The 115,343-nt window shown below is 35.3% G+C and carries 110 protein-coding genes, 3 pseudogenes, 4 riboswitches and 1 other annotated feature (2 of these 118 cut by a window edge); of the genes and pseudogenes, 34 read left to right on the top strand and 79 right to left on the bottom strand.

Annotated features, from left to right (window positions below):
• Window positions 1-45, top strand: partial view of a DUF3969 family protein gene (locus tag RTP99_RS18865; protein WP_000766605.1) — the 3' portion only. Its footprint begins 297 nt before the window's first position; only the last 45 of its 342 coding nucleotides appear in the window; its start codon lies off the left edge, out of view; its stop codon occupies window positions 43-45.
• A 22-nt stretch (window positions 46-67) separates the two neighbouring features.
• Here the strand turns inward: RTP99_RS18865 and RTP99_RS18860 are convergent, their stop codons facing one another.
• Window positions 68-226 carry a hypothetical protein gene (locus tag RTP99_RS18860; RefSeq protein ID WP_000532411.1) on the bottom strand — a complete coding sequence of 53 codons (159 nt, stop codon included), beginning with the start codon at window positions 224-226 and terminating at the stop codon, window positions 68-70.
• A gap of 115 nt (window positions 227-341) precedes the next feature.
• Window positions 342-953, bottom strand: a complete 612-nt coding sequence (ytaF, locus tag RTP99_RS18855) for a sporulation membrane protein YtaF (RefSeq protein ID WP_000100734.1) — start codon at window positions 951-953, stop codon at window positions 342-344.
• A gap of 130 nt (window positions 954-1,083) precedes the next feature.
• Between ytaF and RTP99_RS18850 the strand changes: the two genes are divergently transcribed.
• Complete coding sequence (locus RTP99_RS18850; protein WP_001123724.1) at window positions 1,084-1,737, top strand: helix-turn-helix domain-containing protein; 654 nt, start codon at window positions 1,084-1,086, stop codon at window positions 1,735-1,737.
• A 98-nt stretch (window positions 1,738-1,835) separates the two neighbouring features.
• Here the strand turns inward: RTP99_RS18850 and RTP99_RS18845 are convergent, their stop codons facing one another.
• The 3 genes from RTP99_RS18845 to RTP99_RS18835 form a co-directional block, all read right to left on the bottom strand.
• The gene (locus tag RTP99_RS18845; protein ID WP_001001562.1) at window positions 1,836-3,110 is read right to left on the bottom strand and encodes an acetylornithine deacetylase; all 1,275 of its coding nucleotides are present in this window, start codon (window positions 3,108-3,110) and stop codon (window positions 1,836-1,838) included.
• 96 nt (window positions 3,111-3,206) lie between these two features.
• Entirely contained in the window at window positions 3,207-4,628 is a 1,422-nt protein-coding gene (locus tag RTP99_RS18840) for an amino acid permease (protein WP_000969258.1), read from the bottom strand.
• A 100-nt stretch (window positions 4,629-4,728) separates the two neighbouring features.
• Window positions 4,729-4,983 (bottom strand): biotin/lipoyl attachment domain-containing protein, encoded by a 255-nt coding sequence (locus RTP99_RS18835; protein ID WP_000859488.1) that lies wholly within the window; start codon window positions 4,981-4,983, stop codon window positions 4,729-4,731.
• A 274-nt stretch (window positions 4,984-5,257) separates the two neighbouring features.
• On the opposite strand from RTP99_RS18835, the gene RTP99_RS18830 reads away from it, so the two are divergent.
• Entirely contained in the window at window positions 5,258-6,661 is a 1,404-nt protein-coding gene (locus tag RTP99_RS18830; RefSeq protein WP_001258436.1) for a sigma-54 interaction domain-containing protein, read from the top strand.
• Between the two features lie 161 nt (window positions 6,662-6,822).
• Entirely contained in the window at window positions 6,823-7,020 is a 198-nt protein-coding gene (locus RTP99_RS18825) for a hypothetical protein (RefSeq protein ID WP_000063916.1), read from the top strand.
• Window positions 7,021-7,070: 50 nt separating this feature from the next.
• Here RTP99_RS18825 and truA read toward each other — a convergent pair whose 3' ends face one another.
• The 6 genes from truA to RTP99_RS18795 all read right to left on the bottom strand — a co-directional run bounded on the left by truA (window position 7,071) and on the right by RTP99_RS18795 (window position 12,996).
• Window positions 7,071-7,808, bottom strand: coding sequence for a tRNA pseudouridine(38-40) synthase TruA (gene truA / locus RTP99_RS18820; protein WP_000553123.1), 738 nt, complete (start codon window positions 7,806-7,808; stop codon window positions 7,071-7,073).
• 56 nt (window positions 7,809-7,864) lie between these two features.
• Complete coding sequence (rlmD, locus tag RTP99_RS18815) at window positions 7,865-9,244, bottom strand: 23S rRNA (uracil(1939)-C(5))-methyltransferase RlmD (RefSeq protein ID WP_000615223.1); 1,380 nt, start codon at window positions 9,242-9,244, stop codon at window positions 7,865-7,867.
• 10 nt (window positions 9,245-9,254) lie between these two features.
• The gene (locus RTP99_RS18810) at window positions 9,255-10,118 is read right to left on the bottom strand and encodes a DNA-3-methyladenine glycosylase family protein (protein WP_000269445.1); all 864 of its coding nucleotides are present in this window, start codon (window positions 10,116-10,118) and stop codon (window positions 9,255-9,257) included.
• A 59-nt stretch (window positions 10,119-10,177) separates the two neighbouring features.
• Complete coding sequence (gene pdaA, locus RTP99_RS18805) at window positions 10,178-10,960, bottom strand: delta-lactam-biosynthetic de-N-acetylase (RefSeq protein ID WP_000681212.1); 783 nt, start codon at window positions 10,958-10,960, stop codon at window positions 10,178-10,180.
• Between the two features lie 126 nt (window positions 10,961-11,086).
• Complete coding sequence (gene fumA, locus RTP99_RS18800; protein ID WP_000413517.1) at window positions 11,087-12,607, bottom strand: class I fumarate hydratase; 1,521 nt, start codon at window positions 12,605-12,607, stop codon at window positions 11,087-11,089.
• Between the two features lie 206 nt (window positions 12,608-12,813).
• Window positions 12,814-12,996: an SE1561 family protein gene (locus RTP99_RS18795; RefSeq protein ID WP_000513558.1), complete on the bottom strand. Its 183-nt coding sequence runs from the start codon at window positions 12,994-12,996 to the stop codon at window positions 12,814-12,816.
• Window positions 12,997-13,209: 213 nt separating this feature from the next.
• Between RTP99_RS18795 and yfkAB the strand changes: the two genes are divergently transcribed.
• Entirely contained in the window at window positions 13,210-14,337 is a 1,128-nt protein-coding gene (gene yfkAB / locus RTP99_RS18790) for a radical SAM/CxCxxxxC motif protein YfkAB (RefSeq protein WP_000156010.1), read from the top strand.
• Window positions 14,338-14,372: 35 nt separating this feature from the next.
• Here yfkAB and RTP99_RS18785 read toward each other — a convergent pair whose 3' ends face one another.
• Window positions 14,373-15,170: a YfkD famly protein gene (locus tag RTP99_RS18785; RefSeq protein ID WP_014893338.1), complete on the bottom strand. Its 798-nt coding sequence runs from the start codon at window positions 15,168-15,170 to the stop codon at window positions 14,373-14,375.
• A gap of 81 nt (window positions 15,171-15,251) precedes the next feature.
• Window positions 15,252-16,307 carry a calcium/proton exchanger gene (cax, locus tag RTP99_RS18780; RefSeq protein ID WP_000482144.1) on the bottom strand — a complete coding sequence of 352 codons (1,056 nt, stop codon included), beginning with the start codon at window positions 16,305-16,307 and terminating at the stop codon, window positions 15,252-15,254.
• Between the two features lie 179 nt (window positions 16,308-16,486).
• On the opposite strand from cax, the gene RTP99_RS18775 reads away from it, so the two are divergent.
• The 3 genes from RTP99_RS18775 to RTP99_RS18765 all read left to right on the top strand — a co-directional run bounded on the left by RTP99_RS18775 (window position 16,487) and on the right by RTP99_RS18765 (window position 17,779).
• On the top strand, window positions 16,487-16,903 hold the full coding sequence (locus RTP99_RS18775) for a pyridoxamine 5'-phosphate oxidase family protein (protein WP_000550218.1): 417 nt from the start codon (window positions 16,487-16,489) through the stop codon (window positions 16,901-16,903).
• A 155-nt stretch (window positions 16,904-17,058) separates the two neighbouring features.
• Entirely contained in the window at window positions 17,059-17,205 is a 147-nt protein-coding gene (locus tag RTP99_RS18770; RefSeq protein WP_000817786.1) for a BH0509 family protein, read from the top strand.
• Between the two features lie 145 nt (window positions 17,206-17,350).
• Complete coding sequence (locus RTP99_RS18765; RefSeq protein ID WP_000100306.1) at window positions 17,351-17,779, top strand: EamA family transporter; 429 nt, start codon at window positions 17,351-17,353, stop codon at window positions 17,777-17,779.
• Between the two features lie 8 nt (window positions 17,780-17,787).
• Here RTP99_RS18765 and RTP99_RS18760 read toward each other — a convergent pair whose 3' ends face one another.
• Window positions 17,788-18,384 carry a DedA family protein gene (locus RTP99_RS18760; protein ID WP_000434852.1) on the bottom strand — a complete coding sequence of 199 codons (597 nt, stop codon included), beginning with the start codon at window positions 18,382-18,384 and terminating at the stop codon, window positions 17,788-17,790.
• Between the two features lie 462 nt (window positions 18,385-18,846).
• Between RTP99_RS18760 and RTP99_RS18755 the strand changes: the two genes are divergently transcribed.
• A complete protein-coding gene (locus tag RTP99_RS18755; RefSeq protein WP_000151448.1) occupies window positions 18,847-21,609 on the top strand; it encodes a tetratricopeptide repeat protein in 2,763 nt (920 codons plus the stop codon).
• A gap of 189 nt (window positions 21,610-21,798) precedes the next feature.
• On the opposite strand, the gene lepB is transcribed toward RTP99_RS18755, so the two are convergent.
• Window positions 21,799-22,335 carry a signal peptidase I gene (gene lepB, locus RTP99_RS18750; protein ID WP_011039965.1) on the bottom strand — a complete coding sequence of 179 codons (537 nt, stop codon included), beginning with the start codon at window positions 22,333-22,335 and terminating at the stop codon, window positions 21,799-21,801.
• Window positions 22,336-22,521: 186 nt separating this feature from the next.
• Here lepB and RTP99_RS18745 point away from each other — a divergent pair, with 186 nt between their 5' ends.
• Window positions 22,522-22,806, top strand: a complete 285-nt coding sequence (locus RTP99_RS18745; protein ID WP_000867043.1) for a hypothetical protein — start codon at window positions 22,522-22,524, stop codon at window positions 22,804-22,806.
• Between the two features lie 53 nt (window positions 22,807-22,859).
• Here RTP99_RS18745 and RTP99_RS18740 read toward each other — a convergent pair whose 3' ends face one another.
• Both RTP99_RS18740 and RTP99_RS18735 read right to left on the bottom strand, forming a co-directional pair.
• Window positions 22,860-23,540 carry a lysoplasmalogenase gene (locus RTP99_RS18740; RefSeq protein WP_001051060.1) on the bottom strand — a complete coding sequence of 227 codons (681 nt, stop codon included), beginning with the start codon at window positions 23,538-23,540 and terminating at the stop codon, window positions 22,860-22,862.
• 120 nt (window positions 23,541-23,660) lie between these two features.
• Window positions 23,661-24,611, bottom strand: a complete 951-nt coding sequence (locus RTP99_RS18735) for a DMT family transporter (protein WP_000845690.1) — start codon at window positions 24,609-24,611, stop codon at window positions 23,661-23,663.
• 270 nt (window positions 24,612-24,881) lie between these two features.
• Here RTP99_RS18735 and RTP99_RS18730 point away from each other — a divergent pair, with 270 nt between their 5' ends.
• Entirely contained in the window at window positions 24,882-26,807 is a 1,926-nt protein-coding gene (locus RTP99_RS18730) for a heavy metal translocating P-type ATPase (protein ID WP_001083785.1), read from the top strand.
• 184 nt (window positions 26,808-26,991) lie between these two features.
• Here the strand turns inward: RTP99_RS18730 and RTP99_RS18725 are convergent, their stop codons facing one another.
• From RTP99_RS18725 to RTP99_RS18715, 3 genes are read right to left on the bottom strand one after another with little or no spacing between them, the layout of a single operon-like run.
• Window positions 26,992-27,861: a YihY/virulence factor BrkB family protein gene (locus RTP99_RS18725; protein ID WP_001226530.1), complete on the bottom strand. Its 870-nt coding sequence runs from the start codon at window positions 27,859-27,861 to the stop codon at window positions 26,992-26,994.
• A 6-nt stretch (window positions 27,862-27,867) separates the two neighbouring features.
• The gene (locus RTP99_RS18720) at window positions 27,868-28,383 is read right to left on the bottom strand and encodes a DUF4075 domain-containing protein (protein WP_001085393.1); all 516 of its coding nucleotides are present in this window, start codon (window positions 28,381-28,383) and stop codon (window positions 27,868-27,870) included.
• A 53-nt stretch (window positions 28,384-28,436) separates the two neighbouring features.
• On the bottom strand, window positions 28,437-28,901 hold the full coding sequence (locus tag RTP99_RS18715; RefSeq protein ID WP_000250914.1) for a low molecular weight protein-tyrosine-phosphatase: 465 nt from the start codon (window positions 28,899-28,901) through the stop codon (window positions 28,437-28,439).
• Between the two features lie 174 nt (window positions 28,902-29,075).
• On the opposite strand from RTP99_RS18715, the gene RTP99_RS18710 reads away from it, so the two are divergent.
• A complete protein-coding gene (locus tag RTP99_RS18710) occupies window positions 29,076-29,300 on the top strand; it encodes a DUF1128 domain-containing protein (RefSeq protein WP_000366197.1) in 225 nt (74 codons plus the stop codon).
• Between the two features lie 189 nt (window positions 29,301-29,489).
• On the top strand, window positions 29,490-32,156 hold the full coding sequence (locus RTP99_RS18705) for a cation-translocating P-type ATPase (RefSeq protein WP_000073702.1): 2,667 nt from the start codon (window positions 29,490-29,492) through the stop codon (window positions 32,154-32,156).
• 35 nt (window positions 32,157-32,191) lie between these two features.
• On the opposite strand, the gene RTP99_RS18700 is transcribed toward RTP99_RS18705, so the two are convergent.
• From RTP99_RS18700 to RTP99_RS18670, 7 genes are all read right to left on the bottom strand, one after another.
• The gene (locus tag RTP99_RS18700; protein WP_001064413.1) at window positions 32,192-33,274 is read right to left on the bottom strand and encodes a toxic anion resistance protein; all 1,083 of its coding nucleotides are present in this window, start codon (window positions 33,272-33,274) and stop codon (window positions 32,192-32,194) included.
• 18 nt (window positions 33,275-33,292) lie between these two features.
• Window positions 33,293-34,924, bottom strand: a complete 1,632-nt coding sequence (locus tag RTP99_RS18695) for a YceG family protein (RefSeq protein ID WP_000492880.1) — start codon at window positions 34,922-34,924, stop codon at window positions 33,293-33,295.
• A gap of 107 nt (window positions 34,925-35,031) precedes the next feature.
• A complete protein-coding gene (locus RTP99_RS18690) occupies window positions 35,032-35,823 on the bottom strand; it encodes a TerC family protein (protein WP_000025691.1) in 792 nt (263 codons plus the stop codon).
• Between the two features lie 72 nt (window positions 35,824-35,895).
• Entirely contained in the window at window positions 35,896-36,474 is a 579-nt protein-coding gene (locus RTP99_RS18685) for a TerD family protein (protein WP_001007530.1), read from the bottom strand.
• Window positions 36,475-36,553: 79 nt separating this feature from the next.
• Complete coding sequence (locus tag RTP99_RS18680; protein ID WP_000146721.1) at window positions 36,554-37,138, bottom strand: TerD family protein; 585 nt, start codon at window positions 37,136-37,138, stop codon at window positions 36,554-36,556.
• A 23-nt stretch (window positions 37,139-37,161) separates the two neighbouring features.
• Window positions 37,162-37,758, bottom strand: coding sequence for a TerD family protein (locus RTP99_RS18675; RefSeq protein ID WP_001121593.1), 597 nt, complete (start codon window positions 37,756-37,758; stop codon window positions 37,162-37,164).
• A 128-nt stretch (window positions 37,759-37,886) separates the two neighbouring features.
• On the bottom strand, window positions 37,887-38,765 hold the full coding sequence (locus RTP99_RS18670; protein WP_000666136.1) for an ROK family protein: 879 nt from the start codon (window positions 38,763-38,765) through the stop codon (window positions 37,887-37,889).
• 202 nt (window positions 38,766-38,967) lie between these two features.
• Between RTP99_RS18670 and RTP99_RS18665 the strand changes: the two genes are divergently transcribed.
• Window positions 38,968-39,852, top strand: a complete 885-nt coding sequence (locus RTP99_RS18665) for an LPXTG cell wall anchor domain-containing protein (protein WP_061529201.1) — start codon at window positions 38,968-38,970, stop codon at window positions 39,850-39,852.
• Between the two features lie 117 nt (window positions 39,853-39,969).
• Here RTP99_RS18665 and proS read toward each other — a convergent pair whose 3' ends face one another.
• Both proS and RTP99_RS18655 read right to left on the bottom strand, forming a co-directional pair.
• A complete protein-coding gene (proS, locus tag RTP99_RS18660) occupies window positions 39,970-41,400 on the bottom strand; it encodes a proline--tRNA ligase (protein WP_001040948.1) in 1,431 nt (476 codons plus the stop codon).
• Window positions 41,401-41,447: 47 nt separating this feature from the next.
• Window positions 41,448-41,654, bottom strand: a binding site (T-box leader).
• A gap of 94 nt (window positions 41,655-41,748) precedes the next feature.
• A complete protein-coding gene (locus RTP99_RS18655) occupies window positions 41,749-42,042 on the bottom strand; it encodes a YesK-like family protein (protein WP_000364817.1) in 294 nt (97 codons plus the stop codon).
• A gap of 154 nt (window positions 42,043-42,196) precedes the next feature.
• Between RTP99_RS18655 and RTP99_RS18650 the strand changes: the two genes are divergently transcribed.
• Both RTP99_RS18650 and RTP99_RS18645 read left to right on the top strand, forming a co-directional pair.
• Entirely contained in the window at window positions 42,197-43,510 is a 1,314-nt protein-coding gene (locus RTP99_RS18650) for an alkaline phosphatase family protein (protein ID WP_000356447.1), read from the top strand.
• A gap of 108 nt (window positions 43,511-43,618) precedes the next feature.
• Window positions 43,619-44,902 carry an MFS transporter gene (locus RTP99_RS18645; RefSeq protein ID WP_000738829.1) on the top strand — a complete coding sequence of 428 codons (1,284 nt, stop codon included), beginning with the start codon at window positions 43,619-43,621 and terminating at the stop codon, window positions 44,900-44,902.
• 36 nt (window positions 44,903-44,938) lie between these two features.
• Here the strand turns inward: RTP99_RS18645 and RTP99_RS18640 are convergent, their stop codons facing one another.
• The 8 genes from RTP99_RS18640 to RTP99_RS18605 form a co-directional block, all read right to left on the bottom strand.
• The gene (locus tag RTP99_RS18640; RefSeq protein ID WP_000514013.1) at window positions 44,939-45,331 is read right to left on the bottom strand and encodes a hypothetical protein; all 393 of its coding nucleotides are present in this window, start codon (window positions 45,329-45,331) and stop codon (window positions 44,939-44,941) included.
• A gap of 12 nt (window positions 45,332-45,343) precedes the next feature.
• Window positions 45,344-45,595, bottom strand: a complete 252-nt coding sequence (locus RTP99_RS18635; protein WP_001974760.1) for a helix-turn-helix transcriptional regulator — start codon at window positions 45,593-45,595, stop codon at window positions 45,344-45,346.
• 56 nt (window positions 45,596-45,651) lie between these two features.
• A complete protein-coding gene (locus RTP99_RS18630; protein WP_000992575.1) occupies window positions 45,652-46,884 on the bottom strand; it encodes an MFS transporter in 1,233 nt (410 codons plus the stop codon).
• 65 nt (window positions 46,885-46,949) lie between these two features.
• Window positions 46,950-47,531, bottom strand: coding sequence for a TetR/AcrR family transcriptional regulator (locus tag RTP99_RS18625; RefSeq protein ID WP_001254445.1), 582 nt, complete (start codon window positions 47,529-47,531; stop codon window positions 46,950-46,952).
• Between the two features lie 81 nt (window positions 47,532-47,612).
• Window positions 47,613-47,756 (bottom strand): hypothetical protein, encoded by a 144-nt coding sequence (locus tag RTP99_RS18620; protein WP_000439128.1) that lies wholly within the window; start codon window positions 47,754-47,756, stop codon window positions 47,613-47,615.
• A gap of 127 nt (window positions 47,757-47,883) precedes the next feature.
• Window positions 47,884-48,135 (bottom strand): hypothetical protein, encoded by a 252-nt coding sequence (locus RTP99_RS18615; RefSeq protein WP_000394354.1) that lies wholly within the window; start codon window positions 48,133-48,135, stop codon window positions 47,884-47,886.
• A 13-nt stretch (window positions 48,136-48,148) separates the two neighbouring features.
• On the bottom strand, window positions 48,149-48,463 hold the full coding sequence (locus tag RTP99_RS18610; protein ID WP_001091337.1) for a thioredoxin family protein: 315 nt from the start codon (window positions 48,461-48,463) through the stop codon (window positions 48,149-48,151).
• A 10-nt stretch (window positions 48,464-48,473) separates the two neighbouring features.
• On the bottom strand, window positions 48,474-48,845 hold the full coding sequence (locus RTP99_RS18605) for a DnaJ family domain-containing protein (protein WP_000382358.1): 372 nt from the start codon (window positions 48,843-48,845) through the stop codon (window positions 48,474-48,476).
• 354 nt (window positions 48,846-49,199) lie between these two features.
• On the opposite strand from RTP99_RS18605, the gene RTP99_RS18600 reads away from it, so the two are divergent.
• On the top strand, window positions 49,200-51,224 hold the full coding sequence (locus tag RTP99_RS18600; protein WP_000837163.1) for a glycosyl hydrolase family 18 protein: 2,025 nt from the start codon (window positions 49,200-49,202) through the stop codon (window positions 51,222-51,224).
• Between the two features lie 459 nt (window positions 51,225-51,683).
• On the opposite strand, the gene RTP99_RS18595 is transcribed toward RTP99_RS18600, so the two are convergent.
• The 7 genes from RTP99_RS18595 to RTP99_RS18565 all read right to left on the bottom strand — a co-directional run bounded on the left by RTP99_RS18595 (window position 51,684) and on the right by RTP99_RS18565 (window position 59,183).
• Window positions 51,684-53,228: an ABC-F family ATP-binding cassette domain-containing protein gene (locus tag RTP99_RS18595; RefSeq protein WP_000025964.1), complete on the bottom strand. Its 1,545-nt coding sequence runs from the start codon at window positions 53,226-53,228 to the stop codon at window positions 51,684-51,686.
• 326 nt (window positions 53,229-53,554) lie between these two features.
• On the bottom strand, window positions 53,555-54,307 hold the full coding sequence (locus RTP99_RS18590) for a hypothetical protein (RefSeq protein WP_000835394.1): 753 nt from the start codon (window positions 54,305-54,307) through the stop codon (window positions 53,555-53,557).
• A gap of 66 nt (window positions 54,308-54,373) precedes the next feature.
• Window positions 54,374-55,123: an ABC transporter ATP-binding protein gene (locus RTP99_RS18585; protein ID WP_000016060.1), complete on the bottom strand. Its 750-nt coding sequence runs from the start codon at window positions 55,121-55,123 to the stop codon at window positions 54,374-54,376.
• Window positions 55,120-56,118: an ABC transporter substrate-binding protein gene (locus RTP99_RS18580; RefSeq protein ID WP_000715579.1), complete on the bottom strand. Its 999-nt coding sequence runs from the start codon at window positions 56,116-56,118 to the stop codon at window positions 55,120-55,122. The genes RTP99_RS18585 and RTP99_RS18580 overlap by 4 nt, the downstream gene beginning before the upstream one ends.
• Window positions 56,115-56,888, bottom strand: a complete 774-nt coding sequence (locus RTP99_RS18575; RefSeq protein ID WP_001057149.1) for an ABC transporter permease — start codon at window positions 56,886-56,888, stop codon at window positions 56,115-56,117. Before RTP99_RS18575 ends, RTP99_RS18580 begins: the two co-directional genes overlap by 4 nt.
• Window positions 56,860-57,180 carry an MTH1187 family thiamine-binding protein gene (locus RTP99_RS18570; RefSeq protein WP_000082897.1) on the bottom strand — a complete coding sequence of 107 codons (321 nt, stop codon included), beginning with the start codon at window positions 57,178-57,180 and terminating at the stop codon, window positions 56,860-56,862. The genes RTP99_RS18575 and RTP99_RS18570 overlap by 29 nt, the downstream gene beginning before the upstream one ends.
• Before the next feature lie 100 nt (window positions 57,181-57,280).
• Window positions 57,281-57,382, bottom strand: a riboswitch (TPP riboswitch).
• Between the two features lie 61 nt (window positions 57,383-57,443).
• Window positions 57,444-59,183 (bottom strand): methyl-accepting chemotaxis protein, encoded by a 1,740-nt coding sequence (locus RTP99_RS18565; protein WP_000761109.1) that lies wholly within the window; start codon window positions 59,181-59,183, stop codon window positions 57,444-57,446.
• A gap of 142 nt (window positions 59,184-59,325) precedes the next feature.
• Window positions 59,326-59,410: riboswitch (cyclic di-GMP riboswitch) on the bottom strand.
• A gap of 283 nt (window positions 59,411-59,693) precedes the next feature.
• Between RTP99_RS18565 and RTP99_RS18560 the strand changes: the two genes are divergently transcribed.
• Entirely contained in the window at window positions 59,694-61,007 is a 1,314-nt protein-coding gene (locus RTP99_RS18560; protein WP_000498715.1) for an anaerobic C4-dicarboxylate transporter family protein, read from the top strand.
• A 96-nt stretch (window positions 61,008-61,103) separates the two neighbouring features.
• On the opposite strand, the gene thiE is transcribed toward RTP99_RS18560, so the two are convergent.
• Both thiE and thiM read right to left on the bottom strand, forming a co-directional pair.
• On the bottom strand, window positions 61,104-61,778 hold the full coding sequence (gene thiE / locus RTP99_RS18555) for a thiamine phosphate synthase (protein ID WP_000086986.1): 675 nt from the start codon (window positions 61,776-61,778) through the stop codon (window positions 61,104-61,106).
• A 16-nt stretch (window positions 61,779-61,794) separates the two neighbouring features.
• A complete protein-coding gene (thiM, locus tag RTP99_RS18550) occupies window positions 61,795-62,610 on the bottom strand; it encodes a hydroxyethylthiazole kinase (RefSeq protein WP_338083326.1) in 816 nt (271 codons plus the stop codon).
• 63 nt (window positions 62,611-62,673) lie between these two features.
• A riboswitch (TPP riboswitch) is annotated at window positions 62,674-62,783 on the bottom strand.
• A gap of 221 nt (window positions 62,784-63,004) precedes the next feature.
• Between thiM and topB the strand changes: the two genes are divergently transcribed.
• Window positions 63,005-65,194: a DNA topoisomerase III gene (gene topB, locus RTP99_RS18545; RefSeq protein WP_000047314.1), complete on the top strand. Its 2,190-nt coding sequence runs from the start codon at window positions 63,005-63,007 to the stop codon at window positions 65,192-65,194.
• A 40-nt stretch (window positions 65,195-65,234) separates the two neighbouring features.
• On the opposite strand, the gene RTP99_RS18540 is transcribed toward topB, so the two are convergent.
• The 4 genes from RTP99_RS18540 to RTP99_RS18525 all read right to left on the bottom strand — a co-directional run bounded on the left by RTP99_RS18540 (window position 65,235) and on the right by RTP99_RS18525 (window position 72,707).
• The gene (locus RTP99_RS18540; RefSeq protein WP_000810133.1) at window positions 65,235-68,096 is read right to left on the bottom strand and encodes a YhgE/Pip domain-containing protein; all 2,862 of its coding nucleotides are present in this window, start codon (window positions 68,094-68,096) and stop codon (window positions 65,235-65,237) included.
• Between the two features lie 305 nt (window positions 68,097-68,401).
• Window positions 68,402-69,193: an endonuclease/exonuclease/phosphatase family protein gene (locus RTP99_RS18535; protein WP_000771972.1), complete on the bottom strand. Its 792-nt coding sequence runs from the start codon at window positions 69,191-69,193 to the stop codon at window positions 68,402-68,404.
• Window positions 69,194-69,197: 4 nt separating this feature from the next.
• Window positions 69,198-70,835: a PTS transporter subunit IIBC gene (locus tag RTP99_RS18530; RefSeq protein ID WP_000705538.1), complete on the bottom strand. Its 1,638-nt coding sequence runs from the start codon at window positions 70,833-70,835 to the stop codon at window positions 69,198-69,200.
• A 207-nt stretch (window positions 70,836-71,042) separates the two neighbouring features.
• Window positions 71,043-72,707: a glycoside hydrolase family 13 protein gene (locus tag RTP99_RS18525; protein WP_001044726.1), complete on the bottom strand. Its 1,665-nt coding sequence runs from the start codon at window positions 72,705-72,707 to the stop codon at window positions 71,043-71,045.
• Between the two features lie 244 nt (window positions 72,708-72,951).
• On the opposite strand from RTP99_RS18525, the pseudogene RTP99_RS18520 reads away from it, so the two are divergent.
• Window positions 72,952-74,286, top strand: a pseudogene (locus RTP99_RS18520) (FAD-binding oxidoreductase).
• A 128-nt stretch (window positions 74,287-74,414) separates the two neighbouring features.
• Here RTP99_RS18520 and RTP99_RS18515 read toward each other — a convergent pair.
• From RTP99_RS18515 to RTP99_RS18480, 8 genes are all read right to left on the bottom strand, one after another.
• Window positions 74,415-75,080 (bottom strand): hypothetical protein, encoded by a 666-nt coding sequence (locus RTP99_RS18515; RefSeq protein ID WP_000619201.1) that lies wholly within the window; start codon window positions 75,078-75,080, stop codon window positions 74,415-74,417.
• A gap of 156 nt (window positions 75,081-75,236) precedes the next feature.
• Entirely contained in the window at window positions 75,237-75,926 is a 690-nt protein-coding gene (locus RTP99_RS18510; protein ID WP_001081912.1) for a Crp/Fnr family transcriptional regulator, read from the bottom strand.
• A gap of 201 nt (window positions 75,927-76,127) precedes the next feature.
• Entirely contained in the window at window positions 76,128-77,090 is a 963-nt protein-coding gene (gene arcC / locus RTP99_RS18505; protein WP_000113960.1) for a carbamate kinase, read from the bottom strand.
• 37 nt (window positions 77,091-77,127) lie between these two features.
• The gene (gene arcD / locus RTP99_RS18500; protein WP_000503408.1) at window positions 77,128-78,543 is read right to left on the bottom strand and encodes an arginine-ornithine antiporter; all 1,416 of its coding nucleotides are present in this window, start codon (window positions 78,541-78,543) and stop codon (window positions 77,128-77,130) included.
• Window positions 78,544-78,642: 99 nt separating this feature from the next.
• Window positions 78,643-79,641: an ornithine carbamoyltransferase gene (gene argF, locus RTP99_RS18495; protein WP_000930303.1), complete on the bottom strand. Its 999-nt coding sequence runs from the start codon at window positions 79,639-79,641 to the stop codon at window positions 78,643-78,645.
• A gap of 30 nt (window positions 79,642-79,671) precedes the next feature.
• Complete coding sequence (arcA, locus tag RTP99_RS18490) at window positions 79,672-80,904, bottom strand: arginine deiminase (protein ID WP_000682337.1); 1,233 nt, start codon at window positions 80,902-80,904, stop codon at window positions 79,672-79,674.
• Between the two features lie 268 nt (window positions 80,905-81,172).
• A complete protein-coding gene (gene argR, locus RTP99_RS18485) occupies window positions 81,173-81,622 on the bottom strand; it encodes an arginine repressor (protein WP_000711844.1) in 450 nt (149 codons plus the stop codon).
• Window positions 81,623-81,775: 153 nt separating this feature from the next.
• Entirely contained in the window at window positions 81,776-83,068 is a 1,293-nt protein-coding gene (locus tag RTP99_RS18480; RefSeq protein ID WP_000410241.1) for a methyl-accepting chemotaxis protein, read from the bottom strand.
• Window positions 83,069-83,278: 210 nt separating this feature from the next.
• Here RTP99_RS18480 and RTP99_RS18475 point away from each other — a divergent pair, with 210 nt between their 5' ends.
• The 3 genes from RTP99_RS18475 to RTP99_RS18465 all read left to right on the top strand — a co-directional run bounded on the left by RTP99_RS18475 (window position 83,279) and on the right by RTP99_RS18465 (window position 85,701).
• Window positions 83,279-84,001 (top strand): amino acid ABC transporter ATP-binding protein, encoded by a 723-nt coding sequence (locus RTP99_RS18475; protein WP_000616944.1) that lies wholly within the window; start codon window positions 83,279-83,281, stop codon window positions 83,999-84,001.
• Between the two features lie 121 nt (window positions 84,002-84,122).
• Entirely contained in the window at window positions 84,123-84,917 is a 795-nt protein-coding gene (locus RTP99_RS18470) for an ABC transporter substrate-binding protein (protein WP_000823739.1), read from the top strand.
• 91 nt (window positions 84,918-85,008) lie between these two features.
• Window positions 85,009-85,701: an amino acid ABC transporter permease gene (locus tag RTP99_RS18465; protein ID WP_000461541.1), complete on the top strand. Its 693-nt coding sequence runs from the start codon at window positions 85,009-85,011 to the stop codon at window positions 85,699-85,701.
• A gap of 52 nt (window positions 85,702-85,753) precedes the next feature.
• Here the strand turns inward: RTP99_RS18465 and desB are convergent, their stop codons facing one another.
• Window positions 85,754-86,839, bottom strand: coding sequence for a Delta(10) desaturase DesB (gene desB, locus RTP99_RS18460; RefSeq protein ID WP_000661214.1), 1,086 nt, complete (start codon window positions 86,837-86,839; stop codon window positions 85,754-85,756).
• A gap of 581 nt (window positions 86,840-87,420) precedes the next feature.
• Here desB and RTP99_RS18455 point away from each other — a divergent pair.
• The gene (locus RTP99_RS18455) at window positions 87,421-88,947 is read left to right on the top strand and encodes an FAD-dependent oxidoreductase (protein WP_000199952.1); all 1,527 of its coding nucleotides are present in this window, start codon (window positions 87,421-87,423) and stop codon (window positions 88,945-88,947) included.
• A gap of 143 nt (window positions 88,948-89,090) precedes the next feature.
• Window positions 89,091-90,392, top strand: coding sequence for an MFS transporter (locus RTP99_RS18450; RefSeq protein WP_001183094.1), 1,302 nt, complete (start codon window positions 89,091-89,093; stop codon window positions 90,390-90,392).
• Window positions 90,393-90,405: 13 nt separating this feature from the next.
• On the opposite strand, the gene RTP99_RS18445 is transcribed toward RTP99_RS18450, so the two are convergent.
• Both RTP99_RS18445 and RTP99_RS18440 read right to left on the bottom strand, forming a co-directional pair.
• Complete coding sequence (locus RTP99_RS18445) at window positions 90,406-91,188, bottom strand: nucleotidyltransferase domain-containing protein (protein ID WP_001208296.1); 783 nt, start codon at window positions 91,186-91,188, stop codon at window positions 90,406-90,408.
• A gap of 121 nt (window positions 91,189-91,309) precedes the next feature.
• Window positions 91,310-92,419 (bottom strand): PRK06851 family protein, encoded by a 1,110-nt coding sequence (locus RTP99_RS18440; RefSeq protein WP_000147493.1) that lies wholly within the window; start codon window positions 92,417-92,419, stop codon window positions 91,310-91,312.
• A gap of 149 nt (window positions 92,420-92,568) precedes the next feature.
• A riboswitch (SAM riboswitch) is annotated at window positions 92,569-92,681 on the top strand.
• An 86-nt stretch (window positions 92,682-92,767) separates the two neighbouring features.
• Here RTP99_RS18440 and RTP99_RS18435 point away from each other — a divergent pair.
• A complete protein-coding gene (locus RTP99_RS18435; protein WP_000862967.1) occupies window positions 92,768-93,400 on the top strand; it encodes a cyclase family protein in 633 nt (210 codons plus the stop codon).
• Window positions 93,401-93,427: 27 nt separating this feature from the next.
• Here the strand turns inward: RTP99_RS18435 and RTP99_RS18430 are convergent, their stop codons facing one another.
• The 6 genes from RTP99_RS18430 to RTP99_RS18405 all read right to left on the bottom strand — a co-directional run bounded on the left by RTP99_RS18430 (window position 93,428) and on the right by RTP99_RS18405 (window position 98,008).
• Entirely contained in the window at window positions 93,428-93,808 is a 381-nt protein-coding gene (locus RTP99_RS18430; protein ID WP_000424113.1) for a hypothetical protein, read from the bottom strand.
• A 427-nt stretch (window positions 93,809-94,235) separates the two neighbouring features.
• Window positions 94,236-95,501, bottom strand: a complete 1,266-nt coding sequence (locus tag RTP99_RS18425) for a hypothetical protein (RefSeq protein ID WP_000434743.1) — start codon at window positions 95,499-95,501, stop codon at window positions 94,236-94,238.
• Between the two features lie 237 nt (window positions 95,502-95,738).
• Window positions 95,739-96,407 (bottom strand): LSm family protein, encoded by a 669-nt coding sequence (locus tag RTP99_RS18420; protein WP_001004262.1) that lies wholly within the window; start codon window positions 96,405-96,407, stop codon window positions 95,739-95,741.
• Between the two features lie 159 nt (window positions 96,408-96,566).
• A complete protein-coding gene (locus tag RTP99_RS18415; protein ID WP_000446703.1) occupies window positions 96,567-97,016 on the bottom strand; it encodes a hypothetical protein in 450 nt (149 codons plus the stop codon).
• Between the two features lie 20 nt (window positions 97,017-97,036).
• Complete coding sequence (locus RTP99_RS18410; protein WP_000051517.1) at window positions 97,037-97,534, bottom strand: hypothetical protein; 498 nt, start codon at window positions 97,532-97,534, stop codon at window positions 97,037-97,039.
• Between the two features lie 234 nt (window positions 97,535-97,768).
• Complete coding sequence (locus tag RTP99_RS18405; protein ID WP_001004507.1) at window positions 97,769-98,008, bottom strand: helix-turn-helix domain-containing protein; 240 nt, start codon at window positions 98,006-98,008, stop codon at window positions 97,769-97,771.
• Window positions 98,009-98,189: 181 nt separating this feature from the next.
• Between RTP99_RS18405 and RTP99_RS18400 the strand changes: the two genes are divergently transcribed.
• The gene (locus RTP99_RS18400) at window positions 98,190-98,558 is read left to right on the top strand and encodes a hypothetical protein (protein WP_000235471.1); all 369 of its coding nucleotides are present in this window, start codon (window positions 98,190-98,192) and stop codon (window positions 98,556-98,558) included.
• Window positions 98,559-98,753: 195 nt separating this feature from the next.
• Here RTP99_RS18400 and RTP99_RS18395 read toward each other — a convergent pair whose 3' ends face one another.
• A complete protein-coding gene (locus tag RTP99_RS18395) occupies window positions 98,754-99,803 on the bottom strand; it encodes an NAD(P)/FAD-dependent oxidoreductase (protein ID WP_001078292.1) in 1,050 nt (349 codons plus the stop codon).
• 331 nt (window positions 99,804-100,134) lie between these two features.
• Between RTP99_RS18395 and RTP99_RS18390 the strand changes: the two genes are divergently transcribed.
• Genes RTP99_RS18390 through RTP99_RS18380 form a run of 3 tightly spaced genes read left to right on the top strand, consistent with a single transcriptional unit; the run spans window position 100,135 to window position 103,145 of the window.
• Window positions 100,135-101,052 carry an iron-hydroxamate ABC transporter substrate-binding protein gene (locus RTP99_RS18390; protein WP_000732573.1) on the top strand — a complete coding sequence of 306 codons (918 nt, stop codon included), beginning with the start codon at window positions 100,135-100,137 and terminating at the stop codon, window positions 101,050-101,052.
• A 48-nt stretch (window positions 101,053-101,100) separates the two neighbouring features.
• A complete protein-coding gene (locus tag RTP99_RS18385) occupies window positions 101,101-102,141 on the top strand; it encodes a FecCD family ABC transporter permease (RefSeq protein WP_011039957.1) in 1,041 nt (346 codons plus the stop codon).
• Window positions 102,138-103,145 carry a FecCD family ABC transporter permease gene (locus tag RTP99_RS18380; RefSeq protein WP_000613092.1) on the top strand — a complete coding sequence of 336 codons (1,008 nt, stop codon included), beginning with the start codon at window positions 102,138-102,140 and terminating at the stop codon, window positions 103,143-103,145. The genes RTP99_RS18385 and RTP99_RS18380 overlap by 4 nt, the downstream gene beginning before the upstream one ends.
• A 50-nt stretch (window positions 103,146-103,195) precedes the next feature.
• Here RTP99_RS18380 and RTP99_RS18375 read toward each other — a convergent pair whose 3' ends face one another.
• The 3 genes from RTP99_RS18375 to RTP99_RS18365 form a co-directional block, all read right to left on the bottom strand.
• Window positions 103,196-103,768 carry a hypothetical protein gene (locus RTP99_RS18375; RefSeq protein WP_225991062.1) on the bottom strand — a complete coding sequence of 191 codons (573 nt, stop codon included), beginning with the start codon at window positions 103,766-103,768 and terminating at the stop codon, window positions 103,196-103,198.
• 71 nt (window positions 103,769-103,839) lie between these two features.
• Complete coding sequence (locus tag RTP99_RS18370) at window positions 103,840-105,420, bottom strand: hypothetical protein (RefSeq protein WP_000120381.1); 1,581 nt, start codon at window positions 105,418-105,420, stop codon at window positions 103,840-103,842.
• A complete protein-coding gene (locus RTP99_RS18365; RefSeq protein ID WP_000528395.1) occupies window positions 105,417-106,019 on the bottom strand; it encodes a hypothetical protein in 603 nt (200 codons plus the stop codon). The genes RTP99_RS18370 and RTP99_RS18365 overlap by 4 nt, the downstream gene beginning before the upstream one ends.
• A 274-nt stretch (window positions 106,020-106,293) precedes the next feature.
• Here RTP99_RS18365 and RTP99_RS18360 point away from each other — a divergent pair, with 274 nt between their 5' ends.
• Entirely contained in the window at window positions 106,294-106,464 is a 171-nt protein-coding gene (locus tag RTP99_RS18360) for a hypothetical protein (protein WP_000643652.1), read from the top strand.
• Window positions 106,465-106,527: 63 nt separating this feature from the next.
• On the opposite strand, the gene RTP99_RS18355 is transcribed toward RTP99_RS18360, so the two are convergent.
• The 4 genes and pseudogenes from RTP99_RS18355 to RTP99_RS18340 form a co-directional block, all read right to left on the bottom strand.
• A complete protein-coding gene (locus RTP99_RS18355; protein WP_000926569.1) occupies window positions 106,528-107,169 on the bottom strand; it encodes an L-fuculose-phosphate aldolase in 642 nt (213 codons plus the stop codon).
• A 54-nt stretch (window positions 107,170-107,223) separates the two neighbouring features.
• A pseudogene (locus RTP99_RS18350) lies at window positions 107,224-107,400 on the bottom strand (S-methyl-5-thioribose-1-phosphate isomerase); the annotation flags it as partial.
• A 41-nt stretch (window positions 107,401-107,441) separates the two neighbouring features.
• Window positions 107,442-107,801 (bottom strand): annotated as a pseudogene (locus RTP99_RS18345) (5-methylthioribose kinase); the annotation flags it as partial.
• Window positions 107,764-107,916 (bottom strand): hypothetical protein, encoded by a 153-nt coding sequence (locus tag RTP99_RS18340; RefSeq protein ID WP_000033245.1) that lies wholly within the window; start codon window positions 107,914-107,916, stop codon window positions 107,764-107,766. The pseudogene RTP99_RS18345 and the gene RTP99_RS18340, both read right to left, overlap by 38 nt.
• Window positions 107,917-108,505: 589 nt before the next feature.
• Here RTP99_RS18340 and ahpC point away from each other — a divergent pair.
• Both ahpC and ahpF read left to right on the top strand, forming a co-directional pair.
• Complete coding sequence (gene ahpC, locus RTP99_RS18335) at window positions 108,506-109,069, top strand: alkyl hydroperoxide reductase subunit C (RefSeq protein ID WP_000924422.1); 564 nt, start codon at window positions 108,506-108,508, stop codon at window positions 109,067-109,069.
• A 14-nt stretch (window positions 109,070-109,083) separates the two neighbouring features.
• Window positions 109,084-110,610, top strand: a complete 1,527-nt coding sequence (gene ahpF / locus RTP99_RS18330) for an alkyl hydroperoxide reductase subunit F (RefSeq protein ID WP_000599493.1) — start codon at window positions 109,084-109,086, stop codon at window positions 110,608-110,610.
• Window positions 110,611-110,661: 51 nt separating this feature from the next.
• Here the strand turns inward: ahpF and RTP99_RS18325 are convergent, their stop codons facing one another.
• From RTP99_RS18325 to RTP99_RS18315, 3 genes are all read right to left on the bottom strand, one after another.
• Window positions 110,662-111,408 (bottom strand): hypothetical protein, encoded by a 747-nt coding sequence (locus RTP99_RS18325; protein ID WP_000501504.1) that lies wholly within the window; start codon window positions 111,406-111,408, stop codon window positions 110,662-110,664.
• A gap of 3 nt (window positions 111,409-111,411) precedes the next feature.
• Complete coding sequence (locus tag RTP99_RS18320; RefSeq protein ID WP_001005654.1) at window positions 111,412-112,020, bottom strand: SAM-dependent methyltransferase; 609 nt, start codon at window positions 112,018-112,020, stop codon at window positions 111,412-111,414.
• A 172-nt stretch (window positions 112,021-112,192) separates the two neighbouring features.
• Entirely contained in the window at window positions 112,193-113,308 is a 1,116-nt protein-coding gene (locus tag RTP99_RS18315) for a M20 peptidase aminoacylase family protein (RefSeq protein WP_000853528.1), read from the bottom strand.
• A gap of 302 nt (window positions 113,309-113,610) precedes the next feature.
• Between RTP99_RS18315 and nhaC the strand changes: the two genes are divergently transcribed.
• A complete protein-coding gene (gene nhaC / locus RTP99_RS18310) occupies window positions 113,611-115,032 on the top strand; it encodes a Na+/H+ antiporter NhaC (protein ID WP_000711544.1) in 1,422 nt (473 codons plus the stop codon).
• Here the strand turns inward: nhaC and RTP99_RS18305 are convergent.
• Window positions 115,021-115,343, bottom strand: the end of a protein-coding gene (locus RTP99_RS18305; RefSeq protein WP_000972831.1) for a hypothetical protein. The gene runs 949 nt beyond the window's last position; the window shows 323 of its 1,272 coding nt (coding positions 950-1,272); the start codon falls outside the window, past its right edge; the stop codon is at window positions 115,021-115,023. The two genes, nhaC and RTP99_RS18305, sit on opposite strands and share 12 nt — an antisense overlap.

The raw sequence follows: 115,343 nt of genomic DNA, 5'->3' as shown, positions 1-115,343 counted from the left end.
AGTATGCATGAAGAATCGGAACAATTAATTGAAGATATACGTTAAAAAAGCACCTATGTAGGTGCTTTTAATGTTTTTTCAAACTATTTTTATACGTTTCAATATTTACTGGTAGCTCTTCCTCTTCTAAAGTATGTTCATTTACATCTTTATGAATGAATGCTCCTTTAGGTGGTTGATGGTCATGCCCTTTTTTCTTATGATCAAATGCTTTTCCGCGTCCCATACGGATCCCCCTTTCTTTAAAAGAAATCCGTATTAGTATGGAGAAAAGTACGTCGATATATGCAATCCTTTGCCATATTTCCAAGGAAATACTCGAACGTTGTTTTTTGTTCTCCTTACAACAACTGATCAATCCCAATAAGAATTAATAACACTCCCGCAATAACCGTAGCCCATTTCCCTAAGTATTCTGCTAAGTACCGTTTTCCTACATACGCAAAACCACTTATACAAATAAAACTAAACACACCAGAAATAATCGCTGTAAGCCAAAGGTTTAAATTTGTTACCCCAGCATCAAATCCACCTGCAATATTATTAATTGATAATGCAACGCCCAAAACAATTGCTTCTGAAAAACTAATTGTTTTAGAACCATCAAAATCTGCTTTTTCCGGATCACGTAAAATCCCCATAAGTACACTATCATCTTTAGAGTCTACGGTCTCTTTTTTACTCAAGAAAGGCTGACATAAAATAAACACTCCAATTATTCCTAAAACAATTGCCCCTATCAAATTTGCCGTAAACTCTGAAATAAATAATGCGATCCAACTCCCAAAAAAGCCAGCTAATAAAGTAAATAAAAACCCAAAAAATGCGATGATAAAATTGTTGAACCACGAAATTCTAATTTTACGAATGCCATATGCAATTCCAACACCTGCATTATCTAAATTAGAAGCAATCCCAATTAAAAAAATTGAAAATAGACCTGCCGTACTCATAAACAGCCACCCCTTTTTTCTCACTTTTCCATGCATCTTATGAAAATGTTGAGCAACTGTGCCTGTCTGTTTCATATACATGTAATAAATGCTCAACATTTTTTCAACAACAAAAAGGAGTGCCTTCGCTATGCCTAAAGAAAATCCAAATGAGCGGCTTAGTACATTAATAAAAAAACTTTTAAAAGAACGTGCCTTATCTATGCGCCAACTCGGAATGCTTACAAATATTGATCCCGCAACAATCTCAAGAATTATGAATGGTAAACAACCGCCAAAACAAAAACATCTACAAAAATTTGCAGAATGTTTGCAAGTTCCACCCCAATTGTTATTTGATGAAATGTATCCTGATTCTCCTCACATTAATAAAGAAAAGACGGATATGTACACATCTCTTGATACCATTCAGCAAACGCTGCAATCCTCTAACTTATTCGATTTCGACTACACAACAACCCGTGTGAAACAAGAACTTGAAAATTATGAACGATATGCTCAAACAACAGAAGGAGAAAAACGTATTCATGACAGTTTTGCAAGTAAGCTAGAACAAATTGATAGTGCTGGTCCTTTCATTGAACAATTAACGGATATGTATCAACAATTTTGCAATGAAACGATTCCAAAAGAAGAGCGTGCAGTTCTTGGAGGGGCATTACTGTATTTCATTTTATCGACAGATATTATTCCTGACTATCTCTTTCCAATTGGCTATTTAGATGATGCAATTGCTGTTGAATTAGCAAAAGAGAAATTAATCGAACTAAAACGAAAGACATAGAAAATAAAGAACTATTTCAGTTGTTTCTATTCAACTCTGAAATAGTTCACTAAAAAATCGTACAAGTATACATACCTGTACGATTTCAACATACTAATCTATTTTTTCGTATGACACCATTCATATATAAATGCTGTTATTACTTTTGTAAATTCGATTAACTGTTCCACTTCAACTTTCTCATTTATTGAATGAGCCTCTTCTAATGTACCTGGTCCGTAAATAACAGCTGGAATATGAAATTCACTAAACCAACCACCATCCGTTACCGTTGCAGACATATCTAAAATTGCATTTTTAGATAAAGTTGATTCATGTACTGAGCTAAGCGTTTTTACAGCTGCATGTTCACTATCTATTTCTAAAGAAGGGAAAATTTCACCACGATCCACAATCATTGATTCTCCGCCCCACTTAAATTGTGGTGGATTTTCACTTAACCATGGATCGGCAGCTGCTACTTTCCCAATATACTCTTCAATTTCTTTTATTATTTGTTCATGTGTTTCATTCGGATAAAAGTGTACTGTTATCCATAACCGGCACTCATCCGCAATAAACGCTGCATGTCTTCCGCCCTCAATAACAGCTGGATTAATTGTTGTTGTTCCAGATGGATAGCCTTCATATGTTTTCATGACTGCCCAATGACGCTCTAATTCTTGTAAACTTTGTACAATTTTCATCATTTTTTCAATCGCACTCGCTCCAAATAAACGTCCTCCAGCATGAATCATTTGTCTGCGTGTTGCATCATGAAACGTTTGGGGGCTTTTCACAGTAATCCATCCAGTAATTACGCCCCCCTGTCCTTGCATATGTAAATCACTCGTATCCACTACGACTGCAAAATCAGCATCATAACCCCTTTTGCAACATTGAAGCGTACCTGCCTCTCCAACTTCTTCTCCGATTACGGATTGAAAGATTAAATCTCCGGGCAATTCAATGCCTGCTTCTTGTAAAAGCTGAATAGCAAATAATGCCCCAGCTAATCCCCCTTTCATATCTGCCGCACCACGTCCAACTAACCAACCATCTCTTATAAATGGCTCAAACGGACTCGTTTCCCACGCCTCATCTGCTGATATTTCCGCTACATCCATATGCCCATTAATAATAAGACTTTTATGTGTGTCACTTTCTATCCCTTTTTTCACCCCAACAACGTTCGGGTCATTCGGATATACATCCCATTTATCAACACAAAAATTTCGTTTTCTTAGAAACTGTGCAACAAATTCTTGCGCCTCATTTGTATTTCTCGCCGGCGGTGCTGGTGTTTCAAAACGAATTAATGTTTTTGTAAGCTCTAGTAACTCATTTTTTCGTAGATCAATCTGTTCTAATAGCTGTGCAACTTCTTCATTCATCGCTAATTCCCCTTTGCATACGTAGTATGTTCCCAGCTTTATTTTCACAAAAAAAAGAGACTGTTTACAATTTTACAGTCTCCAAATTAATCACTATTATAAACTCTCTATTTCTGTTGTCTTTGTCTTTTCAATATGCTCTAAGTTACTCCCCTTATTTCTTGTCGCACGGTAAAACAGTAAACAAACAATCATAAAGGGAATACCACAATACAATGCCATTCTTTGTTCTGGAATAAAGGCCATAGCAACAATTACTGTTACATTTAATACTAATGCAAGAAGTGGTACGAATGGATATAGCGGTGTTTTAAATTTCAAGTCTTTCACATCCCCGCCCTGCTTTATATACGCCCTTCTAGCTAATAAGTTAGATAGAGCAATAGATGCCCAAACTAGTATTGCTCCAAATCCAGCAATAGAAAGCAACCATAAATAAACTGTATCTTCCGCATAAATACCTGATAGTAATGAGAGACAACCTACAATTGTACTTACAATCAATGCATAAATTGGAACGCCGCTTTTAGATAACTTACTAAAAATCGGACTAATCATTCCTTGATTAGACATAGACCATAGCATACGAGAAGTTGCATATAGCCCTGAATTCGCAACGGATAATACTGCTGTAATGATAACGAAATTGATAATATCAGCTGCATAAGGAATACCAATTTTATCAAATACAACTACGAATGGACTTTCTATCACTCCTGCTTGTTGCCATGGGAATAATCCTGCAAGAATGAAAATAGATAATACAAAGAACACAAGTATACGCCAAACTGTATTATTAATTGCCTTCGGGATTGTCTTTTCTGGATTTTCACTCTCTCCAGCTGCAATACCAACTAGCTCTGTTCCTTGGAAGGAAAAATTAACAGCAATCATCGTAATTAAAATAGCGGATAATCCATTTGGAAATAACCCACCATAATCAGTAAAGCTAGAAAACATTGGTGCTGGTTCATTTCCTTTCATATCTAGAAAACCAAACATTGCTGCCCCGCCCAAAATAATAAATGCAATGATTGTAATGACTTTAATACTTGCAAACCAAAATTCAACTTCTGCAAAACTTCTTGAAGATAACGCGTTAATAGCAAAAAGTAGTACCGCAAACACTACGCACCAAATCCAAGACGGTACATCAGGAAACCATCGTTTCATTAAAATACTAACTGCAATGAGTTCAATACCTATTGTAGCCGACCAGTTTAGCCACGACATCCATCCGACTACATAACCCGCTGCAGGGGAAATATGCTTCGTAGCATACGTTTGATAAGATCCTGCGTCAGGCATCGCAACAGCTAATTCTCCGAGACAGAGCATCGTTAAATACATAACAAATCCTCCAACAAGATAAGCTACAATCGCTCCTCCAGGCCCAGCTTCATGAATTGTATACCCCGATCCTAAAAAAAGTCCGGTACCAATAACTCCTCCAAGTGCAATCATAAATATGTGTCTGCTTTTCAATTCCCTTTTTAATCCTTGGTTTTGATCCATCATACAAATCCCCCCCTTTTCCCTTTGGAAACCCATTTCATGTAAGCGTTTTTAAAATTGTTTATACGAAAAATAATTATTGAAAAGAGCAAAATACATAGTATTAATCACTACCTGTTATTAAAAGATCATCCCTCACTGTTATTAATAACTTTTTATTAGCGATAGCTTGTCCTTCTACTACTTCTAATGACTCGATATACCCACTGATTCCTACCTTAATTTCTACTTTCTGTTTATCTATTGTTTCAATTAACGCTAATTTCTCCCATTCGTATACGTAAGAATTTTCCGTAACAAATAACTTCTCAACTTTCCCGTAACAAGGACTATACACGCCTTCTATAACCGTCTTCACTTTATACACTCCTCCTTCTTATTAATTGGTACTGAAACGTTGCATATCCCTCCTTTAGAGATTTCAACTATTCTTTATGCAAAATGCGTACCAATCTTAAATTCCTATTTAAAATGGGGGTTCCTCACAAAAAAATCTTCATAACCGCAAATTTTTTCTACCGTGTAAGAAGTTTTAAAAGGAAAATCGCAAAAAAATTTTGCGATTTTATAAGAATTTTAATAAAATTATAAAAAGTCAGTCTTCATAGGGTGAAATGAGGAGAAGATAATCTATGCGTACAGAAGAAATTAATTTGAAACAGATCATTGAAATGAATATGCTATATGAAACTTTGCTCAATGAACTCGATATCGGGATTCATATTATTAATGAGGAAGGTAAAACGATTATCTATAACCGTAAAATGATGGAAATTGAATCAATGGAGCGCTCAGATGTGCTATATAAAAGTCCTTTAGAAGTATTCGCATTTGAAGAAAATAAAAATAGTACTCTTATAGAAGCATTAAAATTAGGAAAAACAAACAAAAATATAAAACAAACTTATTTTAACAATAAAGGGCAAGAAATTACGACGATTAACGATACTTTCCCAATAATAGAAAACGGGAAAATTAAAGGCGCTATTGAAATTTCAAAAGAGATGAATCACTTAAAGCAAACAATAAAAATGGACTCTTCCCGAAAACAAAACACTAAATTTACCTTTGATCACATAATTGGTGATTCTGAAGCCATTCAATCCACCATTGCGGAAGGAAAAAGGGTAATTCGCACATCATCCTCCATACTTCTCGTAGGAGAAACAGGAACTGGAAAAGAACTATTTGCACAAAGTATCCATAATGAAAGTCAACGTTCGGGCAAACCATTTATTTCGCAAAACTGTGCCGCTATACCTGATACACTCATGGAAAGCTTATTATTTGGTACGAACCGCGGTGCATTTACAGGAGCTATCGATAAAGCCGGTTTATTTGAAGAAGCAAACGGAGGAACTTTGTTATTAGATGAGATCAATTCGTTAAGTCCAGCACTTCAAGCGAAGTTACTGCGAGCTATACAAGAAAAAACAATACGAAGAATCGGAGGCACACAAGAAAAAGAAATTGATGTTCGTATTATAGCAACTATTAATGAAGACCCTCTTGAAGCTATGAAACACAATCGATTGCGGGAAGACTTATATTACAGATTAAGCGTCGTTACTTTATGTCTCCCGCCTTTACGTGAACGAAAAGAAGATATTCCAGCTCTTGTTCAGCACTTTATCGAAAAGTACAACATTCAATTTGGACTCGGCGTAACAGATGTAGATATACATGTAAGAGAATTCTTATATGCATATGATTGGCCTGGAAACGTACGAGAATTGGAACATGTCATTGAAGGTTCAATGAATTTAGTTGAAGATGAAAATATCATTACAGCGTTTCACCTTCCCACTCGCTTTCGCGAACGAATAAAAAAAGAATTCAATATGCAACCTCTCCTAACTAATAACGATACTGATGCGCCAAAAACGTTAAAGCACACAATAGAAGCAATGGAAAAGAACTACATCACTCAAATTTTGAAAGAGTATCACGGTAATATTTCACAAGCTGCAAAGTTTTTAGGATTAAGTAGGCAAAACTTACAATATCGAATTAAAAAATTGCATTTACACATATAAAATAAGACGTTAATCAGTGGAGATTTTGTCCATCTTCCACTGATTACTAGCCTAACTTTTATTTCCTACTAAAACCGCATTAAATTTTTTCCAAGTACAAATAAACATTTGGTAAAATATGCTACAATAAACATATAACATACTAGAAAGGAACGATATATATGAGTAATGATAACAAATTAAAGTTATTACAATACTTAGCCTTCTTCCCTACCATTGTATGTATGATGTTACTAGTTGATATAAACGCCTATCCTTATGCAAAACTATTAGCAACAATTAGCGGCTCTTTTGCAGCTATTATGCTTGCTGCTTTTTGGAATTTGAAGATACGTATGAAGAAAGAAAAATCTTCTTAACGCCAAAACATAAAAAATCGAGCCTACACAGCTCGATTTTTTTATTACTATTAAAACTCAACATTCTCCAAATACAAACCACTCGCCTCAGCAAGGCAATTAATCTGATTACGTTGTTTCGCCTCTAAAATCTGTGGAATCGCCTCTGCATCTAATTGTCCTAACCCAACTTCAATTAATGCTCCAACAATTTTTCGGACCATGTTATGAAGGAATCCGTTACCACTTACTCTAATTTGTACAAATCCTGCTTCTTCCATCACTTCAAGTGTATATACTTCTCGCACCATAGACTTTTTCTTTGATTTTGCATTTGAAAAAGCAGTAAAGTCATGTGAACCAACTAAATGTTTCGCGGCTTCTTTCATGCTTTTCACATTTAATTTTTTATTCACATGCATGCTGTATTTACGCATAAATGGGTTCGTGTGCTCTTCATTCCAAATTTTATAAAGGTATGTTTTTGCTTTAGAATTGTAACGGGCATGGAATCGATCATGTACTTCTTCTACATTCGTAATACTAATATCATTAGGTAAATATTGATTTAAATATTTTTTTACTTTATGTTCCACTAACTTCTCATCACTTTGAAAGTTAGCAACTTGATTCAAAGCATGCACACCAGCGTCTGTTCTACTACAACCGATAATTTCAGTTTCTTTTCCGACCATTTCAGAAATGACACTTTCGATTTTTCCTTGAATCGTATTATCGTTATTACCGAGACGCTGCCATCCTTTAAAACGTGCACCGTCGTACTGAATCGTTAATTTATAATTGTGCATAATATTCTCCTTCATAGAAAATATTCCCTCATACCATGAGGGAATATTAATAAACTTTACTTTCTAACAAGCTTCACTACATTTTCTACATGAGCTGTATGCGGGAACATATCAACTGGTTGTACATATTCCACTTCATAGCTCTTCATTAACGCTTGTACATCACGTGCTAATGAAGAAGGGTTACAAGATACGTAAACAACTTGTTTCGGCTTCACTTTTAAAATTGTTTCCAGTAATTTATCATCGCAACCTGTACGAGGTGGATCGACAACAATTACATCTGGACGCCATCCTTCTTTTACCCATTTCGGTAACCATTGTTCAGCTTTACCTGCTTCATATTTCGTATTTGTAAATCCGTGACGCTTCGCATTTTTTCTTGCATCTGCAATTGCTTCTGGAATTACATCCATACCACGTACTTCCGCCGCATCATTTGCAAGCCAAAGTCCAATTGTACCAACGCCACAATACGCATCTACAATTTTCTCATTTCCAGTTAAGGCAGCGGCTTTTTTCGCTTCATTATATAAAACAACCGTTTGTTCTGGATTCAACTGGAAGAATGCACGTGCTGATAATTCAAATGATAAATCACCAAGTGTTTCTTGAATTACTTCTTTTCCAGCTAATTTAAATGTTTTATCACCAAAAATAACAGATGTTTTACGCCAGTTTACATTTTGCATAATTGATTTAACAGCTGGCATCTGTTTTTGTACTTCTGCAATAAATTGTTCTTTATTTGGCAACTCTTCTTTTGTTGTAATAAGTGTAACTTGTACTTCCCCTGTTTGAACTGCAGTACGTGTCACAATTGTACGTACTAAACCTTTTTGTTTTTTCTCATTGTAAATAGAAACATTTAATTTTTCTAAAATACGTCTTACAACTTTTGTCGCTTCATTCGTTGCTTTATGTTGAATCATACAATGAGCAATATCAATTAACTGATGTGAATTTTGTTTATACAGTCCTGTAATAACCTTTTCGTCTTTACGCCCCACTTGTAGTTGACTCTTATTACGATAATGCCATGGATTTTCCATGCCTAGCGTCGGACGAATTTTCTCTTCCAAACCGTTGTTCATATACTTCTGGAATGCTTGTACAACGATATCACGCTTTTGATTTAATTGTTCTTTATAGTCTAAATGTTGCAATTGGCAACCGCCGCACTCTTCATATACCGGACATGGCGCTTTCACGCGATGTGGTGAAGCTTTACGAACCTTTTTCACTTTCGCTTCAGCGAAGCCACGCTGAATTTTCGTCGTTTCAGCAACAACTTCTTCTCCTGGTAATGCCCCTGGAATGAAGACAACTTGTCTCTTAAAATAACCAACGCCTTCTCCGTTAATCCCAAGACGTTTAATTGTCACAGGAAACGTTTGACCAACTTCCAACTTACTCTCATGTTGCTTTTGTATCATTATTACACCTCTACTCTATACTTTTCCATAAATATAACGCTGCATAACTGCAGTATGGTTCACACTCTTGTTTCACGTTTTCTAAAAATGCATCATCAGGTTTATCATCTAATTGAAATACACCTTGTACTGCACGCTGAATCCCAATGTCTGCTTTCGGAAACATATTTTTCCGTCCAAGCCCAAACATTAAAAAGTTTTGCACTGTCCATGCACCAATCCCCCTAATTGGTAACAATTGTGCTGCAACTCCTTCTTCTGTTTCGTTTTCTATTCTAGTTAAATCTAACTTACCACCTATAATACACTTTGCTAATCCTACCATATATTCAGCTTTTCGCTGACTAAACTTCTGCTCTCTCAATTCCTCTATTGAAATATTTGCTACTATTTCTGGAGTGGGGAAAAAGAATACACCGTTCTTCTCTGTTCCATATCGTTTCACAAACTGTTCTGTTAACACAGTAGCAAATTTCAAATTTATTTGTTGATGAATGATACAGCGAAGAAGACAAGCAAAATAATCAAATTCTAAAATAATTGGAGTATAAGCATATGTTTCAAATAGTGGACGTAATGATGTGTTTAAAAAATGATTTTGTATATCTTGAAACGGTTCATTCCAATGAAAAATGGCCCTCATTCGTTTCATGACTTTCTCTGAATCTCCTGTCTGACTAGAAATCCAAAACTGTGGATTTTGAACAGTACCAATCCCTTGCAGACGAACAACAATCTGTTCCTCGTCTATACAAAGCGGGACATAAATAACTTTCTCATCTAATTGAATGACGTTAAGAGGATCAAAAGATAAACGTTTTAATACTTCTTCAAAATGATACGGATACTCTAACGTAACATGTTCGCTCCACATACGTTTCCCCATCCTTTTTACACATCATTATAGCATGAGAAAACCGCAAGCATACATGCTTACGGTTGATTGCTTTTTACTAAGTCATCTAGACTTTTAAAATGATACCCTTTCTCGCGCAAATCATCAATGATTTTTGCAAGTGCTTCTGCATTATCTTTTGATATGGCATGAAGTAATAAAATAGATCCTGGATGAATCATCGTCATAACATTATTATGCGCATATTGCCATCCTCTTTGCTGATCTACTTTCCAATCCAAAAATGCAAGTGACCAAAATACATTATAGTAGCCCATTTCTTTCGTAAGGGCTAACGTTCTTTCACTAAATACGCCGCGCGGGGGACGTACATATTTCACTTCTTTTTGCCCAGTTACTTTTTTAATTTCTTCCGTTACACTCGTTAATTCTTCACGAAGTTTCTCATCGTTTACCGCTGTGAAATCAGGATGGCTCCAAGAATGGTTTCCAATAATGTGTCCTTCATTCTTCATTCTTAACAATAAATCTTTTTGTGTTTTAATGTAATGCCCCGTTACAAAGAAAGTTGCTGGTACTTTTTTCTCTTTTAATACGTCTAAGATTTTCCCTGTGTATCCATTCTCATAACCATTATCAAATGTTAAATAAATATCTTTTTTCTTCGTATCCCCTAAATAAAAACCGCCATTTTTTTGTAGTAAATCTGTATATAACTTTCCTGCATCTGGTACTGTTTCATTTTTAGGGCGCGGGATTCCCCAGTTATGTGGAGTATTTGTATAAGCTAATGCCGAAACTGGAACAAGTGCCATCATAATTGAAAAAATGAGACCGATATATAACCATTTATGTTTCATAAATAGTCTCCTTTCCATATATAATCGTACTTGTAGTTTCTGTTGCTACGCATTCTTTCATGCTGAACATGTTTTTCTATATATACCAAAAAAATGCATCTCGAATGATTCGAGATGCATTTTTGTTTACTTAAATACTGGCTCTTTAAAGCTAGCTAATTTTTCAAGTGATGTTTTATCAACATCTGCATGTAAGCTATTACCGTGGGAATCCATTGTTACAACTGCTTTAAATCCATCGATACGTAAATGCCACATTGCCTCTGGAATACCAAATTGTAAGAAATCAACATCTTTCACTTCTTTAATACATTCAGCATAATATTGCGCTGCACCACCAATTGCGTTTAAATATACACCGCCGTGTTCTTCTAAAGCTGCTAATGTTTTCGCACCCATACCGCCTTTTCCAATGACAGCTCTAATACCGAATTTCTTCATAATGTCACCTTGGTACGGTTCTTCACGAATACTTGTCGTTGGACCTGCCGCTTTAATTTGCCAATTGTCATTTTCATCTTTCACAACAACTGGACCACAGTGGTAAATAATTTGCCCATTTAAATCTACTGGACAATCGTTATCCATTAAATGCTTATGAATTGCGTCACGACCTGTATACATCATGCCATTAATTGTTACAACATCACCAACGCGAAGTTCACGAATTTGCTCTTCTGTAATTGGTGCTTGTAATACAATTTCACGTTGCTCTGTTTTTTCTTGTACTTCTTGCTCCAGTGTATCTTCACCTTCTTGATATAACCAATCCATAATTTCACCTGTTTCAGGATGGATTGTTACGCCAAGGCGGCGATATGCCCAGCAATTATACGCCACAGATACGTAGAAACTAGCTGGCAGACGGTTATATACGCCAATTTTACAACCAAGTAAAGTTGTTTCTCCACCAAATCCCATCGTACCAATGCCAAGCTTATTCGCATTTTCTAATACGTACTCTTCAAGTTGTTGTAATTCTGGGATTGGATTAACATCATCTAATGTACGGAATAATTGATTTTTTGCTAATTCGTAACCTGATGTGCGGTCTCCCCCGATACCAACACCAATTACACCTGCACTACATCCTTGACCTTGCGCTTGATATACTGCATGAAGAAGGCATTTACGAATCCCCTCTAAATCACGGCCAGCTCGTCCAAGTCCTTCTAGTTCGCATGGTAAGCTATACTGAATATTTTTATTCTCACAGCCACCACCCTTTAGGATTAAACGTGCATCAATATAATCTTTTTCCCATTGTTCAAACTTAATTACCGGTGTACCTGGTCCTAAATTATTTCCACTATTGTCTCCAAAAAGAGAATCAACAGAATTTGGACGAAGTTTACCATCTTTTGTCGCCCGCTCAAGCGCATTATAGATGGCTTCCTTCAACTTTAATTGGTTCACACCAACTGGTGTATAAATTTTAAACGTTGGCATCCCTGTATCTTGGCAAATTGGCGAGATGTTATCATCAGCCATTTTAATATTATTTGTAATTGTGCCAAGTGCCATCGCAGAACGAGTCCCTGCATTTTCTCGCTCTTTCGCTTGTTGAATCGCACGACGAACATCTTTCGGTAAGTTCGTTGACGTTTCAACAATTAGTTGATACATGCTTTCTTGAAGCTTTTCCATTGTTACTTCCCCCTCAATTGTGAACGCTACCAAAACGTTATGAGCTGAAAATTTCATTGTTATGCTCTTTCACTTTTTATTTGTTTCACGCTATTCAAGCATAAATGAAATTTTTCACAACTTGATTATACCTCTTTTTCTATCGTCCTTCTATTATCCACACAGAAAAAGGCTACCAAATTGGAATTGGCAGCCTTTTTAATATATTATTCGTCTTTTTTAAATTGCTCACATTTTAATTCTAATTCATCTAACATTGCAAGAAGACGATCTACATCTTCTAATTCTACTTCTTCAGGTTCAATTGTATCAATTACTTCAATGAACATATTTAAACGTTCCTTTAAATATACTAATTGTGTATCTTTATCTTGAATTGCTTTTCCCATGAAGGCACTCTCCTTTTAATTCGAGTTGCTTTTATTATACCGCAAAAATGATTACAATGGGTATGTAATTTCATCAATTTTGTCACGGTTATTCACTATAATGTAAGCCCTCTCTCTTTTTCCTCTAAAAAGTTTCACTTTATAAAAAGTACATATTCTTCTATTATAGAGAATGGACAAATTGTTATTTCAATAGTCAAAGGAGTATTTCATATGACGATATCACAAAAAATGAAGCCGATTACTCCTTCTTACGATCCATGGGAAGCGTATATGGACCTTGAAGAGTACGGCAAACTACTATTAACAAATGTTGAGTTTACAACGACGACGTTATGCAATATGCGCTGTGAGCATTGCGCTGTTGGTTACACGTTACAGCCGAAAGACCCGAATCCGCTTCCGATGGATCTTTTATTAAAACGATTAGATGAGATTCCTCATTTACGTTCTTTAAGTATTACTGGCGGAGAACCTATGCTTTCAAAAAAATCCGTCGACAACTATGTAACACCACTCTTAAAATATGCCCATGAACGAGGCGTTCGCACTCAAATCAACTCAAACTTAACTATAGATTTAGCACGTTACGAGCAAATTATTCCTTATTTAGACGTACTGCACATTTCTCATAACTGGGGAACAATTGATGATTTCGTTGAAGGTGGATTTGCAATGATGGAGCGTAAACCTACGTATGAACAACGTGCAAAGTTATTTGAACGAATGATTACAAATAGTAAAGCTCTATCAGATGCAGGTGTACTTGTATCTGCTGAAACGATGCTGAATAAACGAACTCTACCACACATTGAACATATTCATCGTCAAATCGTTGACGAAATGGGATGTAAACGTCATGAGGTTCACCCAATGTATCCAAGTGACTTTGCGAGTAATCTAGAGATTTTAACAAAAGCTGAAATTCGTGATGCAATTGAGCATTTACTAGAAATTCGCGATGAAAATGTATGGATGTTATTTGGAACTTTACCTTTCTATGCTTGTAGCGATGACGAGCGAGACATTGCCACATTTAAAAAATTACAAAAGAGCAAAAATGTCACAGTTCGTAATGATCCGGATGGCCGTTCTCGTTTAAATGTAAATATTTTCGATGGAAATATTATTGTAACGGACTTTGGTGATGTTCCACTTCTAGGAAACATACAAACAAATACGTTACAAGAAGCGTATGAAAAATGGAGCGCTTCAAAAACAGCAAAATCATTAAGCTGTCACTGTCCTGCAGTAAAGTGTCTTGGACCAAATGTTCTTGTAAAAAACAGCTACTATCCGACAGAAGATTTCTTATCAAAAACAGCAAATATTACATTATAAAAAAACGTCAGCTTATAAGCTGACGTTTTTTTATGTTATTGCGAGTGAGAAGAAGAAATGAATTTAAAATACAAATGATCATGAATTGGAATAGCCGCTCCAATTCCTTGAGAAGTAATATTTTTTACAACGAGCCTTTTTTGATTTCCCTTTAATACAAGGTATACTTCTCCAAATGTTACTTTCCCTTTTTCATTTACTGCTGGTGTATAAGCATATAAATATCCAAGTTGACTCGGACTAATGTTATACACACGTTCATGTCCTGTGCCATAACCAATAGTCGTTTTAAATGAAAGCGGCAATTGTACCTTTTCAAGTGCTTTGAGAAGCATCATTTTCTTCACATCTGCAGCATCTTTCATATCTGCTGTTAAATCGCCTTCAACCGTCTTTTGCGTTTCTTGCTTATAGCGTAGCGGATATAGGCGATCTCCTCCTCGATTATCATACACATTGCGATTTACTTGTTTATATTCCCAATTGATTGATGTATCAACCGATTCATAATGCAAAGCCCATTGACCTAAATAAATCTTCGCTCGGTACCCTACCGCAAGCGGCGCATTCGAAATTGTCGTTTCATTAAACATTCGAATTAAGTCTGGGTTTTCGATTTTAATATTCGCTGTTTTCAATAGTTCTTGAGCAAACTTACTCGGCTGCAAACGCGGTAAATCTTGCGCATCATTCGGAAACGTATTGTCTTTAGAAATATTTAAAACAGATGAAGGCATTTTTGTTTCTACCGTTGTCTTTGCAAAACTCATGTTAGGAAATAATAGAATAAACGAGACCATAGTTGAAAGACATATGCTGTATACTCGTTTCACCTGTCTGGCTCCTTCCTATGTAAAGGTATATATACTACTTTGTTTATTGTTTTCTCTGGGCACAATTGTTATGCCTATTTTTCATAATAAATAAAAACCAATTCCCATAATGACATACGCTGCTAATAAAGTCCCACCTTCAAACCAATTTGTATCTCCATCATTTGAAATCGCAATCGTTAAGAAAACAGCTGTAATCATAGAAACAAGTTCTGGTATCGTAAATACTAAAGGCATCCTTTGCGTGAAGAACATAGAAAGCAGTACTAATACAGGAGCAACAAACATGGCAATTTGTAATGTAGAACCTATTGCAATCTCAACTGCAATGTTTACTTTATTTTTATACGCCATAATAATTGCAGATGCATGTTCCGCTGCATTCCCGACAATTGCGACGATAATAACCCCTATAAATAGTTCTGACCAACCAAATGATTTTGCAACTGTCTCAAATGTATGCACGAGCGCCTCTGACACATACGCTACCGCAATTGTTGCTATCGCTAAAATGAGTAATGCTTTCCCTTTCGACCACTCTGGTTCTTCCTCATGAGCGACTTCATCACTTTTATGCTGATATACACCACGGTGCGTAACTAACTTAAATAGCAATGCAGCAAGGTACATAATAATCATAATAATCGAGACACCTATACTTAACTGATACGTCTTTCCAGCGTCCATCTTCATTGAAAAAATCTCTGGAATAACAAATGCTACTACTACAGCAAAGATTAATAAAGCCGAATTATGCCTTGCATCATACACATTAAAACTTTGTCTTTTATATTTAAGCCCTCCCACAAAGAAGGATAGCCCTCCTACTAATAATAAATTTCCAAGTACAGAACCCGTTAAAGAAGCTAACACTACCTCAATTAATCCTGCCTGAAGTGCAAAAATTGAAATGATTAGTTCAACAGCGTTACCGAAAGTAGCATTTAATAATCCACCTATTCTAGGACCAGATACAATTGCCAAACTTTCTGTCGCTCTCCCCATAAAACCCGCTAATGCGATAATCGTAATACAATACACAGCGAACATAATTGTTTGAGGCCAATGAAGTGTTTTCCCAAGTACAGACAGTGGTACACCTATAAGCGCTACTATAAGAAATATTTTATTAAACATGCTTTTCATCCTTCCATCGTATGTATTTCTCCTCGATATTATTATTATTCTTCTCCTAACTTGTCCGATTTCATCACAATTGCGTTTAAAAAATCGGATTGAAGAAAACAGTATGAAAGATATTTAAATTATCTTGTTGAAACAGACAGAATTATAAATTATGAAAAGGGGTTAAAATTATGCACTTAAAAGAAAAAATCGCAACTATTATTCAAGGTCAACGTACCGGTGTATTATCTACAGTACGAAATGAGAAACCTCATAGCGCCTTTATGATGTTTTTCCACGAAGATTTTGTACTATATGTTGCAACAGATCGACAATCAAAAAAGATAACAGATATTGAAAACAATCCAAATGTACATATACTACTTGGTCGTGAAGGAAAAAAATTAGATGAAGATTATATCGAAGTGGAAGGCTTAGCCTCCATCGAGGAAGATTCCACATTAAAAAACAAGTTTTGGAATAATAGCTTAAAGCGTTGGTTACTCGGTCCTGAAGACCCTAATTATGTACTAATTAAAATCAACCCCGATACAATTTATTACATCGATGGTGCCGGTACGACGGAGCCCCAGTTTTTACGACTATAAAGTGAAACAAGCCCCCCTTTAGGTGGGCTTGTTTTGTCGAAAAGTTCTTCTGAAAAAAACAATAAAATAGGTGGAACTTTCTAAAGATTCTGTTATATAATAGCATTAACTTAAATAAACTGTATTAAAACAGATTGAGAGGAGAAATAAAATTGATGAAAAGAGAAGAACGTAAAAACATGATTGAGTTTATCGAAAAGAAAAAAGGGATTGAGCGTGACGAATTATTGTTTATGACAGATGATGAAGTAGAACATATTTATAATGTAACGTACTTTTTATATGAAGAAATTGCAGAGTAGTATAATAATCCCCACCTTATGAAAAATATAAGGTGGGGATTATTTCGTTATCTATCCAGCTCTTTGCGAGGCGGTAAAACCCCATTCACTTTATACGTGAGAATGATTTTCATGTATAATAATGTAAGATTGGAGGAATTTTACTATGAGTTCATGGCTCTTATTCGCACTATTATCAGCAATTGCTGCTGCCCTTGTATCTATTTTCGGTAAGATTGGTTTAGATGGAATCGATGCCAATGTTGCTACGACAGTTCGTTCTATTATCATGGCATTATTTATGGTAGGCGTTATTATTATACAAGGTAAATTTCAAAATATTGGCGACGTACTTCTAAATAAAAAAGCACTGCTTTTTATCACATTAAGTGGAGTTGCAGGTGCTTCGTCATGGCTATTTTATTTTCTTGCACTTAAAACAGGAAAAGTTTCACAAGTAGCTCCTGTCGATAAATTAAGCGTCGTATTTTCTATCATTCTCGCTATGATTATACTCGGCGAAAAATTAAACTTTATGACTGGTATTGGTGTTGTCTTTATTACAGCTGGTGTACTATTTATTGCTTTCAGCTAAAAAAACCGCTACTCGCGGTTTTTCTTTTTCTTTATGTAAAACCATACGACACATGTAACAACTACTGAAATGGATAAAATCCATATTCCATAATGATGCAAACTATACTCAACAAAACGCCACTTCTCTCCTAACTTCCAGCCAAGTCCAATAAAAACACTTATCCAAATAAACGCACCACCGTAAGCGTACAAACAAAAACGCCAAAGTGTTAAATTCGACATCCCAGCAAAATACGCTGTTAAATGACGTACTCCTGGGATAAAATAACCAACTATTAAAAGAAATGGGCCATATTTTTCAAATAAAATATGTGTTTTTTCAATGTGATGTTCTTTAATTCTAATTTTCGGTCCATATTTTTTTAAAACAGGGAGTCCAAGTTTTAAACCTAATATGTAGCTTAATGTAATGCCTAACATCGCACCAGCCATCCCACTTAAAAACGCAGCAGCTCCTGACATAACGCCTTTTGAAACGTTATAACCAACGAAAGTCAATAAAAACTCGTCTGGTATCGGTAATCCAACAATCCCACCGGCCAAAGCTATAATAATTCCAAAATACCCATAATGTGCGATTAACTCGCCAATATGTTGTTCCATTCGGAAGACACATCCTATACACGATCGTTATTCCATATTGTGCCCTTTCTATCTTTCAGACAAACATGGTATACATATTCACTATACATTGTTTTTATAATGAACTCTACTTCTATCCATTCCTTTAGTAGGAAGAAATTGAACTATTAATCAGTGACCTCGCTCATTCTTAGTGCACATCAATCATGTGCTAGACTCCCGCCTTCTTCCCTTATATCTATCTCTTCTTGAAGGGCTAATCTTACTATCCACAAATACCGGGATTAAAAAATAAAAATTCATATGCTTGTTTTTTTGTTACAATAAAGGAAAGTTACTTTTCGCAACGGTTTAACTCTCAGGAAAAATGATATACCTAGCAAAAACATAGTTTGGTCGATATAATGCAACTTCTACCTATTAAAAGAACATGCACCCTTTACATACAACATCATTTTTCTAAATTATACAGGGGGAACGAACATGACCATTGAAAATCAATTTATCCAAAAGGTTTACTATAAAACATTTTTAACAGAAGAAACTTCTACTCCAGTATCAGAAGTACTCGGTGAAGCATATATAAATGAATCTACAAATGAATTCTCCAACATTTCTAATATTCGCTTTGCTCAAGGTGAATTGTATTACCAAAATAAAGACTTTGAAGCAGCGATATTTAAATGGGAGAAAGTAAATAATGAGCTTGCACTTTGGGCAACCAAAAATATTGCAGATGCTTATTTTGAACTAGGATTCTTACCAAAAGCAGAAGAAATGTATCAATCTATCCAAACGGAAGATACAACTCTTACAATGGAAGTTTCCTTACAACTTCTTTCTCTTTATATCGAACAAGATCGTTTAGGTCTAGCATTTAAGACGATTAGTGAAGCTGTTGCATTTCAACCTGACTATCCAAATATTACTTCAATTGCTCGCTCGTTCTATGAAAAACAAGAAGATTGGAATAACGCCATCGAACTTGCCGTTCAAGAAGGAATTCGAACAAAATCATTACATTGGTTCGATACTTTAATTAATTATGTGAATCAAGGATTTACGAAACAAATCAAACCAGAATATTTCTATGAATCTTTAAAAGCTTTATATGCAATTGATCAAGTCCAATTTAAGGAACTTGTTATCGCTCTTTGGAACAGCTATCAAAATGAAAAATCACATCTACCTTGGATTCAAACAATCAATCATTTATTCTTACATATTGAGACAGACAACAATGACGATTGGCATGAAATTGTTGAACGCTATCAAGATACGTACTTTGAATTAATTACTGGTGAACATTTCATGCATGAAATGCAAGGACTTGTACCTGACTTATTAACAAATTGGTTTAGTTTAACGAGAGCAAAAGACGCCCTATTCGTCTCTGCTGCAGTGTTAGCGTGGAATGAAGTTTCACCTACAACTTTAGAGTCATTACTCGTAAAAAGTGCGGGAGCCCTACTCTCTAATTCAACAGCTGAAACAAATATAAATATGGAAACTGTTTCTCATTTATTCGAAACAATTGCTGTATGGGCTGAAAAAAATGATGTAGATTTAAGTCATCAATTTACGTTACTCGTTCATGAACTATGTGATTTAAATGTTACAAAATTACTAATTGCGGGAACTAGTGACCATGATAAATTATCATTCGTCAATTCAATATTAGGAGAAAACATCTTAACTGAAACTATAACAACTCCTATTCTATTTAAAGATGATAGCCAAACTGAAATAACAGAATTCACTGCGTTAGATGTGCACAATATACCGAACTTTGATGAATTCCATCAAATAATGGCTACACCTGAACAATCAGAACTTGAGAACAAATGTATAGAAATTAAATTACCAAGTAGATTTTTGAGAAAGAATAAATTTGCATTTCTTGTTACACCATCTGTTCAAGGACAAGTGGATAAAAACAGCTCATATTTTGAATACTTACAAGCCGCAGATAGCCTTATTTACGTATTAAATTCTGCTTCATCGTTACATGGTGAAGAACTTGATATATTACTTTATTTACGTGAACAAGTACCAAACTTACAAATTCATTTCGTATTACACACAAATAGTGCGGATACGAATGAAAAACTAATGAGTAAGATGAAAGTCCATTTCCCAAATGCGCAGTTCTTCCCATACTCTCCTTCACAAGAGGGGAGCCAGCAACTTGGGGACGTGACAGAGTCTATTCTTTCTAATCTAGCAGAACGAGATATAGAACAAGAACGTATCGAAAAACTAATATGGTTTACTCAAAAGACAATCGCATACCTTGTAAATGAACGTGTGGAATTAGAAAATACATTAGTCAAATCAGTACGTTGGAATAAACATATCTCAGTAAAACTAAACGGATTTATTAACAATCTTACTGCTCTTGAAAAAGATAAAATTCGTTCTATTACAGAATCTTATCTTTTAACAAAAGAAGAAATCACACGAGATATCCATTCTCAAATTCCTGAATTATTACAGAGCTGCTCTGACCTTGTTCAAGAAGATAGTGATTTCAAATTAGTTCATGAAGAATTAAATACTGCGATGAACGAACGAATTCAAAAACATGTACAACAGGTACTTCTTCCTAAATTTACTGGGTTTATTCAAGAGTGGATTGAAACAGCACATAATGAATTTATTCAGGCTCAATCTTATTTAGATGAAATGAGTGAAACGTTTAATAAATTATATAAAGAAGAACGTATGAAACTTCCTTGCGATTTCAAATTACTAGATGATTGGCATCGAGATGTTGTACGTATGACAAATAGAATTACAGTATCGAACATCAATATTTTATTACGCTTTACACCAACACAATTTTTCTTAAAGAGTGCAGGAAAACTGTTTGGTAACATGCAAAAAAATCAATCTATGCTTGCAAACAAATATAAACAATACATTGAAACGGAAGATTATACGGAAATTGCTCAAACAATCTCAAAACAATTCTTCCTTCAATTTGAAGTATTTGAAGGCGCATTAGAACGAGATATCATGATGTTCTTTAAAGATCCACTTAGCATATTGAAACAAAATGTAGAAGCCGCTCAACTTGAAATACAGGAAGACGAGCAAACATTAGCAACGTTAAGAAGCAATCCAGAAACTTATCACGATCCGTTAGCATTCTTTAAACTGCAACTATTGCAGCACAAATTCGTTTTAAGTACGAACAAAAACAATGAAGACGTCTATGAATTTAATGAGTCTCCTACGATTTAACATAAAGTGAAACTTTAATCAGTGGGGGAGCTTCATCCCCCACTGATTATTAGTTGAACCAATCGGACTTTTATGGGCAGTTGATCCCCCACCTAACTTCCTTGCTTTCGCTGAATTTTGAGGGGGGTCTTACTGCCCATTAAAGCGGGATAAAAACCAAGCAAACTGAAATTTGCTTGGTTTTTTACTTTAATTCATTATTTTCATATGTTCGAATGGATAATAAATTGCCGCTAATTCTCCTAATACATCCGCTTTATCAATGAGTCCTAAACCATTTCTACTATCTCTGCTTATTAAGCGATTATCTCCCATAACAAAAATCTTATTTTTAGGAACTGTAATCGGTCCAAAGTCCTCCGTTAAATTCATAAGTTTTTTTTCAGCTTGTTTTTTATTACTATACAAATACGCTTCCTCTATCACTTCATGATTCACATATAATTGATCATTTCTCACCTCAATAACATCGCCAGGCAAACCAATAACCCTTTTCACATAAAAATTATCTGTCTTTACAACAATAATATCTTCTCTCCCATAACTTTCAAATTGCTTTGCCAACTTATTCACAATCACCTTATCCCCATCTTGTAACGTTGGCTTCATAGACGCCCCTTTTACAGTCGTAGGAAAAAACACGAAAATTTTCACCAAAAACACGAGCAAACAAGCAATTGCAATTGTTCCAAAGAATTCACGCAAACGTTTTTTCTTTTGCATCATTCCACCATCTCATCGTCTTTTTACTTTTATTATAAAGACTTCAACCGTCTATTTTCCACAAAATTCTGAATTATACAATTCTAATATTACAAAAATATAAATAATAATATTCAATAATGTATTATTTTGATATACTATATCTTGCATTTATCATTATATTTTTAGTTACTTAGGAGGACTTTTTCTATGAAAGTTATGCTTAAAAATGAAAATACCGGTCAAATTAAACAAGCAAAAATTGGTTTTAGTTGGACTGTATTTTTCTTTGGTTTCTTCCCTGCTATATTCCGTGGAGACTGGAAATGGTTTTTAATTATTTTAGTCGCTAGTATGTTTACATTCGGATTCTCTAACTTAGTCTTCTGCTTTATTTACAACAAGCTTTACATCAATGATTTATTATCCCAAGGTTATAAAGCAGCAGATGAATACAGCCTTTCTGCTCTACAACAAAAAAACATTGTAGCATAGTAACAAAAAAGATACTCTTCAAATAGTCTATCCACTATTCGAAGAGTATCTTTTTATATTCCCACATATACAATACACATTTGAGCCGCTACATATGTAAACCAAATCCAAAGTGGTTCATACTTTAATTTGCGTCCTCCAATATCTGTCACGCCAATAATAAAATCAGAAATGACAAATAGTAAGCCACCAAAAGCTGGTATCCACCATATTCCTGTATTCTCATAGTATAAGGCGAACGCAAAGCAAGCCATGCCTCCAACCCACAATCCGTAAATTAGCGCTCCTATCGTAAACAATTTATCCTGTTTCTCATTTCGAATAAAGAAGAACCATCCTATAATGAGAAAGAGTCCGTATACAAGTAAACCAATCCAAAAACCATTCCATGAAATGCCTGTTTGCAAAAATGCTTTTACATAAAAACAATGCGCAAGCGCGAAAGTAATCATCCCTCCAATTAGCCTGTGACCAATTGGAATTAAACCTGCCATAAATAAATCCCCTACAGTTGATAACGTCATACCTAGTGCAACCCACGTACTATAATCTACTGATGGATCTTGTAACCATATCCAAATTGCACTTGCTGTTAACGAAAAACTAAGAATAAGACGCACCGCTAAAGGTAACGGCATGTTATTTCTTGTTTTTTTCGTCTGCCCTATTGCGTACATTGCACCAATTAAAAAAAGAATGATTTGTCCAATTAATACCATATAAAGTAGATTCATAACATGTTCTCCCCAATAAATGCTTTTTGTATCTTTTTTCGTTACACCTAGTCTATTATCCTTTTTCTATTTAAAAAAAGAAGAACTGTACTGTTCTTCTTTTGTAATCGTCTTCTCTTTCTATGCTACTTGTTTTTCTTGCTCTATTTTTTGCTTAGCTGGCGTCCGATTCACGACGATAATTCCCGCGGCTACACATGCTAAACCGAATAGTACAAATGAATGAATTGCTTCTCCTAAAATCATGCTCGATAATAACACACCAAATACAGGTATAAAGAACATATACATTGATACTTTTCCAACCTTGTTGTACTTCATAATTGTATTCCAAATGCAAAATCCTGCTGCGGATAAGAAAGATAAGTAAATCAGCATAAGTATTGCATGTACACTGAATGTAAATGGCATAACTCCAACTTGCAAAGCCCCTATACATAATAGCCCGATAGAACCAAAAATCATTTGGTATGCTGTCATATAGCCAACATCTAATGTTTTACTACCTTCTTTCGCCAATATATTCCCATACGAGTACAACATTGCTGCACTCAGAAGTAATAAACTACCGATTCCGAAATGGAATGACAAACTACCATCACTCGGTACATTTACTAAAACGACACCACAAAATCCGATAGAGACTCCAATTATTTTTCTCATATTGAGCGCATCGTCTTTATATAAGAAGTGCGCGAGTAAAATTTGAAAGAATGATGATGTTCCTGAAATGATAGCTCCTTCAATACCAGAGCTATAACTCATCCCAATATAAAAACATATATATTGAAGAAATGTTTGAAATAAGCCAATTTGTACTAACTGCTTCCCCGTTCCTTTTTTGAAGCTCATATCTTTTCCTAACGCTTTAAAGAAGAATAAAAGCATAACCCCAGATAAAAAGAAACGATAGCCAGCAAATAATATTTGCTCTCCAACTTCTTGTGGCTGAATTCCAAGTTCAGCATAACTTAATTTAATAAAAGGAAATGCGCTTCCCCATAAAAAAGTTGCTACTATTGCAGCAATAAATACGCCAATCGGATGGGTAAAAAATTTCTCTGTCTTCACTTGTTGTCTTCCTTTCCGATCTTTTTATGAACAGTATTCATATATACCAAAGGAATTGAGAAAACACAAGTTTTCAGTTTCTAAACAAACAAAAATATATCATCTAACGAAAACATATGCTATACTATAGAATAATTACAACATAATAACTATTAAAATCAGTTTCAACAGAAATGCTGCTATCCATTATGGATGGCAGCTTTCGTCGTTTTATAGGGGTTTCGATTTTGATTCTTTTTCTCAATAAGAATTTGGAAGGAGCGAGTAGTAATGAACTCAGAAGTAAAAACATTACAAGTACAAAAGTCTATTTCTCATCCCTCTTTATGGGATACATTAAAGAAACATTATGAACTTATATTTGCAATCGCATCTGGTATTTTCATTTTAGCTGGTTGGTTATTCACAAAGAACGATGTAATGAATGTAGGCATTACTTGCTATATCCTTGCTTATATAGTTGGTGGATATGCAAAAGCAAAAGAAGGTATTGAAGATACAATTGAGGAGAAAGAGCTAAATGTCGAAATGCTTATGCTCTTTGCTGCTATCGGCGCTGCAATCATTGGCTACTGGGCAGAAGGCGCGATTTTAATCTTTATCTTCGCACTAAGCGGTGCGATGGAATCTTATACATTAAGTAAAAGTCAAAAAGAAATTTCAGCGCTTCTTGATCTACAACCTGAAGAAGCATTACGTATTTCAAACGGAACTGAGGAACGTGTTCCTGTTGGACGATTACAAATTAACGACATTATTCTAATTAAACCAGGTGAGCGCGTTCCTGCTGACGGTACAATTCATAGCGGTGAAACAAATATCGATGAGGCAGCGATTACTGGTGAACCCATTCCAAATGAAAAAAAATATGGTGATGAAGTATTTGCTGGTACTGTAAATTTACGCGGTGCTATCGAAGTTACAATTACGAAGCCGAGCGATCAAACATTATTCCAAAAGATTATCCGTCTCGTTCAAAGTGCACAGAGTGAAAAATCACCATCACAACTATTCATCGAAAAGTTTGAAGGAACATATGTAAAAGGTGTACTACTCGTTGTTGCGCTTATGATGTTCGTCCCTCATTTCTTGCTGGATTGGAGCTGGAATGAAACGTTTTATCGCGCTATGATTTTACTTGTAGTCGCATCTCCTTGTGCACTCGTTGCTGCCATTACACCAGCAACGTTATCTGCTATTTCTAACGGCGCAAGAAACGGAATTCTCTTTAAAGGTGGCATACATTTAGAACGTCTCGCTTCAGTAAAAGCTATTGCCTTTGATAAAACAGGAACATTAACAGAAGGAAAACCTACTGTAACAGATGTATATGTTCGAGAAAATATGACAGAAAAAGAAGTACTTTCTATTACAGCAGCAATTGAAAGTCACTCTACACATCCTTTAGCTGAATCTATTGTGAAATATGCCAAACATGCGTATGACATTACATTAAAAAAACCAGAAAACGTTGAAGATGTAACTGGTTTTGGGCTAAAAGGAATATTCGAAAACAAAGCTTATAAAATAGGTAAAGCTGATTTTATCGGTGAAGAAACAAAGACATTTCATAATGGTATTTCTGCCTCACTTGAAAAAGAAGGTAAAACTGTGGTTTATATTAGTGATGAGGATGGCATCCTTGGACTTATCGCTTTAAAAGATACTCTTCGCCAAGAGACAATAGCTGCTATTCGCGAATTACAAAGCATCGGTGTCGAGGCCATTATGATTACTGGAGATAATGAAGAAACAGCAAAAGCTATTGCCTCTGAAAGTAATATAAAGGAATATTACGCATCATGCTTACCAGAAACAAAAGTTGAAACGATTAAAAAGCTAAAAGAAAAATACGGGACAGTAGCAATGGTCGGAGATGGTATAAATGATGCCCCTGCACTCGCTACTGCTAGCATTGGTGTAGCGATGGGAGAAGGAACAGATGTAGCTTTAGAAACGGCAGACGTTGTACTTATGAAGAACGAGTTATCTCGACTTTCACAAGCAATCCGTTTATCAAAGCGAATGAACCGTATTGTAAAGCAAAACGTAATCTTTTCACTAGCTGTAATTGCAATGCTCATTTGTTCAAACTTCTTACAATTTTTAGCTCTTCCATTCGGTGTTATCGGGCATGAAGGAAGTACGATTCTTGTTATTTTGAATGGCTTACGATTATTAAAAGGAAACAAATAAAACGGGTCCCTCATAGAGGACCCGTTTTTTCTAATGGTAGCTATTATGACCGTTCGCACTACCACTCGTTTTATGCTTTGGATGCGAACTGCTCTTTTGCTTATTGTTATTTTTATTGTTGTGATTCTTTTTATTATTACTCATGAAATATCCCCCCTGTTCCTTTTTATTATGGAACAAGAGCTCACTTTTCATTACGGGAATTATTGTCACCCGTCCTATAATGATGGAGTAAACCATTAATTTCGCCGCCAAGTAAAATTACCCATCCAGTTAAGTAAAACCATAACATTAAAATAATAATACCACCGAGACCACCATATGTATTGGCGTAATTCGCAAACTTATCTACATAATAAGCAAATGAGTACGATACCACAATCCATCCTACAGTAGCAAATGTTGCTCCTGAAATGACTTCTCTTCTTTTTAATTTTCGATCTGGTGCAAATGTATATAAAAAACTAAACAATGCAAATAACACGAAGAAACTCGCTACTAAACGCGTAATACTCCACACGTAAGAAAAGCTATCCGATAAACCAATTGCTTTAAATACAGCTGCCCCAATGACTTGTCCAAACACTGGAACAATTAGCGCAAACACAATCATAAAAATAATCGCTAACGTAAACACAATTGATAAAGCTCTCGTTTTAATAAAAGAACGTGTTTCCGTTACATCATACGCACGGTTAAAAGCATTCATCACCGCATTTACACCATTTGAAGCAAACCATAGCATTGATAATAAACCAAATGATAATAAACCACCATTTTGCTCATTTACAACTTTATCAACGTTTACTTCAATTAAAGACATTGCATCTTCGGGTACGTACGGTTCTAATAAGTTGAGCACACTTTCTGTTTGAAGGTCAATGAATCCAAGAAGCGTAATTAAGAAAACAAGCCCAGGAAAAATCGCAAGCAAGAAGAAATAAGCGAGCTGTGCTGCCAAGCCCGCTACATCATCGCGCATCGTTCGGTCATATAAATCTTTACCAAACGAATAAGTACGATTTCTTCTCACCTTTTCTAAAATTTTTCTCATATATGGTTAAACGCTTTTCTTCTCTTCTTTATCTTGCTTCAACTCAATGTACGCTTCAGTTTTTTTTTCCTCTACATTGGAGTCTTTCATAAATAGTTCACGCGCTTCTTTCATACCGCCATCTTCAGCAACTACCGGCTCTTCTTCTGCCTTCAGCTCATCTACCTTTGGAGAAACAGCTTGAATTTCAATCGTTTCTGGCTTCTCTGCTGGCTCAACCTTTTTCTTACTAAAAATTTCTTTCGTTTCTTTTAACGTCTCTACAACAGACGGCGTCAATTTTTTAATTTCTGCTACTTTTGCTTTCACTACATTTAAATCAGCAAGTTCGCGTCCTTTATCTGTAACAGTTTGCACTTTTTCTTTGATCTTTGCATTTTCACCAATTTCAATCATCTTTGTTTTTGCTTTTTCTGCAGTATTTTTTACTTTTTCACGGTTTTCTTTCTTCAACATAGATACAGCTACACCTGCAGCTACACCAATCGCAATGTTTCGAGCAATATTATTTTTCTTTGCCATATTCCTTCACCCTTTCATTTCTTATGTTAGAAAGTATTTCTTTCTAAGCTTCCTCATATTCCTTGTTCTTTTCGAATGAAAGCTAATAGCTTTGCACACCCTTCTGTTACAAGGTCATATACTTCTTGGAAATTCCCTGTATAGTAAGGGTCGGGAACGTCTGTCCAGCCACCGTCTGGAACAAAATCGGACAGCCTACCAATATAGCCTCCAGTTTTACCTAAACTTTTTAAATCTGCTATATTCTTGTTGTCCATGGCAATAATATAATCAAACTTTGTTAAGTCTTCTTTTTCTACTTGCCTTGCTTTAATTCCTTCAAAAGTGACTGCATTTTCTTTTAAAATTTTTTGTGTTCCTTTATGTGGCGGATGGCCAACATGCCAATCTCCAGTTCCTGCAGAATCAATGACAATTTTCTCTTCGAGTCCCTTTTTTACGACAAGATCTCGAAAAATCGCTTCTGCCATTGGAGAACGGCAAATGTTCCCAAGACAAACAAACAATACTTGAACCATATTTTTGTTTCTTCCTTTCTTGGTGCATTTCTTTATATATACTTATAGTATAAACAACCAATTATTAAATATAAAGGAAATCCCTACTAATTTAATAGGATTGAAAAGATTCATTAACGAAAATGATAAAAAATGTTAAGATAGCCTTATGTTATTTTAAAGGGGGACACTTCGGTGGATTTATCCGTAAAGTCAGAAGAAAACGTTGAATATATGGTCGAAGCTATTAAAGAAAAATTACGTATGGTTAATGCTGGAGCGATGAGAGCTGCTAGCTTTAATGAAGAAATGTACGAAGACTTACGTGACATTTATGAGCATGTTATGAAACGTGAAACATTCAGCATTAGTGAAATGCAAGCTATTACAGAAGAATTAGGTACATTAATTAAAAAGTAAAAAGCCTCGTTTATGAGGCTCTTTTTTATTTCCAACAAATTCATGACAACTCTTCTCTTTCCCTCAAGCAACTGTAAAATATTGTACAATAGAAGTAGAACCTCACCTTAGATTTTTTCTCCATACATACTACTCACAAATAATAGCAACACTACCATTGCTAACTGTTTTTACTGGAGGTGCTTACTTATGAGCAATTGGTACAGTAAGACGAAAGATCAAACATTAATCGACTTAGAAACAAATGAACAACACGGTTTAACAGAAGAAATTGCAAGTGAACGTTTAAAGCAATACGGTTCTAATGAATTAGCTACAAAACAAAAACGCACTTTATGGCAACGTATTTTCGCCCAAATTAATGACGTCCTCGTATATGTCCTTATTATTGCTGCTCTTATTTCAGCCTTTGTAGGTGAATGGGCTGATGCAAGTATTATTGCACTCGTTGTAGTTTTAAATGCTGTTATCGGTGTCGTCCAAGAATCGAAAGCAGAACAAGCTTTAGAGGCATTGAAAAAGATGGCGACACCTAAAGCTATCGTCAAGCGAGATGGTGAACTAAAAGAAATTCCATCTGAGCACGTCGTTCCAGGTGATATCGTTATGCTCGACGCCGGACGATATATCCCATGCGATTTACGCCTTATCGAAACCGCAAATTTAAAAGTTGAAGAATCTGCTCTAACTGGTGAATCTGTCCCTGTTGATAAAGATGCAATCTACCACCCTTCCATGCAAAGTGATGAACAAGTACCACTCGGTGATCAAAAAAACATGGCCTTCATGTCTACCCTTGTAACATACGGAAGAGGCGTCGGTGTTGCTGTTGAAACTGGAATGAACTCACAAATTGGTAAGATTGCTACCCTGTTGCATGAAGCAGACGATGATATGACACCACTTCAAAAAAGCTTAGCACAAGTCGGAAAGTATTTAGGCTTTGTTGCTGTAGCGATTTGTATCGTTATGTTTCTCATCGGCTTTTTACAAAGACGAGATACACTAGAAATGTTTATGACTGCTATTAGTTTAGCCGTTGCAGCTATTCCAGAAGGTTTGCCAGCTATCGTTTCCATCGTTCTTGCAATTGGTGTGCAGCGTATGATTAAACAAAATGTTATCATTCGGAAACTACCAGCTGTCGAAGCTCTCGGTTCTGTCACAATTATTTGTTCAGATAAAACAGGTACGTTAACACAAAATAAAATGACCGTTACTCACTTTTATAGTGATAACACATACGATCAATTAGAAAATTTAAATGTAAATAATGATGTGCAACGTCTATTGTTAGAAAATATGGTGCTATGTAACGATGCGTCTTACAACAATGAATCACAAACGGGAGACCCGACTGAAATTGCTCTTCTCGTTGCCGGAAGCACTTTTAATATGCAAAAAGATTATTTAGAAAAAATACATGAACGTATTAATGAGCTACCTTTCGATTCAGATCGTAAAATGATGTCAACTGTACATACATACGATGAAAGCTACTATAGCATGACGAAAGGTGCTATCGATAAGCTCTTACCTCGGTGTACCCACATATTGAAAAACGGTAAAATCGAAGTTCTAACAGAGGCTGATAAAAATCAAATATTAGAAGCTGCCAGGGCAATGTCCCGAGAAGCTTTAAGAGTACTTTCATTCGCATTTAAACAATACAATTCAAGCAATGTGGATATAGATCATCTCGAAGAAAACCTCATCTTTATTGGTCTTGTCGGTATGATTGATCCACCGCGAACTGAAGTAAAAGATTCCATTACAGAATGTAAAAAAGCCGGTATTCGCACAGTTATGATTACTGGTGACCATAAAGATACCGCCTTCGCCATTGCCAAAGAACTTGGCATTGCTGAAGACATATGTGAAATTATGATTGGAACTGAATTAGATAACATTTCAGATACAGAACTAGCAAGCAAAATTGATCACTTACATGTATTCGCTAGAGTCTCTCCAGAACATAAAGTAAAGATCGTAAAAGCATTACGTGCAAAAGGCAATATCGTTTCTATGACTGGTGATGGCGTCAATGACGCTCCATCTTTAAAACAAGCAGATGTTGGCGTAGCGATGGGCATTACAGGAACAGACGTTGCAAAAGGGGCAGCGGATGTCGTATTAACAGATGATAATTTCTCATCTATCGTGAAAGCTGTTGAGGAAGGTAGAAACATTTATCGTAACATAAAAAAATCAATTCTCTTCCTACTCTCTTGTAACTTCGGAGAAATTATCACTTTATTTTTAGCCATTTTACTCGGCTGGGCAACACCACTACGACCTATTCACATTTTGTGGGTAAATTTAATTACAGATACGCTGCCTGCATTATCACTTGGGGTGGATCCTGAAGATCCTGATGTGATGAAGGAAAAACCACGACATGCGAAAGAAAGCTTATTTAGCGGTAGCGTTCCTTTCCTTATTTTCAATGGGGTTGTCATTGGACTTTTAACGCTAATAGCCTTTATCGCCGGAGCAAAGTTCTATACTGGAGATACAAATTTATTCCCTCTTTTCCCAGAGCGAATTGATGAGGATGCTCTATTACACGCTCAAACGATGGCATTTGTCGTTCTTAGTTTTTCTCAGCTCGTTCATTCATTTAACTTGCGTTCAAGAACGAAATCAATTTTTTCAATTGGGATTTTTACAAATAAATATTTAGTCTTCTCCCTTCTTATCGGTGTTCTTATGCAAGTTTGTATCATCTCCATTCCGCCCCTTGCAAATATATTCGGTGTGCATGCATTAACGCTGCGAGATTGGGGATTTGTTCTCTTATTAAGTATCATTCCGCTCGTTGTGAATGAAATCATTAAATTAGCGAAGAAAAACTAAAAGGCAATGAGGAATAGTCCTCATTGCCTTTTCATTTACCCTTGTAATTCTTTTTTAATGTTCTCAGTTAATGTAGCCATACGTTTGCGACTTTCTTCACGCTCACGTTTGTTTTGCTCTTCAATTTGTTGTGTTTCTTGCATACCTCTTGAAATAATGTTCCAAGTTTCCTCAAGTGTTTCCATCTTAATACTAGAAGAACCGGATAATCTCGCTACTTCCACACTTTGCGTTGCGATATTTTGTGCATTTTTCTTAAGTAATTCATTTGTACGGCGATCCAGTTCAGCCATGGAATCTGCAACAAGCTTTTGACGCTTCGCATTTACCGCTTGAATGATACCATTTTTAAAGATAGGAATCGTCGTAATAAATGCTGTATTGATTTTACCAATTAATTTATTATTACCACGTTGAATCATTCGAATTTGTGGTGCTGTCAGTAACGCAACCATACGCGCTTTTTCTAAATCATCAATACGTTGTTCTAAAATTTCAACAGAGTTTTTAAGCGACTCTAATTCAATACCTGCTAATTGATCATTATTACGTACACGCTCTTCATACATCGGAACTAACTCTGTATTTAAACGCTCTAATAACATTTCTCCTGCTACTACGTATTTTTCTAAGTCTAAATAATATTTTAAGTTTTGCTCATATAAACCATCTAACGTACCAATTGATTTTTTCATTTCATCTTGATACTTCGTAATTTCCACATACACTTTATCAATTTCACGGCCCATCGTTTGATACTTGCTAAAGATTTGTTCAATCATTTTATCCGCTTTTTTGAACATACGTGAGAAGAAACCACTTTTCTCTTCCGCAAAGTCTTTGCTATCGAATCGGTCCATAATTTTACCAAGCTGTTTTAATAATTCACCAGAATCTTCTATCTTTGATAATGACATCGTATGTAAAATTTGATCAGCAAAACGTGAAATTTCCATAGAAGGTTCTTTTCCAAGTTCAATTAATTCTAATTGATCTTTAATATCTACCGCATTATAAATACGTTGTACATCCGCATCTTGTCTAAGTTGCAAGCGAACATCTTGTGCTGTTTGCTCATTTAATTCTGTTTTCGAATCTAGTACGACTGGGTTATTCATATGGTATTCTCCCTTTCCTTATAAAAATGGACGAAATAGTCCTTTTATTGTTTGTGATAAATTTTTATAGGCTGATGAACCATGAAACTCAAGATCGAAATTAACCTCTTCAAGCCAATGTGAATCAAATGCCCCAGCTTCAATATACGGTTCAATATCGTTTCTTCCCGTTGGATTGAAATGGAATACATCTACTCCAATTTGATTTAAAAATAGTAATAAAACAGCATCAGAACGAGTTAACTCTCCACTCTTCTCATTATTAAATATAACAATTTTCGGTACATCTTGTGAATAATCAAATTTCTCAAGCTGTTCTAAAATATTCGGTGGTATTTGAGAAAGTTGCGCGAAAACATATAGCGCTACATCTTGTTTCGTCTCTTTTGCAATTGGTTTACACATTTCACTTTCACACGTATGGATAATCGCTTCTGCAATACCATGTTGTAATCCTTCTGGCAATCGTTTATGCGGCCACCAATGACTGTTCATAATTAAATCTGGATGCAATTTCCCTCCGCGGTCTAATGCATCTCGATAATGGTATTGGAAATTTGCTTTTTGTTCTTTCGTAAACGGAAATGTATTAATTAATAAACTGTTATCAAATGATGTAACAGCCTTTAATCGCTGAAAATACTCTTTATCATTCTTTGAAACACCTGATATTTTCGCAAATAGGGATGGAATATAAATGTGTTTATTTTCAACAAAGAATGTCGGGCGTACAAACGCCTTTTCTTTCGTAATTAAAAATAGTTCATCGTATGTTGTTTTTAATGTACGTGCTACAGGTGTATATGAACGGAATTGCCACGGCTTGTATAATAGTGAATTATCGTGGTGAAGTACTTGTTCAATTTCTTTTGAAGCTTGATATGCCACTGTTGCAACACGCTCGCGGCGGCGATCTGGAAATGGCTCAAGAGAAATGCGACTTGGATGAGACACAATAAAACTTCTTCCTTCCTCATCAACATTCTCAAATCCATCTTTTCCTTCTGGGTGATAATAAAGTACATCGCAGCCGAGCATAATAAGAAAGTATAAGAAATATATACGGCTTTCCTGTGCATCACCGTACCAAACGATACGTGGCATTTGTTTCTTATAGTTAATCGTAGAGAACCACTTCGCTACGTAATTTTCGCTTAATTTAATCATGTCGATTAAGAAACGACGGAAGCCTTCTGTCTTTAGAGATTGATTATGTTGTTTCTCATATAATTTCAATACAGAAATAAATGTTGTATGTATATAATGCTGTAAATCCGGATTGTCTACTTTCGGTAAAAGTTGTTTCCCAGATAAGTGTGCCACTAGCCTATTTACTGTTAGACCATTTGGTGCTTCTTGATGTAATCCGAACACCTCTTGAATGTGACGAAGCTTTTCTGAATCAATCACTTTATTTAAATTTTGTTCGTGTAAAACTTCAATTCCTTTCGCTTCACTATAATCAAATAATTCATTGAAATATTCATCTACATCATTAGGAACGCCAAGGATTCGACATGCTATATAACTAAATTTCATCTCATTCTCTGTCAGCTCATATTGTGGACGTTTTTCTAAAAGCGTTTCAAATTGCTTTACATCTGATTCATCTTTTAATGCATATGGTTGAAGTGTAAAACGTGAAAACACAACAGTTCACCTCCAAAAACATTTACTTTTTCTAAGTCTTTCTTCTATTATAAACTATTTTTGGTTATAAAAAATGGGCGCTCGCAAAACGAGCAAACCCATTTCAATTATTTATTGTCTTCTTTAGTAGCAGCAACTTCTTCTTTAGCTTGTCCAGAATTCTTCACGTAGTGAAGTACAAATGTTGCTCCAAATGCTACAACTAAAATAACGAAGAACAATGTATGGCTTATTTCAATATGAATAACAGACAATAGCATTTTTGTTGCAATAATTAAGATTAAAATATATGCTGTCGTTTCAAGTTCTGGGATACGCTCTAACAACTTTAAGAATACACCAGCGATACCACGCATCATTAAAATACCGAGCATTCCGCCTAACAATAGAATCCAAACTTCATTTGATACACCAAATGCAGCAAGTACACTATCTACAGAGAACGCGATATCCATTAATTCGACCATCGCAACCGTTCCCCAGAAGACACCAAACATTCTGAAGAGAATACTGTTTTGGTTCATACCATGAGCTTCCTCTTCTTCTGCATTACCTTTTCTTTTATCAATAAAGTATTTAATTGAAAGCCAAGCTAAGTAAAGTGCACCTAACACTTTTACCCATGCTAATTTAATTAAGAACATTCCAATTCCAATCGCAATAAAGCGGAATAAATACGCTCCAATAAGTCCATAGAATAAAGCCTTTTTACGCTTCTCTTCTGGAAGGTGTTTTACCATTACCGCTAACACAAGTGCGTTATCAGCAGATAGTAATCCTTCAAGTACAACAAGTGTACCTATTAATCCCCACGATACTGGATCTTGCAACACTTTAATCCACATGTCCAAGTCGAAAAACTGAGCATACGTATCAAGGATTCCTTGCAAAATACTCATCTTACCTATATCCCCTATTCTTTGCTAGATTTATAGAAAGGTCAAAAAAAGGAAACGAATATCGTTTCCTTTCTATGCATCCAAGCCATACGCTCTTACAAGCGCACCTAAACCACCTTGGAATCCACTTCCTACTGCATTAAACTTCCACTGTCCATTATGACGATATAATTCACAAAAGACAACTGCTGTTTCGATAGAGAAATCTTCCCCTAAATCGAAGCGAAGAACTTCTTCATTCGTTTCTTCATTTGCTAAACGAACGAAAGCATTTCCTACTTGTCCAAAGTTTTGACTACGACCTTCCGCATCATAAATCGTAACTGTAATAGCAATTTTGTGCACATCTGCTGGAACTTTCTTCAAATCTACAACAAGTTGCTCATCGTCGCCTTCACCTTCACCCGTTCGGTTATCACCTGTATGTAAAACTGATCCACAAGGAGACTGTAAATTATTATAGAAAATAAAATCAGTTTCCTTCGTACATTTTCCGTTCATATCTAATAAAAAGGCAGATGCATCTAAATCGAAATCAGCTCCACCATCATAAGACTTAATATCCCACCCAAGACCAATTACTGCTTTTGTTAAGCCAGGGCTTGTTTTACCTAAATCGATTTTCTGTCCTTTTTGTAACTGAATAGCCATTTATATTCACCTCTATATTTTTATCTAAAAAATATATCCATCAGTAAACATGCATTTCATCGATGGATATATTAATCTATTACTCTACATCTAAACCAAAGTTATTACATAGAGACGCTAATCCACCTTGGAATCCACTTCCGATTGCATTGAACTTCCAATCACCTGCATGGCGGTATAATTCGCCTACTACAACAGCTGTTTCAATGGAGAAATCTTCTCCTAAATCGTAACGAATTAACTCTGCATTCTTTTCTTCATCTACAATACGTACGAATGAGTTAGAAACTTGACCAAAGTTTTGGCTACGGCCTTCTCCATCGTAAATTGTGATTGTGAAACAAATACGTTCGATATGTGCAGGTACATTTTTCAAATCTACTTTAATCGCTTCGTCATCGCCTTCGCCTTCACCCGTTCTGTTATCTCCTAAATGCTCTACAGCACCATTCGCGCCTTTTGGGTTATTATAGAAAACGAAATCCTCTGCGCCTGAAACTTTACCGTTCGCACCTACTAAAAAGATACTAACATCTAAATCAAAATCAGCTTGTCCATCATAACGATTCGTATCCCAGCCAAGCCCTACAAGTACTTTTGATAAACCTGGATTTGTTTTTGTTAAATCTACCTTTTGTCCCTTTTTTAAAGAAATAGATGCCATTTTAAATTCCTCCTTAGTTTATCCTATTGATAACGTGATACAATCTCACTTAAGTTTTTATCTTGTGTGCCTTCTCCAACTGCTGAAAACTTCCACTCATTTTCGTATCGATACATTTCTCCTGCAATTAAAGTTGTTTTACTAGCATAGTTTTCTGATAAATTATAACGTGCTAATTCCTCACCTGTATGAGGATTTTGAATACGAATGTAAGCATTACGAATCATACCAAAGTCTTGACGTCTGTTTACACAATCATAAATATTTACAACGAATACTAAACGGTTAATACGACTTGGGACTTTATGCAATTCTACAAAGATTGTTTCATCGTCACCTTCGCCTTCACCTGTTAAATTATCTCCTGAATGAATAATACTACCACAAGTAGAAAGTTTGTTTCCGAAGTATACTAAATCGTTTTTATTAACAAAACGATCTCCTTCTAACATAACAACAGATGCATCACAATCTACATTTGGTTTACTTCCAAATAATGAAGACAGAAACCCACCTGATTGCCCAATTGGATCCCAGCCTAAGCCAACCTGTAGTTTTGCTACTTTTGGTTGTCCTTTCGTTAAATCGATCTTTTGACCTTTTTCTAAAATAATAGGCATGCAGTTTCTTCCTTTCTACAAAGCATTTTCCAAGACGGAAAATATTGTATTCTTCCCTTATATTGTAGCATTATTTACCTAGTGATAAAAAGGATAAATTCTCAGTTATATGAAAACATTCATATAATTTACTTATGATGATGTAAGAAGTGGTAAATAGCACCAACCATTCCTGCACAATTACCGTTTTGCGCAAGTTCAATCTCACAATTACTATAAATCTCTTTATTTAAGTATTTACTGACCTCTTCTTTTACTTCTTTTAAAAACTCATTTCCCCTATCAGTAATTCCTCCACCTATAACAATCACTTCTGGATTAAAAATATAAGCAAGGTTACTAATTCCAATCGCTAAATGTTTAAAGAAAACCTCAACTGCTTGGGTAACTTCCCTATCACCTTTATCATACAGTTCGAAAATCTTTTTTCCATTCCAATCACTTTCATCTTTATATTTTCGCACAAGACGAATTAACCCTGAAATGGAAGCGATCTCTTCAAACGGCTTTCCTTCTATTAACATATTTCCCCATTCGCCAGCACTAAACAAATGCCCTCTATATAACTCTCCATCTATAAAAATTGCTCCTCCAATACCAGTTCCAAGGGTGAGCATAATAAAGTTTTCTTTCTCTCTTGCACTACCATTCCACTTTTCTCCGAACGCTGCACAATTCACATCATTATCAATGGATACAGGAACTTTTAATACCTCTTGCAATCTATTAATAATAGGAATCGTACTATAACCTGGAATATGATCCGCACCTCCCGTCACAATCCCTTTATTAACGTCAACAATTCCCGCAGTACTAATGCCAATTCCCGAAATCGTATGTTTACCCATTAAATTTTTTGATAAAAGAATGAGTTTTTGAATGATTTGTTCCCCGCCCAAATGAATTTCTGTTGGAACTGTTTTATGCTTTAGTACTGTTCCTGTTTCTGAAACAATTCCATATTTAATTTGTGTACCACCAATATCAAATGCAATATACTCTTTCATCTGCTGTCACTTCCTCTACTGTAATGGGTGTGAAATTCCCATCACTCTACTATTATAAAGAATTTACACTCACTCTTTTCTCTCTTTAGAAATATACCACCTTTTTCTATATATAGTTTTTTTTGCATAAAACTCTTTTTCCTATGAAATATTACAAAGAGATGTATTTTAGATGGAATATTAATGTTTCAGGAGGAAATCAATGACGAAAATTTTCATTTTAGCATCAACTCTTTCTTTATCTTTTTTTAGTGGTTTAAATATCGGTAATGCAGCAACAGAAAACTTCTCTCCAGTAACAAATGCGATTGTACAAAATAACGATCATTTCGCAGAAGGTAACTCAAAAGATAATAATAAGCCACCAGGAAACGATGGTTCTCAGGACGATAGTGATTCTGGTGGCAACGGTTCCGATGGTAGCGGTTCTGGTGACAATGGCTCTGGTGGCAACGGCTCTGGTGGCAACGGCTCTGGTGACAATGGCTCTGGTGGCAACGGCTCTGGCGGCAATGGCTCTAGCGGCAACGACTCTAGCGGCAACGGCTCTGGCGGCAACGGCTCTGGCGGCAACGGCTCTGGCGGCAACGGCTCTGGCGGCAACGGCTCTGGCGGCAATGGCTCTAGCGGCAACGGTTCTGATGGCAGTGGTTCTGGCGGTAACGGTTCTGGCGGCAACGACTCTGGCGGCAACGGCTCTGGCGGCAATGGCTCTGGCGGCAGTGGTTCTGACGGTAACGGTTCTGGTGGCAGCGACTCTGGTGGCAGCGGCTCTAGCGGCAACGGTTCTGGCGGCAGTGGTTCTGACGGTAACGGTTCTGGTGGCAGCGGCTCTGGCGGCAATCGTGGTAAAGGCGATAGCAGTTCTCAAGGGGGAAATGACTCTCATGGAGGTAACCGTGGTAAAGGCGATAGCAGTTCTCAAGGAGGAAATGGCTCTCAAGGTGGTAACGTAAAAGATAACGCGAAAAAACAAGGCGATAAGTTACCGAATACTGCAACACATTATCCTGCATCTATTTTAATGGGACTTTCAACATTCCTAATTGGTATGTTACTATTCATTCGCCGTAAAAACGCAAAATAAAAACATATCCTTCCATCTTAAAAATACATGAAACAAATTGTAAAACTAAAAAGGACTTTGGATTGCATTTTATTATGCAGCCCAAAGTCCTTTTCATCTTTCCTATCCAAAAGAGCATTAATACGCTTTTCCCCAATACACCATTTGCTTAGCTTCTTTACCACAACAAATACATTCGTTAGCTAAATGCTCTTGCTCAAAAGGCATACAGCGAGAAGATACTCCGACTTCTTCTTTTAATTTCTCTTCACAAGCTAGTTCCCCGCACCACATCGCCTTAATAAATCCTTGCTTTTCATCAGCTACTTTTTTCATCTCTTCAAACTTCGTCACACTATACGTATTTTCATCACGAAATACTTTTGCTTTATTAAATAAAGAGTTATGAATTTCCTCAAGTAGTGCTGGAATGCGTTCTTCTAATTGCTCCATTGCTATAAACTCTTTTTCCTTCGTATCTCTTCTTACGAGTACAACTTGATTCTTTTCGATATCTTTCGGACCAACTTCTAATCGAATTGGAATTCCCTTCATTTCATACTCATTAAATTTCCAACCAGGTGTTTTATTGCTAGCATCTATTTTTACTCGTGCAACCTTTTGAATATGTTCTTGTAACTCTGTTGCTTTCGCTAAAACGCCTTCTTTATGCTGAGCAATCGGTACAATAACAACTTGCACTGGTGCGACTTTAGGAGGCATTACAAGCCCATTATTATCACTATGAACCATAATCAGTCCACCTATCATTCTCGCTGATACGCCCCAAGATGTTTGGTGTACATATTGCCACTTACCGTTACGATCTAAAAATTTAATATCAAATGCTTCAGAGAAATTCGTTCCAAAGTTATGGGATGTTCCCGTTTGAAGTGCTTTCCCATCATGCATTAAGCTTTCAATTGTATAAGTTGCCTTTGCGCCCGCAAATTTTTCTTTTTCTGTTTTTTGTCCTTTAATTACTGGTATTGCTAAGTAGTCTTCACAGAAAGAAGCATATAGATTTAAAATATTTAATGTTTCAGCTTGAGATTCTTCTGCTGTTTCATGAATTGTATGACCCTCTTGCCATAAGAATTCCGTTGTACGAAGAAATGGCCTCGTTGTCTTTTCCCAACGAACTACTGAACACCACTGATTATATAACTTTGGCAAATCATTATAGGATTGCACAATTTTTGAAAAATGCTCACAGAATAAAGTTTCGGATGTAGGGCGTATACAAAGTCTTTCTGCTAACTTTTCATCCCCACCATGTGTCACCCATGCTACTTCAGGAGCAAATCCTTCTACATGATCCTTCTCTTTTTGTAATAAGCTCTCTGGGATAAACATTGGCATATACACATTTTCATGACCAGTTGCTTTTAACTTCTCATCCATCACTTTCTGCATATTTTCCCATAAGGCATAGCCGTACGGGCGTAGAATCATACATCCTTTTACACTTGAATAATCAACAAGTTCTGCTTTTTTTACAATATCTGTGTACCACTGTGCAAAGTCCTCTTCCATCTTCGTAATCGCTTGTACTTGTTCTTTTGCCATAGTCAGTCTTCCTCCTTCTAGAAAATACAAAAAAGCCCGCGCCCCTAAATAGGGACCGAGCTTTGCCGGCGTTACCACCCTGATTCATGCACAAAAATTGTGCATGCTCTCTTTTTGATAACGGGAAATTCCCGCTGCATATGCAGAACGCAAAGGTAGGTTCCATATCGCCTTTTTAAGAATCTTTCAGCCTGACGGATTCTCTCTCTGCTAAAAAGGTTGAACATGTACTAGTCCTTTTTCATCGTTATAACGAAGTAAATTTGTTGAATATCATAATATAAATTTCACCCTAAAACAAGAGTGAATTTTCTTATTTTTTATATATTCTTTTCATTTTTTACAGTTTTATACGTAGCTTTTTCTCGTAATTTTCACAAGTTGATGTGCAATCATACCGATAAGTGTACCGAGTAGGACGAAGAAACCAATAAATCCATATCCCATTCCTTCCCATCCACCAATAACCATCATTGTAACGGGAAAGGATGCTAAGCAAAGAAGTATTAAACTAAGTGCAAATATAATATCAAACTGCTTGTCTGGAAACCGTTTCTTTAGTAAATACGAAATAGCAAATACAAGAATAATTGTGATTCCACCAATGATGTAAAAGATACTAAATCCATCTAGCAAATCCACATTATTCCCTCCTTTCATTCATTCCCTTATACTTAATTATATGTTTAATTTTTCTGAAAATAAATAATAAATTTTATTTAAAAACATATTTTTATTACTAGGTATTAATAGTAATATATAGTAATAGGTTTCATATAATTAGGAGGATTACTTTATGGATAAAGCATTAACGAATCGTGTCATCATTTTATCATTCGACTGTTTATCAGCTTTAGATTTTCCTATACTACAAAAATTACCTCATTTCCAATCTCTAATCAAAAAGGGTACGGTTGTCGAAAAAGTAGAGCCCATCTATCCTTCTGTAACCTATCCAAGTCACTCAACAATCGTAACTGGTAATTACCCTAATAAACATGGCGTAGTTAGCAATACGTTACTTCAACCTGGACGTGAATCACCCGATTGGCATTGGTACCGAAAATCAATACAAGGAACAACATTATATGATGAAGCACATAAAGCAAATTTAACGACAGCTGCCCTTCTATGGCCTGTTACTGGCAGAGCAAATATTGATTACAATTTACCAGAAATCTTTCCAAATAGACCGTGGCAAAATCAAGTTTTAGTTTCATTATTTAGCGGTAGCCCGCTATATCAATTAGATTTAAATCGTCGTTTCGGCCATATACGAAATGGATTGTCACAACCTGAACTCGATGATTTCGTACTTGCTTCTGCTGTGCATACAATCCAGACAAAAAAGCCTAATGTCATGTTTGTACATTTCACCGATTTAGACACCCAAAGACACTATCACGGCTTTGAATCAAAAGAAACAATAGCCGCAATTCATAGACATGATGAGCGACTAGGGAAAATTATTCAAGCTTTAAAAGACAGTGGACTATACGAAGAGAGCACCATTATCGCTCTTGGTGATCATAGCGCTTTAAGTGAAAGCAAAGCCATTCAATTAAATGTACTATTTCATCAAAAAGGGCTTATCTCTATAAATTCAAAAGGAAAATTAGTAGACTGGAATGCTTATTGCCAAAGTTGCGATGGGTCCGCCTATGTATATGTGAAAGACAAAAACGATACCGATACAATTCGAGAAGTACAACTACTCCTTGAAGAACTGCTTCAAAATAAACAAAACGGTATTGAATTTATACTTCATGATGAGGATGCGAAGGAATGCGGTGCAGATGGCAATTGTTTATTTATGTTGGAAGCACGAGAAGGGTATTATTTCACTGAAAACTATATAGGAGATTTTATAAAAGAAATTACTGAAAAAGATGTTACGCCTAGTAAAAAATATACATTTGGTACGCATGGATACTCTCCAACAAAACCTAACTATGAAACAATTTTTATAGCTGCCGGGAAAGGAATAAAAAGCGGCATTACCATACCGCATATGAGACTTATTGATGAAGGCCCAACTATCGCTAGACTACTCGGTTTACACTTAGGTGAAACAGACGGATCAATTGTAGAGGATTTACTCCAATTGTAAAGAACTGTGTATATATGTAAAAGTTATGTAAAATTCATCATTGTTTCTCTTTTTATAATTTTTATTTTTGTACACTGTTAGTAGAACAAATTTGAGGGGGAACATTATATGAAAAAAATGTCCAGACAAGAAAAAAGCTGGATATTATACGATTGGGCGAACTCCGTATATTCGCTCGTCATTACAACCGCATTATTCCCAATTTACTTTAAAGCAGCTGCAAAGGAAGCCGGGTTATCTGGTGCAACTTCAACAGCATATTGGGGATATGCAAACTCGTTCGCAACACTTTTAATTTCTATACTTGCTCCTATTCTCGGCACAGTTGCTGATTATAAAGGATTTAAAAAAAGATTTTTCACATTCTTCTTTGGACTCGGTATCGTATTTACAAGTATGCTAGCAGTCGTTCCAACATCTCAGTGGTACTTATTACTAGGATGCTATATGCTCGCATTAGTCGGTTTTGCTGGAGCAAACATTTTTTATGATGCATTTTTAGTAGATGTCACTTCTGAAGATAGAATGGATCGAATTTCTACGAGAGGTTTCGCTTTAGGCTATATTGGGAGTACTATTCCATTTATCGGTTGTATCACTCTTATCATTCTTGCTCAAAAAGGAACTATCCCTTTATCAGTTGGCATTGCTAGTCAAATTTCATTTGCAATCACAGCTCTTTGGTGGGGATTATTTACAATTCCAATGCTAAAAAACGTAGAACAAACGCACTATATTGAACGTCACCCAAGACCAATTACAATGAGCTTCAAACGCCTTGCTGATACTTTTAAAAATATTAAAGAATATAAAACGGTCTTTATGTTCTTAATTGCTTACTTTTTCTATATTGATGGGGTCGATACAATTATTACTATGTCCACCGCTTACGGAACAGACCTCGGTATTAGTGCAACAAATCTATTAATCATATTATTCGTCACACAAATTGTAGCTTGTCCATTCGCTTTATTGTACGGAAAACTATCGGAGACATTTACCGGTAAAAAAATGCTATATGTCGGTATTATTATTTATATCATTATCTGCACATATGCTTATTTCTTAAAAACGACACTCGATTTCTGGATTTTAGCAATGTTAGTTGCCACTTCTCAGGGCGGGATTCAAGCACTTAGTCGTTCCTATTTTGCAAAACTAGTACCTAAAGAATCGGCAAATGAATTCTTCGGATTTTATAATATATTTGGCAAGTTTGCCGCGATTATGGGTCCAGTATTAGTCGGTGTTACAACGCAATTAACGGGAAAAACAAACGCCGGTGTCCTTAGTATTATTGTGTTGTTTATTATCGGTGGATTTTTATTAACTAAGGTCCCTGAAAATAATACATCCGTTACACCACCTAGTCCAAAAACTAAAATGCTATAAGAAGAAGATCCTCTTCATGCAAGAAGAGGATCTTTTTTATCTATAACGTCTTACAATTAAAAACTCAACAGCTGGCTTTACAACTATCGCAGCACATAACGCAAACAAAAGCGGTATGTTATGAAAATCAATCCATCTATTAAACCCTACCGATGCGAAAAACAAGCCAAAAATTAATACAATGAGTACATAATATGTAACATTGGCACTTGTTTTTAATACATGTTTTTCTAAATCCTCTTTCTCCCCAGTATCCCCTTCAACGCTATGTGATGCCAAACTTTTAAATAGATAATGTAACGCGATGCTACAAATAAATAGTGCATACCAGTTTACTTGAAGTTCAGTTAACCAATAGTAAAGTGCAAACACTAACGTACCTATAGCCACTAATACAGTAACGAAAAGGCTTATTTTCTCTTTCCCCAACAACTACTCCCCCTACTGCTTGTACAAAAATAGTTTATCAACAGTTGTTCCTAATACTTCCGCTAAACGAAAAGCTAATGCTAAGCTTGGATCATATTTATTATTCTCAATTGCATTTATCGTCTGTCTTGAAACTTTACACTTATCAGCTAATGCACCTTGTGAAATATTATTCTCAGTGCGTAATTCATAAATTTGATTTTTCACATCTTTTCTCCTAACATGTAAAATCGTTTTTACAACATTAGTATATAGTCGGTACATTTCATTGTCAAAAGACTGTCACAAGAAAAGGGAGCTATTCAGCTCCCTTACAATGGTTATTTCGAGGCTAATGAATTTGTTAGTTCCTCTTTATTAGCGACATCCCCTTTATTTATTTGCATGCGTAGAACTGGCCCTATCGCAAATAAAATAAGTGCCATCGCTATACAAAATACAGTAACTAATGAGGTCATCTCCTTTAATCCTCCAGCTATTGAAGTTCCGATTAACATTGCCCCCATAAACAGTGGTAAAATTGTTCCATTTACTCTTCCAATCATATTTTCTGGTACAAGTTGAATCATAAGCGTACCGACAACGATATTAACACAAGCTAAACAAATACCTGTTCCAAATCTCATGAAACTAGTAATCCAAAATGATGTAGATAGCCCTTCTACTAAAAACGATATCGCTAATATGCCCATACCGAATACGAACATCTTTTTCGGGTTTACTTTTGAAGCGAAAATCGCAGCAACAATACCACCAATTAACATACCTATTCCATCAGCTGCAGCTAAATATTGAACTGCTTCCTTTTCCATTCCAAGGCGTTCTATTACAAGAAACACCTCTAACGGATTCGTTAGTCCAACAGCTAAGCCCATAATGGTGAAAGTGATTGTAATCATACGTAAATTTTTCGTATGAAGAACGTATTTCCAACCCTCTTTTATATCATTTTTTAATGAATCTCTTGCCACTTGCTCTTGTTCAACCCATTTCGGTAAAAATGAAAGAGCGATAGCAGATAACAAAAATAAAATGATTAAACTATATAGCGACGTAAATAAACCAAGTTGTGTATACACAAGCGATCCTACCACTGGTCCAAAGATCAGAAATAATGACTGTAATGTTTGGTTAAATGCAATCGCATTTGCTATCTGTTCTTCTTTCACGTAGCGCTTAAATATACGCGAAGATGATGGCTGAGAGAACTGACCTACAATTGCGGAAATGAGTGTTGCAAAAAATATAGCCTCCCAATAATCCAGTTTTAACAACAGGACAATTCCTATAATAGACATTACACTTAATACATCTCCAGCAACCATCGTTCTTTTCGGATTCCAGCGATCAGCTAGCGCACCACCGATAAACGAGAAAATAAAAATAGGTGCATATTCCATAACCGATAACAATGAAACGGAAACTGGATCATTATTCGTTCGCTCCATTATGAAATACAAAAGAGCCATATTTCTAATCCAAATTGCAAATTGTTGTAAAATATCAGATGCCATAACGAGCATAAATGCTCGGTTTTTAAATAAAGCGTTCATTTTCATTCCCCTTTCATAAACCGACCGTTCGGTCTAATTTATTTTATAGAAAAGCAACTGACTTATTATTCAGCTGCCATTCCTTTTAACAATACATCTATTGCCTTTTTATAAATACGTTTCAACTCTTTATAATCTAACTCGTAGTAAAGTACTCCAAGCCCTGATAATAATCCATTCACAATATACATAAGATCGCGCGTATTATCTTCACGAAACTCTCCAGACTGTATGCCTGCTTCAATTAGTTTCTCAAACATAACATATGATTCTCTAGTTAAAGCTAATAGTTCATCCAAAATCTCTTTACTTACAACTTGGCTCATAGAGAATTCCTCTATTGCATTTGAAATTGGTTGCTGTATGTCCTCTACATGATATTCCGCGAGACCATATAATTTTTCAGTATTCGTACTATACGACTTCTCTTTTTCATTCCATTTTTCAAGCCAATCATACGTATGCTGTTTTACTACAAATAAAAATAATTCTTCTTTACTTTTAAAGTGATAATAAATACTTCCTTTACTTCGCTCTGTAATTTCACAAATCTCTTCCATAGATGTAGCTGCATAGCCCTTCTGTGAAAACAGACTTTCTGCTTTATATGCAATTTCTTTCTTTATCTCTTCTGCACTTCTTCTCATATTCACACCTCTTTAAACCGACCGTTCAGTCTAATAATAACAAATTAAAAACCTCTATCGCAAGAGGCTATATTCCTTATTTTAAAAAAACGTACTTTCAAACCATGTTCGAATCATATGTATGATTCCAATTTTAAATCCTAATTTAACAAGAAATATGCCTCCCGCAGCTACTAAAAATAACATTACTTTCCCCTTGTTTTTCACTTTCGGTTCTCTTTCCATTTCCATTCCCCTTAGTATATTAAAAATATTTAATCAAACGTTTGTTTAACTGTTTTTATGCATATGTAAACCAACTAATCAAACGTTTGTTTAAAAAGAAATACGCCCCTTATAGGGCGTATTCTCATCAATCACCGCCACCTCCGCCACCATCGCAGCTGCCTCCGCTATCTCCACCGAAAGATCCTCCACAATCATGTGAACCTCCATGCGAGCTATCATTATCAGATCCCGCAAAGAAAAATAATGGTGATGAGTTGTTAGATGAGTTATGAATGTTATTTTGTTTTGTAAGATTTACCTTCTTTTTGTTTGATCGAACTGCTGTTAAGATTGTTCCAACTACAACAAATAATAGTATGAAAATAATAAATTCCATATAAAAGCCTCCCTTATTCCTCGAATAATTGAATGGTTCTCTCTAGATTTTCAAGCGAAATGAAGCGTGATTCACGAAGAATTTCTTTTCCATTATAAAATAATAAAACTGTTGGACCTGTAAATACAGCATATCGCCCCGCAATCTCTTGCATGTCTTGTAGCAATATCTCTATTTTCTCTACGTAATTATAATTCTCTAATACGTAATTTACTTTCCTTAACATAACATCACAAACACCACAATTTTCTGTTTTAATAAACAGAAGTACTAATTGTTGTTCTTCGATATATGTCGCTAATTCTTCTATCGTTTTAAATGTATTCATCTTATCCCTCTTAGCGTAATTTACGAAATACTTTATCTTGATACATACGAAAAGCTGAACTATCTTTAATCTTTCTCTTTTCCATTACCTGCTGAAAACGAAGCGTTTTTGCTGTTAACTCTTCTTGTAACTTTATTCTCTCTACTTCATCATAACAGCACGCAATTAAGTCTTCTATTTTTAATATATCTTTTTGTAGTTCCATTTCTGGTGGAATCATGCCCGCGTTTTTTAAAATTTTATAACTCATTCTAAGTTCTGGAGGTACCATTGAAAGGTCTTCTAATTGTAGTGGTTTTCCTTTTCCCGGAATATGATCAAGGTCTCCATTCCGTATTGCTTGTCGAATCTTTTCTTCGGCAATATTCAAAAACACATCCACAATACTCCCCCCCTTACATATTTTTACTATTATTTTACATGAAATTTCATTATCTTGCTACGCTATTACAAATTGACCTCATACAATTTTTTCTCAAATTTAACTCCAAGAAGCCCTTTCCTCCCTAATCGATATTTTATTTTCATGTGTAATCTGTATTAGAGCCATTTCATATTGAGAAAGTCTTTTCGAATTCAATAAAGCGTTTACACCAAATCTTACATTTGCTACGATTTAATCAGCTTCAGCTCCTTGTATAGACTTCGTGATGTCTGATCATTTTTGTCTAGATTCATTTTGATTTATTGGCGCATGCCTTTAAATATATCTTTTACTTTGAAAGGAGAAATGACTATGAAATCAAAAAAATTCACACTGCTATTACTATCCCTACTACTCTTCTTACCTCTTTTTCTCACAAACTTTATTACTCCAAATTTCGCATTAGCAGAGTCACCAAAGCAAGGTCAAAAAGTTGTTGGGTATTTTCCTTCGTGGGGCATTTACGGACGTAATTATCAAGTTGCAGACATTGATGCATCAAAGCTAACTCATTTAAACTACGCTTTCGCTGATATTTGCTGGAATGGAAAACATGGAAACCCTTCTACTCACCCCGATAATCCAAATAAACAAACGTGGGACTGTAAAGAATCTGGTGTACCACTGCAAAATAAAGAAGTCCCTAATGGTACTCTCGTACTCGGTGAACCATGGGCCGATGTCACAAAATCTTATCCTGGCTCAGGTACAACTTGGGAAGATTGTGATAAATACGCACGCTGCGGAAATTTCGGCGAACTGAAACGATTAAAAGCTAAGTATCCTCACTTAAAAACAATTATTTCTGTTGGTGGCTGGACTTGGTCTAACCGCTTTTCTGACATGGCCGCTGATGAAAAAACAAGAAAAGTATTCGCTGAATCTACAGTCGATTTCCTACGCGAATATGGATTTGACGGCGTTGATTTAGATTGGGAATATCCGGGCGTAGAAACGATTCCTGGTGGTAGTTATCGTCCTGAAGATAAGCAAAACTTCACCCTACTCCTTCAAGAAGTTCGAAATGCATTAACGAAAGCTGGTGCAGAAGATGGCAAACAATATTTACTAACAATCGCATCAGGTGCAAGCCAACGTTATGCCGATCATACAGAGCTAAAGAAAATCTCTCAAATACTGGATTGGATTAATATTATGACATATGATTTCCACGGTGGATGGGAAGCTACTTCTAACCATAATGCAGCTCTATACAAAGATCCAAATGACCCAGCAGCGGATACGAAATTTTACGTAGATGGTGCGATAGACATTTATACAAATGAAGGGGTTCCAGCAGATAAACTCGTATTAGGTGTACCATTTTACGGACGCGGATGGAAAAGTTGTGGAAAAGAAAATAACGGACAATACCAACCTTGTAAACCAGGTAGTGATGGAAAGCTCGCTTCTAAAGGTACTTGGGATGATTATTCTACCGGTGACACAGGTGTATACGATTATGGTGATTTAGCGGCTAATTATGTTAATAAAAATGGTTTTGTTCGCGGATGGAACGATATAGCGAAAGTACCTTATTTATATAATGCGACTACAGGTACATTTATTAGCTACGATGATAATGAATCTATGAAATATAAAACAGACTATATAAAAACAAAAGGTTTAAGTGGCGCAATGTTTTGGGAGCTTAGCGGAGATTGCCGTACAAGTCCAAAATATAGTTGTAGTGGACCAAAATTACTTGATACGTTAGTAAAAGAATTACTAGGTGGACCTATTACTCAAAAAGATACTGAGCCACCAACAAACGTAAAAAATATTGTTGTTACAAATAAAAATTCAAGCTCAGTTCAATTAAACTGGAATGCATCTACTGATAACGTAGGAGTTACGGAATATGAAATTACTGCTGGGGAAGAGAAATGGAGTACAACAACAAATAACATTACAATTAAAAACTTAAAATCTAATACAGAATACAAATTTTCAATAATAGCAAAAGATGCCGCTGGGAATAAATCACAGCCTACTTCTATTATTGTAAAAACAGACGATGCTAGCACAACACCTCCTGGTGGAAATAACAATGCTACCTTTTCAGTCACTTCAAATTGGGGAAGTGGTTACAACTTCTCGATTGTAATTAAAAATAGTGGAACGACCCCTATTAAAAACTGGAAATTAGAATTTGATTATAACGGCAATTTAACACAAGTTTGGGATTCTAAAATTAGTAGTAAAATAAATAATCATTACGTAATTACGAATGCAGGATGGAATGGTCAAATTCCTCCTGGTGGATCGATTACAATCGGAGGAGCAGGAACAGGCACTCCTGCTGAACTTGTAAATGCATCCATTAGCGAAAACTAAACGTAACTTCCACTAATTATTTCACTAAAGTTTGAATTTAGGTTTGATTCCTCTCTCCTAAATTCAAACTTTTAATTTTATGAAAAATCACAAAGAAACATTATAATAACCTATTATAATCATATTTAGTTTCCAATATGAAGTTCGTGTGAAGTTCATCTGAATTTTACATGAATTTCCTTTAAGCTCTATTGTCTTCCTATACTAATCACATTATCCTTTACATATAGGAATTATTTTTATTCCATTTCAAACTATCTATATATACATAAAGAAAGATAGTCGCCTATTAGGGAAAGGCATCTAGTATTATTATAAATATAAACATAACAAAAGAAAAAGCACGCTTATAAGCGCACCATAAGAGTGCTTCTTCATACAATTCTCATGTAAGAGTTCTCGAAAATCATGTTAATCACAAAGAAAAGGCATTAGCTTATACAAGCTAATGCCTTTTCTTTATTCATATTGTTCAGCGTTCCATTCTTCTATATTCCACACTTTTGTTATCCATGCTTCATAAAAAGAAGGCTCATGTGATACAAGTAAAACGGTTCCTCTATATCGTTGTAGCGCTTCCTGCAACGCTTTCTTTGTTTCTATATCCAAATGATTAGTTGGTTCATCTAAAATTAAAACATTACTTTTCTTTACGATAAGTTCACATAAACGTACTTTCGTTTGTTCCCCTCCGCTTAATAAACGAATAGGTTTTAATACATGTTCTTCTTTCAATCCACACTTCGCTAATGCTTGGCGCACTTCTTTCTTTGTCATATCTGGTCGCTCTGCCCAAACTTTCTCTAAGGGTGTTGTTTCTGAAGCAAACTCTTCCTGGGCAAAATACGCAGGGTTTACTCGTTCTCCAACAGAAATTGAACCGCTTAGCGGCTTAATTTGACCTAATAATGTTTTTAACATCGTCGTTTTTCCAATTCCATTATGACCAATAATCGCTATCTTTTCTCCTTTTTTCACTTGTAAATTCAACTCTGGGCATAACGGATCACTATAACCTATCCTTAGTTTCTCAGCTTGCAATATACGACTCACCGGCTCCTCATAAACATTGAAATCAAAACGGGATCGAGGTACAGGATGAATCTTTTCAATCCTTTGCATTTTCTCCAATACTTTCTCTCGACTTTTAGCCTGTTTCGCTTTACGAATTTTATTTTTTTGAATAAATGTTTCTAACTGAGAGATTTCTTTCTGTTGTTTCACATACGCCGATTGCAATTGTTTCTTTTGCACTTGATAACTTTGTACAAACTTTTCATAGTTTCCTACGTATCGCTTCACTTTCCCTCCTTCTAGATGAAAAATAACATTTGTAATACTGTTCAAAAATAATTCGTCATGCGAAATGATTACATAAGCTTTTTCATATAGTCTCAAATACGATTGCAACCATTCTATATGGGCTGTGTCTAAATAATTTGTTGGCTCATCTAGTAATAAAACATCAGCTTTTTCTAAAAGAAGCTTCCCAAGTAATAACTTTGTTCGCTGTCCCCCACTTAACTTCGATACATCCTTTTTCAAACCTATTTCAAATAAACCTAAACCGATTGCTACTTCTTCAACTTCTGTATGAATGTGATAGAAATTAGAGCTTTCCAATATAGTTTGTAATTCTCCATACTTTACTAACAGTTTTTCTACTTCTCCTGCTCCATTCATTTCTTCAGCAATTTTTAACATTTCGCATTCAATCACATACAAATCAGCAAATGCACTTTGCAAGTATCCCTCAATTGTAATTCCTTCTTGTAAATCTATATGCTGCTGTAAAAAACCTACCTTCACATGAGGAAACCATTCAATATTCCCCTCATCATGTATAAGTTCTCCTGTTAAAATCTTTAACAATGTTGATTTTCCAATTCCATTTTGCCCTACTAACCCAACATGTTCGCCCTTCAATAATCGAAAACATGCATTATATAAAATGGTCTTCTCACCATACGAATGACTTACATTTTCTACCGTTAATATACTCATTTTTTTCTCTCCTCTACTTATAGTCCATAAGCTAAATAGAGAGAGCAACAGTATAAAGCCTTTTTTAATTGTGCATATAAAAAATGGGTAAGGTGAATACACCTTACCCATTACATATTATCGTAAAAAAGGATTAAGGTTCTTTACCTGCTGTCTTCAATTTAGCTTAACCGATAAAAATGGGCAGACTTCTCCCTTATCAAGCTAAAACCATTTGAAGAACAGTTGATAAAGTCATTTTATCCTTTCACTCCTTTAACATTCGTTATATTAAGAGTATAAACTACTCTTTTATATTCTATTCTCTATTGTTCTTTTTGTTCCTTCTACGTTTTATCGTTCTCTGCATAAATTTCTTTATACATCTTTTCTAATGCATATGGACTTGTAAAGATAATTGTTAACGATTTCCACATATAAATTCTTCTTTGTAATTCTATCCCATACTCTTTACTCACTATATTTTTCACTTCTGGGATATGATCTTCAGTTTGAAATTGTTGCACAGACTTCAATTCATTCGTTTTAAAATCTGTTAAAAATCCTATTACACTTCGCCCATGTTCCTGTGACCTTTCTTCTAAATCAAACTGAACCGAATGAATGAAACCTAAAACGTGAAAGATTTGAGCATGTAACCCGACAGCAGCACGCTGTTCCATTAAGTTGTAGCACTCTCGTTTCAACTCTTCTACCATTTCTAAAGAATTTCTATTAACTTTCCTTTTGCCAATAAACATAATTTTTACAATATGAGCGACTGCCCCCATACTTTTTAATACACTCTCTAGAATTTCTACCGCGTCTTCTACATAACCATTTAAAATTATTGAATGAATAAATTCATCTAATACCGCTTGAAACTTTTTAATTAAATGTAAATCACGTAATTCTGGAACATCTTTTCTCAATTGATCCCGGCCTTGAACCCACTTTAAAATTTCTGTCATTTCTTCTTCGTTTAATTCATGATGTTCCATACCATACTTCATTAATAAAATATGATTTTTTAATAAAGATTTTCCTTCTTCGAGATTATCTGCTGTTAATTCATCCACTATTTGCTCTATAGATTTCACCTTTCTCCCCCTATATAAAAAAGCCTCTTAACAGTAATTATACTAAAAACTGTTAAAAGACTTTTTCTATTTTTTCATATAAGGTGCTAATACTCTCAAAATTTCTTCCTTATCCTTCTTTAACTCAAGTGATGTTAACATATCCATCGTTCTCGGCCTAGGTAATTTCACTTGTACCTCACCAACTATTGATGCTGGTCTTTGAGATAAAATAAATACGCGATCCGAAAGCAAGATTGCCTCATCTAAGTCGTGTGTAACCATAACGATTGTTTGCTTCTCTTGGTGCCAAGAGTTTAAAAGCCAGCTATGTACTTCCATTTTTGTAAAAGCATCTAATTTACCAAAAGGCTCATCAAGTAACATAATTGGCTTTTCACATAAATATGTGCGCAGAAAACTAATTCTTTGACGCATACCACCAGACAATTCATCTGGATAATGGTCTGCATATTCATCTAGTTCAAACTGCTTTAATGCTTCCATTCCTTCTGTTAGCCTTTGTTTTTTTGGCTTTCCTTCAATTTCTAACGGAAGGACGATATTTTGCAAAGCTGACCGCCACGGTAGTAATAAATCCTGCTGCGGCATATAACTTACAACATCTTGCTCTTGCATTTGCTTATCGTTATACGTTAAACTTCCACTTGTTGGATTTTCAACATTTGCGATCATATTTAATAGTGTACTTTTCCCGCAACCACTCGGTCCTACAAAAGAAACGAACTCTCCCTCTCGTATAGAAGCACTAATATTTGCTAATACATTCTTTCCATCGAAAGATTTCACAATATCTTTTATTTGTAATCCGCTCATTTTTCACTTGGAAGGAACTCATTTGTAAAGGCATCTTTCACATCAATTTTCTTCTTAATAACTTTGTTATCATATAAGAAATTCATGTAATTCGTCCAAACTTCTTCCTTCTGTACTCCCCACGCTTTTGCATCATCTTGATACTTCGTACTTAACCATTTTTGACTTTCTTGTACTAACTCTTTATTTACATCTGGAACGGCTTTAATTAAAATATCAGCAGCTTCTTTCGGTTCTTTAATTGCAAAATTATACCCCTCTGTCGTTGCACTCATAAACTTTTTCACAAAGTCTTTATCTTGCTTCGTATGTTTTTCACTCGTAATAATAACAGGACTATAGAAATCAAGCGCTGGGTCTAAGTCTTTCACCATAATCGTATTTAACTCTTTTCCTTGGCGCTTCGCTTCAATACCGTCCCATCCGTAATATATCCATTCAAAGTCTGCATCACGACCAATTGATTTAAAGAAATCTGTTTGTCCTAAGATGATTTTTTCCACTTTATTAAAATCGGCTTGATTTTTCTCCATAATTGTCTTTAATGTAGCTTCTTCCGCTGGTCCTCCCCAGCCACCATAACGTTTACCTTCAAAATCTTTCGGCGAAGTCATGTTATCTTTCTTAAGCGATGCAAAAGCTGAAGTATTATGCTGAATAATCGCTCCTACTGATACAACAGGAATACCTTCCACACGAGCCAACGTTACATTTTCTTGCGCGCTTATTGCGAAGTCAGCTTTTCCTGAAGCTATCATTTGCTCTGCCGTCACATTATCACCAGGCTGAATAATTTCTACATCTAAGCCTTGCTTTTTATAATAATCTTTCGCTTTCGCTACATATAAGCCAGTATGATTCGTATTTGGAAACCAATCTAGCACTACTTTTACTTTTTGATCTTTACTTGCACTTTCTTCTTTCTTCGCCGGATTACATCCAGCCACACCTACCGCTAATAAGGTAGCCAACATAACTTTTAAACCTTTTTTCATTTTCTGCCGTCCTTTCTATATATCCATGGTGCTGTTATTCTTGCCATAAACTCCACGATAAAATACAGACATAATGTCACCATAACAATAATTGCTGCAACACCAAATACTCGGGCTGTTAAAAAGGATTTCGTAGCCCTTGTAAGCATAACTCCTAATCCTTCACTGGCACCGAGCCATTCTCCAATAATCGCTCCCATTACGCTATATGTAACTGCAATTTTTAAACCGGAGAAAAAGTATGGAAGCACTGCTGGAAACTTTACTTTCTGGTAAACTTGCCATTTCGTTGCCTTCATCGTTTGCAACAACTTCAACATATTTTTATCTACCGTTTGAAAACCTTCTAAAATGCTAAGCGCAATCGGGAAGAAACAAACGAGTATGACTACCATTACTTTCGGTAGCATTCCATATCCAAACCAAATAATAAATAACGGTGCAAGTACAACGATTGGAATCGTTTGCGAAATAACAAGCAACGGATTTATTAAAATACGAAATAAAGGGATAACGTCCATAAGAATTGCAATGCTTGTCCCAATTAAAATCGCAAAGAAAAGTCCAATTATAACCTCTTGCAGCGTCTGCATCGTATTCGGTAATAGTAAATCTTTCATTCCAATTAATTCTTGAACAATGGCAGAAGGCTTCGGTAAAATCCACGGTTCAATTTTAAATAATGAAACAGATCCTTCCCATATCGCAATGAGAAGGATAAGCCAAATTGCTGTAATTATTTTAGATTGCTTCTGGTTTTGCATATTCATCACGGTACTTCCAAACTTTTTCATCTATCGTTACACCAGTGCTTGGACGATAATGGATTTTAATAGAAGTAATCACTTCTTCTGCTCCAGCATCCACACAAGCTTGTTGTGCACGTTTAATGATATCAAGAAGTACATCTAATTCTCCTTCCAGCGTTGTTTCCATTGCCCCTACTTCATAACGAACTCCCGATTGTTGTACAACCTCAATCGCTTTATCAACAACAGAATACACGTCTTTGTTCTTTGCTTGTGGTACTACTGAAAACGAAATTGTAACTTGTTGTGACATAGTAAAATCCCCCTTATGAAATTAAATTTTAAAACAAGAAAAGGCTTTCCTACTGCGTAGGAAAGCCTTGTATGCAAGTTATTATAGAATAACATATGCTACATCACTTTAAGTAACTCCCTACGCTGGCATTATCCAGATCAGGTTGAGGGTCGATGTTTACTCACATCCTCTCAGCCAATTGGCTCCCCGGTCCTTAATTCGTTTTCATTGTAGCATGATTTATTTTATTGAACAAACAAAAGCATGTATAATCATTTCATTTAACTTTTGAATTCCCCAATTAACTCTTGTAGCTCCTGTGAGAGCCAGCTTAAAGAACTGGCTAATTCAGCAATATCCTGTACAGACATTTCCTGTTCTTTCATACTTTCTTCAACATTACTACTACTATTCGCATACTTATTTGCAATAAGTGATAGTTCATTTACAACACGAACAATATTTTGGCTATTTTGCAATATATTATTTGAATTGCTAGAAACAACTCCAACTTGATTGGTAACAGTTTGTGCTGATTTCGAAATTTTTTCAAAGAAAGCACCACTACTTTCAACAAGTTTCATTCCAGACTCTACTTCTTTTGAGGTTTTTTGCATTGAAACAACAGCTTCTTCCGTTCCGGCTTGTGTTTCCCCTATTAATTTTGCTATATCTTTTGCTGATGCTTCCGTCTGCTCTGCTAATTTACGCACTTCATCAGCAACAACGGCAAATCCCTCTCCAGTTTCCTCAGCACGTGAAGCTTCAATAGTAGCATGTAAAGCTAGCGAATTCGCTTGATTTGAAATACTTGTAATTACAGTTACAATATCACTAATTTCTTTTGATCTTACTTCCAAAGAATAAATGATAGAAGATAAATCTTGTACTGCATTTTGTATTATGTTCATTTGATTCATCGTCTGTTCAATAATACCATTTCCTTTTTCTGAATGATGCTTCGTACCTTCAGACTCTTTCGTCATTTGTTTTGCAATATTAGTTATCTCTTCCATCCTATCTTCCATTTCATATACAATATCTAAATACTTTGGTACTGACTTTTCTTGCAATTGAACGCCAGCCCTTAACTCAACTATAGAACTTACGATTCCTTTGACTGCCATGCTATTTTCTTTCGTACTCACTGACAATTCTTGTGAAGATGAGGAAACCTGTTCTGCTGTCTGCTTCACTTTATCTATAATTCCTTTAAACTTCTCGATGGTATTATTAAAATACGCATTAATAATACCAATATCATCTGGTCTTTCCTCTAATTTAATACTTAAATCACCTTCACCAACTCTGCGTAATCCTTCACGTAAATCCCGCAATGGAGCAAGTGCGTTACGTACGATTAAGAATTGAATAACAGTTGCAATTAAAACAGAAATACAAATAAACATTAAACCTTGTATAATGAACTTTTCCTTTGTAATAGGAACAATAGAAGCATCTACATCGGCTGCAACAATTGCCACAATATTTCCGTCTCCATCTTTAATTGGCTCTAATATCGTTACCCATGATCCTAATAGATCTTCATATACTACTGTCATGTTTGCTTTTTTCGTGCTCATTACCTTATCGTATGCTTTCATCCAAAGATCTGGTTGTTTATAATATTCTCCCGGCCTTACTTCAACAACATTTGCTAACTCTGTAGACAAATCGACGATTAGTAACTCACCTTTTTCGTTTTCTTTTGCTCCAACAATATAGATTTGTCCAACGCTATTCAATTCTTCCTTTGCTTCATCTAATTTCTCTGTTAACTTCTCTCTCTTTTCTCTTTGTGCCACTGGATCCTTTGTAACATCTCTCACTATTTGTTCGTCTAATTTATGTAATACCGTATCTCCTGTTTCAAAAGAATGCCTTTCAAATATAGACATCATGCTATTTTGAAACATGTTAAAACTTAACGCTCCCATAGTACCAACAAGCGTCAAAATAACTAGCACAGTTAACAATACATTCTTTTGAAGAAATGATAGCTTGTGCCAATATTTTTTCATCAACATCACCTTTCTTAATTAAATTAATATAAAGGAAAACTATTAAAATAGAAACCTTATCAACAGCTGATAAGGTTTCTCATTTGTTCGCAAATAAAAAAAAGACCAATGAAAAAGCATTGGTCAAGACCAACCCTATCCGTCCGGTAACTGGCTAGCGTAGCCTTTCGGCCTTAGCTCCTGTAGTTTTGCGTCCTAATGTTTCCACCAGTTTGCCTTTCTCGCTGAACGAGTTGAACGATATGGGAGTTCTATGAGAATTACATTGTTCTCTATCAAAGATTACAACATAAAAATTAAAATGTCTACCTATTTAGAGATGCAAATGCAAAGTTTTAATGTATTATTTTTTCGAAATAATTTAACAAAGTACGTGAATGTTACATTTCTTGTGTTATATAATAAAAAATGTATATAACACAAGGATTGTTTTGAGTATTTATTTTAATTTTCATTTAAATTAAATTATTCGAATATATCTTAACTAATGAATTTCGGAGGTAGTTTATCATGTTTTGGCTACAATTTCTTACGTTACTACTCTGCATTTTTATTGGCGCACGCCTAGGCGGAGTTGGTCTAGGAGTAATGGGTGGCGTTGGTATGGCAATACTTGTTTTCGTCTTCCACTTACAACCTACAGCTCCTCCTATTGATGTAATGCTTATGATTTTAGCAGTAATTACAGCTGCTGGTGCACTCCAAGCTGCTGGTGGAATGGACTACCTTGTTCATCTGGCTGAGAAAGCATTACGAAAAAATCCAAAGCGCATTACATTCTTTGCTCCAATTGTTACTTATTTATTTACACTTTGTGCAGGAACTGGTCACGTTGCTTATTCTGTACTTCCTGTTATCGCAGAAGTCTCTCGCGAATCTGGGATTAGACCAGAACGACCAATGTCAATCGCCGTAATTGCTTCCCAACAAGCAATTACAGCTAGTCCTATATCAGCTGCAACAGTTGCACTTTTAGCAATGTTAGCTGACTATAAAATCACCTTATTAGATATTTTAAAAGTAAGTATCCCTTCTACTTTCATCGCTTGTATGGTAGCTGCATTTGTTGCTAGCAAAATGGGGAAAGAATTAAATGAAGACCCTGAATACTTAAAACGATTAAAAGAAGGAATGATTCCTAAGATTGAAGAGAAAAAAGAATTTGTTGGTGTAAAAGGCGCTAAATTATCAGTTATCCTTTTCCTAGTAGGAACTTTTCTTGTCGTACTTCTCGGTTCATTTGAAGCACTTCGTCCAGGATGGATAGTTGATGGGAAGTTAGCCCGTCTTTCCATGCCAAACACAATTGAAATGGTTATGTTAACGATTGCAGCTCTTATTATTATTTTCTGTAAACCAAATGTAGAAAGCATCGTGTCTGGTAACGTCTTTAAAGCGGGGGCAACAGCAGTTGTTGCTATTTTCGGTATCGCTTGGATGGGAGATACTTTCTTTAACGGAAACTTAAATATGATTCAAGGATCAATTCAGCATCTAGTAACAAGTGCGCCATGGCTATTTGCCATCGCATTATTCATTCTATCTATTTTACTATATAGCCAAGCCGCAACAGTACGTGCTTTAATGCCTCTTGGATTATCACTCGGTATTCCACCAGCACTACTGATCGCGATGTTCCCTGCAGTAAATGGATATTTCTTCATTCCAAACTACGGAACAATCGTTGCTGCCATTAACTTTGATCGTACTGGTACAACTGGCATTGGTAAATATGTTTTAAATCATAGCTTTATGATTCCAGGCCTAATCGCAACATTCACTTCTATCGGAATTGGAATGCTCTTAATTTCAATTATGTTTTAAAGAAAAAGCACAAACCCAAAGTTTTAAAGGGTTTGTGCTTTTTTAATCAAACGTTTGTTTAAATATTTTTAACTGTCCATTCTTCCATTATGTTCTTTAATATTTGTGTGAAGTCCCCTTCTTACTCACTTCCTCTACTAGCTGCTTCGTACTTTCATACGCAGATTCAGCTAAACTAATCGCTGAAATAACTGAAACACCGTCCGCACCTGCTTCTATAACCGAAGCTGTATTTTCAATTGAAATGCCTCCAATTCCGACAATAGGTATTGTAATTCCTTGTTCTCTAAAATGAGCTAAACCTTTCGTTCCTTGCACCGCTTTCGTATCTTTTTTCGTACTCGTTGGGAAAATAGGGCCAACACCTAAATAATCCGCTCCGTTTTCAATTGCCCAGCGTGCTTCTTCAATTGTATGTGTAGATACACCGATAATTTTATCCCCCATTTTTTCACGAACAGAAGTAATTCCTTCATCCTCTTGCCCTACATGCACACCATCCGCATCTAACTCAAGTGCTAGTTCCACATCATCATTTACGATGAATGGTACACCATACTCCTTACAAATTGCTTGTAATTCTTTTGCGAAACAAATACGTTCTTCTCCTGTTAAAGCCCCTTCTCCCTTTTCACGAAATTGAAAAATTGTTATACCGCCTTCAAGTGCATCTTTCAATATTTGTAGTGGATCCTTCGTACAATTGTTACTTCCCATAATAAAATATACGGATAACAACCTAGACATTTCTGCCTTTGAAATACGCGACATTTATTTTCCCTCCTTACTATATAACCTCAATCTTCCCATACTTCTCTATATCACCCGAAGTGGTATTCGCTAACTGATTTAAAAATTCAATTTGGAAACTACCAGGTCCTTTTTCTACTGTCTTAGCAGCTGCTAGTTCCGCGGCTACACCATAAAACGTTAATGCCGCTATCGCTGCCTTTACATAATCCTTTTCTACCGCTACAAATGCTCCTATTACAGAAGTTAGCAAACAACCAGTTCCCGTAACTTTTGTTAAAATAGAGTGACCATTTTGAATAACAATCGTTCGCTCTCCATCTGTAACAACATCTTCTTCTCCAGTAATTACTGCAACTGTATTTAGTTCATCTGCTGCCTGCTTTGCAATACTTACGACATTACCATTTCCAGCACCAGCGTCTACCCCTTTAATTTCCCATCTCTCATTAATTACGTTCGCTATTTCAGCTGCATTTCCGCGAATAATCGCTAATTCAATTTCAGCCGGAATATGTCTCGCAACTTCTGTTCGATACGACGTTGCTCCTGCGCCAACTGGATCAAACAGTACTGGTACATTGTTCACATTTGCAGATTTACCAGCAAGTAACATCGCTTCTACTTCTTCAGGACGAAGTGTCCCCATATTTAATACTAGCGCTCCAGCAATGCTAGCCATTTCTGCCACTTCTTCTTTTGCATACGCCATTACAGGCGATGCCCCTAACGCTAACAAACCGTTAGCTGTAAAATTTGTTACAACAACATTTGTAATATTATGAACGAGCGGATTAGATTCTCTCACCAAATCCACTACTTTACTAATTTCTTTCATATTCATCCTTCTCATCTCCTAACTATAGTTATGGGAGATACACAAAAAGGCACTTTGCGCGTACGCAAAGTGCCTGAACATGTGCTTTTACACTCTCCCTACGCTGGCATTATCCAACAGGTTCAAATGGTCAATGACGGACTAGTCATACTCTCAGTTTGTATCCACAAACTCCCATGTGTTTAGTATTCATCTACTTCAAAGTCTACTCTTATTCTACTAAAATAACAAGTTCTTTACTTTTCTATTTCTCACAGTCTCATCATGGTGCATATTATGTTCTGTCACGATCATTCACTTTCAAACAGATGTTATCCCATTAAAAAACGTTCAAATCTGGAGCGAAACTGAATCTCAAGAAGATGTATGCTATAGTTAACGTATGGAAATTTGAAAGGATGTTTTAAATATGTCAAAAAGCGTTGTAATCGCTGAAAAGCCTTCCGTTGCACGTGATATTGCTCGCGTACTGAAGTGCGATAAAAAAGGAAATGGCTATCTTGAAGGTAGTAAATATATTGTAACTTGGGCTTTAGGTCACCTTGTTACATTAGCAGATCCAGAAAGCTATGATGTGAAATATAAAAAGTGGAATTTAGAAGATTTACCTATGCTACCTGAGCGTTTGAAATTAACGGTTATTAAACAAACTGGGAAACAATTTAATGCTGTAAAAAGTCAGCTACTTAGAAAAGATGTAAATGAAATTATTGTAGCAACAGACGCTGGGCGTGAAGGAGAATTAGTCGCTCGTTGGATTATTGATAAGGTTCGAATTAACAAACCAATTAAACGTCTATGGATTTCATCTGTTACTGATAAAGCAATTAAAGATGGTTTCGCAAATTTAAAACCAGGTAGAGCATATGACAATTTATACGCTTCAGCTGTCGCACGTTCAGAAGCTGACTGGTATATCGGTCTTAACGCGACTCGAGCTTTAACGACTCGCTTTAATGCCCAGCTTAACTGTGGCCGTGTGCAAACACCTACTGTCGCTATGATCGCTAATCGTGAAGATGAAATAAAGAACTTCAAAGCTCAAACTTACTACGGCATCGAAGCTCAAACGACAAATCAATTAAAACTAACTTGGCAAGATGCAAATGGCAATAGCCGCAGTTTTAATAAAGAAAAAATTGATGGTATTGTAAAAGGTTTAGATAAACATAATGCTACTGTTATGGAAATTGATAAAAAACAGAAGAAGTCATTCTCTCCTGGTCTTTACGATTTAACTGAATTACAACGTGATGCAAATAAAAAGTTCGGTTACTCTGCGAAAGAAACATTAAACATTATGCAGAAATTGTATGAACAACATAAAGTGCTAACATACCCTCGTACAGATTCGCGTTACATTTCATCTGATATCGTCGGAACACTTCCAGAACGTCTAAAGGCGTGCGGCGTTGGGGAATATCGTCCTTTAGCACATAAAGTACTACAAAAGCCTATCAAGGCTAATAAATCATTTGTTGATGACAGTAAAGTAAGCGATCACCACGCAATTATTCCGACAGAAGGATACGTTAACTTCTCCGCCTTCACAGATAAAGAACGTAAAATTTATGATTTAGTTGTAAAACGTTTCTTAGCTGTTTTATTCCCAGCATTCGAATACGAACAACTAACGTTACGCACAAAGGTCGGCAATGAAACATTCATTGCACGCGGAAAGACAATTTTACATGCCGGTTGGAAAGAAGTATATGAAAATCGCTTTGAAGATGATGATGTAACTGATGACGTAAAAGAACAACTTTTACCTCGCATCGAAAAAGGCGATACATTAACTGTAAAATTAATTATGCAAACATCAGGTCAAACGAAAGCACCTGCACGTTTTAACGAAGCGACTTTACTTTCAGCAATGGAAAATCCTACAAAATATATGGATACGCAAAATAAACAACTTGCTGATACGCTAAAATCAACTGGTGGATTAGGTACTGTAGCAACGCGTGCTGATATTATCGACAAGCTATTCAATTCATTCTTAATTGAAAAACGCGGTAAAGATATTCATATTACTTCAAAAGGCCGTCAGTTACTTGATTTAGTACCAGAAGAGTTAAAATCACCTACACTAACTGGTGAGTGGGAACAAAAGCTAGAGGCAATTGCAAAGGGTAAACTGAAAAAAGAAGTATTCATTTCCGAAATGAAAAACTATACGAAAGAAATTGTTTCTGAAATTAAATCCAGTGATAAAAAATATAAACATGACAACATTTCAACAAAGTCTTGTCCAGATTGCGGTAAACCAATGCTAGAGGTAAACGGCAAAAAAGGAAAGATGCTCGTTTGCCAAGACCGTGAATGTGGTCATCGTAAAAATGTATCTCGTACAACAAACGCTCGTTGCCCTCAGTGTAAGAAGAAGTTAGAATTACGCGGTGAAGGTGCAGGACAAATCTTTGCATGTAAATGTGGCTATCGCGAGAAATTATCCAAATTCCAAGAAAGACGTAAAAAAGAATCTGGAAACAAAGCTGATAAGCGCGACGTTCAAAAATATATGAAACAGCAGAAAAAAGAAGAAGAACCATTAAATAACCCATTTGCAGAAGCATTAAAGAAATTAAAATTTGATTAAACAAAAAGGTTCCTACCTCTATCGGTAGGAACCTTTTATTTTAGTGAATGATTTTACTTCCTTTTGCGTTCTCAACGAATTTTTCGCTCGATTTGTTAATTGGTGTTTTCAATAATAACGCAGCAACAATCATAACTACTACGAAAGCACTTAACACAAGTAAATCTCGCGTTACGATATCCCAAAGCATTCCGCCTACTGTTTCACGAATTGCACTAATTGCGTATGTGAACGGTAAGAACGGATAAATTGCTTGGAAGAACGCTGGTGTCATTTGAATTGGGAATGTTCCGCCCGATCCTGCTACTTGCAGTACAAGTAAAATAATCGCCATCGATTTCCCAACGTTTCCGAAAATAGAAACGAGTGAGTATACGATACAAACGAAGACTCCACCAATAAATAAACTAAATAATACAAACCAGAACTTATCGACTACGTACGTACCGAGTAAGAATATATCTCCCATTGATACGATAAACGCTTGTGAAAGACCTATCGTTAAGAATGTTAATAAACGTCCGAAGTAAATTTCATGGCTCTTATAATTCGCGCCTTCTTCGTGTACTTCTACTGTTAATAATGAAACCATTAATAATGCGCCTACCCATAATGCAAGCACTGTATAGAATGGTGACATTGCTGAACCGTAGTTCGGCATCGCAAATAATTTATTTTCTTTTAAATTTACTGGATTCGCAAAGTAGTCACTTTGCTTTTCAACATCATTTTTCAATAAGCGTATGATGTCTTTTATATCCTCTTCAGATTCAAAATCACGAATTTTATTTGCTAAGTCTTTAATCTTTTTCTCAGTTTCCGGCATGTCAGCTTTAATGTCTGTTAATTTCTTTTTACCGTCTACTAAGCCTTTTGATGAATCTTCTAGTAACTTTTTAACGTCTGGAAGCTTTTTGTCTGCTTCATTTAAAATTTGAGTTGTATTTTTCGACATCTCTTTTGTACGAGCAATTGCTGTATTGAAATTAGGTACAATTTCTGAATCATACGTCGATAATACATCTGTTAACTGAGCTGAACCGCCCTTCGCAGCGTTGTTAATACTTTCAATTACATCTTTTGTAGGTTTCTGTCCATTGTTAAGAAGTGTAATCCCCTTATTCGTTGCATCTACACCTTTTTGCAGACTACTTTTCGCTTTATTTAATTTTGCAATTCCATTATTAAGATTTTTATCACTATTTACATCTGCTAAAACCTTATTTGTACTTTCTAGAACTGGAATCATATCATCAATTAAACCGATTCCAGATTGAAATTGACCATTTAAGCTATTTAAAGCTACTTTCGTTGAATCTAAACCGTTAATACCTCTATTTTGTACATCTTCTTTTGCTTTTTGTAAATCTGCTTTTGCACCTTCAAGGCTATTTTTCGCTTTATCATAATCTGCTTTTGCATTATCATATATTTGATTTGCATCAGCTTTAGCTTGATCTACTGCGCTAACTGCCTTTTTATAATCAGCTACAAACGTTTCATTGTAATCTTTTTCAGCTCGATCGATTAAAGCATTTGTTTCATTTAATTTCTGATTGATTCCATCACGCACATCTTGTTTAACTTCTTGACCTGTGCTAATTAAATCGTTTAAACGTTTAAAACGATTATTTAAATCTTGTTGTCCATTCTTAATATCCGTTAAATGCTCTTTTCTTGTTTTAAAGAAATTTTGTCCAAACTCAGTTTGAGCCCCTTGCTCTAAACGAGCCATAACATCAATTACATAAGAAAGATTGTCGATATGCGTTTGAAGATTATTAGATATAGTCGAAATATTTTTCTTAGCTATCTCTGGATCAACGCTTCCATTTTGCAATCCATCCATAACACTTTGTGCATACGCTGTTCCTGCACGTGATGAACTTAAAACATTATTTACTGTTTGATTAATACTTTGCGCTATACTCTTATAACCATCACTATTTAACTTAGAAAGATCCGGTCTCGCTGGGAATTCAGGTAATCCATTCATTCCAGACAAGTCAGGAATATTTAATTCTACACCTGGATTCATTAGAAAATCAGTAAATGCAGCTGCACTATCCATAACACCTTTTGCTGCTACTAAATCATTTCTTATCGTCCCTGGAGCATTTTTCAATGTTTGATCTTGTCTTGCAAAGAACTTATCTAAATTCCCTAACGCTTCTTGCCCATCATTAATAACACTCTCTACAACCGGCAATTCTTTCTGCGCTACTTTCACAACATCCTCTGCTCGAGTCGCATCATCTAACGCCTTATCCATAAGTGTATTCATTTCTGGGAACTGCGCTTCTAGTTTAAATACAAGATCTTTTACTTTCTCGATACTTGGTAAGTTTGTTTCTAAATCGATTCCAAGGTCATTGAAAATTTTAAAAATCTCACCGTTCGCTGTTTTAACAAAGTTTTTACTAATTTCTTCTGTAATACCTGATGCACCTTTTGCTGTAATCTTCGGTGCAATCGCATTTACCTTTTCATTTACATAGTAATCAAGTTCTGGTTTCTGTGGATTTTCGTCCAGAACAGTTGCAATCTTTTCAGAGAAGTCTTTTGGAATCGTAATGCTTGCATAGTAATCCCCGCGTTCCACTCCGTAAATTGCCTGTTTTTCATCTACAAATTTCCAGCCAAGATTTTTGTTTTTTTTAAGAGAATCTACAATCTCGTCCCCGATATTGATATCTTTCCCTCTTAAATTAGAACCTGCATCTTGGTTAGAAACTGCAATGGGAACTTCTTTTGTATTTCCATATGGATCCCAAGAAGCTTTAATGTTAAACCATGCATATAACGATGGTAAAATCATTAACCCTACAACAATAACAATTGCAGCCCAATGTTTAGCTACATTCCGTAAATCAGTCTTATAAATACGCCAAATTTGTTTCATAGAAGTTATCACCTAATTATATATTTTTCCTTCTTTAGAAAATGATACATACATTTTGCAATTATATCACTTTCTACATCGTGGATTAACCAAAAACGAACTATTTTTTCCCATTAACTTTGACTTACTACATTATATAACGAAGTCAGTCAAAGTATGAATACAAAATGACCAAATCGGTTTTACATTCAATAATAACAAATATATAGGAAATGTCATAAAAAATACAAGTATTTTCTCTTGGAAATACTTGTATTCCTAAAAAAATCCTCACAGCTTTTTATCATCTGTGAGGATTTCTTCTATTATATATCTACTTGTACTTCTACACCGAAATGATCTGAAATTACATTTCGGTTTGTACCATTAAAAATAACTTTTGAAGAACGAACTTTTTCACTTCGGTTACACAATATTAGATCGATTCGCAAATTATGTTTATTTTCATCCCAACCAGCAATCTCACCTTGGACAGTTGTTCCCTCATCCTTCTCTATTGCTAGTTCATATGTGTCGTACAAACCTTTTTGCATCATATATTCATAGCCCTCCCCTTGCAAACGAGCGTTATTATTAAAATCACCCATTAAGAAGGAAAGTTCATTGCTATCTACACGCTCCATCAAACGATTCACTTGATCTTTAAATGATTCTTCTTCATCATTCCACCAACCGAGGTGGCAAGAGTAAAACGTGATGTTCTTACCATTATAAGCAATTGTTGCACTTACAATTTTGCGTGTTTTCCAATACGTTGTATCTTTATTTTCTGAAATAAAGAACGTATCTTCTTTTACAACATTATGCTTCGTTATAATCGCTAATCCTTCTTCATACACATCATAACCAATATGAGAGAAATCCCAAGTAATATTGTAATCTTTTACATATAACGCTTTTAACTCTTCTAATAGTAAAAGTCCAAAATTATCTTCTTTCTTGTTACCGCATACATTTTTAGCCCCTATCGACTGACTTACTTCTTGCAATGCGATTACATCGTACTCTTCTTCTTGAATGACTTTAGCAAGATATTTTATCTTTTCTATTTGATTTTCTTCTTGCCAAGAGTGACAGTTTAAAGTTAGCAATTTCATATTATTACGCACCTAACATATCTTGAATGTCTGACTTTAATACGTCAGCTTTCGGACCATATACAGCTTGTACACCTTTATCTTTTACGATAAGTCCTAAAGCACCATTTTGTTTCCACTGTGCTTCTGGTGCAACAACATCTAAATCTTTTACTGTTACACGTAAACGAGTCATACAAGCATCTACGTCAGCAATATTTTCTTTTCCACCTAATAAATCAATAACTTTTGTTGCTAATGAACCATCTTGTACATTTCCTGTTCCTTCTGATGACTCATCTTCGTTATCAATGTAGTTACCTGCACGTCCTGGTGTTGGTAAGTTGAACTTTTTAATTAAGAAATTGAATAATGTAAAGTTCAGACCGAAGAATACTAATGAAACGATAACGAAATTGATTAAATCTCTAGTTAGTCCTGCATTCACCATCATCGGTGTACGAGTAATTAGCTCAATAAATCCGAATGCGTGAACACGTAAGTTAATTAAGTCTGCTAATGCGAATGCAAGTCCTGTTGTAATTGCATATACAACATATAATACTGGAGCAATAAACATGAACATGAATTCAATTGGTTCTGTTACACCTGTTAAAAATACTGCTAATGCTGCTGATAAGAACATTGGTTTATATTTTGAACGTTTTTCTTTATCAACATTACGGAACATCGCGAAAGCAATACCCATTAATGCTGCTGTTGAACCGATAACTTGTCCAGCTTTGAAACGAGCTGGTACAACGTTATTTAATAAATCGTTATATGCTTTTGTATCTCCATTTGCTAATAAGTTATTTAAATCTGTAATCCATGCAAGCCATAAAGGATCTTGTCCTGCTACAACTTGTCCAACTTTTGAGCCAGTTAACATCGTATATGTTCCACCTAGCTCTGTATAGTTCATCGGAATTGTTAACATATGGTGTAAACCGAATGGTAATAGTAAACGCTCTAACGTTCCATATACAAATGGTGCAACAATTGGTGCACTATCTTTTGAAGCTGCAATCCAGCGACCAAATTCATTTAATCCACTTTGGATGAATGGCCATAAAAGTGATAATACAATTGCAGTTACTGTAGACCAAACAATTACAACGAATGGTACGAATCGTTTTCCGTTAAAGAATGCTAATGCTTGTGGCAGTTTGTTATAGTTATAATATTTGTTATATAAAGTAGCTCCTAAGAAACCTGTGATAATCCCTACGAAAACTCCCATGTTTAATGCTGGTGCACCAAGTACAGAAGTAAAGTAATCTTTTACAATTAAATCTCCTGCTAATACTGAAGAAACTTTCGCTTTTGAATCCGCTAACATTTCAGCGTTTACGCCAAATATAGCTCCTGTAATTCTGTTCGTTAAGACGAATGCTAATAGCGCTGCAAATGCACCACCTGCGCGATCCTTTGCCCAAGATCCCCCAATTGCTACCGCGAATAAGATGTGCAGATTTGTAATAATTGCCCAACCGATGTCTTCCATTACGCGAGCGATCGTATGAACTGCGTTAATATCCCCAGCAGACATCCCAATTAACTTACCGATAGAAATCATTAAACCAGCTGCTGGCATTACAGCTACAACAACTAATAACGCTTTCCCGAACTTTTGCCAAAAATCAAAAGACGTAATTTTCATCTGTTCTTCCTCCCCTTTATTTATAACAACATAATGATTTAAATTATAATTTCTGTTCCCTTTATGAAAACGATTCCTCATTTTAATTTGTTCTTATCCCTTTACGCAACCGTTTTCATAAATCTATTTTAATAAAAGCGTTTTCACTTTGCAATAGAAATTTATTTTTTTTCATAAAAAAAGATGCTCTAAGAGCATCCTTTTTTATTATGAAATACGATAAACCCTTGTTTCATAAGGCTTTAACGTGATTGTAGTTACTTGTTCATGTTCCGCAACTTCGTAGTTATTTAAAAGCAAACGTTTGCGTTCTATCGCGAATGAACCCTCATTATATACAGCTTCCTCTTTTGAGATATTACTAATTACAACGATTTTTTCATCGCTTAATGTACGAGTATATGCATAAATTTGCGGATCATCTTCTAAAAGTAAATCGTACGTACCATAATTCAGTACATCGTGCTCTTTTTTCAAAGCAATCATTTTCTTATAGAAATTGAAAATAGAGTTCTCTTCACTCTTTTGCTTTTCAACATTAATTTCTTTATAGTTTGGATTCATCCCAAACCAAGGGGCACCTGTTGTGAAGCCAGCATTCATCTCATCGTTCCACTGCATAGGTGTACGTGAATTATCGCGGCAAGAAGCCCATATAATCTCCATCATATCTTGATGAGATACACCCTCTGCAATTTTCTCACGATATAAATTTTTAATTGCTACATCATCGTAATCTTCAATATTTGGGAATTGAACATTTGTCATCCCAATTTCTTGTCCTTGATAAATAAACGGTGTACCATGCATAAAGAAATACATCGCTCCAAGAGCTGTCGCACTTTCACGCCAATATTGTTTATCATCTCCCCAAGTTGAAACGATACGTGGCTTATCGTGATTCTCAATATATAAAGCATTCCACCCTTTATTTTCTAGACCTTTTTGCCATTTCGTTAATACTTTTTTCAACCCTACAACATCAAGATCTTTCTTCTTTTCTGCATCCCATAAGCTTAAATGTTCGAATTGGAATACCATATTGAACTTACCTTGTTCTTCTCCAACCCAAAGCTCAGCATCTTCAATCTTAACACCATTCGCTTCACCGACAGTCATAATATCGTACTTAGAAAATGTATTTTCTTTTAACTCTTCTAATAAAGGTTGAATACCATCCACATTCATATGTTTATCAAAAGATGGTACATACTTTAGTTCTTTTGGATTTGGCATATCTTTAAAGCCATCCTCTTTTTTAATATGGCTGATCGCATCCACACGGAAACCATCAATTCCTTTATCAAGCCACCAATTAACTGTATCGTATAACACTTCGCGAACTTCTTTATTCTCCCAGTTTAAATCTGGTTGTTTACGTGAGAATAAGTGTAAATAATATTGTCCTGTTACTTCATCGTATTCCCATGCCGAACCATTAAAAATACTTTCCCAGTTGTTTGGTTCCGCACCATCTTTACCATCATGCCAAATATACCAATCACGCTTCGGATTGTCTTTAGATGAACGAGACTCAATAAACCATGGATGTTCATCACTTGTATGATTAATAACTAAATCAATAATAAGCTTCATATCACGCTTATGAACTTCATCTAGTAAAGCATCGAAGTCCTCCATCGTACCAAACTCATCCATAATATCTTGATAATCACTAATGTCATAACCATTATCATCATTAGGTGACTTATACATTGGACAAATCCAAATTACATCTATACCTAAATCTTTTAAATAATCCAGTTTTGCAATAATACCTTGTAAATCCCCAATACCATCACCATTTGAATCCATAAAGCTACGTGGGTAAATTTGATAAGCAACCGCTTCTTTCCACCATGTTTTATTCATAGTCATTCTCTCCTTTTGCATCCCATCGGAAATTTTATGCAAACGTTTTCGTAACACTATCATAACAAAATATGAATAGTTTGCAACTGTTTTCATTGAACTCTATGTAGATTCCTTATTCTTATGCTTTATTTATTTCTCACAAGAGCAAATCTCATTCCTCACCTGCTCTTGTCCACGCACAATACATACGCTTTTCATATATTAATAAAAACACTGCTTATTTTTAGAAAGGAGTGATAAATTGAAACAAACAAAATTAACAGGTCGTATCGTCGTTCCCTCAGATCCTGACTATGACATAGCCCGAATGAACTTAAATTTAAGTATTCCAAAACTCCCTTGCATTATTGTTTTTTGCCAAAATAAAACTGATGTATGTAACGCCTTAAAATGGGCACGCGAACGTCATGTACCCTTTCGCTTAAGAAGCGGACGTCATAACTATGAAAATTTTTCTCTTTTAAATCGAGGACTTATTATTGATGTGAGTGAAATGCATCGCATTACTGTTCATACAGATACATTAACAGCAACAATTGAAGCTGGTGCAAACCTTGGCACTGTTTATAAAGAGCTTTGAAATTATGGTGTGACAATACCGGCTGGTACAAGTGCAAGCGTTGGAATTGTTGGATTAACACTTGGCGGGGGCATCGGTATGCTTTCACGCTTATTTGGATTAACATGTGATCAATTAATAGAAGTTGAAATGGTACAAGCATGTGGTAAATTTGGAGCAAAAATCATTCGTGCAAGCGAACATGAAAACCATAACTTGTTTTGGGCATGCCGCGGTGGTGGTGGTGGAAACTTCGGAATTATTACTTCTTTGACTTTTCGCGTACACCCTATAAAAAATGTATCAATCTTCTCCATTACATGGGAATGGAAAGATTTTATTGCTGCCTTTCAAGCTTGGCAAAACTGGGCGCCTTATGTAGACGAACGTCTCACTTCATCAATTGAATTATTCACAAAACAACAAAACAAAATTGAAGCACAAGGTGAATTTGTTGGCTCTCCCTCTGAACTCCATTCCTTATTATCTCCTCTTCTTGAAACTGGTACCCCCTCTCTCTTTATAGATGAAGTTCCTTATATAAAGGCTGTTGAATTTTTTAACAGTGGTAACATCCCTGAAAACTTCAAGCGCTCCGGTTCCTACGTATATAAACCTATTCCTCTTAAAGGAATTCAAATCATGCAGTATTTTCTTTCACATGCACCAAATAAAGATGCGAGTATTTGGCACCAATCGCTCGTAGGTGCTGTTGAAAATATTCCGCCTACTGAAACAGCTTATTTCCATCGCAAAGCAATTATTGCGCAAGAATACATTACCTCTTGGAAATGTGATGATGAAGAAAATCGAAATATACGCTGGGTTAAAGATTTACGAGAAATCTTAGACCCTTATACACTAGGTGACTATGTCAATTGGCCCGATATCGACATTAAAAATTGGCAAACTAGTTATTATGGCCCTAACTTTCAAAGATTACGTAAAGTGAAAACCATATATGATCCTTGCAATGTTTTTCGTTTTCAACAAAGTATCCCTCCTTTTCATACGTAAGAAAAGGGATACAATAAAAAATCATCCAATATGCTATTACCTCGCAGCATGTTGGATGATTCAAGTTGATTTTCTATATCGTTTCAAATTATTGCTCCTACTCATAAACTTTTACTTACGGATTAATTTTATTTCGTATCATCTTCATGCAGTGAATGTATTTTAATATTTGGAACTTCATCTTTTTCAATACCGCTACTATAAACAACAGGAATTTGAAATTCGACTCGCTTTGTCTCATGTTTTTGTAAATAGATTGGATTTGGTACTGGATAACTTTTTGAATCCTCATATAAAACAACTTTTAATGCTTGTGAATGATTACGATAATTTTTTAAAGTAACGATGCACTTTCGTTCGATATCCTCTCCATTTTTCTCCATCCTGCACTGGCTATCATCTTTTTTATATTCTATTGCTTCTACGCCTGTTTTTCCTGCGTAGTACCATGTTTTATTCAATGTCTGAAGGATGTTATTTAAAATAAACGGCATCATTAAAATCAAAATACTAATACCTACTACTTTTATCTTATTCATTTTTCTAAATGTACTAGACTCCTTTTTTCCTAGCCATTTCAAAAATAATATAAATGCAATTACATGTAGTACGAAAGAAACAATCAATATATTTGAAACTTTGTAATTCATATAAATATCTGTATGTATCGGAACCTTATAGAAATTAAATAGCTCTTCCCCTATTAATTCATTATCATTTGGAATTTTTAATAATAATAAAACCCCTATACTGTAAAAAATAGCTACTAATCGATCATACTCAATGCGAATCATTCCTTCTCCCCCTTCACTTTGTTTTTATTATCGATTTTAGCTATTATTACTATACTATACAATCTTTTTATAGAGGATAACGTAAAAAAGTTCCTTATAAATATATAAAGAACCTTATTAATATACAATATGAATTAAAAAATCAATCTACAATTTTCACATAGAGATTTCCTCAAAATATGTTGGATTATGTATTGTAATTTTTTTATCTAGAATTGTAACAATACTATCATTTTTTAATTGTTTTAATACGCTACTAACCGTCTCTCGAGACGTACCAGATATTTTCGATATTTCAATGGTTGTAAGTGGGCAGGAAATTACAATCGTTTCGCCACTCTGTTCTCCTAAATCCTGCATTAAATAATTTAATGTTTGAATGACCCGATCTTGTGCATTAGGAATTGTAATATTTTGTACTCGATTTTCGTTTAGCTTTAATATCGATGATAATTGCTGAACAACATACATTAATTGTGTCCTACTAGATTTTACCATATCTTCGAAAATTACTGTCGGAATATAATAGACCTCTACATCTGTCATCGCTTCTGCCGTATAGTTATATCCTCTGTCTGTAAACATACCGCCATAAGGAAAAATAGAATACCTCTTTACATAGTCATCATATAATAAATTCCCACTTTGATTTACCCGCTCTAACTTTACAAATCCATCTAACATGAAGTAAATTCTTTCTCTTGAATCCCCTTCTAAAAATAAAAATTGACCCTTTTTATAAGTTCGCCAATAGACAAACTCCGTCAAACCTTTCAATTTCTTTTCTGTTAAATGAGCAAATAATTCGAACTGCTTTAAATCCTTAACTACGTTCCGTCTATTCATAAAATTCCCTCTCTCTTGCTGTATGTTGGAGCGAAAAATCAAGAAAGCGTATTCAATATGAATTTTATCATAACTAACTTATATATTCAGATTTCATCATGAAAACTTTATGAACAATACGTACAAAAAATATGAATCAATAAAAAGAATGAAGTTACTAACTTCATTCTTTTTTCAATAATAAGTAGCGTACATAATGATTTAAACATACATGCATACATTTTGTTTTGAAATAATAGTACCGGCTTTTTCTTCTAGTGCTTCATATACTTTTTCTAAAGACGTAATAATTGTTTTTCTTTTTGGATTTGTATTAACAAAATTAATAGCAGCTTCAATTTTTGGAAGCATGCTTCCCGCAGCAAATTGCTGTTCCTCAATGTATTCTTCTAATTGATTCACTGTGACATGCTCTAATTTTTTTTGATTCGGTTGATTATAATTTACATACACATGATCAACTGCAGTTAAAATAACAAGCGTATCGGCATCTACTAATTCTGCTAATTTTTGCGCAGCGAAATCTTTATCGATAACCGCTTCAGTTCCTTTTAGCCCTTCTTCAGAATCAATTACTGGAATTCCACCACCGCCAACAGCTATCACTATATTTCCATCTTCGACCAAAGAATTAATCACTTTATGTTCATGAATACTTACAGGCTTCGGTGATGGAACAACACGTCTCCACCCTCTACCCGCATCTTCTTTAAACACTGCTTTTGTTTCGTCCATTAATCTTCTGGCCTCTTCTTCTGTATAAAAAGGACCAATTGGTTTAGTTGGATTTTTAAATGCCTCATCTTTTTTATCCACAACAACGCGTGTTATAACCGTTGCTACATCTTTTTTTATATTCCGTTTTTTCAATGCCTTTTCAATCGCATTTTCCATCCAATATCCAATCATTCCTTGGCTCATTGCCCCACAAGTATCTAATGGCATTGCAGGTGTCTTTTCCGTTTCTGCAGCTTTTTGCTGCAATAAAATATTCCCCACTTGTGGGCCATTTCCATGTGCAATTACTATATCTACATCATTTTCCATTATTTTCACAAGTTGTTCCGCCGTTTTTTCCAACGCTTCTTGCTGCGCCCCCGCAGTAGCTTTTCCAGACTGTATCGCATTTCCCCCTAGTGCAACTACAATTTTTCTTCGTGCCATATTTCAGCCCTCCAGTTCATTTCGTTTTCACAGAGCTCTATAAAGTAATGCTGCCTGTAATTAATCCATAAATCGCAAAAAATGCTAAAGCACCAATTGCTACGGATGATGCTAATTCCACTCGAGTAAATATTTGCTTCGAACTCTTTTGCTTTTGAACATTGTAAAAAATAAAAATACCTGGCGCATATAAAGTCATTGTTAATAATAGATACTCTAAACCAGCTGCATAAACTAACCAAACGCCATAAATACTTGCTATCAAGCCAATTACTATATTTTTATTTCGATCTACTTCCTCAGACTTTAAGCTATGCTTCAGTTGATAAAATGCTGAAAACGCATATGGAATTAAAATAGCTGAAGATGCTAAAGAGAATGCAAAGTTATACGCCTGATCAGAAACGACGAATGTTAACAAGAACATTTGAATTAAACCATTTGTTATCCATAATGAATTTACTGGAGCCTTATTTTTATTTTCTTTTGCGAACCATTTTGGAAATACTCCATCTTTAGCCGCTAAATATGGAATTTCAGAAGCGAGCAAAGTCCACCCTAACCAAGCACCTAATACAGAGATGACTAAACCTAAATTAATAAAGATAGCACCCCATTTTCCAACAACACTTTCAAATAAATAAGCCATAGCCGGATTTTTCAAACCAGCAATATCTGCTTGTTGCATAAGTCCAAGAGACAATAATGTGATTAAAATGTAAATGATGAGTGTACCAATTAAGCCAATAACCGTTGCTTTCCCTACATCACTTCTATTTTTTGCTCGACTGGATAAAACAACAGCACCTTCTACCCCAATAAATACCCATAAAGTTACAAGCATTGTACTTTTAACTTGGCTGCCAACTGCTCCCCATGAAAAAGAACCAGTTTGCCCCCAAAATCCATCTAAAAACGTATCAATATGAAACGCGAAGATTCCTATGACAATAAATACAAATACAGGTACTAATTTTGCGATTGTAGTTACTAAATTCACAAGTGCTGCTGATTGAACTCCACGTAAAATTAACATGTGAACACACCATAATAATACGCTTGCACCAACAATGGACGCTACGTTTTGCCCGCCTTCAAAGATCGGGAAGAAATATCCTAATGAAGAAAACAATAATGTGCCGTAAGCTACATTCCCAAGCCAAGCAGATAGCCAGTATCCCCACGCACTATTAAACCCCATAAAATTACCAAACCCTGCTTTTGCATAGCTAAAAATACCACCATCTAAATCTGGCCGTTTTACAGTTAGATTTTGAAAAGATAATCCAAGTGCAATCATCCCAATTCCTGTTATAACCCAGCCAATAATAATGGCTCCAGCACCAGCACCTTTTGCCATATCACTCGCTAAATTAAAGGCTCCACCGCCAATCATAGACCCCACTACAAGAGCCGTTAATGTAAACAACCCTAGTTTCTTATCTTCACCCATTCCACTCACCTCTCTTTAATTGCAATAACAATACAAAAGCAATAGTGAATGATAGTGTCTAAAGGAGGAGAAAGAAGAAAGGAAGACTCCCTTTCTTCTTTACTCCATGTTTCCTAAAGTAGCTGCCATAACCGCTTTAATTGTATGCATTCTATTTTCAGCTTGATCAAATACTTTTGAATGTTTACTGCGGAATACTTCGTCAGTTACCTCCATTTCTTTCAACCCATATTTCTCATAAACTTCTTCGCCATACATCGTTTCGACATCATGAAATGCAGGTAAACAATGTAAGAAAATCACGTTTTCATTCCCTGTTTCTTTAATCATTTTCATATTTACTTGATAAGGTTTCAATAACTTGACACGTTCAGCAAATTTTTCTTCTTCCCCCATAGACACCCATACATCTGTATAAATTACATCTGCATTCGCAACTGCTTCTTCCACATTACTTGTTATCATTACCTGTTCATTATATTTTTTTGCTAAATCTATTACTTCTTGTGCAGGCCATAAAGTTTCCGGTGTACAAATACGTACATCCATTCCAACGATTGCGCCACCAACTAGTAAGCTATTAGCAACATTATTTCGTCCATCTCCAACGTAAACGAGCTTCACATTTTTCAGTTTCCCTACATGTTCTCTAATTGTTAATAAATCTGCTAGTGTTTGTGTTGGATGCCACATATCTGTTAATCCATTCCAAACCGGCACACCAGAATTTTGTGCTAAAGATTCTACAGTTTCATGATTAAATCCACGAAACTCAATTCCGTCAAACATACGCCCTAACACTTTTGCTGTATCCTCTACAGATTCTTTTTTCCCAAGCTGAATATCACTTTTCCCTAAATATTCAGGATTTGCCCCTAAATCTGTACATGCTACTGTAAATGCACAACGCGTACGAGTAGAAGTTTTTTCAAATAAGAGCGCTACATTTTTACCTTCTAAATAATGATGCGGGATTCCATTTTTCTTTTTCTCTTTTAATTCTGCTGCCAAATCTAGAAAATATAACAATTCTTCTTGTGTAAAATCTTTTTCTGCTAGAAAGCTTCTTCCTTTTAAATTTGGTCTAGTCATTAACATACTTCATCCCTACTTTCTCCGTTATTTATACTAAATATCTTTACGAACAATTGGCATACTCATGCAACGTGGACCCCCACGACCACGAGATAATTCTGAACTTAGCACCTCAATCACTTCTATACCGTGTTCCCGTAATAACGTATTGGATACATAGTTGCGATCATATGTAACAACTACACCTGGCGCGATTGCTAATGTGTTCGAGCCATCATTCCATTGTTCACGAGCAGAAGCAATTACATCTCCTCCTCCACATGGAATAAGAACTAATTCACTTAAGCCTAATACCTCTTTTAATGCTTCCATTAAAGAAGTACGATGTGTAATTTTAAGAGTTTCCTCATCTGATCCTTTTTCTAAAATATAAATATTCATATTCCCTTTTGGCCCTTGAATAGCTGGGTGAATTGTAAACTTATCATAATCAACCATTGTAAATACTGTATCTAAATGCATAAATGCTCGGCATTTTGGAATTTCTATTGCTAACACTTTCTTAATTTTATTTTGTCGGCTAAAGAGATTTTTTGCTAAACGTTCAATTGCTTTAGCTGAAGTACGAGCAGATACTCCAATCGCAATTGTTTCTTCATTTAAAATTAGCTCGTCGCCACCTTCAATTGGAAATTTATAATCACGATCTAACCAGATTGGTACATTATGTTTTTCAAATCTTGGATGATATTTAATGATGTACTCCATGAATAATGATTCACGTCTACGCGCTGGTTCTCTCATCTTATTTATCGTTAAGCCATCGCCCACGCTAGCTGCTGGATCACGAGTAAAATATAAATTAGGCATTGGATCTAAGTAAAACGGATAATGATCTTCCATTAATTCATATAAATGTGTCTTCTTACTTGTTTCAATTTCGTTTTTCCGTACACCGCCCATAATTTTTTGAATTAATTCTTCATTTGAAAAGGAAAGTAAATATTCTTTTAAAGTTTGATGTGCAACATTTACGTCGGCCTGTCCTTCTTTTAAAATACGATCAACAAATTCTTCTCGAAGTTTTTTATCTACTAACGCCTCAGCGGCTAGTTTTTCTAAATAAAGAACTTCAACACCCCGATTGCGTAACGTTTGTGCAAAATAATCATGCTCTTTTTGAATAATTGGTAGGTATGGAATATCGTCAAATAATAATTGCTGCAAATAATCTGGCGTCAAGTTTTCCACTTCTTTACCCGGTCGTTTTAATAAAACCGTTTGTAATTCCCCAATTTCTGAAGTAACATGTATCGGATGTTTCATTTGTTGTACCTCCTTTTAAATATGTTTGATGTCTTACAAGTACATAATAAATGCTCTGCACTTTCACCTTTGTGAAAGCATCCACATTATCATTGTGAAATATTAAACAAGTTATTTTTTTAAAATCATACGAATATGTATTTTTATACCAAACTATCTCGCTTTCTCAATAAAAAATACATATATTACGCATATATGCTGCATATTTAACTTCCGTATTTACATAAAAATCCTGTTTTTAATAAAAATTAAAAACAGGATTTTGCATCTAAATAATTAAATTTAACCTTTCTTCTAAAATCTCCCTATCTGATTTCGACTGAGAAATTATAAGGCATGTATCATTTCCACATATACATCCTATTTTTTCTTTCCAATCTAACTCATCAAACAAAACACCAATAACATGTGCATTTCCAGGTAATGTTTTAATAACCATTAATTGATCTACACAATCAATTTTCACAACAACCTCTCGTAATTTTTTCTTTAATTTTATATCAGTTTGTAAATGCTCTTCTGAGAAAATTTTATATATCATCAATCCTTCTTGAGAAGGTACCTTCGTTACGTTTAACTCACGAATATCTCGAGAAACCGTAGCTTGTGTTACTAATACATCTTTTTTTGCTAACAATTCTACTAATCTTTCTTGCTTCTCTATTTCATACTCTTTTACAAATTGTTTAATTAATCGTTGTCTTTTTTCTTTTTTCATAAAAGACACCCCTTTTAATATTATAGCTCGCTATAAATTTCACCCGAAAGGGACAGAAAACAATGTTGCGGAAACGTTCATAGTTTATATCTTTTAACTATAGATATTAAATCTAGCTAAAAAAAGAGAAGAACAGTATTCTGTTCTTCTCTTTTACATTGAAAATCGTTTAATTGTTTGTTTCAATTCTGTTGCTTGTTTCTCTAAATCCTTTAATAATTGATCGATTGCTATCATATTTTTAGATTGTTGCAACGTCACACGTGCTACTTCTTGTGAACCAGCTGACGTTTCTTCAGCAATTGCTGCTACGGCCTTTGTTTGTGCTCCTGTTTGATGAATGTGGTTCACTTGTTCATTCATATAACCACTAATTTGCTTGGTTGCATCCGCTACTTCCATAACACTTGATGACATTTCTTTTAAAATTAATTCGGTAGCTTCCCCACGTTTCGCCTCTTCTTTAGCTATTTTCACTTGTTCTGTCATTTTCGTTGCAACTTGTTGCACTTCCTCTTGCATATTCCGTAATAACTGCGATATATTTCTTGCAGAATGGTCACTTTCATCTGCAAGTTTACGTACTTCTTCAGCTACAACGGCAAAGCCCCGTCCATGCTCTCCAGCACGAGCAGCCTCAATAGAAGCATTAAGTGCTAATAAATTCGTTTGGCTAGCAATCTCACTCACAACAGATACAATATGTTCTACTTGTTTCATTCTTTCCTCTAACTTCTGTACATTTTGCATTGAATCTTCATTTTCTTTCGCCAATGTTTGAATACCTTGAATTAAAGACGTAAAGACACGAGTACTATGCCCTAAAGCTTGAACCATTTCTGAAGACAACTCATCAGACTGTTTTGCTTTCTCTTCTACTTCACTTGCAATAGAAGTTGTTGTATCAACAGCGGAAACAATCGCTTGAATTGATGCCGCTGATTGCTCAGCGCCAGAAGAAATCTCTGCAAGAGTTTCAGAAACACCTTGTGCTTGTTTCGTTGCTTCGCCTGTTTGTTTTCTAATTTGCTGTACTTGATTGTTTGTATACGAAAATGTTGTATCAATATTTTTTACCATGCCCCTTAAGTTCCCAAGCATCATATTAAATGCAACGCTTAAAGATTTAATTTCATCATCAGTCTTCGGTAACGGAACATCTTCACGAATGTCTCCTTCAGCCGCTTTTCTCGCCGCCTCCTCTAACTTCCGAAGCGGTTTAATTAAAAATATGGCTGCTCCATATGCTAAAATTCCAGACCATACTACCCCTAATAACATAACGATAATATTATATGCAGTTTGACTTACATAACTTTGAAAATAATCATATATCACATAAATAAAAAATATACTTGTTGAATATGTAATTAAAGCTAAAACTGTAGTGAATAGCATAAGTTGTGTACGTAAGCCAAAGGAAAATGTCTTCCTTTCTTTTTCCATCTCTTCTTTCCCCCTTTGTATAAGTAATATAAGTACTACCTATATATTATTATCCATATTTTCATTATAGAAGGATATAGAGATTTCAAAAAATTATTATTTCCTTTAATATCAAATCCACGAAAAAAATAAAGGATTCTGACAATTTGTGACTAATAACAGAAATAAGGGGCAACATTTGTAAAATATATTTTTGACTGGGGGTTTTGTATGATTCAGGTTCGAAATCTAGTAAAATCATTTGGCTCACTTGACGTTTTAAAAGGAATTGATTTAGAAGTACAAGAAAAAGAAGTTGTCGTTTTAATTGGTGCCAGTGGTTCCGGTAAAAGTACATTACTTCGCTGTCTTAACTTTTTAGAAATGTACGATGAAGGTGAAATTCACTTACAAGGTGAACGAATTGATCCAAAGCATTCAAATTTAAACAAAGTCCGCGAAAATGTCGGTATGGTTTTTCAGCACTTTAACCTCTTTCCTCATATGACCTCACTAGAAAACATCATAGAAGCACCTATTCATGTAAAAAAATTAGAAGCAGCAAATGCAAAAGAAATCGGAAATCAGCTTCTGCAAAAAGTCGGCCTACAAGATAAAGCAGATGTAACGCCCCATCTCCTATCAGGTGGTCAAAAACAGCGTATTGCTATTGCACGAGCTCTTGCTATGAATCCTAAAATTATGCTATTTGATGAACCTACCTCAGCTTTAGACCCTGAACTTGTTGGAGAAGTATTGCAAGTTATGAAAGAACTTGCTGAAGAAGGAATGACCATGGTTATTGTTACTCATGAAATGAATTTCGCAAGAGATGTAGCTGATCGCGTCATTTTTATGGATGATGGAAAAATTGTAGAAGATGCTCCGCCAGCACAATTCTTTTCAGCTCCATCACATGAACGAGCGAAACAATTTTTACGCAACGTTTTATAATATAACTTCTGTTTCAAACGAAAAGAAATACATTCATACGGTGCACAACTAATCATCTAAATAAAATATTTCAATAACATACTTAAAACCATCCGTATGATCAATATATAGGAGGGGTTTTATGAAAAGAAAACTATTAACCATTGTTGCGAGTATTACATTATGCACATCCTTTATACTAGGAGCCTGTAGTAAGGAAAGTGCTACTACTTCTTCAAATGGTGAAAAAGAATTTCGTTATGCGATGAGTGGCTTATATAAACCTTTTAACTATAAAGAAAATGACGGAAAACTTGTCGGTTTTGATGTAGAACTAGGTGAAGCACTTGCGAAAAAAATGAATATGAAACCAACCCCTATTACAAATCCATGGGAAACGCTAATCCAAGGTCTCAAAGCGAAAAAGTATGATGTAATACTGGGCAGTATGGCAATTACAGAAGAACGCTTAAAAGCTGTTAATTTCTCAAATCCTTATTATCGTTCTGGCGCCCAAATTTTTGTAGCTAAAAAGAATACATCTATCTCTTCTCCAGAAGATTTAAAGGGTAAGAAAATTGGTGTTGTAAAAGCTAGTACCTTTAAAGACCTCGTTGCAAAATATACAGATCAAATTACAGAATACGATAGCGATATTACTGCACTTATGGACTTAGAGCCTGGACGTATCGACGCAGTAATTACAGATCAAATGGTTGGTTTACGCATGATCAAAGAAGGTAAATCAAATATAAAAGAAGCTGGAAAACCACTAAACCTTGATGAAATGGGAATTGCTATTCGTAAAAATGATAAAGAAATGGTCGAGAAAGTAAATAAAGCTTTAGATGAAATTATTAAAGATGGTACGTATGAAAAAATCAGTAAAAAATGGTTTGGCCGTAATATTCTTGGTGAAGAGGAAAAAACGAAGTAATTTAGCCCTTCAAAGTTTCCATAAATCATGCCCCACTTTGTGTGGGGCATTTCATTCTCTACTAAAATCTATACAATATGAGGTGAAACGCATGTTTGAAATTTTTATCTCTACCTATCCCACACTCTTAAAAGCTACTATTGTCACATTACAATTAACACTAACATCCCTATTACTCGGTTCACTAATTGGATTACTATTCGCTTTCTTTCGAATCTCTAACAATAAAGTTTTAAATAGTATTGCTCACGTATACATCGCCATTATTCGTGGTACACCTTTAATTGTTCAAATCGCCATTCTCTATTTTGGGATTACATCCGTTGTTGTTTTTACTCCTTTTTGGGCAGGAGCCATTGCTTTAGCAATTCATAACGGTGCATATATTACTGAAATTTTCCGAGGCTCTATCCAATCTGTCGATCGTGGGCAAATGGAAGCTGCTCGCTCTCTAGGTATGCCGTATCCTTTAGCGATGCGCCGTATTGTATTACCACAAGCATTCCGTCAATCGATTCCTCCTTTAGGAAATCAGTTTATTATTGGATTAAAGGACTCTTCCCTCGTTGCATATGTAGGATTGTCCGAATTATGGGGATCAGGTTTATCCATTGCTGCAGGTAACTTCCAACAATTAGATACATACATAATTGTTGGTTTATATTATCTCGTGCTGGTTCTCCTATTCACTTACCTTGTTAACCTTTTGGAAAAACGACTACAACGAAAAGAAACTAACTCCGTCCAATTCCATACAAAGAACAAAAAGGAAGTCTCTTTATAAGAAAAAGCAAGCCTGAGATGGCTTGCTTTTTCACTGTAACATATATCAATTTTTACTGATTTACTTTTTTAATACTCTCTTCTTCCTCTATATGTTCCTCACGATATGAAATATTATGAGGATCTAGCCCATTTCCTAAAGAACCATAGAAATGCTCTCTATGCGGATCCACTAATTCACTTCCTTGATAATACACACGTGGTGTATTCCATAGCGCTGCCAAAGCTTTTGTCATCGGCATCTCATGATAACGTTCCGGCCACATTTCTTTAATTTTCTCTTTTACTAACGGGTAGTATTTAGAGCTCATAGCAGGGAACAAATGATGTTCTGTATGATATGAGAAATTGAAGTGTAAAACGTCTATCCAACGCGGCACTGTTACTGATAAACAGTTTGCTAACGGATCATTTACTGGAACAATTGGATTTAAGCGGTGATTTGTTGCGATATATGCCATTACAATAAAGTTAGCAATTAACAATGGAATCACATATGCAAATAACCATTTTCCAGGTCCCATAATAAACAATAAACTAATCCAAACAGTCCAAGGCAAAAGAAGTTGAAGCCATACAGATTTTTGATTGGATGACTTAAACTCTTTTATAAAATGAAAGAACATTCGAGTCGAATGCAATGTAAATTGAATTGTTAGTGACAGAAAACTAAAGAATGAACGTACATGAAGAGGCATGCGATATACCCAGCTCAAAAACTTACTCTTTTTAAGCTTCTCAAGTGTAGGCCATGCATCTGGATCATTCTCTTCATGTTGTGTATGAACGTGATGCGTTGCATTATGCCACTTTCGCCAAAGTTTAGGACCTGTTGATAATGGCATAAATGCAATCGCTCCTAAGAAATCACGAAGCCATGCCTTTCTTACAACAGTTCCATGTAAAATCTCATGCCCTAAAAACCCAAGTGAAGCAAAACATAATCCAAGAACGATCGCAATTCCTAGATTAGCCCACACATTCAATTCAAATACACCAATCGATATTAACCCCGCCAATGCCACAAGCAAATAAGCCAGTCCACCAAACAGACGAGTAGGAACTGGTTTAAATGCCTTTTTCGGCAAATGTGGTGATACACGTGCTGCATACCACCCAAACGTATGAAGCTCCTTCATCCTTTTGCCCCTTTCTTATGCCGCGCCTTGCGCAACTTACATATATCAATTCTTGCTTCCAGATTGATTTTACTAGGTGATTAAAAAAGCCTCTATTATAAGGAAAATATACTCACTCTATCGTCACTTACTTTTCGCTTTTATTATCAATGAAAAATATTTCTCTTTTTACTCTCTATCAACCTTTCCACATGATAAATCATATCAATAGAATTTCCACATTGTCAATAACTTTTATGACCTAGTAATAAAAGTTGGTTATATTTTTATAATTATACTTTATTTCACTAAAGAAAAAACATAGATTTTATAAGGTTTCATCCATTATGCATATACGTACTTTGCCATGCTATAGACTCTATCTTATTCAAGAACTCTCTATGTAAACAACAAATACACTCATCTAAATCTAGTTTTACACAACTTCTACCTCTTCATACCGACAACATCTGATAATTATATTAAGATAATTTCATCTTTCTTTTAAATAAAAATAGCCTCCCTCTCAAACAGCACACATGAATTTCATATCATATGGAAATATTAAAAGGAAAATTGTTCTAAATCAGGAGGTTTCCTTAATGACAAGCGATACATTTCCACAATTCCCATCATCTTATTGGATTGAATCTACTCAAATCCCGACTTTTCCCCCTTTATCTGAAAATATAAAGACAAAAGTTGCTGTTATCGGTGCTGGTATTACAGGTATTACTACTGCCTATTTACTTGCAAAAGAAGGCATCGATGTTGTATTACTTGATTCTGGTCTTATTTTAAACGGGACGACTGGGCATACAACAGCAAAGATAACAGCGCAACATGATCTTATTTATGATGAATTAATCAATCATTTCGGTATGGAAAAGGCCGGGCTTTACTATGAATCAAATAATCATGCTCTACAATTTATTAATGAAACTGTGCAAACATATAAAATCGACTGTAATTTCTCAAATGAAGATTCATATTTATATACAACTACCGATAAGGGATTAAGAAGTTTATCGAAAGAATATGAAGCCTATCAAAAATTAAATATACCTTGTGACTATGTTCAATCTCTATCGATTCCAATTCCAGTACAATCTGCACTTGTCATGAAAAATCAAGCCCAGTTTCATCCCCTTCTTTATTTGAAAACACTTTTAGAAAAGTTTGTGGAGATGGGCGGAAAAGTTTACGAACAAACGACTGCTATGGATGTAGAAAAAGGAGATTCTCCACAAGTCATTACAAAGGGCGGACATCGCATTACTTGTGAATATGTTGTCTCTTGTTCACACTTTCCTTTTTATGATGCGAATAGCTTTTTCTTTACGCGAATGTACGCAGAACGCTCTTATGCTCTTGCTATTAAAGCAAAAACAGATTATCCAGGTGGCATGTATTTAAGTATTGATGACCCAAAACGCTCCTTACGCTACACAACAAGCAATGGGGAAAAATTAATTTTAATTGGCGGAGAAAGTCATAAAACAGGACAAGGAATAAACACGATGCTTCATTACGAAGCACTTTATTCTTTTGCGGAAGCAACGTTTGGAATAGATGAAGTTCCTTATAGATGGTCAGCACAAGATTTAATTACGCTAGATAAGCTCCCTTATATCGGACATATTAACGAAAGTAATCCAAATATATTTGTTGCAACTGGATATCGTAAATGGGGAATGACAACTGGAACTGCTGCCGCTCATTTACTGAAGGATTCCATTCTAAAAGTAGACAGTCCATATAAAGAACTGTATGCACCATCACGCTTCCATGCAAATCCAGATATAAAAACGTTCTTCTCCCAAAACCTTGATGTTGCGAAACATTTAATTGAAGGAAAGATTGAAACTGCATTACGTAAACCAGAAGATCTCGAAGTTGGTGAAGGATCTGTCGTACATGTTAACGGGAAACGAGCAGGTGCTTATAAGGACAAAGATGGAAAATTACATATTGTCGATACAACTTGTACACATCTCGGCTGCGAAGTTGAATGGAATAATGGTGATTGTACTTGGGACTGTCCTTGCCACGGTTCACGCTTTTCAATTGAGGGAGATGTTATTGAAGGTCCGGCAGATCAACCGTTAAAACGAGTTGATAATGAGTAAACAAATAAAGAAGTTCAACAGGATTCCTGTTGAACTTCTTTATTTGTTATAAAACCTTTTCATATAAATCCCGATACAAGAAGGAAAATATTAACACCAAATAAAATAATATACTCATCTACAAATTAAAAGGGGTGATTACTATGCAACCTTCAGCTCCACCTCATCTAGAGTCTACAGAAACTATCTTTTCGAGCTCTATTACAAAACTTGTTGTTTTTATTTGTTGGCTAGCTATTCTAGCTGATGGATATGATTTAGGTATTTACGGTGCCGTTCTGCCAAAGCTCCTAGAAGACAAAAGCTGGGCACTTTCGCCGGCACATGCTGGTACAATTGCTAGCTATGCTTTATTTGGTATGTTTATTGGCGCTATTCTAGTTGGAACCATTACAGATCTAATTGGACGGAAATGGACGCTTATATGCTGTTTAGCACTTTTTTCTATCACAATGGGCCTAGCTGCACTTGCTCCTTCTCCCGAATTATTTGGTTTATCTCGGTTTATCGGAGGAATCGGATTAGGTGGTGTTATTCCAACAGCTTCAGCACTTACTGTTGAATATTCACCAAAAAAGCGACAATCTTTTATTTATGCTCTTATGTTTACTGGCTATCCTTTAGGTATCGTGTTAGGCGCTATTTTGTCTATGTTTATGTTAGAAGGTTTCGGATGGAGAACTATGTTTGGCATCGGCATGATTCCACTACTCCTTATTCCTTTCATTATTCGTTATTTACCTGAATCCATTCAATTTTTATTATCACGTAATCGCCAAAAAGAAGTTGACCAAATCCTTAATCGTTTTGAAATTGAATTCTATGTGAAAGATGAAACGCATCAACCCTCATCTAATATGCGAAAGAGAAATGGATTTCTTACTTTATTCTCAAAAGAATACAGAAAAGCAACGCTGCTCTTTTGGATCACTTATATAATGGGTATGTTTTTAATATACGGTTTAAATACTTGGTTACCTCAGATGATGCGACAGGCAGGATACCCTCTTGGATCTAGTTTATCATTCCTACTTATGCTAAATATTACTGCCGCTATCGGTGCATTATTTGCTGGAGCAATCGCCGATCGTATAGGAGCTAAAATTGTTATTAGCATCTCCTATCTTATGGCAGCTATATGTATTGGACTATTAACAATTAAACCATCTGTTACAATCATCTATCTTTTAATTGGTCTTGCTGGAATTGGATCAGTTGGCATTACTCAAATATTAAATGCATATGTAACACAATACTTCCCATCACATATCCGAGCTACTTCCTTAGGCTGGGGACTTGGACTTGGCCGAGTTGGCGCAATTACTGGTCCTATTCTTGTCGGTATTATTATGACAATGCAATATGACTTAGCATGGAATTTTTACTTATTCTCATTTGCAGGTCTTCTTGCAGCTATATCTGTTTTCTTTATTCCTACAAAATAAAAAGAGCACAAACTTACTTGTGCTCTTTTTCGTATACCGCAAACAACATATCTCGAAACAATGTATTTAAACTCTCAATATCGATCCCTGATCCCTTTTCAATTCCTTTTACGTATTGCTGATAGTAATGAATTTGTTCTTCTAAAAATTGATTCAACACCTCAATTTTCAATCCAACATCTAATTCAGTACCTGCCTTTTTCTTTATTAACAACTGTTCAATTTCATCTAATACGCTACGCTCTATTGATAATTCTGTAATTAATCGATCGAATTCTACAGGAGGCAAAGTTGTTTTCTCCTCTAGCCACTTACAAGCCAAAATAGGACGCAATACATAAAAGTACTTTTTCAATTTTACATTCTCACCTTGCAAAAATTCACGATAATTTTTTGAAGCCATATGTAAGTAATGGTATATCGTTGCTTTTGGATCAAAATTCTTTTCACTCATTTGCTGAAGCTGTTCTGGAAAATTAGAGTTTTTCGAATAAAAAATGGGTGATCGAATCCATTCGAGTAAAGCTGGGTTTGACTTTGCAAATAGTTGTAACGCTTTTTTTATATCCCATCCGCTTATATCTAAATCATCACTAATCGGATACTCAATTACATCTCGTTTATCATGAATGGATAAATACCATTCTACCGGGTGCATATAAACGAATCTAACATCATAATCACTATCTTTTGATGGAAATCCCCATACACGACTCCCTGACTCCACAGCGAATAAAATTTTCACATCATTTTCTTTCTCAATTCGTTCTAACTCCAACTTAATTTTCTCTCTCATTTCATACCCTCTCCATTTTTTGATTATTTCCTTGGAAATTCGACAAATATATTACTAAGTTTACTACATACTAAAATAGCTGTCAGAAAATTTCCGACAGCCTGTCAAAATTCGTTATTTTTTACTTGTTCTTTTCAGTTACACTAACCGCAATTCGTTCAAACTCTTTTTGAATCTCCTCTTTGTATGCATCTACTTTTGAAAAATCCATAGCAGCAATATAAATTCGTTCTAATTTATCACGAACTGATTTCGCTTTCGCTAAAAAAGACATCGCCTCATTCATTTTTGCTTTATATTGAATAGAGACGTCACGAATTTCCTCCGCATACTTCTCATCCGTCCCTGGTGTTACAATAAGGGCATACATATCTATAATTTCATCACCTTCACGGCTCGGAAAATATTCATGTGGTGCGGTGCTATCGAAAATCGCAAACCCTAATTCTCTTACGATAACCATATCAAGACTATTTGGATCAAACCCACAATGATATACTTCAACTTCAAATCCTTTTTCTTCTGCTACCTTAGCTAATTTTTTGAGCATTGTTGATTTCCCAGAACCTGGGCGTCCTTTTATAAAATAACGATGTGGTAATCCTTCTGTTAAGTTAGGAACAAAATCAACTGCTCCTTTCGGTGTAGCTGCTCCTAAAAACCGATGTTTCACAAGCGATTGTTTCCCAACTTTATCTGTAAATAATTTCTGAATGAGCTGCTCGGTTAGTTCGTTCGCTTTATTAAAATCAATATTACTAATATATATTTTCTCCCACTCATCATGTATAACTAATGCCTCGTTAAAACGAGCGTAAGCAGCTTGAAAAGCTTTGCTTGCTTCTGAAACAAATCGTTCAATTTCCACTTTCTGCTTTCTTAACTTATCTGAATCCCAAGCAATTCCTAAATTAATATACTCCTCGACAACTCCTGGCATTTTTGGCTCAATAACATGCGGTGATGTTCCATCAACAATTCCTACTTTTAACTTCGGGATAATGACACCATCAACCGATTTATTATCAGAAGAACAGTGTAAAAATTCAATATCATATCCCTTTTCAACCCATTCACGACCTATTGCCTTAATTAAAGAAGATTTTCCCGTTCCAGGTCCACCCTTTAAAATAAATAATCTGTTTAGTCCTTTTAAATTCTCTTCATATAAATTATGAAATCCTCTAGCTGTATTTCCACCAGCATAATAATTCAATACATTCCCTGTCACTGCACTCACTCCTTCGCAGCATTCTATTTACATAAGCTACAATATGCGAGCAACTTTATTTGGGTGAATACCTATTTTGTGTTGCACAGAAAAAGGAAATGAATTACAATTTTAATATCACGAAAATTCAGAACTTTAAATTGAATATACCTTTATCAAGAGAGGCAGAGGGACCGGCCCTTTGAAGCCCAGCAACCTCAGTTTATACAAACTGAATAGGTGCTAATTCCTGCAAAATGCATTGCATTTTGAAAGATAAAACGTAACTATTGTGTGCAAAACTCATCTTTCTTGATTATGAAAGGTGAGTTTTTTATATTTCAAAATATATACTTGGAGGTATTTAAAGTGAAAGTAATTGACCTATCCCAAACATTTGAAAACAATATGTCTCAATTTCCTGGAACACCAAAAATCAATTTAGAAGCCATTACAAGTGTTGAAGAGACAGGATATCAAGTTACAGATTTTCATTCTGTCGTTCATGTTGGTACACATTGTGATGCTCCTGCTCATTTCATTTCAGGCGCAACGACTATTGATCAATTGCCCCTAGATCAATTTGTAGGTGAAGCTGTTCTTATTGATGTAACTCATGTACAAAAACGAAAACTACCTAAAGAAGTATTACACAATGCTGACATAAAAGAAGGTGATATTGTCATTTTCCATTCCAACCTATCTAATAAATGGAATACAGAAGCGTATGAACAAGAAGCCTTTTATCTTTCCGAAGAATTAGCTGAAGAATTAGTTCAATTAAAAGTAAAATCTGTCGGTTTAGATTTCATTTCTCCTGACGAGGTAACGACAGAAACATCACCGATTCATCACATACTACTTGGGAATAATATTTATTTAATCGAAAACTTAACAAACTTAGATGCCATTAATGCGAAACGTTTCTTTTTCTCAGCGGCACCTTTAAAAATTAAAAATAGCGACGGTGCTTTCGCAAGAGCATTCGCTGTAATTTTTTAAACAAACTATACAAAAAAGCAAAGATCATCATTGACCTTTGCTTCTATTTCTTTTATTTAAACTAAGAAAGAATTGCTCAACGCGAGGACGTAACCAAGCTAAATAATCTTTCTCTTTCTTCTTTGTACAAGCTATTTCTTCCCCATCGACCATTCCGACAAGCTCTAGCTCTAACAGTTGCCTCGTAAATGCTAACATATTTATTTCTTCTTCCGGATACTCTTCTTTTAATTTCTCCTCAATTTCCCCTAATAAAAAACCGTCACGCATCATTGCCAATGCATCAATCCAAAGTGGCGGCATTTCATATTTTTCTCCTGTAATTGTATCTTTTACAATATAATTCTTTTGCTCTTTTCGAAATTGAATTGTGTGCAAGCATACAGTCGAATTTAATGTTAATTCCATCATACCACCTCTTTCATAATATCTGCATAGAAAAAAGGATGCGCGTGCACCCCTTCTTTTTCTAACACTACCGAACCGTTACATGAATAACAAATCTCATGTCGATATTTTCCTCCATTATAAACGAAGTATTTTATAAAAAAAACCCTTCTTGAAACATTTTATAAAATGTTTATATTTACGCAACAAGAACACTTTTCTGAAAAATATTTTCTTCTAGCGCATTATGCTATCGGTAAAAAATCTCCACTTTCATTCCTAGCTCTCCGCTACTTTGAATCGCAATACTTCCTTGCTACTCCTCATGATCAATACAAAAACTCTACATATTATCTCATTAAATTATAAGTATGAAATTACTTTCAGAGCAATCTGTAACCTTATAACGGGAAAAGGAAGGAGATTTCCCCTTCCTTTTCATCACAATTTATATCCACCTTACTCGATCATGTAGCAATCCATCCGTAAAGTCATTTCCACCAACTACAAAATCATTCATATATAAATTCAAATATTCTCCGTACTTACTTTCTGTATTTAATAATAATTCCTCTACATAATAGGCACCTTGTTTAAAGTTATCGAACAGTAAACTACACAAGCCAGCATAAATGCCACATCCTACTTGGAAGTATGTCGCATTCGTTTTATATTTATGAAAAACTTGACTGCTATTCATCACGTTATACATATAGGTCTCGCTATTTTCATAAACGAGTAATACACCGACTAGATCCTCGCCCGCAATCTCTTCTTCGGCTGGATTAAATACTTTACGATTCCAATTCCATAGATCTTCTACCTTATCTAAATTCTGTCTAATTATATTTGTTGTATACTCGTTAATTCGGTAAAGAAACCCTACTTCCATGTTAAAGTTTTTCCCTAAAATTAAAACTTCCTCATGCGGCATCAAACAACCATAAAACTCTTTCTCTCCCAACTTTACTTTATACTCTGAAGCATATACATCTTCATAAAAGTAAAGAGGACGACGATGACTCATATACATCGGATAACTCCATATCGCTTCATCTAGAAATCGCTCTACTGCCCATGAAGCATACAGTGTATGAGGCTTTATAAGTGCTGTATCATTCAAAAATGACGTATCATGTTCTACTATATAGCATGCTCTTGGCTTTTCATTCGGGCGTTCCTTCATAAGTTCAACAATCATCCATTGCACGACACCTGGATTCATACCTGAGCCTATAATTGCTTTTGTATTTGTAAATTTATCTTTTTCCTTCTCAAATCTCGTATATCTTTCCGTAAGCTGAAAGCCGATTAAACTATCGTCCTGATCTACTGCCTCGTTTTCCAAAGCTGAATTAATATAACAAATTCCAAGTTCATTACAACAGCTTAATACTCTGATCGTATCTGCCCCCGAAACATCAATAACAACGCTCGTACTACTTTCTTTTAAATGCTTTTTAAATGTCACTACATCTTGGAGGTCTATTTCGGATAAAAACAATTGATCTTTCAAATTTGGAAACAACTCGTCATAATACGTCCTATCTTTTTGTTTTATATCAACCAAATAAAATGTAACATTCTTTATGACTTCATAAATCGGGTCTTTTTCATTTACTATCGCTTGATTTAAAATCGCTAAAACTGCTTTTGCTGCTCCACCAGCACTGCCAAGTAATGTAATCGATAACGAATTTGGAAACTGCTCCACCAACAAAACCCCTTTAATATATTAGTTAAGCAGTTCTCCCTCAAAAAAATAAATTGAATACATCAAAAGATAGCTCGTACATATTTTTTATAATTTCGCACAAAATTTCCTCTTCAACAGTCATACTAACATATTTATATTCAATTCATTTTTTCCCTCATATTCAAATCGAACTAAACAAATAGGCTCGACCTTTTCTTCTACATATAAAAGAAAAAGCCAGCCCTTTCAATTAACTTACGGACAATGGACAGATTTTACATGTTGAATATTTACATACATTTTCGCATCACGCGCCTTTAATATTTCAATATGACCTTCATCAATTTTTGCCATCTTTCCGATTTTATTAGATTCCTCACCTAAATCGAACACCATGATTTTGCCAGCCATTTTAATAAGCTGTTCTTCAAAAGTTCGAGCTAACGTAATATTTAATGGATTCACGGGGAGTTCATTTTTATTGAGAGCATAAGGCACTTGATTTTCTTTATACGGAATTAACCATTTCAAATGCTTTAAAGATATATACACTGTTTTATAAACCGGGCTATAAAAAACGATATAATCGTTCATTACACTTGTAACATATCCATGTATTGGAGCATTTCCAGCTACATAAATTTCTGTGAAAATCCCTTTAGAGGTACTTAATACTTTCCTCAAAGAAATTGAAGGAGATTCTCTCTTAATGACAGAATCAACATCTGGTTTTGCTACTTCTTCATCATGTGGTCGTAAAATTTTATAATGTTGTACATGATATAAAGATATATATACGTAGTCTTGTCCATTGTAAAGAACAACGATATCATTTCCTACGTCTATTAATACACCTTTAAATCTTTTTTCACCGATTAATTTAATATATATATTTTCTCCAATATTTTTATTCAACTCATTCATCTATATCCTCCTTCCTATGAATTTCTTCTTTTCTGTCTTCGGTAAAAAAAATAATCAGGGCAAAGTTCTGTCTTAATAGTAAGTAATTCCTTTTCATACTATCGAAATAAGAAATTGTTCTTCTCTTTCCCTCATAATGCCCCTCTTATTTATTAAACATTATTCATCTTCATTCTTTTTACATTTAACTACTTGACTCACACTCTTAATATGATAATTAATGATATAAATGACCTCATCACAGTTTACTAGTGTAATACATTCCTCATGCACTTCACTTAATAAGCCTTCTACACACTCTGGGCCGCCACGATTAATCTTTACCCACTTATACTTCAAGTCACATAATACATCGACAAAAGTATCATCATCAGAGCAGAAACATGAAACATAGCAATCATCACATTTACTTTCTTTCACTTTCTTAACTAGACTCTTCACGTGTTTCAATTGGTAATATACTAATTCACCAAGAGGGAGTTGTAATGTAAGGTAATCTCTTCCTAACGATACAAGTACCCCCACTCGACTCTCTGGGCCACGAAGATTTACCTTTACAGTCTCACCAACTAAGCACTTAATTTGCTCACAGCATAATACACTCTCCAAATTCATATCCTCCTTTCTTATTATCTTCCTCTACTTGATGGTCTTTGTGCGCGCTCTCGACCTGAACAACAGCTTTCATTATTACTTTCTTCGATCTCTTCGCACGCTACTGTGACACTCTTAATATGAGGTACTGCAACTAATATAACTTCTTCTTTTACAATTAATGTCACAAACTCACAAGAAACATCTTGTAAGATACCTTCAACTTTCTCTGGGCCACCACGATTAATTTTCACCCAACGATATTTGAAGCTTTGAAGTAGCTTTTCAAAGTCACCTTCACACTCACATTCCAACCATCCACAATCATCTGCTTTACAATCTTTCACATTTTTTGTAACGCTTTTCAGATGACGAATCTGATAGTAATAGAGCTCTCCTTTTTCATTCTTTAATACAAAGTAATCCGAACATACTGCGACTATTGTTCCTTTTTGAGATTCTGGACCACCCCTGTTTACTCTCACAAAAGATCCAATTAAATCTTCCAAGAAATCACAATGAAATAAACTCACGAGAAAACCCCTTCCATTAATTTATAAGCTTTTGCACTGATAGTATATGTATCTGTACAGGTTACGTTCTCTATGTTTGTCCTAGCTAGAAAAAAATATGCTTTTAACATGGTAGACTACTACCTATCAAAATTTGAAGAAAGGCTAACAACTCCTTATGCTTTAATATCTTTAAACAAAAAATCCCTTATGAAGATACATTTCTGCATATCTTCATAAGGGATTTCCCATAGTTTAATCTTCGTCTTTAACATCCATATCTTCTGGAATGGGTTCGTTCAATATTTCTTCCACTAATTGCTTATATTTCTCCATTTGTTCTAAATGTGTATTGAATTGTTCTTTATTTAATAAATATTGCTCTCCATCAAATAGTGCACGAATTTTCTTTTGCTGAATTAACTCTTCAATATACGACTTTGGTAAATTCAAATACTCCGCAGCTTCTTCTACTGTTATATACAACTCGTTCATTCCTTTATTATTTTTTCCTATATACTGTATCTTACTTTATTTTTGTAAACAAATAAAAAAGATTTTGTAAATGCAACCTAAAAAGCAGGTAGATGCATTCCATATATTGTATAATAGTATATAGTAAGAATTTTTTAAATATAGAATGGTATTACCCATTTACACAAAGGAGAGTTAACATATGGCTACTCGTCACATCATTACAATGTTAGAAAAAACATTACAAATTGAAACAGAAAACACAATTTCTCATTTAACTGCATCTTTATCTGATCGTATTCTTTCTCAAAGTGCAGCAATACAGGAAAACAATTGTTACCATACAATTGGAGAATGGTACAAAAATCATTTCTTATTCCAACAAGATGATTTCCTTTGGGCTAAATACGTTTTCTATGACGCATATTGTGAGGAAATAAAAAAACAAGGTCATCTTACAAAACGTGTTCGCCAAATATTAGAATCATTAGCTCGAATGCATGGAAAACAGTACATTGCTTCTATATTAAATATGCCATTTCCTAACGAACGAGCTAAAGGAACAGCATAATGTAATACTGTTCTGCGTCAGCAAAACATAGATTCATTGTTTTATAGGAGGATTTACAAATAAAACGTTCATTTCACATGAACTGATGAAACCGGTGTCATTATAATGATTGAAAATATAGTAAACAGGAAAACCCCCATTTATCTCTCTCGTCATTTGAATAGAGAAGTAAATGGGGGTATACTTGTTCCTTTACTATTTCATCATCTGTTTAATCAATTCACGATTTCTCTTCTTAAATACTTCATTATGCGAAGAAACCATTCCATACTCACTTGCATCTGGCTGAATAAATTGTTTCGCTTTATTTACAGCATTTCCAGCATCTTGGAATGCTCCCGCAATTAAGTGTAATTTTCCTTCATGCTTTAAAATATCCCCAGCGGCATATAATCCGTCTACTGAAGACTCACTATTTGCATTCCCTGCAATATAAAAATTATCTATAATCGCAACGTCTAACTCACTATTTTCTAATAATGTAATGTCACGTTCATATCCATGATTAATAATAACTTCATCAATCAGTAAATGAGAAACTTCACCTGTCTCATGATTCGTTAATTCTACATATTCAATCGCTTCATGACTATCACCAGCAATTAATTTTGTAATCGATGTATGAAAGAAACACTCAGCTGAGCTGTTCAGCAGTTGCTTCACTTGTGCTTCATGACCAGATAATTCTTCTTTTCTATATGTTACGTATACTTTTTTCGCGATTGGTTCTAATTCATTTGCCCAATCAACGGCAGAATTTCCTCCGCCGGAAATAATGATCGTTTTATCTTTGAAACGCTTTAAAGATTTCACTGTATAATTTAAATTCGATACTTCAAATCGCTCAGCACCTTCAATTGATAACTTTTGTGGTTTCAATATACCACTTCCAGTTGCCACAATAACTGTTTTTGAAAAGTGTTCTTTTCCATCGTTTGCTTTTAACGTAAAAGTGCCATCTTTATTACGAATAATCGATTCTACTTTTGTATTTAATACAACTTCCGGCTGAAATGTTAACCCTTGTTGTACAAGTTGCTCAATTAATTTATCACCTGTAACTGGTAATAGTCCACCTACATCCCAAATCATCTTCTCTGGATAAACATGTATTTTTCCACCTAGCTGTGGTTGAAATTCTATTATTTTCGTTTTCATTTCTCTGAGTCCACTATAAAAAGCTGAATAAAGCCCTGCAGGTCCTCCACCTATCACAGTTACATCAAACAATTCTTCTCGATTCATTCGTGCTCACTCCTCAGCTACTAATCATTGATTATCATTCTCAATAAAATATAACCTGTTTCCGCAAAATTTACAATTAAAATTACTATTGACAATAAAACTAGATAAAATTATATTATTTAATGAATCAATAGTGATAATCATTATCAATTTGTTAATAATTAGAAAATTTGAGATTACATCTTCTTTTATTAGTATGGTTAATACTATATTGTGATATCTCACATTCAAGATTTTTAATAAATATTTTGTATTACCACTACTCTTTCAAAAAGATTGCAATTAAACAAATTATTGTATACACATATCATCTATTTAAAGGAGACAGACGATGAAAAAGTTATTTATTTCACTAACAGTTCTTTTCGTCCTTGTTATGAGCGCTTGTAGCAATGGCTCTACAGACAAAAAGAATGATGCAAAAGGTAGTAAATCAGAAACAATTACATACCAATCTGAAAATGGTAAAGTAGAAGTTCCTGCAAATCCAAAACGCGTTGTTGTTTTATCATCATTCGCTGGTAACGTAATGTCATTAGGTGTAAATCTTGTTGGGGTAGATTCATGGTCTAAACAAAACCCACGTTTTGATAGCAAACTTAAAGATGTTGCTGAAGTATCAGATGAAAATGTTGAAAAAATCGCTGAACTAAATCCAGATTTAATCATCGGTTTAGAAAATATTAAAAATGTTGATAAGTTAAAGAAAATCGCTCCTACTGTAACATACACTTACGGAAAAGTTGATTACTTAACACAGCATTTAGAAATTGGTAAGTTATTAAACAAAGAAAAAGAAGCAAAAACTTGGGTTGATGACTTCAAGAAACGTGCACAAGAAGCTGGTAAAGAAATTAAAGCAAAAATCGGTGAAGATGCTACAGTGTCTGTTGTAGAAAACTTCAACAAACAGCTTTATGTATACGGCGAGAACTGGGGCCGTGGAACAGAAATTCTGTACCAAGAAATGAAATTAAAAATGCCTGAAAAGGTAAAAGAAAAAGCATTAAAAGAAGGTTACTACGCATTATCTACTGAGGTATTACCTGAGTTTGCTGGTGATTACTTAATCGTAAGTAAAAACAAAGATACTGATAACTCATTCCAAGAGACAGAATCATATAAAAACATCCCAGCAGTAAAAAATAATCGCGTATACGAAGCAAACATGATGGAATTCTATTTCAATGATCCACTTACATTAGATTTCCAACTGGACTTCTTCAAGAAGAGCTTTCTTGGTAAATAATACAAACATGAGGAATTCTTAAATTAAGAATTCCTCTTCCTTTATTCTATGAAAAGAAAAGATGTGAAACGAATGACAAAAGAACATGACAATACACGTTCTATAGCTTTTACATACAAATTAATTTTAAGCATAATTGCATTCTTTCTTATTTTTATGGTGGCAATGGTATTAGGTGCTGCAGATACTTCAATAAAAGACGTATGGTTAGCACTCACTTCCTCCGCTAAAGGGGATAAAATATCTATTATTCGCGAAATACGTTTGCCCCGTGAAGTTGCTGCTATTTTTGTAGGAGCTGGACTTGCTGTTTCTGGAGCAATTATGCAAGGATTAACAAGAAATCCACTTGCCGATCCTGGATTATTAGGGCTATCTGGTGGAGCAAATGCTGCGCTTGCACTAACACTTGCTTTCAACCCTTCCATCAGCTATCTTTACTTAACATTTGCTTGCTTTATAGGTGCTGCAATTGGCGCAATTATGGTATTTGGCATTGGCATGATGAAAAAAGGTGGACTCTCCCCTCTTCGAATTGTATTAGCTGGTGCTGCCGTTTCAGCATTTTTGCTTGCAATTTCAGAAGGTGTCGGCATTTATTTTAAAATTTCACAAGAGGTATCACTTTGGACTGCTGGGGGCGTAATTGGAACAACTTGGGGACAATTAAAAATTATTATTCCAGTCATTTCAATTAGTATCTTTATCGCCATCTTACTAGCAAAAAAATTGACAGTTCTTAGTTTCAGTGAAGAAGTAGCTATTGGACTAGGTCAAAAAATTATTGTTATTAAAACCATTCTATTTATCATTATTATCTTACTTGCAGGTGCGTCTGTAGCACTTGTCGGAAATATGGCATTTATCGGTTTAATGGTACCTCACATGGTACGCCCAATTGTCGGTCCAGATTACCGATTTGTTATACCGATGTCAGCAATTGCTGGTGCTTCCTTTATGCTACTTGCAGATACAATCGGACGTACCATTAACGCTCCGTACGAAACACCAGTTGCTGCTATTGTCGCAATTGTAGGATTACCATTCTTCCTATTCATTGTACGTAAAGGAGGAAAAATGTTCTCATGATCCCATCTATTCTAAGAAAACAACGTCTTATTATACTCGCTTTACTTATCCTAACCATTACAACTATTGTAATTGGAATGGGGCTCGGTTCAGCATCTTTATCTTATGATCGACTACTCCCAACATTAATGGGACAAGGAACTTTTAAAGAGGAGTTCGTTTTATACTCATTAAGACTCCCTAGAATTGTCATTACATTATTAGCTGGTATGGCTCTCGCTTTATCAGGAGCTATTCTGCAAGGACTTACCCGAAATGATTTAGCTGAACCTGGTATTCTCGGAATCAACTCTGGGGCCGGTGTTGCTGTTGCTATTTTCTTCTTATACTTTCCAATAGATGTAGGTTCATTTCTTTACTTACTACCTGTCGTTGGATTTATTGGAGCATTTCTAACAGCTGTTCTAATCTACGTATTTTCATATAGTAAATCAACTGGACTTCAGCCGGTGCGATTAACATTAACCGGTATCGGTTTTGCATTTGCACTATCTGGAATGATGATTGTCCTTATTTCATCCGCAGATCGTATGAAAGTGGACTTTATCGCCAAATGGATTGCCGGTAACATTTGGGGAGATGACTGGATCTTTGTTTTAGCAATGCTTCCATGGTTAATCGTATTCATTCCGTTTGTTTTCTATAAGGCAAACCGATTAAACATTCTAGCATTAAACGAACCGGTCGCAATTGGCGTTGGAATTGAAATTGAAAAAGAACGCAGATACTTATTAGTGGCGGCCGTTGCGCTTGCAGCTGCAGCTGTTTCCGTAACAGGAGGAATTAGCTTTATTGGACTAATGGCTCCTCACATCGCAAAATCTTTAGTAGGTCCAAGGCATCAAATCTTCATGCCTATCGCCCTTTTAATTGGCGGATGGCTATTACTATTAGCAGACACAATCGGACAAAATATCGTTGAGCCTAACGGTCTTCCGGCAGGTATTGTTGTCGCTTTAATTGGTGCTCCTTACTTTATGTATTTGTTGCTTAAGAAGGTATAGAAAGACCCTCAAGATTTTTTCTTGAGGGTCTTTTTATCTCCAGTATTTTATTAACTTTTATACATATCAACACGTTTTACAAAACCATCAGCGACACTGAAATAGATAGCGTAGCCCTCCTTGCGGTATACAAGGGCATCACTATCTATCCCTTCTTCTATTGCATATGGCTCACCTAACCAACTCTTTAACTCATTTACAGGGATATTCATATGCAACCAAATTCTTTTAACTTTTGAAGGAAACATATCGAGTTTGTAATCACCATAAGTAACAGTAGTAGGTGCATCACAAGCTGTACACTCTGCTTCCTGTAAAGCATCAGGTGTACCAAATTCTTGTTTCACCTCAAATGTTTCTTGTCCAATTACATTCAATCCAAATGGCCCTAATTTTCCATCCATTAAAGCTATTTCTAGAATCTGTTTTAGTTCTTGCTTTGTTTTTACTTTAAAATTATAAGAAGAACCAGCGCTATCATTCACCGATATTGATGGAATTGCCTTATCTGCATCCGATTCTTTTGCAAGAGTAGTATTTTCTTGAGAAGAACTCTTCTCTCCATTACTACGCCATACTATTTTCTCTCCATGCCAAGCACTGTTATTGTCCTCTTTCATCAAGTACATTCCACTTATACCAAATAGCATCAATATAACCATGCTAAGTGGAATATAGATTCTTTTATCTTTTTTTATACCTGTAGTACACCTTTCACCTTATTGAAGGTATTTGAAAGTCTTTCATTAGTTGTACAAGCGAGTAAATATTTATAGAAAGAATCCCATCCCTGTGTCTTTTTATACAATCTTTTCAAACTAATCATAACAGCGAATGGTACCTCTTCATTTTGTGATATTCGGTAAAAAGAATTTACTTTCTGACGCTTCGATTTCATAAATCGAGCAAGCAAAATAGCAAGGTATTGAGAAGAGCTAAACTCTTTTAATTCTTCACCAGGATATAAATCATGCTCATCTTTTCGTTTAATCATACTCATTTCATAGTCCAAAATCAGATTTAATTTTTGATTCTCTTTCAAACCATGATGCAAAAAATTCATTATAAACTCAGTCTTTGTCATCAACCCTAAATGCCTAAGATCATGGTCATGAACTACCATCGGTAATTGTTTAAATAACTCTGCCGTAAAGGTGATAAAAGTATCCTTTTCTTTTCCGTATAGTTCTAACGATTTACACATAAGCGCTGCAAACTTTAATAAGTTCGCATAATATTTAATACTTTTCCCACTCTTGATAATCGTTCGTTCCATAACTGGATACTCGCTCACATGTTGATAAAACTGATTAGATACTTTAATGGCTTGATTAATTTCGCTTTTCTTTAATAACGACTGTATATGAGAAATCGTTTCTGTAGCCCATGTTATTACCTGTCCTTGTTCTTCTTTAATTAATTGCAATTTATAAACATTATCTTGCAAATATAACTTTTGAAATTCTATACCACTCATTTTTAACTGTTTATTAACAGTTAAAAATGCACCACCATATAAGCTCAATTGGACGTACTTATAATGAGTTTTTAATTGTTCCAAATCCACCTTCAATTGTTCATTGTATTTCTCCCACATTTGTCGTACATTCTCTTGCGCGTTTACTATTTTTAAAGCATCTGGGTCCAATAGTTTTGCAAGTCCTTTAATCAAGAGGGAGCCTCCAAATCCCATAACTAACGATGCCATTATTTGTGATACAAGCTGTACAAATTGTTTCCCTGGAAGCCTACTTTGTATATCTCGTACTAATTCTGTATATTGCGCATATGCCTCATAGTAATTTTGAAAATTTTTAATCGTGGTGTCCATTGAAAGGTTCATTTTTTTCTTTAAATCTTCAAAAACATTACCCGTAAAATATAATTTCTTAAATAAATGTCCATGCTGATTTTTTGATATCTCTTCAATAAAATCATAATATCCCTTACCTAAATGTGGAAAATCTAATATTCCCTTTAACTCATCTCTGATTTCCCCTACATGAGTTAGTTGAAAAAAACGGGTAATACATTGTGAATGCACTTCTTTATTATCCGGATTCCGCAAGGGCTTTGAGACTTCTTCTTCTAACATTTCATTCCGTTTCTCAATACAATCATGAATTTTTTGGAAAAAGGCCTCTCCTACCCTCTCTACAAAAGATTCAATTTCTTCTGCAACATCGTAAGTAAGTTGTTCATATAATTGCTTTTTGGTTTCTAAATACAGCTCTGCGGGATCACCAGCTTGCTCTTTTTCTTTTATATAACTCAAAACAGATTACCAAATAAATCCAACGCATCTAGTCCATCTGCAGATGCCGATAAAATAGAACTCACATCCGTTATATCCACAGCATGATTCACTACATCTAAAGCATCCAAATGAGTAGTATCAATCGCACCTATATCTATATTCGGGGATATAAATTCTGGACTTGTATCAATCGTCATTCCTTCTCCCAATGGATTCGAGTTCACATCATATAACTTTTCTCCCGTAGCTGTATTCATTGTTAATCCACCCGAACTATTAGGTTGGGTATACCCTATTACTCCTTCAAAATTATCATGAAAATTTTCTCCACCATGAATATTTTGGGTAGAAGTAACTGTATGTCCATCTCCAAAATCAAAGGCCGTACCATCATACACATTCTCTTGAACGCGAGCAATTGTTTCTCCATGCACATCCATTATAACGCCACTACCTTCAACAGGAGACGGCTGATACGCTGCGACTACTTCTCCGCTTCTGTTTTTCAAATCATATCCGCCAGTTAAATTCGGTAAAATAATCTTTTCTTCCAAACTATCATTAGTAGACTGTATTCCCTGAAATAATTGATTCATTAACATTTCACTATTCCCCAAACTCCATTCATCCTTTCATCTTAATAATAGGATTTCAATGATTTTATTATACGAAAAACAGGAATAAATATCCATTCAAAACATAATCATCGTAATGCTCTCTAAATCAATTATTCTCCTTTTCTAATCAAGATTTTAAAGATTCATCTTCTAACTAATAGTCACACCCTTAATCGTCTTAAGATAAAAAAAATACTGATAAGACTTTGATTAAACATTTTAATAATGTTATATTCTTATGTGTTAAATTCATACTTAAAAGGAGTATTACTAAATGAAAGCTATCGCTATTATTCTTATCTTAATTGGCATTTTCGGTATATTAATGGGAGGCATGATGTTCGGAGATATCGGTATTGCTGCCATTATTGGTTCATTAGCAGCATTATTCTCTGGAATTGGTTTCTGGAAATTAGATTCTCAGCTAAAAAATATATCTAAATAATTTAAAATCTAAATAGCCGTGTATATAATTTCTTTCACGGCTATTTTTAATCAATAATTAACTTTACTGCTGTCCATACCCTTCAAACTTCTTCGCCAAATTCTCCATCTCATCTTCTGGCAATAACTTAGGCTCTCCGACGCTTTTCGTTTGATAATAAATTTGCGCACAAAACTCAATTTCTTCTGCAACAGTAAATGCCATTTTGATATGATTTGCACCCGCAATTAAACCGTGATTCGCAAGTAAAACAGCACGGCGATCAATCATCCCTTCGAAAGCCGCCTCTGCTAATTGCTTCGTACCAAATGTTTCATACGGTGCACAACGAACATTAGGGCCTGCGAAAGCAATTAAATACGATACTGCGGGCAGTTCCCATCCTAATGATGCAATCGTCTTCGCATAAGGAGAATGTGTATGCACAAGCGCATTTATATCTTCACGCTTTCTATAATAAATAAGGTGCATATCGAGTTCGCTCGATGGTTTTCTCTCTCCCTCTACTACATCGCCATCTAAGTTTAATATAACTACATCTTCAGGCTTCGTTTCATAATAATCTAAACCACTTGGGCTAATGGCAACAAGACCTTGCTCGCGATTGAAAATACTAATATTACCGCCTGTCCCCTTTGTTAAACCGCTAGAAAGCATTTTCTTTCCATACGCTACAATTTCTTCTCTTTCTTTTTGTAATAACATATACATCCCCCTAAGTATGAAGCTTATGATGACTGACTTTTTAACTCTATCTACTTATTGAAATAACTTTTTTAAGTTCTCTGTAAACGGTGCTTTTACAATCCCTTTTTCCGTAATAATCGCTGTTACATTTTCATATGGCGTGACATCAAATGCTGGATTATATACTTTACTTTCTTTCGGAGCAGAATATTGCCCGAAGCGATTGATCACTTCAGAAGCATCTCTTTCCACTGGATTGGTATTAATTGCTCTTCCATCATCTTCTCCCCTTACTTCGCGTAGTGCATTGACTGTTCTTTTAACGTTTCTACAAAGCTTGTACCTGTTTTATATTGATTCGCTCGTAAAATAAATTTCTTTGCAACTTGAAGACAAATACGTTCCGCTCTAGCACGTGCTTCCTCATTCTCAATACAAGTAATGTCTTTTACTTTCGCTAGCCCAACAATACGACGAATTAACTCAAGACCCGTCACCGCAGCTATATCCTCTAATACAGATTGTAAATAGATTTCGTTAAAGCCTTCTTCCTTCGCCATAATCTCTGGCACATGAATATCCCAAGCGTCTAAAAACTTCTTCTTAAATAAATCAATTACCTCTACCATTGTCGATTGTAACCAATCCATCACCTATTTCTTTACACTTTAGCCCCTTTGCATGTTCAAACTTACATAATTTCTCTTTCACATATACAATCACATCGTTAGCTTCCATTAAAAAATACTTCGTGAACTTAGACATGGTTTCCCCTCCACACTAATTGTAAGCGTTTTCTAAAAGCTATAAAAAATAATAGGGTGAAATTTTTTCATCCTATATTATATCTTCTTCTTTTTGAAAGGTATATCTAGGTTTTATTATATCTTGTTAACCTCTTGAGTCAATGTTTCTATATCATTGCAATATGCTTCCTAATTATATATTTGAGAGGACAAAAATTGTTCAAAAAGATTCTAGTTCATTTTATTTTATTTATCACACAATTCTTTGTAAAATAGAAATAAGCAGTTCCTTTTCAAAAAGACAACTTCTAAGAAATATTTCCTTCCTAACAATTTACACTTACACCATATCTCTAACATACACACTACTCTTTCAAACAATCATTGAAAATTTATAAACTTAAAGTTACCTTTCAGTTCCCTGTTATCCTTAATTGAGAATAAATATTAATTAAATTGATATAAAGTTCGTTTATTCTCTTGACAAAATAACCACTTCTATATGATAATTAATATCGAATTAGAATTATTATAGTTAATTAAAAAATATATTTTATGAGCACACTATTTTTTGATGCTCAAAACCAACATTTAGGAGGAATTTTAATATGTTATTAATCGGCACAGAAGTAAAACCGTTTAAAGCTAATGCTTACCATAATGGAGAATTTATCCAAGTTACTGACGAAAGTTTAAAAGGAAAATGGAGTGTAGTTTGTTTCTACCCAGCTGACTTCACATTCGTTTGCCCAACTGAACTTGAAGACTTACAAAACCAATATGCAACTCTTAAAGAGTTAGGCGTTGAAGTATACTCTGTATCTACAGACACTCACTTCACTCACAAAGCATGGCATGATAGCTCAGAAACTATCGGTAAAATCGAGTACATCATGATTGGTGACCCAACTCGCACAATCACTACAAACTTCAACGTTTTAATGGAAGAAGAAGGTCTTGCTGCTCGTGGTACATTCATCATCGATCCAGACGGCGTTATCCAATCTATGGAAATCAATGCTGACGGTATCGGCCGTGACGCAAGCATTCTTGTTAACAAAATTAAAGCAGCTCAATACGTACGTAACAACCCAGGTGAAGTTTGCCCAGCTAAATGGCAAGAGGGTTCTGCAACACTTAAACCAAGCCTTGACCTTGTAGGCAAAATCTAAGGAGTTCGATCAAAATGATACTAGATGCAGATATAAAAACACAACTATCCCAATATCTTCAATTAATGGAGAACGATATTTTACTTAAAGTAAGCGCAGGAGACGATGACGTATCTAAAGATATGTTAGCTCTAGTAGACGAATTAGCTACTATGTCATCTAAGATTACAGTAGAAAAAGTTGAATTAGAGAGAACACCAAGCTTTAGCGTAAACCGCCCTGGTGAAGACACTGGTGTCGTATTCGCTGGTATTCCATTAGGACACGAATTTACTTCATTAGTGTTAGCTTTACTACAAGTAAGTGGACGCGCTCCAAAAGTTGAACAAAAATTAATCGATCAAATTAAAAACATTCAAGGCGAATATCATTTTGAATCTTATATCAGCCTAAGTTGTCATAACTGTCCTGATGTTGTACAAGCTCTTAACGTAATGAGCGTTCTTAATTCTGGTATTACACATACTATGATTGATGGCGCTGCATTCAAAGAGGAAGTAGAAAGCAAAGACATCATGGCAGTACCAACAGTTTTCCTAAACGGCGAATCTTTCGGAAGCGGTCGTATGACACTTGAAGAAATTTTAGCTAAAATGGGTAACGGTCCAGATGCATCAGAGCTTTCTGATAAAGATCCATACGATGTTCTTGTTGTTGGTGGCGGCCCTGCTGGTGCAAGTGCAGCAATTTATGCAGCACGTAAAGGAATCCGCACTGGTATCGTTGCTGAACGCTTCGGTGGTCAAGTAATGGATACTATGGGTATTGAGAACTTCATCAGCGTAAAACGCACTGAAGGTCCTAAGCTAGTAGCAAGTCTTGAAGAGCACGTTAAAGAATACGACATCGATGTAATGAATCTACAACGTGCGAAACGTTTAGAGAAAAAAGAACTTATTGAAGTGGAACTTGAAAACGGCGCTATTCTGAAAAGTAAAAGCGTAATCGTTTCAACAGGTGCTCGCTGGCGTAATGTTGGCGTACCAGGTGAAGCTGAGTTCAAAAATAAAGGTGTAGCATACTGCCCACACTGTGACGGTCCATTATTCACTGGAAAAGACGTAGCAGTTATTGGCGGAGGTAACTCTGGTATTGAAGCAGCTATCGACTTAGCAGGTATTGTTAATCACGTAACTGTTCTTGAATTCATGCCAGAATTAAAAGCTGATGCTGTATTACAAGAACGTCTTAACAGCTTACCAAACGTAACTGTTCTGAAAAACGTTCAAACGAAAGAAATTACTGGTACTGATAAAGTAAACGGTATTTCTTACATCGATCGTGAAACTGAAGAAGTTCATCACGTTGAATTACAAGGTGTATTCGTACAAATCGGTCTTGTTCCAAACACAGACTGGTTAGGCGAAACAGTTGAACGCGTTCGCGGTGAAATCGTAACAGACAAGCACGGCGCTACAAACGTACCAGGAGTGTTTGCTGCAGGTGACTGTACAAATAATCCGTACAAACAAATCATCATCTCTATGGGTTCAGGTGCAAACGCAGCTTTAGGTGCATTTGATTACTTAATCCGTAACTAATATAGACGTGAGTAAAAGACGCATTACCAATTAGGTAATGCGTCTTTTTTATTACAATGTATCTACGTAGTCGTCAAAATCCTTCCAACATAGTATTGTATACGGCGACCCTATATCCAATACTACTTTTACATCCTCTGCCACTACTTTGATTCTTTTTAATGTGCTGTCTCTTTTTCCGGCCGGATAAATAGCAATTTTTACAACTTCCTGTTTTCCACCCTCATAAATCTTTATTTTCAATTCTAATTGGTCTATTTCTTCTTTTGAAGGAATCTCTTTTCCTTCCCAATCACACATTTCGAACAGAGGATATCGATCTCCATGCCATTCCTCAACAATTTCAATGACTTTAAGGATAATATAATTCCCCGATACTAATTCATAACTAACAGCATCACCTGCTTTTAAAGAAGTATTAGCTATAAATCTCTTCGGTACTTTTTTCGCTTCTGGCTGCGGAGAATTTAACTGTTCTCTTAATTTATTTAAAACTACTTCACGTTTCTTCTGTAATTTAGGTTCTTCTTCCCAGCGAGCTAAATCTGTACCACTCTCTATTATTTGCAATGCCTCCTGCTTAACATTCTCTTGAAGTCTCCCTAACCTCCATTGTATGGAAGCAAATACTAACCAAAAGGCAATAGTTTCTTCATCATCTAATTCATTCTTGTACTCCTCAATTACAATCCTACTTGCTTCCTCATTTGAATATTCATTTGCTAATAAATCCTTATATAGTAACTTAATATCTTCAGCAATATCGTCTGATAATATTGCTACTCCCCAAGCACCCATACATTAACACTCCAATCTATACACTAAAAACCTCTCATTCCCATTCTTCTCATAAGCCCCAGGCAATCTTACTTCCCTCTTCAGCTCAAACGCAGTCTGATTTTCTAAGAAGAAAATATAGTCCTCAGAAGGATAATATAAAATAATATCCACTTCTCTCCCCATTTCTTCTACAGAAAGTAAAATGTTATTTACTACGTTCATAAATACTTGTACAGAAAATGGGTTGAAGAAATAAAATCGGTTATCACGCGGATCAATCTCATATTCCTGCGCTAAACAGCATTCAAACCCAATTTTATCTTTACTGTTTCTTACCTTGCGTGCATAACGATCAAGATTATCCAACGCTTCTTTATAAAACTCTTCATTCATTTCAATTCCAATCGCTGAAGCACCGCACTTATGGTGCATATAAAAGTTCAATCGTCCTTTTCCACATCCAAAGTCTACAATCTGGTCACTACTTCTTATTTCATATTGATTCAATAACTCATCTAATCCGCTATACGGCGTCGGTTCATAACGATGATAATGCATAGACTTGTTAAATCCTTTTTGCTCACCGACTGTTTTTATATTTAAAACTGCATCATAATATTGTTCGTTCATTCAACTTCTCCTATTAAGAAATGGTACTTATTATTATACACCATGTACTGGATGCTCATTTTTCATCGAATTAATAGGTACGTGAAATTATATCGACGATTTTTTCAATATATCGACGTTTCGACAAAGGATATCGACTTAACGACAAGTTCCTACAAAAAACAGGAGCTCCCTAGCCCCTGTCTTCTAACACTTTCAATACAGTTTGTTTTAATATTTCTACCCCATCCATAATACAACTATGATCGAACTTCATATACGGATGGTGTAATCCAGGTTGTAGGTCTGCTCCTAATCCAAGCATGACAGCTTTTAAATGTGGTTTCTTCACTGTGTAGTAATGGAAATCATCGCTTCCTGTCGTATAAAGTGGCCCCGTACATTTATCTTCCCCATACACTTCAAGAATACCTTTACGCATAAATCGCTCAGCTTCTTCTGAAACTTCAGCTCCTGGCGCGAGATCAATCCACTCATATGAAGTTTTCGATCCCATCGATGCAGCTGCTTCTATGACATGCTCTATTTTTTTCTTCAATTCTTCTAATAATGTATTACTCTCCGCTCTGACATCTAAGCTAAAATGTCCGTTACCCGGAATAATATTTAAATTATCACCACCAGCTTGGCACCTCGTCATCTTTACTGAATAGGAACTTTGCGGTGGTAGCCATATGTTTTTCAAACCGATATTAATCATGGAAATAACATCAATTGCATTTATCCCTTGATGTGGGCGTGCTCCATGTGCATCTTCTCCGTGAATCGTACCCTCTAAAAATCCTGCTGCTCCGTGACGAATTGATGGGGCAGCCTGTTTCAAAGATAGTTCTTCAATCGGGCGCAAATGAACACCGAATAGGAAATCCGCATCATCCACAGCACCTTTCTCTACCATTTTTAAAGCACCATTCCCTTTCTCTTCTGCTGGCTGAAAAATAAATCTAACTGTACCACTTTTCCATCTCATATTCTTTAATTGTAAAATAAGTCCCATTACAATCGTCATATGAGCATCGTGACCACACGAATGATTCGCTTTAAATTCTCCATTCACTTCTTGCCAAAGTGCATCCATATCAGCGCGAATCGCAATAACAGGATTTCCGCTTCCAATTTCAGCAATCACGCCTGGGCAATCATCAAATATTTTATATGAAATTCCTTCTTCTTTTAAAAAGTTAGTAATATACGCTGTCGTTTCATACTCTTTCCAACTCACTTCAGGGTTTTCATGTAAATGCTGAAAAATTTCAGTTAAACGCTCTTGTAGTTCTAATGTTTTCAAAGCTACATTCTCCTTCCCAAATTCCAAAACCATTTAGGTTAATTATACTTATGAAAAACAGATGTTTTTATGAACATATTGAATTTTAAGAAAAAAGTCAATTATTTATTTTTAAACACTAAAAAAGCTTACTCTACATCTATATTACAAACTAAACAAACAACTAGAATATTACTTATTTTCTGTCTTTTATATTGACGCTTACGTATATTTTTAGTTATCATAACCTAATAAACGTCTATTTTACGACAATTCTAAAAATACAAACAAACAAACAAACATACATAACAAGGAGGACCTTTATGAAAAAAGAAATACCTTTTGGTGTAGCCATGATCCCTATTATCATTACAGTTGCAGTTATGATGGTTACAATTGTTGTATTAAAACAAAGCCCTCACGTCCCACTTATTATCGGTACAACCGTTGCTTCCATCGTCGCTTGGCGTTACGGTTACAAATGGAACGACATTGAAGAAGCAATGTATAAAGGAATTCGCCTCGCATTACCCGCTATCGTTATCATTATCCTAGTAGGTTTAACGATCGGTGCTTGGATTGGTGGTGGAATCGTCGCAACAATGATTTATTACGGTTTAAATCTATTAACTCCATCACTATTTTTAGTTTCAATTACAATTATTTGTTCTATTGTTGCATTAGCTATTGGTAGCTCTTGGTCTACAATGGGAACAATTGGTGTTGCAGGAATGGGCATTGGCCTTAGTATGGGAATCCCAGCTCCAATGGTTGCCGGTGCTATCATTTCCGGTTCTTATTTCGGCGATAAAATGTCACCGCTTTCAGACACAACAAACTTAGCCGCAGGATTAACAAATACAGATTTATTCACACATATTCGTCATATGTTATTTACTACAATTCCAGGTTTAATTATTACTCTTATCGTTTATGCGTTCTTAGGAAGAAGCTTCGGCGCTAACAATATTGATGCAAAAAGTATCGAGCAAACGTTACAAGTATTGCAGCAAAACTTTGTTATCTCGCCTTTCCTACTAATCATACCTGTAGTCGTTATGGTGTTAGTTGCTAAAAAAGTTCCTGCTATACCAGCTATTCTCGTAGGTATTATTTTAGGATTTTTATCACAAGTCTTTATTCAAGGTGGTTCTGTCTCATCAGCTGTTGCTGCACTCCAAAGTGGATTTGTCATAGACACTGGCAACAAGCTAGTAGACGAGCTATTTAATCGTGGTGGTTTAAGCTCTATGATGAATACCGTCTCTATGACCATTGTCGCTATGACTTTCGGAGGAGTATTAGAACATACAGGTATTCTTCGCTCCATTGTAAATCAAATTTTAAAATTAGCGACATCAGCAAAAGGACTTATCGCTTCAACTATCGCATCTTGCTTTGCAACAAACCTTACTTGCTCTGAACAATATATCTCGATTGTTGTTCCTTCAAGAATGTACGCGAATGCATACACAGAAAAAGGACTACATTCTAAAAATTTATCCAGAGCATTAGAAGATGGCGGAACATTAACTTCTGTTTTTGTACCTTGGAATACATGCGGTGTATTTATACTCGCAACACTCGGCGTAGGTGCTTTCGAATATGCTCCTTATGCTATATTGAATTTCATCGTACCTATTATCTCGATTATTTACGGTATAACTGGTCTCACAATTACGAAACTATCTGACATTGAAAAAGCGGAACTACTAAAAAAACAAAAAGCTCAATTAGAAGCTTAAAGATAACGGTAAATTCAGTTCGTATATTGCGCGAGGACGCCCTTGTTGATAAGGCATTTCCTCGCCGCAAATATGAACATACCCATAATCAACTAGTTTCTTTAATAACCTTTCAGTTGATCGTCGAGTCACTTGTAAGTATTCAGAAAGATCTGCTGCTGTAAACTTCAATGACGGATGTGATTGACTAAATTGAATAATCTTTGATAAATTTGCTGGGCTAAGTTTCGTTTCCTTCGCTATTTTCATTAGTTCCGGGTTGTCGTTCTTCAAACTTTGTACTCTCTGTTCTTTCGGGAACGGACCAAATA

Source organism: Bacillus sp. (in: firmicutes) (assembly GCF_031983925.1).
Taxonomy (GTDB): Bacteria; Bacillota; Bacilli; order Bacillales; family Bacillaceae_G; genus Bacillus_A; species Bacillus_A pacificus.
The sequence above is the reverse complement of the archived record's forward strand: the minus strand, read 5'-3'. Positions and strand labels throughout refer to the sequence as shown.

Coding starts and splice junctions, on each gene's coding strand:
- RTP99_RS18615 (WP_000394354.1), bottom strand. CDS start 48,135: ATGGAATTTATTATTTTCATACTATTATTTGTTGTAGTTGGAACAATC.
- RTP99_RS18450 (WP_001183094.1), top strand. CDS start 89,091: ATGCAACCTTCAGCTCCACCTCATCTAGAGTCTACAGAAACTATCTTT.
- desB (WP_000661214.1), bottom strand. CDS start 86,839: ATGAAGGAGCTTCATACGTTTGGGTGGTATGCAGCACGTGTATCACCA.
- RTP99_RS18580 (WP_000715579.1), bottom strand. CDS start 56,118: ATGAAAAAAGGTTTAAAAGTTATGTTGGCTACCTTATTAGCGGTAGGT.
- arcA (WP_000682337.1), bottom strand. CDS start 80,904: ATGAAACATCCGATACATGTTACTTCAGAAATTGGGGAATTACAAACG.
- RTP99_RS18600 (WP_000837163.1), top strand. CDS start 49,200: ATGAAATCAAAAAAATTCACACTGCTATTACTATCCCTACTACTCTTC.
- RTP99_RS18420 (WP_001004262.1), bottom strand. CDS start 96,407: ATGAATGAGTTGAATAAAAATATTGGAGAAAATATATATATTAAATTA.
- RTP99_RS18540 (WP_000810133.1), bottom strand. CDS start 68,096: ATGAAACAAATTTGGCGTATTTATAAGACTGATTTACGGAATGTAGCT.
- RTP99_RS18320 (WP_001005654.1), bottom strand. CDS start 112,020: ATGAACGAACAATATTATGATGCAGTTTTAAATATAAAAACAGTCGGT.
- RTP99_RS18360 (WP_000643652.1), top strand. CDS start 106,294: ATGAAAGCTATCGCTATTATTCTTATCTTAATTGGCATTTTCGGTATA.
- RTP99_RS18760 (WP_000434852.1), bottom strand. CDS start 18,384: ATGGAACAACATATTGGCGAGTTAATCGCACATTATGGGTATTTTGGA.
- arcC (WP_000113960.1), bottom strand. CDS start 77,090: ATGGCACGAAGAAAAATTGTAGTTGCACTAGGGGGAAATGCGATACAG.
- RTP99_RS18395 (WP_001078292.1), bottom strand. CDS start 99,803: ATGAATCGAGAAGAATTGTTTGATGTAACTGTGATAGGTGGAGGACCT.
- RTP99_RS18645 (WP_000738829.1), top strand. CDS start 43,619: ATGAAAAAAATGTCCAGACAAGAAAAAAGCTGGATATTATACGATTGG.
- thiM (WP_338083326.1), bottom strand. CDS start 62,610: ATGAGAAGGATGAATATGAAAGAAATTAGTAAAGTAGTGGATTTGGTG.
- RTP99_RS18385 (WP_011039957.1), top strand. CDS start 101,101: ATGAAAAGAAAAGATGTGAAACGAATGACAAAAGAACATGACAATACA.
- RTP99_RS18840 (WP_000969258.1), bottom strand. CDS start 4,628: ATGATGGATCAAAACCAAGGATTAAAAAGGGAATTGAAAAGCAGACAC.
- RTP99_RS18825 (WP_000063916.1), top strand. CDS start 6,823: ATGAGTAATGATAACAAATTAAAGTTATTACAATACTTAGCCTTCTTC.
- RTP99_RS18390 (WP_000732573.1), top strand. CDS start 100,135: ATGAAAAAGTTATTTATTTCACTAACAGTTCTTTTCGTCCTTGTTATG.
- RTP99_RS18630 (WP_000992575.1), bottom strand. CDS start 46,884: ATGAACGCTTTATTTAAAAACCGAGCATTTATGCTCGTTATGGCATCT.
- fumA (WP_000413517.1), bottom strand. CDS start 12,607: ATGGAAAAGCTTCAAGAAAGCATGTATCAACTAATTGTTGAAACGTCA.
- RTP99_RS18610 (WP_001091337.1), bottom strand. CDS start 48,463: ATGAATACATTTAAAACGATAGAAGAATTAGCGACATATATCGAAGAA.
- RTP99_RS18380 (WP_000613092.1), top strand. CDS start 102,138: ATGATCCCATCTATTCTAAGAAAACAACGTCTTATTATACTCGCTTTA.
- RTP99_RS18770 (WP_000817786.1), top strand. CDS start 17,059: ATGAAAAGAGAAGAACGTAAAAACATGATTGAGTTTATCGAAAAGAAA.
- RTP99_RS18570 (WP_000082897.1), bottom strand. CDS start 57,180: ATGTCACAACAAGTTACAATTTCGTTTTCAGTAGTACCACAAGCAAAG.
- RTP99_RS18715 (WP_000250914.1), bottom strand. CDS start 28,901: ATGGTTCAAGTATTGTTTGTTTGTCTTGGGAACATTTGCCGTTCTCCA.
- RTP99_RS18575 (WP_001057149.1), bottom strand. CDS start 56,888: ATGAATATGCAAAACCAGAAGCAATCTAAAATAATTACAGCAATTTGG.
- proS (WP_001040948.1), bottom strand. CDS start 41,400: ATGGCAAAAGAACAAGTACAAGCGATTACGAAGATGGAAGAGGACTTT.
- RTP99_RS18625 (WP_001254445.1), bottom strand. CDS start 47,531: ATGAGAAGAAGTGCAGAAGAGATAAAGAAAGAAATTGCATATAAAGCA.
- ahpF (WP_000599493.1), top strand. CDS start 109,084: ATGATACTAGATGCAGATATAAAAACACAACTATCCCAATATCTTCAA.
- thiE (WP_000086986.1), bottom strand. CDS start 61,778: ATGTCGCGTATTTCAAAGGCAGAAATGTCTAGGTTGTTATCCGTATAT.
- RTP99_RS18470 (WP_000823739.1), top strand. CDS start 84,123: ATGAAAAGAAAACTATTAACCATTGTTGCGAGTATTACATTATGCACA.
- RTP99_RS18730 (WP_001083785.1), top strand. CDS start 24,882: ATGAACTCAGAAGTAAAAACATTACAAGTACAAAAGTCTATTTCTCAT.
- RTP99_RS18565 (WP_000761109.1), bottom strand. CDS start 59,183: ATGAAAAAATATTGGCACAAGCTATCATTTCTTCAAAAGAATGTATTG.
- RTP99_RS18765 (WP_000100306.1), top strand. CDS start 17,351: ATGAGTTCATGGCTCTTATTCGCACTATTATCAGCAATTGCTGCTGCC.
- nhaC (WP_000711544.1), top strand. CDS start 113,611: ATGAAAAAAGAAATACCTTTTGGTGTAGCCATGATCCCTATTATCATT.
- RTP99_RS18635 (WP_001974760.1), bottom strand. CDS start 45,595: ATGTACCGACTATATACTAATGTTGTAAAAACGATTTTACATGTTAGG.
- RTP99_RS18650 (WP_000356447.1), top strand. CDS start 42,197: ATGGATAAAGCATTAACGAATCGTGTCATCATTTTATCATTCGACTGT.
- RTP99_RS18535 (WP_000771972.1), bottom strand. CDS start 69,193: ATGAAATTGCTAACTTTAAACTGTCACTCTTGGCAAGAAGAAAATCAA.
- RTP99_RS18850 (WP_001123724.1), top strand. CDS start 1,084: ATGCCTAAAGAAAATCCAAATGAGCGGCTTAGTACATTAATAAAAAAA.
- cax (WP_000482144.1), bottom strand. CDS start 16,307: ATGTTTAATAAAATATTTCTTATAGTAGCGCTTATAGGTGTACCACTG.
- RTP99_RS18465 (WP_000461541.1), top strand. CDS start 85,009: ATGTTTGAAATTTTTATCTCTACCTATCCCACACTCTTAAAAGCTACT.
- RTP99_RS18325 (WP_000501504.1), bottom strand. CDS start 111,408: ATGGGTGCTTGGGGAGTAGCAATATTATCAGACGATATTGCTGAAGAT.
- RTP99_RS18725 (WP_001226530.1), bottom strand. CDS start 27,861: ATGAGAAAAATTTTAGAAAAGGTGAGAAGAAATCGTACTTATTCGTTT.
- RTP99_RS18795 (WP_000513558.1), bottom strand. CDS start 12,996: ATGGGAAAAGCAATTCAAGATAAAGATACACAATTAGTATATTTAAAG.
- truA (WP_000553123.1), bottom strand. CDS start 7,808: ATGCACAATTATAAATTAACGATTCAGTACGACGGTGCACGTTTTAAA.
- argR (WP_000711844.1), bottom strand. CDS start 81,622: ATGAAAAAAGAAAAAAGACAACGATTAATTAAACAATTTGTAAAAGAG.
- pdaA (WP_000681212.1), bottom strand. CDS start 10,960: ATGAAACATAAATGGTTATATATCGGTCTCATTTTTTCAATTATGATG.
- lepB (WP_011039965.1), bottom strand. CDS start 22,335: ATGATGCAAAAGAAAAAACGTTTGCGTGAATTCTTTGGAACAATTGCA.
- RTP99_RS18745 (WP_000867043.1), top strand. CDS start 22,522: ATGAAAGTTATGCTTAAAAATGAAAATACCGGTCAAATTAAACAAGCA.
- RTP99_RS18670 (WP_000666136.1), bottom strand. CDS start 38,765: ATGAAAGAGTATATTGCATTTGATATTGGTGGTACACAAATTAAATAT.
- RTP99_RS18475 (WP_000616944.1), top strand. CDS start 83,279: ATGATTCAGGTTCGAAATCTAGTAAAATCATTTGGCTCACTTGACGTT.
- RTP99_RS18665 (WP_061529201.1), top strand. CDS start 38,968: ATGACGAAAATTTTCATTTTAGCATCAACTCTTTCTTTATCTTTTTTT.
- RTP99_RS18755 (WP_000151448.1), top strand. CDS start 18,847: ATGACCATTGAAAATCAATTTATCCAAAAGGTTTACTATAAAACATTT.
- topB (WP_000047314.1), top strand. CDS start 63,005: ATGTCAAAAAGCGTTGTAATCGCTGAAAAGCCTTCCGTTGCACGTGAT.
- RTP99_RS18530 (WP_000705538.1), bottom strand. CDS start 70,835: ATGAAAATTACGTCTTTTGATTTTTGGCAAAAGTTCGGGAAAGCGTTA.
- RTP99_RS18620 (WP_000439128.1), bottom strand. CDS start 47,756: ATGGAAAGAGAACCGAAAGTGAAAAACAAGGGGAAAGTAATGTTATTT.
- RTP99_RS18510 (WP_001081912.1), bottom strand. CDS start 75,926: ATGAATAGACGGAACGTAGTTAAGGATTTAAAGCAGTTCGAATTATTT.
- RTP99_RS18860 (WP_000532411.1), bottom strand. CDS start 226: ATGGGACGCGGAAAAGCATTTGATCATAAGAAAAAAGGGCATGACCAT.
- RTP99_RS18685 (WP_001007530.1), bottom strand. CDS start 36,474: ATGGCTATTCAGTTACAAAAAGGACAGAAAATCGATTTAGGTAAAACA.
- RTP99_RS18480 (WP_000410241.1), bottom strand. CDS start 83,068: ATGGAAAAAGAAAGGAAGACATTTTCCTTTGGCTTACGTACACAACTT.
- RTP99_RS18700 (WP_001064413.1), bottom strand. CDS start 33,274: ATGAATAACCCAGTCGTACTAGATTCGAAAACAGAATTAAATGAGCAA.
- RTP99_RS18455 (WP_000199952.1), top strand. CDS start 87,421: ATGACAAGCGATACATTTCCACAATTCCCATCATCTTATTGGATTGAA.
- RTP99_RS18525 (WP_001044726.1), bottom strand. CDS start 72,707: ATGAATAAAACATGGTGGAAAGAAGCGGTTGCTTATCAAATTTACCCA.
- RTP99_RS18740 (WP_001051060.1), bottom strand. CDS start 23,540: ATGAATCTACTTTATATGGTATTAATTGGACAAATCATTCTTTTTTTA.
- RTP99_RS18585 (WP_000016060.1), bottom strand. CDS start 55,123: ATGAGCGGATTACAAATAAAAGATATTGTGAAATCTTTCGATGGAAAG.
- RTP99_RS18560 (WP_000498715.1), top strand. CDS start 59,694: ATGTTTTGGCTACAATTTCTTACGTTACTACTCTGCATTTTTATTGGC.
- RTP99_RS18595 (WP_000025964.1), bottom strand. CDS start 53,228: ATGAGTATATTAACGGTAGAAAATGTAAGTCATTCGTATGGTGAGAAG.
- ytaF (WP_000100734.1), bottom strand. CDS start 953: ATGAGTACGGCAGGTCTATTTTCAATTTTTTTAATTGGGATTGCTTCT.
- RTP99_RS18680 (WP_000146721.1), bottom strand. CDS start 37,138: ATGGCATCTATTTCTTTAAAAAAGGGACAAAAGGTAGATTTAACAAAA.
- arcD (WP_000503408.1), bottom strand. CDS start 78,543: ATGGGTGAAGATAAGAAACTAGGGTTGTTTACATTAACGGCTCTTGTA.
- RTP99_RS18405 (WP_001004507.1), bottom strand. CDS start 98,008: ATGAACGAGTTGTATATAACAGTAGAAGAAGCTGCGGAGTATTTGAAT.
- RTP99_RS18720 (WP_001085393.1), bottom strand. CDS start 28,383: ATGGCAAAGAAAAATAATATTGCTCGAAACATTGCGATTGGTGTAGCT.
- argF (WP_000930303.1), bottom strand. CDS start 79,641: ATGTTAATGACTAGACCAAATTTAAAAGGAAGAAGCTTTCTAGCAGAA.
- yfkAB (WP_000156010.1), top strand. CDS start 13,210: ATGACGATATCACAAAAAATGAAGCCGATTACTCCTTCTTACGATCCA.
- RTP99_RS18690 (WP_000025691.1), bottom strand. CDS start 35,823: ATGAGTATTTTGCAAGGAATCCTTGATACGTATGCTCAGTTTTTCGAC.
- RTP99_RS18445 (WP_001208296.1), bottom strand. CDS start 91,188: ATGAGAGAGAAAATTAAGTTGGAGTTAGAACGAATTGAGAAAGAAAAT.
- RTP99_RS18340 (WP_000033245.1), bottom strand. CDS start 107,916: ATGTCTAAGTTCACGAAGTATTTTTTAATGGAAGCTAACGATGTGATT.
- RTP99_RS18430 (WP_000424113.1), bottom strand. CDS start 93,808: ATGGAATTAACATTAAATTCGACTGTATGCTTGCACACAATTCAATTT.
- ahpC (WP_000924422.1), top strand. CDS start 108,506: ATGTTATTAATCGGCACAGAAGTAAAACCGTTTAAAGCTAATGCTTAC.
- rlmD (WP_000615223.1), bottom strand. CDS start 9,244: ATGATACAAAAGCAACATGAGAGTAAGTTGGAAGTTGGTCAAACGTTT.
- RTP99_RS18400 (WP_000235471.1), top strand. CDS start 98,190: ATGGCTACTCGTCACATCATTACAATGTTAGAAAAAACATTACAAATT.
- RTP99_RS18830 (WP_001258436.1), top strand. CDS start 5,258: ATGCGTACAGAAGAAATTAATTTGAAACAGATCATTGAAATGAATATG.
- RTP99_RS18515 (WP_000619201.1), bottom strand. CDS start 75,080: ATGATTCGCATTGAGTATGATCGATTAGTAGCTATTTTTTACAGTATA.
- RTP99_RS18845 (WP_001001562.1), bottom strand. CDS start 3,110: ATGAATGAAGAAGTTGCACAGCTATTAGAACAGATTGATCTACGAAAA.
- RTP99_RS18810 (WP_000269445.1), bottom strand. CDS start 10,118: ATGTGGAGCGAACATGTTACGTTAGAGTATCCGTATCATTTTGAAGAA.
- RTP99_RS18705 (WP_000073702.1), top strand. CDS start 29,490: ATGAGCAATTGGTACAGTAAGACGAAAGATCAAACATTAATCGACTTA.
- RTP99_RS18355 (WP_000926569.1), bottom strand. CDS start 107,169: ATGTTATTACAAAAAGAAAGAGAAGAAATTGTAGCGTATGGAAAGAAA.
- RTP99_RS18775 (WP_000550218.1), top strand. CDS start 16,487: ATGCACTTAAAAGAAAAAATCGCAACTATTATTCAAGGTCAACGTACC.
- RTP99_RS18675 (WP_001121593.1), bottom strand. CDS start 37,758: ATGCCTATTATTTTAGAAAAAGGTCAAAAGATCGATTTAACGAAAGGA.